The following is a 110288-nucleotide window of genomic DNA, read 5'->3' on the forward strand; positions in this document are numbered from 1 at the left end:
GCACCATGGCGCTTGGTGCCCCGTCACTGGCCTGGTTTTACGCCGCCGCGTGGCCGGTTTTTACTCCGCCGTTGACATTTGAGGCGCGCATTTAAGAAATACTACCGAATTCTGGAAGTCCGAACTGCGCGCTGTGCCTTCGATTTCGGAAATAGCCTTCGATTGGCAAAGGCCCTTGGAATTTTCTGCGTTGTATCGACCCTCTTCTGTTTCGCGGGCTCAGCCATCGCGTCCGTTCCCAGCTGCGATATGGCGGCGCGGGCGGCCTCTGAGAGAACAGGGGTTCCGGTCCGGATACTCCAGGCAGTCACGCGAACCGAGACGGGCCGTGGAAGACTTGAAGCGCTCGCTCCCTGGCCGTGGACCGTCAACATGGAGGGCGTCGGGAAATGGTTCAACTCACGCGATGAGGCGCTGAAATACGTGGAAGAAAAGTACCATGCAGGATCGAGAAGTTTCGACGTCGGGTGTTTTCAGATCAACTACAAGTGGCACGGAGGGAATTTCGCCTCCCTATTTGATATGTTCGATCCCAACGCAAACGCGCTTTATGCCGCTCGCTTCCTGGAGACGCTGTACATTGAGAAAGGGGACTGGCTGGACGCGGCAGCTGCGTATCACTCGCGAACAGACAAATATGCGCTTAAATATCGCAAACGGGTGGAGCAGATCCTTCGTTCGGTTCCCGGCCAACACGTCGTGTTGGCATCGCACGCTCCACCTAGATTGAATTCACGCGAACCTGCGGTTTACCGGGCGGAAAGTGGCCGCGTCGCGGAGAATAATTATCCACTTTTGCAAGCGAGCAGCCGGAAAGCGCCCTTTGGGTCACTGGTTCCTTTGGCAGAATCAGATGCCACTGCATCCGGTTTCTTTGCCGCAGCCAGTGAGGAATGAAAGAGATGATTTCCGTCCGCGAGATTTTTCAACCGACCGTCCTTCTGGCGTTGGCGCTGATGGCGATCATCGTTATGATGATCCTGCCGGTTCCGTCATGGGTCTTGGACGTGGGGCTTGCGGCCTCGTTCGCGCTGGCAATCCTGATCTTCACGATCACGCTTTTCATCGAACGCCCCCTGGATTTTTCGTCGTTTCCGACAATCCTGCTCGCGTCCCTGATGCTTCGCCTGTCGCTGAATGTCTCTTCGACAAAGCTGATTATCGGGCAGGGACACACGGGAACGGATGCGGCGGGCGGCGTGATCGAAGGCTTTGCCAGTTTCGTCATGGGCGGCAGCGTGTTTCTGGGGCTGGTTGTCTTCGGTGTCCTGATGATCGTGAATTTCATGGTCATCACCAAAGGCGCCGCACGGATGGCCGAGGTCGGCGCGCGGTTCGCCCTGGACGGGATGCCGGGCAAGCAACTGGCCATCGACAGCGACATGTCGGCCGGCGCCATCGATCATGCCGAAGCGCGCGACAGGCGGGATCGCGAGCAGCAGGAGACGACCTTTTTCGGCTCGCTTGATGGCGCCTCCAAATTTGTCAAAGGCGATGCGGTTGCAGGGCTTCTGATCACGTTGCTGAATCTCGTGATGGGTCTTGTGATGGGCATCGTTGTGCATGACATGCCGCTGGCGACCGCCTTTGAAACCTACACGATCCTCACCGTCGGCGATGGTCTGGTGACGCAGATACCGGCCGTCATAATCTCGATCGCCTCCGCGCTTTTGCTGGCCCGCGGCGGAAGCACCGGCGCGACCGACCTGGCCCTTGCGGCCCAAATGGGGCGGCATCCGGCGGCTTTGGGCACGGTGGCGGTGCTGATGATCCTTTTCGCATTGGTGCCCGGGCTTCCCTTCGTGCCGTTCATGATTGGCGGCCTCGGGTTGGGCGCGACGGCGATCATGTCCTACAAGCGGGCCAAGGCGGCGAAAACCCGTGAGGCCACGCCCGTGTCTTCCAAAGAGAGCAAGGCCGAAAAATCGTTGGGCGATATACTGGAGCTGGACGACATTCATGTCGAATTCGCGCCGGATCTGGTCAATCTCGTGCTGGATCCGGGCACCGGGCTGGATGCGCGCATTGCGAACATGCGCACGCATGTCGCGACGCATTATGGCCTGATCCTGCCGGAGATCCGGCTTACGGATGATCCTGCGCTTGCCGGCGGCAGCTACGTGATCCGCGTGCAAGGTGTCGAGCAGGGGCAGGCCCGTTTGCAAATTGATCATGTCCTGCTGCTGGACCCGGCTAGCACCGAGGGTCTGCCCCCCGGCGAGACGGTGTCCGAGCCGGTATATGGCGCGCCGGCCAGGTGGATACCTGCCCGCAATCAGGACGATGTGGCCCTGTCCGGCGCCACGATCATTGCGCCCACCGAGGTGCTGGCAACCCATCTTCTGGAGGTGATCAGACGGAACCTGAGCCGGCTTCTGACGATGAAGGCGATGCGGCGACTTCTGGATGAGATGGTCAATCTGAGCGATCCGGCCCGGTCCGAAGCCAACCGGAAGATGCTGGATGAGATGATCCCCGATCGCGTCCCTGCCGATCTTCTCCACGCCGTGCTGCGGCTTTTGCTGGCCGAGCAGGTTTCGGTCCGCAACCTGCCCTTGATCATCGAGGCAACCGCCGAGGCGCGGCAGATGTTCCAGTCGCCGGAGGCGATTTGCGAGCATGTGCGCCAGCGGCTGGGGTTCCAGCTTGTGGCCAATCTGCAGCGCGAGGATGGAACGCTGCCCTTGATCCAGCTGGCACCCGAATGGGAGGACAATTTTCAGACCTACCAGATGGATCAGGATCGCGGGCGGCTGGATGTCGCGCTTCCGCCGGAGCTGTTCAACATGTTGACCGCGTCCGTCGCGGGCGAGGTCGCACGCGCGGCGGATATGGGGATATTTCCCGCAATCGTGACATCGACAGCGCGCCGCAGGTTTCTGCGCACCGTCTTGTCGGCCAAGAATATCAGCAATCCGGTCCTGTCCTTCGAAGAGATCGGCGTAGAGGCGCAGCCGTCGCTTGTCGGTGTGGTCGCGGCGTGAACGGGTTGGCGCAACTTCTGCAGATCAGCCAGGATATGCTGTGGTTGCACGCAATCGTCTTCTTCCGCGTTGGCCCCATCATGGCGCTTTTCCCCGGATTCGGCGAACGGCAGGTGCCGGTGCGCGTGAAGCTGGTTCTGTCGCTGGCGTTCACTGCCGTCGTGGCGCCGGCCGCGCAATCCCATGTGGACCCGGGTGCGGCGGCCGATCTGACCCTCGGCTGGATCATCATTGCAGAGACCGCGACCGGCCTGATGATCGGCCTCGGGCTGCGTCTGTTCCTGCTGGCCTTGCAGACCGCCGGATCGATGGCAGCGCAGGCGACATCGCTGTCGCAAATCCTGGGATCGGCGGGGGCCACGCCGCTGCCGGCCATTGGTCACGTGTTGACGATGGGAGGGATCGCGCTGGCGATGATCCTGAAACTGCACGTGCATGTCGCCTATATGGTGATCGCGACCTACGCGATTTTCCCGGTCGGCGAGTTGCCCGATGCCGGCGCCGCCTCGCAATGGGGCATTGCGCAGGTTGCGGGCTCGTTTTCGCTGGCATTCAGCCTGGCGGCGCCTTTCGTGCTGATATCGGTGCTGTATAACCTGACCCTTGGCATCATAAACCGTGCAATGCCGCAGATGATGGTGGTCTTCGTCGGCGCGCCGGTCATCACGGCGGGCGGTCTGGTTTTGTTGTTCCTGCTGGCGCCGGTCATGCTGGGGCTCTGGGGGGCCGCGCTGCAGGAGTTCATTGCCAATCCGTTCGGGTCGCGCTGATGTCCGGACAGTCCGACGATGCCGAAAAAAGCCATGAGCCGACCCAGCACAAGCTGGATGAGGCCCGCAAGAAAGGCGAATTGGCAAGGTCAGCGGATCTGACCGCCGCGGCCGCTTATGTGGGCATCCTGTTGACCGGAATGGCAATCGGCGCGCAGTCGGTCACGTATGTCTCCAGTCGGTTGATGGTCCTGATCGATCAGGCGGACGGATTGTCGAAGCTGATTTTCGACGGTCACGCCTCGGCGCCCGTCGGCGGCTTCATGGGTGTTGTCGCTCTGGGGCTTCTGGCGTGGTTCATGGTGCCCGCCGCATTGGCGCTGCTCAGTCTTTTCGCGACCCGCACGCTGGTGTTTGCCCCGGCTAAGCTTGAGCTAAAGGGCTCGCGCATCAATCCGATTTCCAATGCCAAGAACAAGTTCGGCCCCAGCGGCCTGTTCGAGTTCGCAAAGAGCTTCGTCAAGCTCGTGGTTTATTCGGTCGCGTTGGGATTGTTTCTGAAGTGGCGCCTGCCGGCATTGGAGAGCGCGCTTTACTCCGAACCCGGCGGCATTGGCGCGCTGCTTGCACAGGTGTTGATGGAGTTCATGTTGATCGTCTGTCTCGTGGCGATCTGCATCGGCGTGCTTGATTTCCTGTGGCAGCATTTTGATCACCAGCGCAAGAACCGGATGTCCCACCAGGAGGTGCGGGACGAGTTCAAGCAGCAGGAGGGCGATCCGCACATGAAGAACGAGCGGCGCTCTCGCGGCGCCCGCATAGCACAGGAGCAGATGATGGCGGATGTGCCGACCGCCGATGTGATCGTCGTCAATCCCACGCATTACGCCGTTGCCTTGAAATGGAGCCGCGCACCGGGTGCGGCGCCTGAATGTGTGGCAAAAGGGGTCGATCACGTCGCTCTGGCGATCCGCGATCTGGCCATGCAGCATGGTGTCCCGATCCGCCACGATCCGCCGACGGCCCGCGCGCTTCATGCGACGACGGAAATCGGTCAGCAGATCGATCCGGATCACTATCGCGCCGTCGCCGCGGCGATCAGGTTCGCGGAAACGATGCGGCGCCGCGCGAGGGGCCGCGCATGAGCGGCCTTGATAAATTGAAACATGCCACGCAGGCGGCCTATCAGGCCGAGCAGGCCAAGCTGCGTGACATCGTCCGGCAAGAGACCGAATTGCGCCGCGCCCTCGCGGATCTGGATGCACGCAGGCAGGCCGCGCAAGCCTTGCCCGCGGATGATCTGGCGGCGCCGCGCGCGATTGGCGCGGATGTGCTTTGGCAGGGCTGGACGCAGCGGACGCGGCGGGAATTGAACGTCCGCCTGGCTCAGGTGCTGGTCCGAAAGGCTGATCGTATGTCGGCGATGACCCAGGCGTTCGGCCGTGCCCAGGTGGCCGCGGTTCTGGTGGATGACGAAAAAACGGCCCTGCGCCGGAAAGCGCAGGACCGTGAACAGCTGAGATTGCAGGAGCTGGCGCTGCTGCGCCGTTACATGTCCTGACGCGTGATGTCGGTGATGAGCACGCCCTTGACGTCCGGCCCCAGCGTTTTCCGCGCCACCTCAAGCAAACCGTTTCGAAGCGATCCAAGCTTGCCGGTATCGGTAAACGTGCCGCGAAAGCCGCCCATGTTGGCGTGATCGAAAAGCACCCGCAAGAATTCGTCCCGGATCTTTGGCTCGCGCAGATAGACCATCTCGGATTGCCCTTTCAGGACTTCGAGGCTGAGCGACATCACCACGACCGACTCCAGCCGGTCGGGGCTGACGATGGGCACCACGAACTGGTTGTTGAGCTTGATATACTCCCGATCGCCCGGCCCTGCGGACCTGTCGTGATCGGTCAATTCGCGCGGCGCAGCGGTGTCTGCGCCGGACGCGGGGAGGGTGCCCGCGTCCTCCGCCGGGATGGCCGCCGCCGGCGCCTCTGCGGCGGCGTCCGGGGCGGGACGCAGCATCAGGCCCGCGCCCACGCCGCCGCCAAGGCCGAGCAGAAGCAGTATGAGGGGGATGAGCAACTTCATGTCTGTCCTTTCAGAACGGCAGGACCGCGTCCAGCACCTGCTGGCCGATGCGGGGCTGCTGCATGTCCGAGATCTGCCCGCGTCCGCCATAGGAAATGCGGGCCGAGGCGATCTTGTCATAAGTGATCTCGTTGCGACGCGAGATGTCTTCGGGCCGCACGTAGCCGGTCACGAGAAGCTCGCGCATCTCGTAGTTGACGCGCACTTCCTGGCTGCCCTGAATGGAAAGAACGCCATTGGGCAGCACCTGCATGATGGTCGCGGCAACCCGCAAGGTCAGCTCCTCGCGGCGGCTGACGGACCCGTTGCCGCCTGATTTGCTGGCCGAATTGATGGAAACGGAATCGGCCATGCTGGCCCCGTCCGGCAACTTGCGATCCACCCGCTGCGGCAGTCCGAACAGCTGCGGGATCCCGAGGCTTTCGGATCCGCTTCGCGAGCGCGATGTCGAATTCGAAATCTCGGCCTCGTCGTCGATCTCGATGACGACGGTCAGGATGTCGCCGCGTTTCATCGCGCGGCGGTCGCCCAGAAGCGATTGGCGGCCCGCATTCCACAAGGACGCCTGATCGACCTTGCGGCCGTAAAGGGTGGTTTCAGGCAGGCCGGGGCTGAACATCGCCGCCTGCTCGGGCGATTCGGAAATGGGCGTGAAATCGGGCGCCTTGCCGATATGGCCTGCGCGGCCGCAAGCGGCGATTCCCAGGATCAGACAAAAACCGATAAGATTGGTGCGCATTGCGCGGCCTCCTAATATGAAACGTGAACGCGGCCATCGGGCATGACCTGCCCGGACACGGTGATGCGGGACGACATGTTCATCACGCGCACGGTCTCGCCGGGGCCCGCGCGCGACAGGCTGCGCCCTTCGGCCGTGATGCTGAGGCCGGACTGGTCATAGACCAGCGCGATGATCTGGTTGCGCTCGACCAGCGCGGGCGGGCCGACATCGCCGGGGCGGATGGGCCGGCCGGCATAGAGCGCGACGCGCGCCTCCTGTCCGGCGATCAGGGCGGGGTCCGAAATGGCGCCGACGACATCGACGTCCTTGACCACCAGATCCTGCGCGGTGATCAGGGTTTGGGCGCGGATGGTGCGGGCGGCCAGCACGGTGTCGGCGGTGGCCGGGGCAGCGACCAAAAGCCAGCCAAGCGTTGCAAGATACCGCATCAACGCACCTGCGCCGTGGCGCCCATCATCTGGTCGGCCGCGGATATCACCTTTGAATTCAGCTCGTAGCCGCGCTGCGCCTCGATCAGTTCGGTGACTTCGCGCACGGGGTCGACCGAGCTGTCCTCAAGATACCCCTGCCGCAGCGTGCCCAGCCCGTCCTGCCCCGGCGTGGTGCTGAGCGCGGGGCCCGACGCCTCGGTCTCGGTAAAGAGGTTGCTGCCGCGCGCCTCCAGCCCCTTGGGGTTGGTGAAATTGGCCATGGTGAACTGGCCCAGAAGCTGCGCTTCGATGTTGTTCTGGAAATAGGCGTACACCTCGCCCTCGGCATTGATGGATATGCTGCGCGCATCGTCCGGAATCACGATTTCGGGCGCCACGGGAAACCCGTCGGACGTGACGATGACGCCCTCGGCCGAGCGCTTGAGCGCGCCGTCGCGGGTATAGCCGATCTCGCCTGACGGAAGCTGCACCTCCAGATATCCGTTGCCGTCGATCGCCACGTCCAGATCGCCATTCGTCGCCGAAAGCGAGCCTTGCGCCAGATGCACCGAAACGGCGGCCGGGCGCACGCCAAGGCCCAGTTGCACGCCCGTCGGCAGAACGGTGCCATCGGCCGCGTTGATGCTGCCGGCGCGGCTGAGTTGTTGATAGTGCAGATCGGCAAATTCGGCGCGGCGCGCGTTGTAGCCGGTGGTCGACATGTTCGCGAGGTTGTTCGAGATCGTCTCGACCCGCATCTGCTGGGCCGCCATGCCGGTCGCGGCGATTTTCAGGGCACGCATGTGGTGTCTCCTATCTGGATTGGATCAGGGTCTGCATCGCGGTGCGAATGCGTTTGTCTTCGTTTTCGAGAAAGCTCTGGCCCATCTCTTAGGCGCGCTGGATTTCGATCATCCGCGCCATCTGGCCGATGGGATCGACATTGGCGCCCTCAAGGAACCCTTGCAGGATGCGCCCGCCTTCGGCCGGCTCGTACCCGGCATCCGCGCGGAACATGACGCCGTCCTCGCGGATCATCTGCGTCCGGTCGAGAGGCTGGACCAGCCCGATCTGGGCCAGCGGGCGTCCGTCATCGCTGACCGTGCCGTCGGGCGAGACGGCCAGATTTGCGGCATCCGGCGGGATGAATACCGGCGCGCCACCCGCATCCAGCACGCGGAACCCGTCATTGGTAATCATGTCGCCGTCGGCCGAGACCGAAAAACTGCCCGCGCGGGTCAGACGCTCGCCCGCAGGCGTTTCGATCAGGAAAAACCCGTCGCCCTCCACGGCGAAGTCCAGTGTGCCGCCGGTTTGCGTCAGCGCACCTTGCAACATCGACGTGTTGCGCACATTCGCCGTTGCCATCGACAGCGAGGGCCCCTCGGGCAGCCGGGCGACATGCTCGGAAAAGATCAGCCCCTCCTGGCGGTACCCGGTCGTCGCCGCGTTCGCGATGTTGTTGGCGACGACCTGCATTTCCCGCATCAACCCCGACTGGCGCGTGAGGGTCGTGTAACCTGCATTTTCCATCTCAGCCTCCTATGATCAGCGGTATCAGCCGGTCCTGAAAGAACGACACCAGCGTCGTGGTCATGAACCCCATCGAGACCCAGAAGACCGCGACGATGGCCGCCAGCTTGGGCACGAATGTCAGTGTCATTTCCTGGATTGACGTCAGGGCCTGGAAAAGGCCCACGGTCAGGCCCGCGATCAGCGCGACCGTCAGGATGGGGACCGAGATCATCACCGCGACCCACAATCCCTGGCGCAGGGTGTCGTAAAATATCACTTCGCTTTGCATGGCGTCAGACCGGCATCCGCAGGATTTCCTGATAGGCTTCGACCACCTTGTCCCGCACGCTGATCGCCGTCTCGACGGCCAGCTCGGTCTGGGCGAGCGCCTGAACCAGGGCGTGCGGATCGGCGCCGGTGGTCATGGCGGCCTTGGCCGTGGCCTCGCTTTCCTGCAAGGTTGCCGCGAAATCGCGGGCCAGATCAGCGGCCATCTGGGCCGGGCCGCCTTGGGTGGCCTTCGGCTCGGTTGCGGGGCGGGCGGCAGAGTATCTGCCTGCGGCACTGAGGGCGCTGAGTTCCATTCTGGAAGTCCTTTCTGTTGTGGGCTTTGTTCGGTTGTTGGATATTAGCGGCGCAGAAGATCCATCAGGCTGGACGACATCTGCCGCGCCTGATCGAACATCTTCAGATTCGCCTCATAGCTGCGCTGCGCCTCGCGGGCGTCGGCGATCTCGATGACCAGTTCCACGTTGGAGCCCGCGTAATTGCCGCTTGCATCCGCCATCGGGTGCGACGGGTCGTAAATCTGCGCCAGCTCGCTGCGGTCCAGATGGACGCGCCCGGTCTGCACTGCGCCGGGAATGTCGCCGCCGAGGACTGTCTCGAACGCGACGGACTTTCGCCGATAGCCGGGCGTGTCGCTGTTGGCGATATTCTCGGACACGTGCCTGAGCCGGGCGGCCTGCGCCTTGAGCCCCGAAGAGGACAGCGAAAGGGAATCGGAAAAATCGCTCATGTCATATCTCCTTTAGCGGCGGCCAATTGCGGCGCGCAGAACGGTGAGGGACGATTTGTAGATGGCAAGCGAGCGGTCGTGCTGCCGCTTGACGTCGACGGCCTTGAGCATCTCCTGCTCCAGCGAAACGGAATTGCCGTTGGGATCGCTTTGGCCGCTGGCGGCGTCGCGGATTTCCACGGCGTAACCACCGGCCCGGTCGGTAAAATGGCCGGGGCGCGTCGCACGCGCGGCAAATCCCCTCCCGCCATCATAGGTTTCGGCAAAGGGCGCGATATCGCGCGCCTCATAGCCGGGCGTATCGGCATTTGCCATGTTGCGCGCCAGCACCGCCTGGCGGGCGCCCGCATGCTGCGCCATGGCATGGGACATGCGGAAAATCTGGAGTTTCTCAAACATAATTCGGTCTCTTTCGTCGTCTTCAATCAAGGATTAACCGTGATTCCTTTAGAAATTGTTTTCAGAACATTTTTGGAGAGTTCGATGGGAACAATTGATCTGAGCTGCCTCGGCGCCGAGATTGCCGATTTGAACGCAGTGCACGCGGTTGGCAGGGTCATCTCTGTTGCCGGCGCGACGCTGGAGATCGGCGGGCTGTCCGAAGCGGCGCGGCTGGGTGACCGGCTGCGCGTGCTGCGGCGGGACGGCAGCGAATTGTGGGGCGAGGTTTTGTCGCTGGCGCAGGGCCACGTGGTCATGTTGCCGGACGAGTCGACCATCGGCGTGTCCCTGGGCGATCGCGCATCGCTGCGCGACGCCGGGTCGATCGCGCCGTCGGATCGCTGGATCGGACGGATCGTCGATCCTTTCGGGCGGCCCATGGATGGCCGTCCCCTGATGCGCGGGCCAGTGGCACGCCCGCTGCGCGCGGATCCACCGCCCCCGGCCGCGCGCATGGCCCTGGGCGCGCGGTTGGAGACCGGCACGGCCGTCTTCAATACATTCCTGCCCATCGTGAGGGGGCAGAGAATCGGGCTCTTTGCCGGGTCGGGCGTCGGTAAATCCAGCCTGCTGGGCAGTCTGGGAGGGAACATGCAGGCCGACGTGGTGGTTTTCGCCATGATCGGCGAGCGGGGCCGCGAGCTGCGCGATTTCGTCGAGAATGTACTGGGCCCCGAAGGGATGGCACGATCGGTTGTTGTCGCCGCGACGTCGGATCGCTCGCCCCTTGTTCGGCGGCGATGCGCATGGACCGCGATGGCGGTGGCCGAGCATTTTCGCGATCAGGGTCTCGACGTGCTTTTGCTGGCCGATTCGATCACGCGCTTTGCCGAAGCGCATCGCGAGGTCGCGACGGCCGCCGGCGAAATGCCGAGCCTGCGGGGCTATCCTGCCTCAACCGCGCATATGATCATGTCGCTATGCGAACGCGCCGGGCCCGGGTCCGAAGGGCAGGGCAGCATCACCGGAATATTCAGCGTGCTGGTCGCAGGCTCCGATATGGACGAGCCGGTGGCCGATATCCTGCGGGGCGTTCTGGACGGTCACGTTGTCATGGATCGCGACATCGCCGAGCGGGGGCGCTATCCGGCCATCAACCTGCTGCGGTCGGTCTCGCGCAGTTTGCCGCGCGCGGCGTCGGATGCGGAAAATGACCTGCTCGGACGTGCGCGGGCACTTCTGGGGGCATATGAGCGGTCGGAAACGATGATTCGCGCCGGTCTTTATGCGCATGGCAGCGATCCCGAGCTGGATATGGCCATTCGCGCATGGCCTGATCTGGACCGGTTCCTCGGCGAGGCCGAGGCCGGATCGACGCAGAACAGCTTTGACCGACTGGCACTGATCCTGCGCCGCGCGGCGGTGGCGCCGACGGCCAGCCGCGGGCCCGCTGCCCGATCCGGGCCGCAGCAAGCGCGCGACACCGGCAAAACGTCGGCAATGCGGTGATGCACCGAGTCAATGGCGCTCAAAACGGGGGGCTTCCTGCGGACATTCAGAAAAGACGGGGCATGCTTTGCAGCAAGGTCAGGGCGATTGTGCCAGATGATTGGATATCAAACGATTTGATTTGATCGCGCATGAGAAACCGTTCGATCACAACCTCCTGCAGCGCCGGATCGGATAGCTGGGCGAGGCTGTCGATACCAAGTTGCCGCTTGGCGCGATCCGAGAATTCGCCGATCTGCATGTCAAGATCCGCCTGACCAAAGCTGGAGGGAAGGCCCAGTGCGGTTTCGAAAACTTCGCGCAAAGGCGGATTTCCCAGTATTTTCAGCCAGCGTGTTTCCTCCTTGGCCGCTTGTCCGGCAATGTCGGGCAAGCTGCGCTTGGCGTCCATGGCAAGGCGCATGCTTCGATCCTGTTCGCCGACGGCCACCTCGAACTCTCGGCGCTGGAATTTCGAGACGATGTCGCGCGCCCATGATAGGCTTGATGTCTGCGGGCCTGCGGCATCCCCGAAACCGAACGCCTTTGAAAACTCGCGGTAGCGCACATCCGACAGCTTGTTGGCCAGTGCCGTCTTGTCGTCCGTGCCGCCGGCAAGGATCGTGCGAACGAACGCAGTGCTGTTCAGATCATCGCTCAGACCAAACGCGCCCAGAGCCACGCGCAGAAGTCGACGATCCGACACCAGATCGTCCGCGGTGCGCGCCTTCGAGATGTTTTTCTCGAAATATTCCGTATCGCGGCTGATCTGCGGGCTCTTGTCGAAGGCTTGCGTCTGTTTCTGCAAGGTTCGGTTGAGATAGTTCCACCCCGTCAGGCCGCCCGTGGGAATGACCGGTTGAAAGCTCATGACACGCGCTGCGCCAGCAGCCTGTCTTCACGCGGCAGCAAGGTGCGCAAGGCTTTCAGGCATTGGTAATATTGCCCATCCAGCACGGCCTGACCCGCCTTGGTCAGCTGGTCGCGGCTGTCCGGGTCGGTCAGGATCTGACTGAGCTCCTCGATACGGCGCAGCAAGGGCAGCTTGGCGTCAGCAGGATCGGCGTCGCCGGACAGAACCAGCTGCGCGGAATAGCACACGCGCCTGACCGGAGTCGTCGCCTCTTCGGGGTGAATCGCGTCGCGAAGACGCAGGATATTCGCTTCGGACGTGACGACGGACAGGCGCGAGCGCTTGTCCCCGTTTTCGATCACGGCACCGTTGATGAGCACGCGCTCCTTGGGGCCAAGCTTGAGGACAAGACCGCTCATGCCGCAGCCCCCCCATCGCGAAGACCGCGCATGATGGCAGTGTTGATCTCGATCAGCGCATCGGCGCTGGCCTCGCTGCGCAAAACCTTGCTGCTGTGCGAGTTGGTGAATTCGGCCAGAGAGAAAATCCCCGCGCGCAGTTCCTTGGGCAGCGGGTTGTCGTTATCGGCCACTTCGGTGGCGAACAACGCCCAGAGGTTTCTGTTCTCGTGGATCGCCGTGGCAAGTTCGACGATGTCGAATGGCTCTTTTGCCGCCGCTGATTTCAGCCGATGAGTAATGCGGGCCACGGTTTCGTATTCGGTGCCGCGCATGGTGCGGATAGGCTGATTGGTCTGTCCATAGGCATTCTGCGCCTGGCGAATTGCGTTCACGGGGTCAATCCTTCCGGAAGTTTCTGTCACGGGACGAGGGGGTCAGGGGCGCCGCGTGGGCACCCCTGAATAGATTATCCGCGGAAGAGCGACAAAAGCGCTTGCGGGGCCTGATTGGCGATGGACAGCGATTGCACACCAAGCTGCTGCTGGGTCTGCAGCGCCTTCAGGCGTGCCGATGCCTCCTCCATGTCGGTATCGACAAGGTTGCCGATGCCGGATTTGAGCGAATCGGACAGCTTCGACACATATTCGTTCTGCGTCTCCATCCGGCTCTGGATCGAGCCAAAAGTGGCCGCTGCGCCCGAAGCGGTGTCGATCATATCTTCGATCGCGGAAAGGGCCGACAGCGCCCCGCCAGCCGTGGAGACGTCAATGGCATCAAGTGCAATATTTGTACCCGTCCCGTCATCACCCTCGAGGCCCAGGCCCGTGAGGTTAATTGCGGCAACATTGATCTTCGATGCGGTCACAGCTGATCCGCTACGGTCAAGCGCGGAGATAACTTGAATGCCCGTATCGCCCGTGGTGGCGGCATCACCATCCAAATCCACGTAGTTCCCGTCGACATCATTCACGGTGACTGCCGAGTTGTTGACCAGATTTACGCCGTTGATCTGGGCAGAATTCACGTTGGAATTGATCTGTGCCACCAGCGATTTGACCCGCTCCTGCAGCGTTACGCGATCAACCGTTCCGTCCTGCGCGGCGACGATCTCTTCCTTGATGGCTTTGAGGTCGTCAGTAACCTTTTCGGCAGTCATCCGCGCAACCGACACGGTCGATTCGCCCAAGGACAGCGATTTCGACACCGCCTTGAAGCCTTGGACATCGGATTCCATCACTTTGGAAATCGCCCAGACTGCCGAGTTGTCCTTGGCCGTCGCCACTTCCTTGCCGGTCGAGATCATGTCGGTGGTCTTGGCCAGGTTGCCGTTGATGGATTTCAGGGTCTGCAATGCGACCATTGCGCTGTTGTTTGTCAGAATGCTGGACATAGCATTTTCCTTTAGCTTGCGGTGCTTTGCACCAGTTACATGCCCGCCCCGGTTACGCGGCGGTTTCAAATGTCATTCTGACCTTTGCAGCCCCGCTTTGTCGGCGCCGCGCCATCCAGATCGGATGCAGGCCTAGAATGGGCTGATATGTGCTAATGGAACGCTAAGAGGACCGGCTTATAAAGGGCGCATTTGATGCAAATTCGTGTCAGGCGCGCTTTTCGATCTGATGATCGATGACGCCGGGAATCTCATATTTCTGACCGCGGTTGTCATAGGTTTCAAGGCTGCGACGCGCCTTGCGGACGGCGGCCATGCGGCCGGCGACGGCGCGGATGCCCTCCAGCGCTCCGTCCAGCAACTCCTGATTCCGCATGACTTTTTCCTTGAGCGTCGAGACCGCGGACCGGGATGCCGGCGCGAGCGTGTTCAGCCGGTCGATCAGTTTTTCCTTATCGTGCAAAATCGCTGCTATCGCCTCCAGATCGCCGGTCAAAAGCGCCGCGCGCTCACGGTCGAGCAGTGCATCAAGATCGTCGATCAGTCTTGTTTGCGCATCATGCGTCATTGGATATCTCCATCATGGATTGATAAAAGGTTTCAGCCAGCCCAAGGCCGCCCGATTTTACGATCTCATCGGCCAGGGCCTGTCTTTGGAACGATGCGAACTGCTCCTCCCCGATGCCGCCGGCAAATTCGCTGCTTTTGCCGAAGCCCGCGGATTTCAGCATTTCGGCCAGAAACGTCGCCTCCAGTTTTTGCGCGGCTTCGCGCGCCGAGAGGGATGCCGAGATGCCGGCCCGTACCTGAGCTGGCCGTATCGCGCCGCCTGATGGGATGTCTTTCATGAGAATACCTCGAATTGAATGAACTCGGTGTCATTTGATCGCAAACCGGTAAAGAAGCAGTAACCAGATTTTGCGATGCTGACCTTTGAAGGAATAAAACCCGGAGGGGCAAATGCCTGGCTTTCAAACGACACCCGGATTGCTTGCAATGCCCGGCGCGCCAACTGTCGCGCGTGGCGCGGCAGGTGATCGGGGCATGGCGACCGACAAGGAGAATCGCGCGGAAACGCCTGAATTCCAGTCTGTTTTCGAGCAGATTGCCGCGGGGCGCGCGATTGCTGCGGAGGCGACCGGGCAGGATGTGCACAGACACGATCCAGCGGGCGGCGAATCGGATGGGCAAACGCTGTCTGATGATGACGTCGCCATGGCCGATACTGAGGCCGCCGCGGCGCAGGAGGGTTCAGAAACAACCGAATCGCCTGATGTGTGGGCGATGGAGGAGGCGTTTTCTTCGCCAGAGGCGGCTGAGGCGCCCGAACAGGACACGCTTGATGTGCAGGCGCCGGAATACGTGTGGCAGGCGTCGGCCGCACCCGCCACCATCCCGGTGGCGGAGCATGCCAACGGCGACGGCGGCGCGGGAGTGCTCAAAGGATCGGGCCAGGTGAAAGTGCCCGAAGCCATTACGGCCCCCCTGCGCGCGACCTTGGAGCGCACGGGCGCGGACGCCGCCCCAAGCATGTCGGCGCCGAGCAAGACCGCGATCATGGTCGAGAGCAGTTTGGCGGCCAGCGTGCCGGTGGCACCCTCGCAGCCGGATCGGGCATGATCCCACCGATCCCCGAATAGCGAAAGCTGGCGGTCAGACGCGGCAAAAGCTGAAAGGTCAGCGTCGTGCGTGTCGTCGTGCTGCGTCCCGAGCCGTAGAAGGACACGGTTGTCGAAAGTTGCGCATCGGGCGCCATTTCGGCGGTGGGCATGTCGATCAGCCCGCCGGGGGTGCCGTAGATGTTGGTTTGCGTCGTGATCTGATTGCCGGTCGGCCGGTCCGGCGTGACGCTGGCGGCCAAATCGTTGGCTGCCCGCGATGTCGCCGTCTGCGCGTAGGCGAGCGGAGTTCCGGCAGTCAGCAAAAGAGCGGTGGCCACGGTGGCGGCTATCGGCTGTGTGCAGATCACTGATGTCCCTCGGGCGGTGCAGGCTTTGGCGCCGACAATACGCAAGCTATCGGGGGAACAACAGTGATTTTCCCCAGATCTAGCGGTTTTTCGCGCCGATGTGCCTCTATATGCTCTACGTCAGTTGCGCCATCAGCAGAACGGTGGCGATGCCGATCCCAAAACCTGCCACTCCCCAGGCGGCCAGATCGCGGCGACGGCGGCGCGGCGGGGCGGGTGGCGGGGCCGATTGGCGCATGATCGCGGTTTCCACGATCTGGGGCAGGCGCGGCCCGAAACGGGCAAGGACCGCCAGCGTCTTGCCCAGGCTCTGGGCGATCGCGCGAGGGCCGAGGCTCTGGCGGATGTAGTCCTCGACCACGGGCTTGGCGACCTGCCAGATGTTGATCTGCGGGTTGAGCGAACGCGCGACCCCCTCCACCACCACCATCGTGCGCTGAAGCAGGATCAGCTCGGTCCGGGTTTCCATGCCGAAACGTTCCGTGACTTCAAACAGATAGCTCAGAAGGCTGCCCATGCTGATGCGGCTGGCATCCATACCGAAGATAGGCTCGCCCACCGCGCGCAGGGCGCGGGCGAACTCATCGACATCGCGGTCGGGCGGCACATATCCGGCCTCGAAATGCACCTCGGCGACGCGGCGATAGTCGCGCTTGATGAAACCATAGAGGATCTCGGCATAGACGCGGCGGGTGTATTCGTCGATATGGCCCATGATGCCGAAATCATAGGCGATGATGTTGCCGTTCGGCGCCACCTTCAGGTTGCCTTGGTGCATGTCGGCGTGAAAATACCCGTCGCGCAGCGCATGGCTGAGGAAGAGTTGCAGCACCCGGTCGCCCAGCACGGTGCGGTCATGGCCCGCCGCGTCGATGGCGGCATTGTCGCCAAGGGGCGCGCCGTCGGCCCATTCCATCGTCATCACGCGGCGGCTGGACAGGGCCCACTTGATGCTGGGCAGCTGAAAACCCTTGTCATCCTTGGTGTTCGCGGCGAATTCCGAGGCTGAGGACGCTTCGAGCCGCAGGTCAAGCTCGCCCATGACGACACCCTCGAAATGGGCGATCACGTCCGTCGGGCGCAGGCGCCGCGAGGAGGGTGACAGGAATTCGATCACGTTGGCGGCGAAATAGAACGCGTCGATATCCACGCGAAAGGCGCGTTCGATACCGGGGCGGAGCACCTTGATTGCGACCGCCTCGCCCGTTTCCTTCAGCCGCGCCTTGTGGACCTGCGCGATGGAGGCGGCGGCAACCGGCGGGCTGAAATCATCGAAAATGGCCTCGACGGGCAGGCCCAGTTCGGATTCGATGCTGGCCTTGGCCACGTCGATGCTGAACGGCGGCAGCTTGTCCTGCAGCACGCGCATCTGCGCGGCCAGATCGTCACCCACCAGATCGGGGCGCGTCGACAGGATCTGCCCGAATTTGATATAGGCCGGCCCCAGCGCGGTCAGCGCGCGGGGCGCGGGCGGCACCGATGGATCGCCCTTGGCGCCCAGCCATTTGAACGGCCACGCGATCAGCCGCAGTGTCGTGCGCACCAGTGGCGGCGCGTCCATCGCATCCATCACGATGCCCATGGCGCCCGTCCGTTCCAGCGTGGCGCCGGTGCGGATCAGGCGGATGATGTTATGCGGTCCCCGCATGCCTCAGAGCTTCCAGCCGGAGTGAAGACAGGCGATGCCAAGGCTCAGGTTGCGATACTTGGCATTGCCGAAGCCCGCCTGCCTGACCATGCTCAGGAACGTCTCCTGATCGGGAAACTTTCGAATGGATTCAACAAGGTATTGATAACTGTCCTTGTCGCCCGCTATCGCCTGACCCATCCGCGGGATGATGTTGAAGCTATAAAGGTCATAGACCTTCTGCATCATCTCATTGGGGATCTGGCTGAATTCCAGCACCATCAGCCGCCCGCCGGGGCGCAGCACGCGATACGCCTCGTTCAGCGCCTCTTGGGGGCGCGTTACATTCCGGATGCCGAAGCTGATCGTGTAGACGTCAAAGCTGTGGTCGTCGAAGGGCAGGGCCATCGCGTCGCCCACGACCCAGTCGAGGCTGTCGGCCATCGCCTCGGCCTCGGCGCGCTTGCGGCCTTCGATCAGCATCGGCTCGGTCAGGTCCAGAACGGTGGCGTGGCCGCTGCCCGCGCGTTTGAGAAAGCGGAACGCGATGTCGCCGGTGCCGCCCGCAACATCCAGCAGGCGCTGGCTAGGGCGGGGGGCGAGCCAATCCATCATCGCGTCCTTCCAGACGCGGTGGATTCCCATGCTCATCACGTCGTTCATCACGTCATATTTGCTGGCGACCGACCCGAAGACGCCGCGCACGCGGCCCGCCTTTTCCCCTTCCGGGATGTCCTGAAATCCGAAATGGGTGGTTTTCTCGTTCATCGCTCGTGCCCCGTGCCTGTTTCGTGCCTTGTTATAGGGCGCATGTGCGCAGACACAATGCGGCGATGCCGCGCCGCCCTGCGCCGGATCAGCGCGCCCGGCTGTCCAGCCAGGCCCAGGCGTCCGCGGCAATCTGCGGCCCGGCCTGATAGAGCCAGTGCGTATGGCCGGAAATGACCATCAGGTCGTTGTCGTGCCCCATCCGGGCCATCGCCCGACCCATGTTTTCGGCGGTCTCCAGCGAAAAGATATGCTCCCGCGTTCCGATATACAGCCGATAGGGCTTTGCCGTGGCGGGCGGGCGCATGAGGTCGAGCGGCGCATAGCCCGCATGCAGGGCCGCGGCCGTCCAGGGCCCGTCGACTCGGTTCAGCAGATATTGCGCATATGCCGCGCCGGCGGAATGCCCGAAAAGGTAAATGCGCGCGGGATCGATGGCATGCTGCGCGATCATCTTCTCCACAAGGGCCGCGATGAAGTCCGGATCGCCATCCCCCAGACTCCAGTTCGCATCGATCCCATCGGGCGCAAGCAGGGCGATGCCGTCCCGCGTTGCCACGTCTTTCCACATCTCGACCAGCGACAGACCGTCCCGCCCGGCCCCGTGCAGCAATGTGACAAGCGGCATCGCGACGCCCGTTTCGGGCGCGAATTCGTACCAGACGCGGTTGTCGCTGCCCCGCCAAGCGGCGTGGCGCGTGACCAGATCGCGTGTCGCCTGGCCAGGGCTGAACTTGTAGACGTCAAGATCGATGATGCGAAAATCATCGCGCTGCCGCTGCTCGAAACGGCCCTCGCGCGGGGCGGCACCCTCGCTGGCGGGCATTGCCAGCGCGGCGCTTTGGACAAAGCCGTGCTTTTTCCCGAAAACGGCCGCGCCGATCAGCGCGGCGCCGACTAAAAGCACGCCAAGTGACAGGCACAGCCACCGAAATATCGCCATAGATTAGATCATCCAATTCTCGAAAGGTCAGTCTCCTTGGATCGCCGGACCCCATGACGCGAGGATGGCGGCAACAAGGCGACAGTCTGACATTCCAGCCCGGACCGCGACGCTGTATAAGCGCGCCGACGTCACCCGCCGAAGGATCCGCCATGCCCGAATTGCCCGAAGTCGAGACAGTTCGCCGCGGCCTTGCCCCCGTGATGGAGGGCGCGGTGATCGCGCGCGCGGAGGTGAACCGCGAAGGGCTGCGCTGGCCCTTTCCGCCGGATATGGTCGGGCGGCTGAGCGGGCAAAAGGTGGTGAGCCTGCGGCGGCGGTCGAAATACATTCTCGCCGATCTGGCCTCGGGCGAGACGTTGTTGATCCATCTGGGCATGTCGGGGCGGATGCAGGTGTCCGGCGATCCGCTGGGCCGGTTCGCGCATGAGCATCCCGCCGCGGAAAAACACGATCACGTGGTGCTGCACATGGAGGGCGGCGCGCGCATTACCTTCAACGATCCGCGCCGCTTTGGCGCCATGGACCTGTTTGCAACGGAAAAGGCGGGCGCGCATCCGCTTCTGGCCAAGCTGGGGCCCGAGCCTTTGGGCAACAGCTTTGACGCCGCGGGCCTTGCCGCCGCGTTGGCGGGGCGCAACACGCCGATCAAGTCGGCGCTGCTGGATCAGCGGATCGTCGCGGGGCTTGGCAACATCTATGTGTGCGAGGCGCTGTTCCGGTCGGGCATTTCGCCGCGGCGCCGGGCGGGCAATATCGGCGCCGCGCGCGCCGCGGCGCTGGTGGCGGTCATCCGCGACGTGCTGCTGCGCGCGATCGAGGCGGGCGGCTCGTCGCTGCGCGATTTCCGGCAGGCCGATGGCGAGCTGGGGTATTTTCAGCACAGCTTTGACGTTTATGGCCGCGAGGGTCAGCCCTGCCGCCGGGAGGGGTGCGCGGGGACGGTCCGGCGCATCGTGCAGTCGGGGCGCTCCAGCTTCTATTGTGGCAAGTGTCAAAGATAGGTTGATCCGTCCGGCCACGGTGGTAAGACTGCCTGTCTGACAGAAACAAGCGAAAGCAGATTTCATGGCCTATGAGACGATCATCGTCGAAGTAGAAGACCACGTCGCCCAGATCACCCTCAACCGCCCCGATGCCCTGAATGCGCTGAACGATCAGCTGCTGGGCGAGTTGGTCAGCGCGTTGCAGGAGGCGCAGGGCAACGACAAGGTGCGCTGCATCATCCTGACCGGCTCGGACAAGGCTTTTGCGGCGGGCGCCGACGTCAAGATGATGTCGGACAAGACCTTTGTGGAAATGTTCTCCGAGGATTTCTTCGGCGCGCAGCATGATGCGATCACCCGCATCCGCAAGCCGATCATCGCCGCCGTGTCGGGCTATGCGCTGGGCGGCGGGTGCGAATTGGCGATGATGTGCGATTTCATCATCGCCTCCGACACCGCCAAGTTCGGCCAGCCGGAGATCAACCTTGGCATCATGGCCGGGCTGGGTGGCTCGCAGCGCCTGACGCGGTTCATCGGCAAGTCCAAGGCGATGGACATGAACCTGACCGGGCGCTTCATGGATGCCGAGGAGGCCGAGCGCGCGGGGCTGGTCAGCCGCGTCGTGCCGGTCAAGAAGCTGAACGAGGAAGCGCGCGCGGCTGCGGCCAAGATCACCGAGAAATCGATGATCTCCGTTGTGGCCGTCAAGGAGGCCGTGAACCGCAGCTATGAGACGACGCTGGCCGAGGGCCTGTTGTTCGAGCGGCGCGTGTTCCACTCGCTTTTCGCGACCGAGGACCAGGCCGAGGGCATGGCCGCGTTCAAGGAAAAACGGCAGGCTCAGTTCCGGGACAAGTAGCCTCATCGCGGCTCAGCGCGCGGCGCAGCAATGCGCTGCGCCGATCCTCGATGCAGACGCGCGCCGGATGCATGGGCGCCGGACCTCTCATCTCCGGCATCAGTGCGATGATTTCAGCCTGCGTTTCCGGCGCATCGCGGCTGGTGACCAGATAGCTTTCGCTCTGCAGGCCGTCACCCCAGATCACCTCGTGCCGGTCAAAGGCCAGATGATAATAGGTCACATCCTGCGCCGCCTGATCGGGCCGGATCGTCGTGTCGTTCGTCAGTTTCTTGACCGGCACCAGCACTTCCTCCTCTCCGAACAGCAGGGCCGCGCGCCAGTCCCGCACCAGCACCCTATGTTGCGGGGACAGGGCGGTCTCACGAACCGGACTGTTTGCTCCGAAAGCCCCGCGCGCGATCACGATGGGCCGGAACTCCGGCCGCAGCATCAGAACCGTGGCCGGCAGGAAGGTGCGCCCGATCCGGCGCACGGGCTGCGCCCCGTGATCGGCCGTCATCACCAGATCACCAGGGGCCAGCCGGGTGATCGGCACCTCGCCCTTGGGGGTCAGGATGCGGGTCTGCGCGGTAAAGCAGGGCGGCGTGGCGAGCGATGAATAGGCATGACTGGGCCCCTCGCGCGTGCCGATGACGGTCAGCGGAACATCGCGCGGCGGGAAGCCGCCCACGCCGCCGACGAAGGCCAGCCCCTCGACGGTGGCATAGCTCGCGCCGCCGCCGCCCTCGTTGATGTTGAAGCCCAGCACCGTATAGGTATTCCCGTCCGGATCGCGCAAGGTCAGCTGGTATTCCGCCTCGACGCGGGCGCCATCGGGATAGGCCCGGCCGTCATAGGTCTGCGCCCCGCTCAGCGTCTGAGATGAATCGCTGTCGGCGAAATTCGTGTCGCCGCTGCTGTCGAAAACATCGATCGCCTCCCACGCGTTGGAGGTCAGCGTGATCGTGAGCCCCGCCAGGTGCGAGCCGTCACCTTGGGTAATTCCCGACAGCTGGCCGCCGCCCGAGATGTCAATCTGCGATTCGCCCAAGGTATAGATCGTGTTCACCGGCATGCGCTGCTCCAATACTGCGGTTTTGTCTCAATTGCCGGACAAATCGGGCGATGATGCGGAGAGCATGCGGCGATAGCGCGGTTTTAAAGGGTTGCAAGGGGCGGGCCGCGGCAGTAAAGACCACCGCTATACATGCGCGCGATGCCCGCTCAGGCAAGAATCATCTTCGGTGCGGCCGAAGTGCCCGTCGGTGTCGTACTGCATGAATTTTGGATAAAGACACCGGATCGAAGGTAGAATTCTCATGGCAAATACGCCTCAGTCGAAAAAACGCGCGCGTCAGAACGATGCCCGCCTGACCGTGAACAAGGCCCGTCGCTCGCGTATCCGTACATACCTGCGCAAGGTCGAGGAAGCGATCGCTTCGGGCGACAAGGAAGCGGCAACCGCAGCCCTGCGCGCGGCCCAGCCCGAGCTGATGCGCGGCGTCACCAAGGGCGTGTTCCACAAGAACACAGCCGCCCGCAAGATGTCGCGCCTGTCCAGCCGCGTCAAAGCGATCGCCTGACATTAACCATCAGAAATCAAACGGTAAAAGGGCGCCCGCAACGGGGCGCCTTTTTGTTTTGTGCCGCCTTTGCACGGGCCGGAGATTCTTTTCATGCAAAATCAGAGTCAAGATAGAAGATAGGTTGCCGGCCCGCTCATCCAGAGGCTAACTTGAGCCTGCGATTCACGCTTGGGGGGACAGGCTGATTCCGGTGACGGGCCTTTGGGGGGCCATGACGCTGGCGTCTTTTCGGGAAAATCCCGGCATGTCCAAATAAAGCATATCGACGACCATCGCGCAGCTGCGGGCGAAGCCTGCCGTGCGGATGAGTTGCGTCGTGCCTGACATCGGTCCGGAATGGGCAGATGGGTCTGCTGCGTCCACGCAGCGGGACGGGTATGCTTTGCCTCGGGTCGAGGGTCGCTTCGTGCGCCGGGCCAGACAGGGCCCTGCGCGTTCTTGGAAATGCGAGCTGCGGAACGGACAGGCATGACACAGGATCAATGGGGCAGGCTGAAGCAGGACCTTCTCAAGTCGGTCGGCAAGAGCAACTTCAAAAGCTGGATCGAACCGCTCGAGCTTTCGCATCTGGAAGAAGGTGTCGCGACGTTCGCCGTCCCCACCAGCTTTGTCGGCAATTACGTCTCGCAGAAATATGGCGACCAGATCCTCTATCATGTGCAGAGCGTCTCGCCGGAAATCCGCCGTGTGCATTTTCAGGTGCCCGGCAATCAGGCGCGCCGCCCGGCGCAGGCCCGTCCCGCTGCCGCGCCGGCCGAGCCTGCCATCCGTCGCGATCCGATGATGCCCGCCGCCCCGCTGGACAAGCGGTTCACCTTTGACACATTCGTCGTCGGCAAGCCGAACGAGCTGGCCCATGCCGCCGCCAAGCGCGTCGCCAGTGGCGGGCCCGTCACGTTCAATCCGCTGTTCCTGTATGGCGGCGTTGGCCTGGGCAAGACGCACCTGATGCACGCCATTGCGTGGGAGCTGTCCGAGCGCCAGCCTGAGCTGAACGTGGTCTACCTGTCGGCCGAGCAGTTCATGTATCGCTTCGTGCAGGCCCTGCGCGAGCGCAAGATGATGGATTTCAAATCCATGTTCCGCGCCGTCGATGTGCTGATGGTGGATGATGTGCAATTCATCGCCGGAAAGGAAAGCACGCAGGAGGAATTCTTTCACACCTTCAACGCTTTGGTCGATGGCGGCAAGCAGATCATCATCTCGGCCGACCGCGCGCCGGGCGAGATCGAGAACCTTGAGGAACGCATCAAGTCGCGCTTGCAATGCGGTCTGGTCGTGGATCTGCATCCCACCAATTACGAGCTGCGCCTTGGCATCCTGCAATCCAAGGTCGAGTATTACCGCACGCAATATCCCGGCCTGCAACTGGCCGATGGCGTTCTGGAATTTCTCGCCATGCGCATCACGAAAAACGTGCGCGTTCTGGAAGGCGCGCTGACCCGGCTTTTTGCCTTTGCCTCGCTGGTCGGCCACGAGATCACGCTGGAGCTGACGCAGGATTGCCTGGCCGATGTGCTGCGCAGCAGCGAGCGGCAGGTGACGATCGAAGAGATCCAGCGCCAGGTGTCGGATCATTTCAACATCCGCCTGAGCGATCTGATCGGCCCCAAGCGTGTGCGCGTCTTTGCCCGCCCGCGGCAGGTGGCCATGTATCTGGCGAAACAGATGACCTCGCGCAGCCTGCCCGAGATCGGGCGCCGCTTTGGCGGGCGCGATCATACCACCGTCATGCACGGGGTGCGCCGCATCGACGAGCTGCGCGTCACCGACAGCCAGATCGCCGAGGACCTGGAATTGCTGCGCCGCACGCTGGAGGCATGAGGCGCGGCCGCGCTTGACGGCTTTGGCTTTCCGCTTCACAAAGCGCATAATTCGCTTGCGCCGCAGGGCGGTGTTGCTACCGTGCCGGTCCCGGCGCGGCGTCGGCACCTTAAGGGAGGATGGGCATGAAGCTCAGCATCGAACGCGGAACATTGCTCAAGGCCGTCGCGCAGGCGCAATCGGTCGTCGAGCGGCGCAATACCATCCCGATCCTCGCCAACGTGCTGATCGAGGCCGAGGGCGAGACGGTCAATTTCCGCGCCACCGACCTGGATATCGAGGTCAGTGACAAGGCGCTCGCACAGGTCGAGCGGGCCGGGTCGACCACCGTGTCGGCCGTGACGCTGCACGAAATCGTGCGCAAGCTGCCCGACGGCGCGCTTGTCACGCTGGCCGATGACGGCACTGCCGGGCGCCTGACGGTCGAGGCGGGGCGCTCGAACTTCAACCTTGCGACATTGCCGAAAGAGGATTTTCCGGTGATGGCATCCTCGGAATATGCCAGCAACTTCTCGGCCAAGGCGCCGGTTCTGCGGCGGCTGTTCGACAAGTCGAAATTCGCGATTTCCACCGAAGAGACGCGCTATTACCTCAACGGCGTCTATATGCATGTGGCCCAGGCCGACGGCGGCAAGGTGCTGCGCTGCGTGGCCACCGATGGCCACCGCCTTGCCCGCATCGACGCGGACCTGCCCGAAGGGGCCGAGGATATGCCCGGCGTCATCGTCCCGCGCAAGACCGTGGGCGAGCTGCGCAAGCTGCTGGAAGATGACGACATGATGATCGCGGTGTCGGTCAGCGAGACCAAGGTGCGCTTTGCCACGCCGAACATCACGCTGACATCCAAGGTCATCGACGGCACATTCCCCGACTACACCCGCGTCATCCCGCAGGGCAACACCCGCAAGATGGAGGTGGACGCCGCCGAGTTCGCGCAAGCCGTGGACCGCGTGGCGACCGTCAGCTCCGAACGCTCGCGCGCGGTCAAGCTGTCGCTGGACGAGGACCGGCTGATTCTGTCGGTCAACGCCCCCGACAGCGGCGCCGCCGAAGAGGAGCTGGCCGTCGCCTATGGCGACGAGCGGCTGGAGATCGGATTCAACGCGAAATATCTGCTGGAAATCGCCAGCCAGGTGGATCGCGAAAACGCGGTGTTCCTGTTCAACTCCGCCGGCGATCCGACCTTGATGCGCGAAGGCAATGATCAAAGCGCCGTTTACGTCGTCATGCCGATGCGCGTGTGACGCGGGCCGGGCCCGAGCGTTCCTGGAACGATGAAAGCCGGTGAATGGCTGGCCTTCATCTGTCCTCTCTGACCCTGTCGCATTTTCGATCGCATAAATCGGCCGCGCTGGCGCTCGACGGGCGGCCCATCGCCATTCACGGGCCGAACGGCGCGGGCAAGACCAACCTGATCGAGGCCGTTTCCCTGTTCTCGCCCGGCCGCGGCATGCGGCGGGCGGCGGCGCAGGACATGGTCCGGCGGCCCGAAGCGCTGGGGTGGAAAGTGACGGGCGTTCTGCATTCCCTTTCGCAGAGCCACGAGATCGAAATATGGGCCGAAAACGGCGGCACGCGGCAATTGCGGATCGACGGCAAGGCCGCGGCGCAGCTGGCGCTGGGGCGGATTGCCCGCGTGCTGTGGCTGGTGCCGTCGATGGACCGGCTCTGGATCGAGGGGGCCGAGGGGCGGCGGCGGTTTCTGGACCGCGTCACGATGAGCTTCATCCCCTCCCATGCCGATGCGGTCCTTGATTTCGACAAGGCGATGCGCGAGCGCAATCGCCTGCTGAAGGACCAGGTGCGCGATGCGCATTGGTATCTTGCGCTGGAGGCGCAGATGGCCCGCCGCGGTGCCGAGATAGATGCCGCGCGGCGCGCCGCGCTGACCGAATTGCACCGCGCCCAAAGCGAGGCCGAGACGGCCTTTCCCGTGGCCGAGCTGGAGTTGACGGCCACCGATGGCGAGATGCCGGAGGGCGCCGATGATTACCGCGCCGCGCTGGCCGAGAGCCGTTTTCGCGATCTGGTCGCCGGGCGCACCTTGATCGGGCCGCATCGGGCGGATCTGCACGGCGTCTATGCGGCCAAGGGCGTGCCCGCGCGCGATTGCTCGACCGGCGAGCAGAAGGCGTTGCTGGTGTCGCTGATCCTGGCCAATGCGCGGGCGCTGGCGAAATCCTTTGGCGCGCCGCCCATCCTGCTGCTGGACGAGGTTGCCGCCCACCTGGATGCAGGCCGCCGCGCCGCGCTTTACGCCGAGATTTGCGCCTTGGGCGCGCAGGCCTGGATGACAGGCACCGGGCCGGAGCTGTTCGCCGAACTGGGCGATCGCGCGCAGCATGTGGAGGTCACGGAAGAGGCCGGAATTTCGCATGTCTCGCCTTTGTGATCGTGGGCGCGAAACGGCGTATACCTGCGTGACATCCCTCTGCGGATTCCTTATAAACTAACAAAATCACTGGGGAAATTTCGCATGTCCGAGGCAGTTGTCGCGCCCGAAGAATACGGCGCCGATTCCATCAAGGTTCTCAAGGGCTTGGATGCCGTGCGCAAGCGTCCGGGTATGTATATCGGCGATACCGACGATGGCTCGGGCTTGCATCACATGGTGTATGAGGTCGTCGATAACGGCATCGACGAGGCGCTGGCAGGCCATGCCGACCGCGTGACCGTGACGATCCACGCCGACAGCTCGGTTTCGGTCAGCGATAACGGGCGCGGCATCCCCGTGGCGATCCACGAGGAAGAGGGCGTTTCGGCCGCCGAGGTCATCATGACTCAGCTGCATGCGGGCGGCAAATTCGATCAGAACTCCTACAAGGTATCGGGCGGTCTGCACGGCGTCGGCGTGTCCGTCGTGAACGCGCTCAGCGATTGGCTGGAGTTGCGCGTGTGGCGCAACGACAAGGAGCATATCGCGCGCTTCGAGCGCGGCGATACCGTGAAACATCTGGAGGTTGTCGGCCCGGCGAATGGCCGCAAGGGGACCGAGGTGCGGTTTCTCGCCTCGACCGAGACATTTTCGAACCTGAACTACAGCTTCGAGACGCTGGAAAAGCGTCTGCGCGAGCTTGCGTTCCTCAACTCCGGCGTGCGTATCCTGCTGCGCGACGAGCGCCCAGAAGAGCCGCTGGAAAGCGAGCTGCATTACGAAGGCGGCGTGCGCGAATTCGTCAAGTATCTGGACCGGCACAAGACGGCGATGCTGCCCGACCCGATCTTTATCGTGGGCGAGCGCGACGATATCGGCGTCGAGGTGGCGATGTGGTGGAATGACAGCTATCACGAGACGGTGCTGCCCTTTACCAACAACATCCCGCAGCGGGACGGCGGAGCGCATCTGGCCGGTTTTCGCGGCGCCCTGACGCGCACGATCAACAGCTACGCCCAGACCAGCGGCATCGCCAAGAAGGAAAAGGTGAACTTCACCGGCGACGATGCGCGCGAGGGGCTGACATGCGTGCTGTCGGTCAAGGTGCCTGATCCGAAATTCTCCAGCCAAACCAAGGACAAGCTGGTCTCGTCCGAGGTGCGCCCGGCGGTCGAGAACCTGGTGTCTGAAAAGCTGGCCGAGTGGTTCGAGGAAAATCCGAACGAGGCCAAGATCATCACGTCGAAGATCGTCGAGGCGGCGCTGGCCCGCGAGGCGGCGCGAAAGGCGCGCGAGCTGACGCGGCGCAAATCGGCGATGGATGTGAACTATCTGGCCGGAAAGCTCAAGGATTGCTCGGAAAAGGATCCGGCCAAGACCGAAGTGTTCCTCGTCGAGGGTGACAGCGCCGGCGGCAGTGCCCAGACGGGGCGTGACCGCAGCACGCAGGCGATCCTGCCGCTCAAGGGCAAGATCCTGAATGTGGAGCGCGCGCGCTTTGACCGGATGCTGGGTTCTCAGGAGATCGGCAACCTCGTGATGGCCCTCGGCACCGGCATCGGGCGGGACGAGTTCAACATCGACAAGCTGCGCTACCACAAGATCGTCATCATGACCGATGCCGACGTGGACGGCGCGCATATCCGCACGCTTCTGCTGACGTTCTTTTACAGGCAGATGCCGGAACTCATTGAAAACGGGCATCTTTATATCGCGCAGCCGCCGCTTTACAAGGTGACGCGCGGCAAGTCCGAGGTATACCTCAAGGACGAGGCCGCGATGCAGGACTACCTGATCGAACAGGGCGTCGAAGGCGTCACGTTGCGGCAGGGCAATGGCGAGGAAATCGCCGGGCAGGATCTGGCCCGCGTGGTCGATATGGCGCGCCAGTTGCGCCGCGTGCTGGACGCGTTTCCCACGCATTATCCGCGCCACATTCTGGAACAAGCCGCCATCGCCGGTGCCTTTGCGCCCGGCGCGGTCGAGGCCGATCTGCAAGGCGTTGCGGACCGCGTTGCCGAGCGTCTGAACCTGATCGCGCTTGAATACGAGCGCGGCTGGCAGGGTCGGATCACGCAGGATCACGGTATCCGGCTGGCCCGTATCCTGCGCGGCGTCGAAGAGGTGCGCACCTTGGATGGCCCCGTCCTGCGCGGCGTCGATGCCAAGCGCACGGGCAGCTTTACCCAGGCGCTTCAGGACGTCTACAACCTGCCGGCCAAGCTGATGCGCAAGGATCGCACGCAGATGATCTACGGCCCGCTCGATCTGCTGAACGCCATTCTTGCGGAGGGCGAAAAGGGTCTGTCGCTTCAGCGCTACAAGGGGCTGGGCGAGATGAACCCCAACCAGCTTTGGGAGACGACGCTGGACCCCGAGGCGCGCACGCTGCTTCAGGTCAAGGTGGATGACGTGGCCGAAGCCGACGATCTGTTCACCAAGCTGATGGGCGATGTGGTGGAGCCGCGCCGCGAATTCATCCAGCAAAACGCGCTGAATGTGGAAAACCTCGACTTCTGATTTATGCAACCGGAATGTGCGGGGCGCGGCAAGGCAGCTTGCCGCGCCCTTTGCTTTTGGCGCTGGCGCGTCAGTCCAGCTCCTGAACGCCGCCGCCTGACACGGTCAGGATCTGGCCGCTGATCCATGATGCGGCGGGTGACGACAGAAACAGCGCCGCATTGGCAATGTCTTCGGGCTCGCCGAGGCGCTTGATCGGTGTGTGCTCCAGCATCTTCTGCTTGATCTCGTCGTTCAGGACCGATTCCAGCGCCGCTGTGCGCGTGGCGCCGGGGGCGATGCCGTTCACGCGGATGCCCTTCGGCCCCAGATCAAAGGCGATGTTGCGCACCAGATGGCTGGTTGCGGCCTTGGAGGATCCATAGGCGGCCATGCGCTTGTTCTTGTTCTCCGCTGCCATCGAGGTGATCGCGATGATCGACCCGCCTCCGGCCTTTTCCATTTCCGGCGCGGCAAGCTGGGCCAGACGAAACAGCGAAAAGACGTTCAGATCGAAGGCGCCGCGAAAATCGCCCATCGGCATGTCGAAGGGTTTGGGCCCGCCGCCGCCCGCATTGCTGACAAGGATCGTGAGCTTGCCGAAGGTCTGGACCGTCTGCGTCACGAGTGCCGCGAGCGCCTCCTCGTCGGTGACATCACAGGCAGCTGCCGCAGCATGGCCGCCCTCGGCCTTGATGTCCTCTGCCACGCGCTCTGCGGTGTCCAGATCCAGATCGCTGACCATCACAGACGCGCCTGCGGCCGCATATGTCAGCGCGATCGCGCGCCCGATACCGGCGCCCGCGCCGGTTATGACGGCCACATGGCCGTCCAGTCGGAAATCTGCCGGATCGTACATCAACGTGGCTCCTTATTTTTATTCCTTATGGGTGCTAGATAGTGGTGCGGCTGGCTATTTCATCCCGCACGCGCGGATCGGGCCCTGCAAGCGCGTGCCGCGGCGGCGCGGGTGCGGGCGTTTTGCATCTGGGATATCTCCGCGTTATATGTTCTGAAGCGCGTCTGGAGGCATTTCTGACCGTGATCACCGAGTATTCAGCAAGCGCGCGAGTGGCGCACACCGTCCCGCATCCGCCCTTGCGCACCTTCCGGACCGGGGGGCGCTAGGCCGTGGCGATCCTGTCGTTTCTGCTCAACCTCAGCGGTTCGGTCATGTTGCTGCTCTTTGCGGTGCGCATGGTGCGCACCGGGATCGAGCGCAGCTTTGGCGCGTCTTTCCAGCGCTGGCTGACCGACAGCACCAGCCTGACAGGATCGGGGGCGACGGGAGTGATGCTGGCGCTGATCCTGCAAAGCTCGGCCGCGGTGGCGCTGCTGACGTCGGGTTTCGCGGCGGCAGGGTATCTGGCCTTTCCGGCGGGATTGGCGGTGGTGCTGGGCGGCGATCTGGGCTCGGCGTTGATTATCCAGGTGCTGTCATTCCGGCTGGATTGGTTGATCCCGCTTCTGCTGACGGTCGGCGGCTTCCTGTTCGTCAAGACCGATGGCCGACGCTGGCGGCAGGCCGGGCGGATCCTGATGGGGGTTGCCTTCATCCTGATATCGCTGCAACTTTTGCGGCAGACGATGGAGCCGATCAACGACAGCGCGTTCCTTCCGGCCATCGCCGAATACCTTGCGCGCGATTTCATCACCGCGTTTCTGGTGGGCGCCGCGCTGGCCTTCGTGATGCATTCCAGCGTGGCGGCGGTGCTGATGTGCGTGACGCTGGTGCATATTGGCGCGCTCCCCTTTGCCGCCGGTCTGTCGCTTGTGCTGGGCGCCAACCTGGGCAGCGCGGGCATTCCGGTCTATCTGACGCGCGGGATGGGGGTGGACGGGCGGCGCATTCCCATTGCCAACATGATCCTTCGGGGCACCTGGGCGCTGGCCGCGCTGCTGGTCATCAACCTGGGGTTCGATCCGTCGCATCTGTTGATCGTGTCACCGGGCCAGTCGCTGATTTATGCGCATATCGCCTTCAACCTGACGCTGCTGATCGTCGCGCTGCCGCTGTGCCGCCCGCTTGAGCGGCCGATCCAGGCGCTCATGCCGAGCACGGTGCAGACAGAGCCTGAACGCCATGACGAGATCAGCGTTCTGGATACCGATGTGCTGGACACGCCGCAAATGGCCATCGCCAGCCTGAAGCGCGAGCTTTTGCGCATGATGGGGCTGGTCGAGCGGATGTTCGAGCCGATCCAGTCGCTCTATGAGACCGGCGACAAGGCGCGCATGCGCGCGGTGCGGTTGCAGGACAACGCCGTCAATGCCGCGCTTCTTGAAATCCGGCGCTATGTCGCGGCGATCCCGCTGGACGCCTATACCAAGGACGAGGCAAAGACGGTGCGCAGCCTGATGGAATATGCCATCCGGCTGGAGGCGGCGGGCGATCTGCTGGCGGGGCAGTTCCTGCGCACCGCGGCGGAAAAACGCGACGAACAGGTCACGCTGTCCGCCGAGGGCTGGAGCGAGCTGGTGCATATGTTCGAGGCGGTGCGCGCCAATTTCCGGCTGGCCGGCAACGTGCTGATTTCCGACGATCTGGAGAGCGCGCGCCTCCTGGTCATGGAAAAGACCGAGATCAAGCAAAAGGAACGGCGCAGCCGCAAGCGGCATCTTCAGCGTCTGTCAGACGGGCGCACGGACAGTTTCCAATCCAGCGACGTGCATCTGGAAACGCTGCGCGCGCTGCGCGATCTGAACGGACACATCTCGGCGGTGGCCTATCCGATCCTCTATCGCAACGGCCAGTTGCTGGAAACGCGGCTGATCCGGAACATCGAGGACGAGACCGAGGATTGAGCCATCCCCGGCCCGTCACCGCGTCGGCCAACCATCAGATGATCGCAGTCTCCACATAGGGTTTGCCCGCCGCGATCCGGTCAAAATGGAACGGCGAAAGGTCCAGCGACCGGTATTCGCCATATGTCAGCCATTCCGCCGTGCCGCGCCCCATGGCGGGCGATTGCTGCAGGCCGTGGCCGGAAAATCCGTTGATGAAGAGGAAGTTGGTCAGCTCGGGATGGGGGCCGGTGATGGCGTTGTGATCGAAGGTGTTCATCGCATAATGCCCGGCCCATTCGTGCAGCACCTTTATCGCCTCGAATTGCGGGATGCGCGTGGCGATGGCGGGCCAGACATGGTCCATCCAGATATCACGGTCCATCTGGAAATCATCGGGATCGACGGCGGGGTCGATATCGCTGTGGGCGCCGGCCATGTAGGTGTCGGCGCCGTCTTGCCGGACATGCACGCCGGACGGATCCACCGTCAGCGGCAATTCACGGTCCAGCGGCTGGGAGGCCGAGAAGGTCCAGGTGTAGCGCTTGCGCGGCTCGACAGGGATCTCGATGCCCGCCATCGCCGCGGTCAGCGCGGCGCGGGGACCGCTGGCATTGACCAGCTGGCCGCAGGCGATTGTGCTACCGGAGGCCAGCGTCACGCTCTCGACACGGCCCTTGGCGTGATTGATCGCCACCACCTCGCCCGCCAGAAACTCGACGCCGCGCTCGCGGGCCGAGCGGCGCCACCAGTCAAAGACGGCCATGTAATCCCAATAGCCTTCGTCCTTGGTGTTGATGCTGCCCAGAACGATATCGTCCAGCGCGTAAAACGGGTATTCGGCGGCGATCTGATCGGGGGTCAGCAGGCGCGTTTCGGCGCCCTCGGCAATCTGCACCGCATGGCTGGCGCGCAGCACATCTGCGCCCGCCTCGGTATCGGCAAGGTACATATAGCCGTAATTCTGGATCTTGAGCTGCGGCACGCGGTCGTCGCCGCCCATGTATTCGCGCAGGTTCTGAATGAAATCGGCCCCGAATTGCGAGATGCGCACATTCAGCGCCGAACTGAACTGCTGGCGGATGCAGGAATTCGTGTGCCCGGTCGAGCATTTCTCATAGGTGGGATCGCGATCAATCACCAGGATGCGCCCGTTGAAATCCTTTTGCTCTGTCAGGAACCATGCCGTCGCCGCGCCCATCATGGCGCCTCCGATGATGACGACATCATAACTGTCATGTGTCTGCGTCGAGACATAGCTGTTGGGGGGCATCGCCTGCTCCTTCGTGCGGGGGGTGTCTGAACCGGACCATCACGAGCGGCGCTGGAAAATGCAAGCGTCTGCGTGCGGCATTTCGCCATGAATTTTAACCCGACCAAAAAAGTCGGATTGACATAGTTTATAAATTCACTCAGTTATAACCGCGTGCCAGCCACCCTGACCCTTGCGGGCGTCGCAATCGGGGAAGCCGACGAATCGACAACACGACAGGACGCGCGATGCCGCATTCCCTCGCTGCCCAGACCTCCCCCCGCGACACCGCTTTGCCGTGCCGCCCCGGTGCCAACGAGATGGTGCAGCGGTGGCAGGATGTCGGCGGAATCGAAGGGGTCAGCCTTGAATGGATGCTGGACCGTGCGCGCGCCGCTCAGGAGGCCACGACATGACGCTTCAGCCAAAGACGATCGAGATTGACAGCAGCGCGGGCGATTTGCCCACCTATGATGCCCAGCATCTGGTGATGAACGGCGATCAGGCCCGGATCGTGCTGGATGACAAGGTTTATACCCTGCGCATCACCCGCGCGGGCAAGCTGATCCTGACGAAATGAGCGCGGCGCCCCACAATCGCGGCGGCGCCCCGGTGGGGCAGGTGGCCCATATGGAGGGGCTGGAGGCCGCGTCGGTGCTGTATCTGCGCCTTTGGTGCGACAGCGCGGGCAGCCGACAAGCGGTGCGCGATGATTTCGCGCAGGCGCTGGGCCCCGATCACGGGGGCGCGGCGGCGGATGCATGGGACGCGCTGATGGAGCTGTGCACCGAGCATTGCCGCCGGCCGCTGATGCGCCACGCGGTGACGTGCAGATGTCTTGGCGCGGACGAATCGTGCTTTGCCAATTTTATCGCCGCCGCCGCGACGGGCGCGCGCGAGGACGCGATGCTGATGGCAACGCTGATCGTGCGGGCCGACATGGCGCCGGTCTTTACCTCGCTTGCCTGCGAATGCGGGCTGGCCCTGAAATGCATGGCGCTGGCCGCGCCGCGCGACATGGCACGGCGCGCCGCCGCGCCTGCAACACTTCACTAAAGGACTGAATATCGCATGACTCGCCTCTTTCTCAGCACGACCGCCCTTGGCCTTGCCCTGACGCTGCCCGCCTTTGCCGCGACCAAATCCGAGGTGCTCGGCACCTATGCCGACATCGCCGCCGCCGGGTATGAGGACAGCGCCGCGGCAGCCCGCCTGCTGAAGGAAGCGGTGACGGCGCTGACCGAATCGCCCTCGGCCGAGACGCTTCAGGCCGCGCGCGCCGCGTGGATCGCCGCGCGGGTGCCCTACCAGCAGACCGAGGTTTACCGTTTCGGCAATCCCATCGTCGATGACTGGGAGGGCAAGGTAAACGCCTGGCCGCTGGACGAGGGGCTGATCGATTATGTTGATGCGGCCTATGGCGGCGCATCGGACGAGAACGATCTGAAGACACTGAACGTCATCGCCAACCCGATATTCACCCTGTCGGGCACCGAAATCGACGCGACCGAGATCACGCCCGAACTGCTGTCGGGTACCCTGCACGAGGCCGACGGGGTCGAGGCGAACGTGGCCACCGGATATCATGCGGTCGAATTCCTGCTCTGGGGACAGGACCTGAACGGCACCGATCCGGGCGCGGGCCAGCGGCCCTGGACGGATTACGCCAGCGGCGAGGAGTGCACGAACGACAATTGCGATCGCCGCGCCGATTACCTGACCGCCGCAACCGATCTGCTGATCTCCGATCTGGACTGGATGGCGGGCCAATGGGCCGAAGGCGGCGCCGCCCGCGAGGCCGTCACCAGCGACGAAAATGTCGGCATTTCCGCCATTCTGACCGGCATGGGCAGCCTCAGCTATGGCGAGCAGGCGGGCGAGCGGATGCGTCTGGGCCTGATGCTGAACGATCCCGAGGAAGAGCATGATTGCTTCTCCGACAACACCCATAACAGCCATTACTATGACGGGCTGGGCATCCAGAACGTCTATATGGGCGAATATGTCCGCATCGACGGCAGCTTGGTCAGCGGTCCGTCGCTGTCCGATCTGGTCGCCGAAAAGGACGCGGCGCTGGATGCCGAGATGCAGGCCAAGCTGTCGCGCACCATGCGCGCGCTGGGCCGGATCAAGACGACGGCCGAGGCGGGAACGGCCTATGACCAGATGCTGGCGCGCGGCAACGCGGCGGGCGAGGCGCTGGTGATGGGCGGCGTCGATGGCCTGATCGACCAGACCCGAGCGATCGAGCGGATCGTCACCGCACTGGGCGTGGATGGTATCGCCTTTGAGGGCTCCGACAGCCTTGATGACCCCGATGCCGTTTTCCAGTGACCCGCGCAAAGCCAAACGAAAAAAGAACATGATGATGACACGCAACACCACCCCCCGGGCCCTTGGCCTTGTCCTTGGCGCAACCACTGGCCTGATGTCGGCGGTGCCTGCGCTGGCGCTGGAATACGGCCCGTTCACCGCCGAAATCTCGGTCGAGATCGAGAACGATACCGTTGTCGACGCGAGCGATCCCGCGCTGGAGATCAGCGATACCTACGCCACGATCGAGGCCGCCATTGCCATGGCCATCGGCACGTCCTCGTCCCTGAACCTTGGCCTGACATTCGAGCCGATCATCGACGCGACCCGCGACCGCGCCTTCGAGGATCACGGGCTTTATGCCGAGGAATTCTACTTCAATCACGATTTCGGCGCCGCCGAGATCATCCTGGGCAAGTTCAACCCCGCCTTCGGCGTCGCATGGGACGAGGCGCCCGGCGTCTTCGGCACCGATTTCGCCGAGGATTACCAACTGACCGAGCAGATCGGCGGCGCGGTGCTGATCCCCTTCGATATCGGCGCGTCGAACAATTATCTGTCGGTGGCGCTGTTCAACGCCGACCGCTCGATCCTCAGCAAATCGCTGGGTCGCAGGCGCGGCCAGAACAGCCTGCCCGTCGGCGGCGTCGGCAACACCAGCGGCCCCGAGAGCATCGCCGTGTCGCTGAACGGCGAGATCGGCGAGACGACCTATAATATCGGCGTGCAGAACCTGGCGCGCGGCGCGGGCGACACACATGACCAGACCGGCGCGGTCATCGGCATGGCGCATACCTACGATCTGGGCCGCCCCGTCGCGCTGTTGGCGGAAATGGCCTATTTCACCGATTTCGGCGGCACCTCGGCCAGCGCGCGTTATGGCACGGTCGGCCTTGCCGCGCCCTTCGGACCGGTCACGATGTCGGCGGTCTATACGAACCGCGATATCGAGGGCGCGCGCACCGATCATCTTGCCACCCTCGCGGGCGAGGTCGAACTAGCCACGAACCTCTTTGCCTCGCTCGGCTATCGCTACGGGTTCGAGGACGGGGACGAAACCCACACCATCGGAACGGTCATCGCGTACCAGTTCTGAACCGGCCGCGCGCCAACAGGAGATGCACCATGATCGTCTGTCACTGCCAGAACATCACGAACCATGACATCGATGCCGCGATCAACTGGATGAGGGCCGCGGATGCCACCGCCCTCATCACCCCCGGCAAGGTCTATCGCGCGCTGGGCAAATCCGCGGATTGCGGGGGGTGCATGCCGCTCTTCCTTTCCACCATGCGCAAAAATGATAACATGGAAGTTCCCATGACACTTCGCGGCCTGCGGGCCGGACCAGCAGAGGAATTCCACGATGAACGGCGACAAGAAAGCAATTGAATACCTCAACACCGCGCTGCGCGCCGAGCTGACGGCGGTCAGCCAATACTGGCTGCATTTCCGCCTGCAAGAGGATTGGGGCCTTGGCCACATGGCGCGCAAAAGCCGCGAGGAAAGCATCGAGGAGATGCATCACGCCGACAAGCTGATCGCGCGCATCCTGTTCCTCGGCGGGCATCCGAACCTGCAAAAGCTGGATTCGCTGCGTATCGGCCAGACACCCAAGGAAACGCTGGAATGCGATCTGGCCGCCGAACACGAGGCGCGCGAGCTTTATGCCGAAGCGCGCAAATATTGTGAAGAGGTCGGCGATTATGTCTCCAAGAACCTCTTCGAAGAGTTGATGGCCGACGAAGAAGGGCATATCGACTTTCTCGAAACGCAGCTCGATCTGCTCGAAAAAGTGGGCGAAGAGAAATATGCGCAGCTCAACGCATCGAAAATGGACGAGGCGGAGTAGCCTTTTCGCGGCGCTCATGCTGGCCGGCCCGTTGGTGGCCGGTCCGCTGGACGAGCCGCATCTCGACATCATCCCCCGCACGGACGAAGAGGCAGGGCGCATCGCCCGCGTAACGCAGCCGGATGAAGATTTCACCAAACCCGCCAAGTTCGAAGAACTGCCCGCAGGCGCGGCAACCGTGCGCGTGCGCAACACCGCCGACGCGTTCTCGGACCCGTCGGGCAACATCACCTTCGAGAACGAGCTGAAATTCAAGGTCGGCAACGGGCTTTTCCGCAAGATCTGGGTGTCCTCGCCCTCGTCCACGCTGGCCTCGGACGGGCTGGGGCCGCTGTTCAATGCGCGTTCCTGCCAGCGCTGCCATATCAAGGACGGGCGCGGCCATCCGCCCGAGGACGGTGACGACAACGCCGTGTCGATGTTCCTGCGCGTGTCGATCCCCGATGATGCTGCCGCGATTACCGAGATCGAGGAGTATCTGGGCACCGCGCCCGACCCGACATATGGCACGCAGTTGCAGGACCATGCGCTGCCCGGCATCCCTGCCGAATACCGCATGCAGATCGCGTATGAGGAAATTCCGGTCGAGTTGTCGGGCGGGCAGGTGGCTAGCCTGCGCAGCCCCACCTACACCGCCGCCGATCTGGGCTATGGCCCCTTGCACGCGGACGCGATGCTCAGCCCGCGCGTGGCGCCCCAGATGATCGGTCTGGGCCTGCTTGAGGCGATCCCGGCGGCGGACATTCTGGCGTGGGAGGATCCCGGTGACGCCGATGGTGATGGCATTTCGGGCCGCGCCAATATCGTGTGGTCCGTGGAATACGACATGCCGATGCTGGGCCGTTTCGGGCTGAAGGCCGGCACGCCGACGGTGCGCGAGCAAAGCGCCGGCGCGTTTGCCGGGGACATCGGCATCTCCAACCCGCTCTTCGCCGATCCGTTCGGCGAATGCACCACCATTCAGGACGCCTGCCAGACCGCCCCGCATGGCGACGGCGACGACCGCGAATTCGAAGTGGACGCCGAGGGGCTGGATCTGGTGACGTTCTACAGCCGCAATCTGGGCGTTCCGGCCCGCCGCGATGTGGCCGCGCCGCAGGTGCTGCGCGGCAAGCAGGTGTTTCACCAGACCGGCTGCGCGTCCTGCCACCGGCCGAAATTCGTCACGCATCGCCTGAACGATCAGCCCGAACAGAGCTTTCAGTTGATCTGGCCCTATACCGACATGCTGCTGCACGACATGGGCGAGGGGCTGGCCGACAACCGCCCCGAGGCGCGCGCGAACGGGCGCGAATGGCGCACGCCGCCGCTGTGGGGGATCGGCCTGACTGGACGTGTCAGCGGGCACACCTATTTCCTGCATGACGGGCGGGCGCGATCCTTGCTGGAGGCCGTGCTGTGGCACGGCGGCGAGGCGCAGACCGCGCGTGATACCGTCGCCGCCATGCCGCCGGATGACCGCGCGGCGCTGATCGCCTATCTGGAAAGCCTTTGACATATGCGCCTTGCCGCCCTCTGCCTTGCCCTGATCCTGCCTGCCGCCGCCACCGCCCAAAGCGCGGCCGAGCTGGTCCAGAACGCCGTAAGCCAGCATATCGTGCCGCGCTATGACGCGTTGGCCGCGGCGGGCGCGCGGCTGAAGGCGGCGGCCGAGGACGACTGCGCGGCCGATGCGCAAGGTCTTCGCGCCGCATGGAACGACGCGTTCGATGCGTGGATTTCGGCCAGCCACCTGCGGTTCGGCCCCGCCGAGACGGGTGATCGCGCCTTCGCGCTGGCGTTCTGGCCCGATACGCGCGACATCACGCCGCGCACGCTGCGCGGGCTGATTTCCAGCGCCGATCCGGTGGCGGGCAGCGCCGAGGATTACGCCGATGTCTCCATCGCCGCGCGCGGGTTTTATGCGCTGGAGCTGATGCTTTATGACCCGGACATTCAGGCGCTGGGCGACGCGGCCTATCGCTGCCAGCTGGTGCAGGTGATGAGCGCGGATATCGCAAATGTCACCGCCGCCATCGCGTCGGGCTGGCATGACGGCTATGCTGAGACGATGATGCACGCGGATGGCGGCCCCTATCGCGGCACGGACGAGGCCCTGCAGGAGCTGTTCAAGGCGCTGACTTACGGGCTGGAGTTCACCGCGGATACGCGCCTGGGCCGCCCCCTCGGCACCTTCGATGCGCCGCGCCCGAAACGGGCGGAGGCGTGGCGCTCGGGCCGCTCGCTGCGTAACGTCGTCCTGTCGCTGGAGGCGCTCAGGGATCTGGGCGTCCTGCTCGCCGCGCCCGATGCGCAGATGGCCGATGCTCTGGGGACCACGTTCGACGTTGCGCTCGGCGATGCCGAGGCGCTGGACGATCCGGTTTTCGCGGGCGTCGCGGACCCTGTCGGGCGCTTGCGCGTCGAATCCCTGCAGCAATCCATCGGCCATGTGCGCGAGATCGTCCGCGATGATCTGGGCCCCGCGCTGGGCGTTGCGTCAGGCTTCAACGCGATGGACGGGGACTGAGGCCGTGGCCAGCCGGCGGGGATTCATCGCGGGGCTTTTGGCGACGGGACTGGCGCCTGCCGCCACCTGGGCCGACGCGGGCGCGCCAAGTTGGCTGTCGGCGGCGGGGCTGCCCGATGGCGGCTTTGTCCTGTGCGGCATCGGGCCGGATCTGAACCTGCGGTTTCGTATCGCGCTGCCCGGCCGGGGCCACGCCGCCGCAGCGCACCCCACCCGCCCGGAGGCGGTCGCATTCGCCCGCCGGCCCGGCACTTTCGCCGTCGTGATCGACTGCGCCGCCGGGCGCCAGACAGCGCACCTTGCCGCGCCGGAGGGGCGGCATTTCTATGGTCACGGCGCATTTTCGCTGGATGGCCGCTGGCTTTATACCACCGAGAATGACTATGACGCGGCGCGCGGCGTTATCGGCGTCTGGGACGCGGCGCATGGCTATGCCCGCGCGGGCGAGTTCGGCAGCGGCGGCATCGGCCCGCACGAGATCCGCCGCACGCCGGGGCGCGAAACGCTGGTCGTTGCCAATGGCGGCATTGAGACGCATCCTGCATCCGGGCGCACCAAGCTGAACATCCCGCTGATGCGGCCGAACCTCAGCTATATCGAGGATGGCACCGTGGTGGACAGCGCTGCGCTGCCCGGCTCGATGCACAAGGGATCGATCCGGCACATCGCCGTTTCGGCCTTGGGCGAGGTTGCGTTTGGCCTGCAATGGCAGGGCGGCGAGGATGGTCCGGCGCTGGTGGGGTTGCACCGGCGCGGGACGCCGCCGCGTCTGTGCACCGCGTCCGAGGCCGATCTGCGCGCCATGCAGGGGTATGTCGGCAGCGTTGCCTTTACCGCGGGCCAGCGCGACGTCGCGGTCACATCGCCGCGCGGCGGATTGGTGCAGACATACAGCGTGGCGGACGCACGCCATACGGCCAGCACATCCATTCGCGATGCCTGCGGCGTCGCGCCCTGCCGCGGCGGGCTGCTGGTGGCCTCCGGCACGGGCGCGTTGCAGCGCATCGGCCAAGAGGCGGCGCGCGCCGACCATGCAGCGCTGATGTGGGACAACCATTTGGTCGCAGTCTGAGCGCCCGCCTGCGCCTTGCGGCGCGCCGCGACAGGCGATAGGCACGAGGTGCAGACCTGCATAGCGGCACCGACGCACCGGACGGCTCATGAGCGATCAATCCCAACCCTCCCTTCTGGACGAGCTGCCCGGCGATCTGCTGATCTGGGTGCTGATCATCAGCGAACTGTTGGTGTTCGGCGCCGGGCTGGCGGCGTTTCTGGCGATGCGCATGACCGACCCCGCGGGCTTTGCCGAGGCGCAGTCGCATCTGCACCGCACCGGCGCCGCGCTCAACACCGTCGTGCTGATCACCAGTGGCTATCTGGCCGCCCTCGCCCCGCGCTATCGGATGGGAACGCGCCGCCGCGCCGCGCGGATTGCGCTGATCTCGTCGGCGCTGCTGGGGGCGGTATTTCTGGTCATCAAGGGCATCGAATATGCCGACAAGGCCGCGCAGGGCATCAGCTTTGAGACGCATGATTTCTTCATGTTCTACTACCTGCTGACAGGGTTTCACGCGGCGCATGTGATCGCCGGAATAGTCGTCTTGTTGCTGGTTGCGTGGCGGGATTCGGTGGATAACATCGAAATGGGCGCAGCTTTCTGGCATATGGTCGATCTGATCTGGGTGCTGCTGTTTCCCATCATCTATCTTTTGGCATGAGCGTGATGGACAAGCTCGATCTCACACGCGCGTGGCTTGCCCTGCTGGGGCTGAGCGTCCTCAGCACGGTGGCCGCGGCGGCGATCAGCGCGGGGTTTGACGCGCGCGTTGCAGGCGTCATCGTGATGGCGCTGGCGCTGATGAAGGCGCGTCTGATCCTGTCGCAGTATCTGGGGCTGGCGGATGCGCCCTCGTGGCGGCGGGGTTTCAACGCGGCGCTGATCGTGTTCGTGCTGATCGCGCTGGGGCTTTACCTGATCCCGTCGCCCTGACCGTCGCGGCCGTGGGCGCGGGCGTGCAAGGCGCGCATGCGGCCCGCCAGTTCCTCGATTGGCCCCTCGACGGGAACATTGGGCGCGATGCGTGCGATGCCCAGTTGCGCCACAGGCCCTTTTTCGACGCCGAGCTCGGCCATCCAGCCCGCCAGTTGATCGGTGGAATGGATGAAAACGACAGGCCCCAACCCGGCCCAGCCATGCGCGGCCGAGCACATCGGACAATGCTCGCCCGAGGTATAGACGGTGGCGGCGGCGCGCGCCTCCTCGCTCAGGTTCTGGGCGGCCCAGCGGGCCAGCTCGAACTCCGGATGCTGGGTGGGATCGCCCGTGCGCGCGCGGTTGCGCGCCTCGCGCAGGACGCTGCCATCCGCGCCCACCAGAACCGAGCCGAAGGGCGCGTCCCCGGCCTCCAGCGCCTCTTCGGCGAGGGCGATGCAGCGGTTCAGGTGATCTTCGCGACTCATGGGGGCGCTCCTTTGCGAGGGTTGCAGGCAGCAGCCCAACCCGGCGGCGCGCGGGCAGGTTCCACAATGCGGTGGCAATCGACAATGTTTGAAAACTGGTCGGGCTGAGAGGATTCGAACCTCCGACCCCCTGCTCCCGAAGCAGGTGCGCTACCAGGCTGCGCTACAGCCCGACCGTGGCGCGAGCGATAGACGAGGGGCGCGGCGTTTGCAATCCCTCAAATGCGCGGCGCCGGCGAGCCCGGCGCCGCGATCCGGTCAGAGGCTCGCGTCCAGCGCCTTGATGATCGCATCGCCCATCTGCGCGGTGGTCAGGGGCGTGCCGCCCTCGGGGCCCATCAGGTCAGGCGTGCGGGCGCCACCCGCGAGAACGGCCTCGACCGCGCTCTCCAGCCGTGTCGCCTCATCCCCCTGATCGAAGGAATAGCGCAGCGCCATCGCAAAGCTGAGGATGCAGGCGATCGGGTTTGCCTTGCCTTGCCCGGCGATATCGGGGGCCGACCCATGCACCGGCTCGTACAGCGCCTTGGGGCGGCCATTGGCCATCGGCGCGCCTAGGCTGGCCGAGGGCAGCATCCCCAGGCTGCCGGTCAGCATCGCGGCGGCATCCGACAGGATATCGCCGAAGAGGTTGTCGGTCACGATCACGTCGAACTGCTTGGGGTTGCGGCACAGCTGCATCGCGCCCGCGTCGGCATACATATGGCTCAGCTCGACATCGGCATAGCTTTCGGCGTGAACCTTGGTCACGACCTCGCGCCAGAGGATGCCCGATTCCATCACGTTGGCCTTTTCCATCGAGCAGACCTTGCCCGACCGGCGGCGGGCCAGCTCGAAGGCGGCGCGCGCGACGCGGTCGATCTCGGACGTGGTGTAGCGCTGGGTGTTGATGCCCACACGCTCGCCGTTTTCCTCGAAAATGCCGCGCGGCTCGCCGAAATAGATGCCCGAGGTCAGCTCGCGCACGATCATGATATCGAGGCCCGCGACGACCTCGCGCTTGAGACTGCTGAAATCGGCCAGCGCGTCAAAGCACTGCGCGGGGCGCAGGTTGGCAAACAGGTCCATCTCCTTTCGCAGGCGCAGAAGGCCGCGCTCGGGCTTGACGGAAAAATCCAGGTCATCGTATTTCGGCCCGCCCACGGCTCCCAGCAGAACCGCGTCCACCTCTTGCGCCTTGGCCATCGTGTCATCGTGCAGGGGCGTTCCGTGCTTGTCATAGGCGCAGCCGCCGACCAGATCGGTGCTGACGTCGAAGGGCAGATCGCGCTTGGCGCCGTACCAGTCGATGACCTTGGTCACTTCGTCCATGACTTCGGGACCAATCCCGTCGCCGGGCAGGATGAGAAGAGAAGGGGTGCTCATGCGGGCCGTCCTTTTGCGATGCGATGCTGTTGGCAAATCGGGTATCGCGAAGCAGGGCGATGGTCAAGAAAGGGCGCGCCGCAGCGGATGAGCTGCCGGGCAGGCGCGGGGGTCAAGGCGGCGCCATGGCCGCCTTGACCGGATCCCTTAGGCCGGGTTCGGCAGGATCACGATTTCGACGCGGCGGTTCTGCGCCTTGCCTTGGGCGGTCAGGTTCGACGCGATGGGCTGATCCTCGCCTCGGCCGAAGGCGTTGATGCGGTTGAACCCGACGCCCCCGTCCATCAGCACAGCGGCCACCGCGTTGGCGCGGCGCTCCGAAAGCTTCTGGTTGTATGTGGCCGAGCCGGAATTGTCGGTGTGGCCGACCACCTGAACCGAGCTGCCGGGGTGATTTTGCAGACTGTCAGCCACGGTCAGCAGATCGCCGCGCAGCGCGCTGTTGACGTTGGCGCTGTCGACAGCGAACAGGATGTCCTGCGGCAGCGTCACGATCAGCCGGTCGCCGGTGTTGTTGATCAGCACGCGGTCGTTGTCCAGATCACGGCGAAGCTCGGCCTCCTGCTTGTCAAGTGCGTTGCCGATGGCCGCGCCGCCCAGCGCCCCGATGGCGCCGCCGATCAGCGCGCCCTTGCCCTTTTTGTCGCTGGCCGCGGCGCCGGTAACCGCCCCGGCGAGGCCGCCGATCAACGCGCCGGATTGTGTCTTGTTCGTCGGGCCGCCGAAGCCGCCCATGTTCTGCCCGTCACAGGCGGCGGTCAGTGTCAGCGCGCCGACGGCGGCGATCAGAAGGGATTTCTTTGCTCGGATCATGGTGGAAAAGCCTCATAATGTCTGCCCGGCTCTGTCCGGACTCTGGCGCCGACTATAGGCAGACGCGCGCCGATGCCCAACACGGAAAATCGCGGAAATCGGCAGCAATCCGCGCATTTCGGACCCCTTCAAGCCTCGGCGCGGGCGCTTTCCCAGGCCAGGATGCCACGCTTGACCTCCAGACCCCAGTGATAGCCGCCAAGGCCCCCCGATTTGCGCAGCGCCCGGTGGCAGGGGATCAGCAGCCCGACGGGGTTGCGCCCGACCGCCGTGCCGACGGCGCGCACGGCCTTGGGGTGGCCGATGGCCTCGGCAATATGGCCGTAGGTGGTCACATGGCCCGACGGGATTGCCAGAAGCGCCTCCCACACCTTGATCTGGAAGGGCGCGCCGATCATGTGCAACGGCGTGGCCTGCTCTGCCGCTACGCCGAACGCGCTCGCGACCCAAGGGCGCAGACGCTCCGGCGCCTCCACGAACGCCGCCTTCGGCCAGCGGCCTTTCATATCGGCCATCGTCGCGGCCTCTCCTGCCTCGGTGGCAAAGCCGATGCCGCAGATCCCCTTGGCCGTGCCCATCACCAGCGCGGGGCCGAAGGGGCTGTCGAACCAGCCCCAATGCACGGTCAGCCCGGCCCCCTTGCGGGCGAAATCGCCGGGGCTCATCGCCTCCCATCTTATGAACAGATCGTGCAGGCGCCCGGTGCCCGACAGCCCGGCCTTGTCCGCCGCCTCCAGCACGGTGCAGCGATCCGCCAGCAACGACTTGGCATGGCCCAGCGTCAGATATTGCTGGTAGCGCTTGGGTGACACCCCCACCCAGGCCGAGAAAAGCCGCTGGAAATGCGCGGCGCTCATGCCCATCTGGGCGGCCAGCCGGTCCAGCGTCATCCCCTCGCCGCCCGCGTCGATCAGATTGATCGCACGGCGCATGACGCCGAAATGATAGCTTTGATCGGGCTGGATGTTCATGGCGGCCTCCTCTGGCTTGCATGGATATCCTAGGCGCGCGGCGCATCCGCGGCGACCCGAATGTTGCGCAATGGCGCAAATCGCGCCATAGGGTTGGCCCATGAGCAAGCAACTCGATTATCACACGATCCGCGCCATTTTCGAGCGTTTCCAGCAGGCCGAGCCCGAGCCCGAGGGCGAGTTGCATCACACCAACGCCTTTACGCTGGTTGTTGCGGTGGCGCTGAGCGCGCAGGCGACGGATGCGGGCGTGAACCGCGCCACGAAGGATCTGTTCGCGATTGCGGACACGCCGCAGAAGATGCTGGATCTGGGGCTGGAGGGCGTGACGGAGCACATCAAATCCATCGGGCTTTTCCGCCAGAAGGCGAAGAATGTCATCAAGCTCAGCCAGATCCTTGTCGATGACTATGGCGGCGAGGTGCCCAATTCGCGCGCGGCGCTGCAATCGCTGCCGGGGGTGGGGCGCAAGACGGCGAATGTCGTGCTCAACATGTGGTGGAACATGCCCGCGCAGGCGGTCGATACGCATATCTTTCGCGTCGGCAATCGCACGGGGATATGCCCCGGCAAGGACGTGGTGCAGGTCGAGCGCGCGATCGAGGACCATATTCCGGCCGATTTTCAACAACATGCGCATCACTGGCTGATCCTGCATGGACGCTATCACTGCAAGGCGCGCAAGCCCATGTGTCCCACATGCCTGATCCGCGATCTTTGCCCCTACGAGGATAAAACCACATGACATCTTATCAGGCCATCGGCATCGGAAACGCCGTCGTCGACGTCATCTGCCGGAGCGACGACGCATTCCTTGAGCGTATGGAGATCGAAAAGGGCGTCATGCAACTGGTCGATGCGGCGCGCGCCGAGGCGCTTTACGAGGCCATGGACAACCGCGTGCAACTGGCTGGCGGGTCGGTGGCCAACACGATTGCCGGGATGGGCGCGCTGGGCCTCGGCACGGGGTTTCTGGGCCGCGTGCACGACGACGCGCTGGGCCGCGCCTATGCCGACGATCTCACGCGGGTTGGCACGGATTTCATCAACGCGCCGGTCGCGCAGGGCGAATTGCCCACCTCGCGCTGCATGATCTTCGTCTCGCCCGACGGGGAGAGATCCATGAACACCTATCTGGGCATCTCGACCGAGCTTGGCCCGGACGATGTGCCCGAAGACGCGGTGACAGGGGCCGATCTGCTGCTGCTGGAAGGATATCTTTTTGACAAGCCGAAGGGCAAGGCCGCCCTCGCCGCCGCCGCCGAAACCTGCCGCAGGACCGGCGGGATCGCCGGCATCTCGCTGAGCGATCCGTTCTGCGTCGACCGGCATCGCGGCGATTTTCGGACGCTCGTCCGCGGGCTGGACTATGTGATTGGCAACGAACATGAATGGGCCTCGCTCTATCAGACCGAGGATCTGGACAGCGCCCTTGCCGAAGCCGCGGCCAAGACCGGGCTCGTGGTTTGCACCCGGTCGGGGGCGGGTGTCATCATCCAGCGCGGGGACCGGCGCATCGACGTGCCGGTTCAGCGCATCGCGCCGGTCGATACCACCGGGGCGGGCGATCAGTTTGCCGCCGGGTTCCTCTATGGTCTGACGACCGGCGCAACACTCGACGTGGCCGGGCGAATGGGCTGCATCGCCGCCGCCGAGGTGATCTCGCATTACGGCGCACGGCCGGAAAAGGATGTGAAGGCGCTCTTTGCCGCCGAGGGGCTTATCTGACCGGGCGGCCACCTCTGGAGGAAGGCGCGCGATGCGATGGGACGATTTGGGTATTTTCACCAAGAAAAGCCGCCAAAGCGAAACTCTTTGACCTTTTCTTAACCATCGCCTGCCAGATTGGCAGGTGCGGTACAGGCTGGGGAGCCGATGACCGCCCAAGGAAAAGCCGCGCACCGCTGATGGTTTGCATCGGTGATGTTCCGAACGACGCCGGAAGCGGGGCGCGCACCCTTGTTTTTTCTTGGTGAAAATACCCAAGCGCCCACCGATGAAACGGGCGCAGGTGGCGCGGTCTAATCGCCCAGCTTCGCGTGGACCTCGTTCAGGTCGATCTCGCCGATGGGCATCTTGTTGGATGGATCGGCAAAGTCGTATTTGAACAGCTCGAAATCCTGTTTGTAGATCTCGTAAACCAGATGCATCGACAGATCGTCGAAATAATCCTCGACCGGGTGGGCGCGTTTTGGGCCGTGCCCTTCGCTTTCGTTGAAGCGGGGTATTGCCTTCAGGTCCACCTGATGGGGCGTCTGGATCGCGTTCAGCACATCCTGCATGCCGTCCTCGAACGCCTCGGTCCAGAAAATGCTGTCATAGCTGCCGCCATTGACGATGAAGGTGCTGACATGCCCGGACATGGCGGACCAGTGAATGTCGGGCTCCATCGGGCGGCGCCAGCGAATGGTATCGCGCGCGAACAGAAGGAACCGGCGGAAGCTGGCGATCTGGTCGAACTCCTGCTTGCCGTCCTCGCCGCCCACCTCGATCCCGTATTTCTGGACGAGCAGCGGGACCAGCTTGCCGCGATAGCGTTTGCCGTTGCGCTGGATGCCGCAGATCTTGTCGAAGAAACTGCTGAGGATGCGGGTATAGGGGTTGCGCACGCAGGTAAAGGCGTAGGATTTATGCGCCTTGACGTTGGCCGCGATCAACGGCTGACTGTCATCCATCGCCCATTTGTGCATCCCGCCCTTGGCGTCATGGATGTCACCGTCGAAGAATTCGCCGTGGTCGGAGTAATACATGATCTGCCCGATGGTCGAGCAGGCGCATTTCGGGACCACCCGATACACCACACTCTCGCTTTCGGTCATCCAGGTGCCGGGAAACCCCATTTTCGCCCCTTCGCCCTACCTCTGCCGCCCCGTTCGGGACTTATCGTTGCCATCTGTCATAAAACGCGAGAATTGCGGTTTCATTAACGGGTAATCAGTTTTATCACTGTAAACAATCAGCTTAACAAGGGCTAGTCTGTTTCCCAGTATGGCGAAGATCGCGTATATATTGCTGTGTCACAAGGACCCTGATGCCATCATCGCGCAGGCCCGGATGGTGACGGCGGTCGGCGACTGTATTGCCATCCATTTCGACGGCCGTGCGCAAGCCGATGACTTTCGCCAGATCCGCGATGCGCTGGGCGGCAATCCGAATGTGATCTTCGCCAGGAAGCGCATCAAATGCGGCTGGGGCGAATGGTCGCTGGTGCAGGCCAGTCTTCTGGCGGTCGAGGCGGCGGTGCGGGCCTTTCCGCGGGCCACGCACTTCTACATGCTGTCGGGCGACTGCGCGGCGATCAAATCGGCGCGCTATGCGCACGCGTTTCTTGACGCCGAGGATGTCGATTACATTGAGAGCTTCGATTATTTCGAAAGCGACTGGATCAAGACCGGCATGAAGAAAGAGCGGCTGATCTACCGCCACATCTTCAACGAGCGCAAGCACAAGTGGCTGTTCGATACGTCCTTTCACCTGCAGCAGCGCCTGGGGTTGCAACGCGCCATTCCGGCGGACATCCAGGTGCAGATCGGCAGCCAATGGTGGTGCCTGCGCCGCCGGACGATGGAGTGGATCCTCGATTTCACCCGCCAGCGCCCGGACGTCATGCGCTTTTTCCGCACGACGTGGATCCCGGACGAGACGTTCTTTCAGACGCTCGTGCGCCATATCGTGCCCGAATCCGAGATCCGCACCCGGACACTGACGTTCCTGATGTTCACCGATTACGGCATGCCGCAGACCTTCTACAACGATCATTATGACCTGCTGCTGGGGCAGGATTTCCTCTTCGCGCGCAAGATCAGCGCCGAGGCGGACGAGTTGAAGGAGCGGCTGGCGGCGCTTTATGCCGATGACGAGGCCGAGTTCCAGATCTCGAACGAGGGGCGGAACCTGTTCAAGTTCCTGACCGGGCGCGGCCGGATCGGGCGCCGCTTTGCCAGCCGCTTTTGGGAAACCGAAAGCACGCTGGGCCGTCACCGCGAGCTGATGATCATCGTGTGCAAGAAATGGCACGTGGCCAAGCGGCTGCTGGAGCGGGTCCGCCAGATCACGAACGTGCCCGCGACCGAATATCTGTTCAACGAAGAGGACACCGCGCTGCCCGATCTGGGCGGGATCCAGGCGAGCCTCGGCAAGCGCACGCGCCACCGGCGCGCCTTGATGCGGATGCTTTTCGACTATCACGAAACCGATCGCATGATCGTCTGCATGGACCCCGGCAATCTGGACCTGCTGGAGGATTTCTGCGGCGACCGCTCGATCACCCGGCTGCTGGAGATCCAGTGCGTCTTTTCCGACGAGTATCTGATCGGTCACGCGATGCGCGTCGGACTGGCTGGCGAGCAGACATCCGATGAGACACTGGCGCGCCTGCTGCCCACCATCCGGGGTGAGACGACCTATGAAAGCGACAAGATCCGCGATGCCGATTTCGAGCATCACTACATCATGCACCAGAACGCGAGTGACGAGGATAACGCCGTGCCGATATCCAAATTTCTCAGCATCGGCTACGACGCTGCGCTGAGCATCGCGCGCACCGACCACCTGTTTGCAGATTGAGGACAGCCAATGGCCCATGACTATGACGATCAGAACATTTTCGCCAAGATCCTGCGCGGCGAAATTCCGAACGATACCGTGCTGGAGACCGAGCATTGCCTTGCGTTCAATGACATCTCGCCGCAGGCGCCGGTGCATGTGCTGGTGATTCCCAAGGGCGCCTATGTGTCCTATGACCACTTCGCCGCCGAGGCCAGCGATGCCGAGATCGCCGATTTCACCCGCGCCATCGGCGAGGTGTGCCGCATCAAGGATCTCAGCGGCGCGGATGCGGCTGGCGGATTTCGCGTGATCTCCAACGCCGGGCCGCATGGCTCGCAGGAGGTGCCGCATCTGCACATGCACGTACTGGGCGGCCGGCCCCTTGGGCGCCTTCTGGACCGGGAATGAGCGCGCCCGAGCGTTTTGCCCGGACGCCGCCGCCACCTTATACGGCGGAAGCCGGTGAACAGTGAGACACAACGAAAAAGGGCGCCCCGAGGGCGCCCTGTTCCAAATTCGGATCAATCGTTCAGGCGAGCTGAAGATTTGTCGCCGACTCGCGGCCATCGCGGCCGGCTTCGACGTCGAATGTGACTTCCTGATCGTCGTTGAGCGACGTCAGGCCAGCGCGCTCAACAGCAGAGATATGGACGAATACGTCCTTTCCGCCAGATGCGGGGGCAATGAAGCCGAAGCCTTTAGTAGAATTGAACCATTTCACGGTGCCATTGGCCATCGTGAGATCTCCTTTAGTTTTCAACCTGTTCGCGGAAGTGCAACAGCGTGGCGTAGTCCGCCAGTATCGAGTTCGCTGAGGTCCGTTAGGGAAAGCAGGGGATCGACTGAAGTAACGCAGCCCGCCCCGTCTGACAGAGTGCGGGCCATCTGTCCATGACCAATCGCGCATGACGTCAGGTCATCATGAGTTGCAGCCTCGGTGGGGCAGTCCAAAGCCTGCCACACTGCATTGGGTCAGGTCGCAATCCGGCAGGGCGCGATTCCTGGGCGCCGCTGTGTCCCTCGCCGGACACGACAATTGGCGGTTGTTGCGCCATCTCATTCTGAGGCCAGGCACCGCTGAGTGCGGCAAGTGGGGCGGCGCGCCACAGCCTGTCACCTGCTGCGCGTCAGTTCCAGGAAAACGTCCTCAAGATCGGCCTGCTCGGTGCGCACGTCGCGGATGCGGATGCCGGCGCTGCGCACGGCCTCCAGCACATCCTCGGCGCCGACCTTTCCGGCGCTGTAGCTGAGCGCCAGCGCACCGCCGTCGCGGCGCGTGACCTCGATGCCATCGTGGCGGGGCAAGGCGGCGACCTCGCCATCGGGGACGATGATCATGCTGCGCGTGTCGAGCTTGGCCAGAAGGTTTTCGGTGCTGTCGCGCGCCACCACCTCGCCGTGGTTGATGATGGCGATCTGGTCGCACATCTGTTCGGCCTCTTCCAGATAATGGGTGGTCAGGATGATGGTCATGCCTTCGGCATTCAGGCGGCGCACGTTCTCCCACAGCATCTGGCGCAGTTCGATGTCGACGCCGGCCGTCGGCTCGTCCAGGACCAGAACATGAGGGTGATGCACCAGCGCCTTGGCCAGCAGAAGGCGCCGCCGCATGCCGCCCGACAGGGTGCGCGCATAGGCGCCCGCCTTGTCCTCCAGCCCGACCAGCGCGAGGATCTCGTCGCTGCGCCGCTGCGATTTCGGCACGCCGTAGAGCCCGGCCTGCACCTCCAGCGCCGCGCGCGGCGTGAAGAAGGGATCAAGGTTCAACTCCTGCGGCATGACGCCGATGGCGGCGCGGCTTTGACGCGGGTTCACGTCCTGATCGAAGCCCCAGATATTGACGCGCCCGGCGGTCTTCAGCACCAGCCCGGCAAGGATGTTGATGAGCGTCGACTTGCCCGCCCCGTTCGGGCCCAAGAGGCCAAAGACCGACCCCGCCGGAATATCCAGATCGACGCCCTTCAGCGCCTCCTTTTCAGGGGAGCCGCGGGTGCCGCCATACGTCTTGCGCAGGCCGCGTATTTCGATTGCATTGGCTGTCATGGTCCCCTTGCCCCGAGCGCTGCGTTCCATCATATACGTGGGGTAGTGGAAAAGCCTGCAAAAGGAAACGCCCAGATGGTGACCAAAGCGCCCGAAATCCGCATCGTCGATGACTATCGTGTATGCTGCGATGGCAGCGGGCCGGGTCTGGGTCATCCGCGCGTCTGGCTGCAGATCCCGCGCGATACCGGCTGGGTCGAGTGCGGCTATTGCGATTGCAAGATGATCCACCGCGATTTCGAGGGCAAGGTCTGAGCCACCGGCCGCCGGGCCTGTGGGGCCGGATGGATTTGAGTATTTCGACCAAGATGAAGCATGGGGCCATGGCGGGAGGCTGACGTTATGTCATTCGGAAAAGGGTGCCATCTGCACCTGATCGACGGCTCGGCCTTCATCTTTCGCGCCTATCACGCGCTGCCGCCGCTGACGCGCAAATCCGACGGGTTGCCCATCGGCGCGGTGTCGGGATTTTGCAACATGCTGCAGCGGTATGTGGAGGGAAATTCAGGGCCCGATGCGCCGACGCATGTGGCGGTGATCTTCGACAAGGGCAGCCACACGTTCCGCAACGATCTGTTCCCCGACTACAAGGCCAACCGCGAGGCAATGCCCGAGGAGCTGCGCCCGCAGATCCCGCTGACCCGGCGCGCAACCGAGGCATTCAACATCGCCTGCAAGGAGGTCGAGGGGTTCGAGGCCGATGACATCATCGCGACGCTCTCGGTGCAGGCGCGCGACGCGGGCGGGCGCGTGACGATCATCTCCTCGGACAAGGACATGATGCAGCTGGTCGGCGGCGGCGTCGAGATGCTGGACGCGATGAAGAACCGGCGGATCGATGTCGAGGGCGTCGAGGAGAAGTTCGGCGTCGGGCCGGACCGCGTGGTGGACGTGCAGGCGCTGGCCGGGGATTCGGTGGACAACATTCCGGGCGCGCCCGGCATCGGGGTCAAGACGGCGGCACTTTTGATCAATGAATATGGCGATCTGGATACGCTTTTGGAGCGGGCGCACGAGATCAAGCAGCCCAAGCGGCGCCAGACCCTGATCGACCACGCCGATCAGATCCGGCTGTCGCGCCAGCTGGTGCAGCTGGATTGCGACACGCCTCTGGATTTCGGGCTTGACGATCTGGAGGTGCGCGATCCGGACCCCGAGGTGTTGCTGGGCTTTCTGGCCGAGATGGAGTTTCGCACCCTGACCAAGCGCATCGCCGACGCGATGGACGCCGAGGCGCCCGAAATCGACGACACGCCGCAGGATGCGCCGGACGCGGGCGCGCCGGAGATGCCCGGCTTTGACGACGCGATATACGAGCATGTGGCGGACATGGCCGCGCTTCAGCCGTGGCTGGACCGCATTCGCGCGCGCGGCTACGTGGCGGTGGATACCGAGACGACCTCGCTCGATGAGATGCAGGCCGAACTGGTGGGTATATCTCTGGCCGTCGAGCCGGGGCATGCGTGCTACATCCCGCTGGCCCACAAGGGCGAGGGGGAGGGCGATCTGTTCGGCGGCGCGGCGCTGGCGGAGGGCCAGATGCCCGTGCAGGAGGCGCTGGACGCGCTGAAGCCGCTTCTGGAGGATGCGAGCATCCTCAAGATCGGTCAGAACATGAAATACGACGCCAAGATCCTGGCGCGGCGCGGCATCGAGATTGCGCCCTTCGACGACACGATGCTGATCTCCTACGCGCTGCATGCGGGCCTGCACGGTCACGGCATGGACGCGCTGAGCGAGCGCTATCTGAACCACACGCCGATCCCGATCAAGACGCTGCTGGGCGGCGGCAAATCCGCGATCACCTTTGACCGCGTGCCGGTGGAGACGGCGGTGAAATACGCCGCCGAGGATGCCGACATCACCCTGCGCCTGTGGACCGTGCTGAAACCGCAGCTGCACCGCAGCCGCGTCACCCGCGTCTACGAGACGCTGGAGCGGCCGCTGGTCCCCGTTCTGGCGCATATGGAGCGCAACGGGATCGAGGTGGACCGCAACGTCCTCAGCCGCATGTCGGGCGCCTTTGCGCAGAAGATGGCGCAGCTGGAGGAGGAGATTCACCAGCTTGCCGGGCGCAAGTTCAACGTCGGCAGCCCCAAGCAATTGGGCGAGATCCTGTTCGACGAGATGAGCCTCGACGGCGGCAAGCGGGGCAAGACCGGCGCCTATGCCACCGGCGCCGATGTTCTGGAGGATCTGGCGACCGAGCATGAATTGCCCGCCCGCGTGCTGGACTGGCGCCAGATCTCCAAGCTGAAATCGACCTATACGGACGCGCTGCAGGACCATATCGACCCGGATACGGGGCGTGTGCATACGTCCTATCAGCAGGCCGGCGCGAATACCGGGCGGCTGGCGTCGTCCGATCCCAACCTGCAGAACATTCCCGTGCGCAGCGAAGAGGGGCGGCGCATCCGCGAGGCATTCATCGCGCCCGAGGGCAAGGTGCTGGTCAGCCTCGACTACAGCCAGATCGAGCTGCGGATTCTGGCGCATGTGGCCGATATCGACGCGCTGAAACAGGCGTTTCGGGACGGGCAGGACATTCACGCGATGACAGCCAGTGAAATGTTCGGCGTGGCGATAGAGGATATGACGCCTGAGATTCGCCGCCAGGCCAAGGCGATCAATTTCGGCGTGATCTACGGCATCTCCGGCTTCGGCCTTGCGCGCAACCTGCGCATCCCGCGTAGCGAGGCGCAGGGTTTCATCGACCGCTATTTCGAGCGTTTCCCCGGCATCCGCGCCTATATGGACGACACGGTGGAATTCGGCAAAAAGCACGGGCATGTCCAGACGCTCTTTGGCCGCAAGATCCACACGCCCGAAATCGGCGCCAAGGGGCCGCGCGCCGGGTTTGCCAAGCGTGCGGCGATCAACGCGCCGATACAGGGCACTGCCGCCGACGTGATCCGGCGCGCGATGATCCGCATGCCGGACGCGATCGAGGGCCTGCCGTGCAAGATGCTGCTGCAGGTTCATGACGAATTGCTGTTCGAGGTGGATGAGGGCGCCGCCGATGCCGTCATCAAGGCCGCGCGCGGCGTGATGGAAGCCGCGGCCGAGCCGGTTGTCAAGCTGTCGGTGCCGCTGACGGTCGAGGCGGGGCAGGGTGCCAACTGGGCGCAGGCGCATTGAAGCGCTTCCTTGTCCTGCAACTGCGCCCTGAACGGGATGCTTCGGACGCTGAATATGCGGCCTTTCTGCAAAAGGGCGGTCTGGAGGCCGCGCGCACCCATCGCATCCGGCTGGACGCCGAGGCGCTGCCGCCGGATCTGGACCCGGCGGAGTATGCGGGTGTCATCGTCGGCGGCGGCCCCGGCTGCGTCAGCGACGCGCCCGAGGATAAAAGCCCCGAACACGCCCGCATCGAGGCTGCCGTGCTGTCGCTCATGCCGCGCATCACGGACTGCGATCTGCCGTTTCTCGGCTGCTGCTATGGCATCGGCATACTGGGCAAGCATCTGGGCGCCGCCGTGGGCAAGGGGCGCTATGGCGAGCCTGTCGGCACCGCCGATTGCACCGTCACCGAGGAGGGCCGCGCCGATCCCCTGCTGGCCGGCCTGCCCGCGCGGTTTGACGCGTTCGTGGGTCACAAGGAGGCGCTGGAGGAGTTGCCGCAGGGCTGCGCACATCTGCTGGCCGCGCCGAGCTGTCCCTTTCAGATGGTGCGCCACGGGCAGAACGTCTATGCCACGCAGTTCCACCCCGAGGCGGACGCGGATATCTTCCGCGAGCGGATCGAGATCTACCGTCATCATGGCTATTTCCCGCCTGACCGCGCGGGCGATCTGATCGCCATGTGCCGCGCCGCGAATGTGCACGCGCCTGAGTTGATCCTGCGCAACTTCATCCGGCGCTACGGCTAAGGCGCCGCCCGCGGTGTTGCCCCTGCGCGGGCAGGCTGGGCGAAAATGCTCAAACACGCTGCACCCGCAGCTACAGCAGATGCCCCGACTTGCGCGCCTTGGTGGCCAGATAATCCTTGTTCTGCGCGGTCTGTCCCACGATCAGCGGGACGCGTTCGGCCACGTCGATGCCGCAGCGCCGCATCATGTCGATCTTCGCGGGGTTGTTGGTCATCAGCCGCACCGCGCCAAAGCCCATCTTGGCAAGGATGCCCGCCCCGATGCGGAAATCGCGCTCGTCATCCTCGAATCCCAGCCTGTGGTTCGCCTCGACCGTGTCAAAGCCCTGATCCTGCAGGCTGTAGGCGCGCATCTTGTTGGCAAGGCCGATGCCGCGCCCCTCCTGATTGAGATAAAGCAGCACGCCCGCGCCCTCGGCGCCCATCTGCGCCAGCGCCGCGCGCAGTTGCGGGCCGCAATCGCATTTCAGACTGCCCAGCACGTCGCCGGTGAAACAGGCCGAATGCAGGCGTGTCAGGACCGGCGCGTCGCGCGGGGGCTGGCCGATTTCGATGGCGAAATGCTCCTCGCTGCCGTCATCGGGGCGAAAGACGTGGACGCGGCCGGCATGGCTGGCCTGCAACGGCACGCGCGCGCTGATGACCGGGTGGGGCGGGCTGGACAGGCGCATTGCCGCATCCGCCGCCTCGGCGGGCAGTATCGTCAGCCCGGCCGCATTGGCCACGGCCTCGGCGTCCTGCAGCGGCAGGACCAGCGCGGCGGGCAGCAGGCGCGCGGCCTTGACCAGCCGCAGCGCCAGACGGTGAAGCGTGGCATCATCGCCGCGCTGGGTCTGGAACGGGCCCTTCATCGGGCTGGCCAGGTCGCTTTGCGGATCGGCGGTTGCGGCGATCCAGGCGGTGCCTGCGTCCGGCGGCAGGACGATGCGCGCCAGATCGCCGTCATAGGCGCGCGCCTTCAGCGTTTCGGCCCGGCGCGCGGTGATCGCCAGTGCCAGCTGCGCGCCCGCGCCCGACGCCACACTGCGCAGACCGGCAAGGCGGGCGGCGTCCAGCGTCTCGGCCGCGGCGATCAGCGCGCCGCCCGAGGGGCCGCACAGCGCCACCGGCAGGCCCATGGCCAGATCGCCGCGCGCGCGGCCCAGAAGATGCGTGATATCGGGTCTGAGGCTCATCTGCGGATGTTTCGGCCGGGCCATTTCGAAATGCGTCGGATCCCGTCTAGTCCTTTTCGCGTTGGATTGAAACAATTGACGCAAACGCAACACACCCGCGTGATCGCGCTGTCGCATTCCTTGCCCTAGCGGCAGGCAGGGCGCATCTGCCGATCAAGACAACCGGAGGGCAAGACATGGCACAGCTCAAGAAGATACTTCTCGTCGACGATGACGAGGACCTGCGCGAGGCGCTGGGCGAGCAATTGGTGATGACCGAGGATTTCGACGTGTTCGAGGCCGGAAACGGCTCCGAGGCGATGACCCATGTGAAGGATTCCAATTTCGACCTGATCATTCTCGATGTCGGCCTGCCCGACACCGACGGTCGCGAATTGTGCCGCCTGATGCGCAAGCAGGGCGTGAAGAGCCCGATCGTGATGCTGACCGGCCATGACGGCGATGCCGATACCATTCTGGGCCTTGATGCCGGTGCCAATGACTATGTCACCAAGCCGTTCAAGTTCCCGGTGCTTCTGGCACGGATCCGCGCGCAGCTGCGCCAGCACGAGCAATCCGAGGATGCGGTGTTTCAGCTGGGGCCCTACAGCTTCCGCCCGTCGCTGAAGGTTCTGGTGGACGAGGGCGGGCGCAAGGTGCGTCTGACCGAAAAGGAGACGAACATCCTCAAGTATCTGTATCGCGCGCCCGACGGCGTGGTTCCGCGCGATGTGCTGCTGCACGAGGTCTGGGGCTATAACGCCGGCGTGACGACCCACACGCTTGAGACGCATATCTACCGCCTGCGCCAGAAGATCGAGCCGGACCCCTCGAACGCGCGCCTTCTGGTGACCGAAAGCGGGGGATACCGCCTGCTGTCGTGATCTGCGGGCTGGCCGGTGGAACCGCCGCCTGCCCGCAGGGTTGACCCGGCAGCAGCGCGGACGCGCTGCGCATCTGCCGTCCGTGTATACGGCACCACATCTGCACCTCCCTGTTGGACTGGCCCCGGCATCGGGCCGGGGCCTTTTTTCGGTGCGCTGGCGCGGCAGGGCGCGCCATGCTAGGCCCTGCGCGAACGCCAATGACACGCCGGAGATGCCGCCATGCCCTTTACTCTCGCCACCTGGAACATCAACTCGGTCCGGTTGCGCGCGCCGCTGGTGTGCAAGCTGCTGAGCGAGGAGGCGCCGGATGTCCTGTGCCTTCAGGAATGCAAAAGCCCGGTGGACAAGATCCCGACCGAAGACTTCGCCGCGCTGGGCTATACCCACATGATCGCGCGCGGCCAGAAGGGGTATAACGGCGTGGCCATCCTGTCCAAGCGCCCGATCGAGGATGTCGGCGATCAGGATTTCGCGGCGTTGGGCCATGCGCGCCACGTCGCCGGGCGGCTGGAGGATGGCACGGTGATCCACAATTTCTACGTCCCCGCGGGCGGCGATGTGCCGGACCGCGAGGTGAACGTGAAATTCGGTCAGAAGCTGGATTACCTCACCCAGATGCGCGACTGGTTCCACGCCGAGCGGCCCGCGCGCTCGATCCTGGTGGGCGATCTGAACATCGCCCCGCGCGAGGATGACGTCTGGAGCCACAAGCAACTGCTCAAGGTGGTCAGCCATACGCCCGTGGAGGTCGAGCATCTGAACGATGCGATGCAGGCCGGCGGCTGGGCCGACGTGACGCGCGCGGATATCCCGGAGGGCCAGCTCTACAGCTGGTGGTCCTACCGCGCCCGGGACTGGGACGCCGCCGACAAGGGGCGGCGGCTGGATCATGTCTGGGCCACGCAGGACATCGCCGGTGCCGCCCATTCCAGCCGCATCCTGCGCCCCGCGCGCGGATGGGACAAGCCGAGCGACCACGCGCCGGTTTTCGCAACCTTCGATCTCTAAAGCGTTTCGCGAAAAACCTGAATCACTGATTTTCGCGAAACGCATATGACATATCAGCGCCCCCGCGCGTTTCGCCTTTATCTGGTAGCTCGGGTTAAAGGCGAAACGCTTTGGCCGCGCGGCGGGGCCTTGCCCTTGCAACGCAAACTGTGCTGCGCCATTTAGGAAGCAACGCAGTTTCAGCAAATGATGTGAGGCAAGATGATAGAACTTGGTGGCGGCGCCCCCGCGGGCGATCTGATCAAGGACGTGTCCGAGGCCGATTTCATGGCCGAGGTCGTCGATATGTCCCAGACGGTGCCGGTCATCGTCGACTTCTGGGCGCCCTGGTGCGGCCCCTGCAAGACGCTGGGCCCGGCGCTGGAGGCCGCGGTGACCAAGGCGGGCGGCGCGGTGCGCATGGCCAAGGTCAACGTGGACGAGAACCAGGCCATCGCGGGCCAGTTGCGCGTGCAGTCGATCCCGACGGTCTATGCGTTCTGGCAGGGCCAGCCGATCGACGGGTTCCAGGGCGCCGTGCCCGGATCCGAGATCGACGCCTTTGTCGCGCGCGTCGTCGAGGCGGCGGGCACCGGCGGCGCGCAGCCGGATGCGGGCTTTGCCGAGGCGATCACCGCCGCGGACGAGATGCTTGACGAAGGCGATGCCGCGGGCGCCGCGCAGACATTTGCCGCGATCCTGGCCGAGGATCCGATGAATGCGGCGGCTTTCGGCGGAATGGCGCGCGCGCATGTCGCGCTGGGCGAGCTTGAGCAGGCAGAGGCGATCCTGAACGGCGCGCCTGCCGAGATCGGCAATGCGCCCGAAATCGAGGCGGCCCATGCTCAGTTGGCGCTGGCGCGGCAGGCCGAGGGCGCGGGACCCGTCGCCGATCTGGAGGCGGCGGTCGCGGCCGATCCCGCGGACCATCAGGCGCGCTATGATCTGGCGCTGGCGCTGGTCGCCGCGGGGCGGAGCGAGGAGGCCGTGGATCACCTGCTGGAGCTGTTCCGCCAAGACAAGGAATGGAATGACGGCGCGGCCAAGACGCAGCTTTTGACGATTTTCGATGCGCTGAAGCCGGGCGATCCGGTTGCGGCGCGCGGGCGGCGCAAGCTGAGCTCGATGATCTTCGCGTGATCTTCGCGTGTTGTCCGGCAAGGCGGGTGGGCTAGGTGCATGGGCATGACACGCAAAATGGACCTTCCGGACATCATTCCGATCTTCCCGCTGACGGGCGCGCTGCTGTTGCCGCGTGCCCGCCTGCCGTTGCATCTGTTCGAGCCGCGCTATCTGGCCATGCTGGACGATGCGCTGAAGTCGCCGCATCGCCTGATCGGCATGATTCAGCCGAACAAGGTGCCGGGCCGCTCGGGGCACGGTCTGCACGCGATCGGCTGTGTCGGCCGCGTCACGCAATTCTCCGAGACGGAGGACGGGCGCTATATGCTGACGCTGGCCGGTGTGTCGCGGTTCCGCGTCATCGAGGAGATCGAGGGTTTCACCCCGTACCGCCGCGCACGCGTGTCTTGGGCCGGGTTCGAGCGGGACCGGGGACCGGGCGAGGACGATCCGCAGTTCGACCGCGACACGTTCCTTGGCGCGCTGGCCAATTACTTTGACACGCAGGATCTGCAGACGGATTGGGACAGCCTGCGCGAAGCCGATGACGAGCTTTTGATAAATTCGCTGTCGATGCTGCTGGGGTTCGAGCCCGAGGACAAGCAGGCGCTGCTTGAGGCGCCGTCGCTGAGCACGCGGCGCGAGACGCTCATGACGCTGATCGAGTTTTCCATGCGCGGCGGCGACGAAGAGGGATTGATGCAATGAATGACGCAGGCAAGGGGCCGGAGTTCGACCGGCGCATGCTGGAGGCACTGATCTGCCCCCAGACGCATCAGCGGCTGGAATATGACGCCGCCGCGCAGGAACTTGTCAGCCGCTCGGCCAATCTGGCGTTTCCGATCCGTGCGGGCATCCCGATCTTGCTGATCAGCGAGGCGCGCGCGCTGGAGTGACGGCGCCGCACTGGCGCCCGCGCCCGTGTTTCCGGGGCAAAACGCAGGAACCTGCTGGAGGCCTTGCGCATAATACACTACGGTCGTTCGTCAGGGTGCCTTGTGCGGACAGGCGCACCCGGGGGCGCCGCAAGGCCGCAATGCGAAGCGACAGAGGGATGCGTAGGTGAAATTCGGAAAAGACGTGCGCCGGGTGGCGAAATGTTTCACGGTTGCCGCGCTGGCGCTTGCCGCGTCCGGCGCTGGCGCGCTGGATACCGTGCGCTTTGACGTTGTGGGCGGCGACGAAGATCTGCTTGAGCTGATAAAAAGTGCTTCGCTGGTGCAGTCGGCGCAGGAGGACGGGCGCACCGGCGCCTCCGACATCATTGCCGCCGCCAATGCCGATTACGCCAAGCTGTTGAGCGTGCTCTATGAAAAAGGTTATTACAGCGGCGTCATCAACATCCTCGTTGACGGGCGCGAGGCGGGCGGCCTGTCGCCCTTCGCCGATCTGAACGGCGTGCGCGACGTGGCAATCCGCGTCGATCCCGGCCGCCCCTTCACGTTTTCCGCCGCGCGCGTTGCGCCGTTGGCGCCGGGCACCGAACTGCCCGAGGATTTTGCGATCGGCAAGCGCGCCCGCGCGCCGATCGTCGGCAGGGCCGCCGAGGCGGGCATCGAGGGCTGGCGCGAGGTTGGCCGGGCCAAGGCCGAGCTTGCGGACCAGTCGATCGTTGCCGATCACAGGGCCCACACGCTGGCCGCCGAACTGGCGCTGCGGCCCGGGCCGGTGGTGCGTTTTGGAAACCTGCTCCAGACCACGGACAGCGCCGTGCGGCCGGAACGGCTTCAGCAGATTGCCGGATTGCCCACGGGCGAGGTGTTTTCGCCCGATGATCTGGAACGGTCGGCCAAGCGGCTGCGCCGCACCGGCGCGTTTAAATCCGTGGCATTGACCGAGGCCGAGACGCTGCGCGCGGGCGATGTCATGGACATCAACATGAACATCGCCGACGAAAAACCCCGCCGCTTCGGCTTTGGCGCCGAGATCAGCAGCAACGAAGGGCTTGGCCTGTCTGCCTTCTGGCTGCATCGCAACCTTTGGGGCGGGGCCGAGCGGCTGCGTTTTGACACGGCCGTCGGCGGTATCGGCAGCCAGACGGGCGGCATCGAAGGCGGCATTGATTACGAGGTCGCCGGCCGGTTCGAGCGCCCGGCGACCTTCGGCGCCGACACGACGCTGTTCGTCTTTGGCCGCGTCGCGCGCGAGGACGAGCCGAACTACCTGTCCGATCAGGTCACGCTCGGCTTCGGCTTCAGCCGGATCGTGACGGAGCAGCTGACGCTGGAGGCGGGCCTTGCCCTGCGGTATTCGGACGAACAGGATTCGCTGGGCAGCCGCGAGTTTTTCCACCTGCTGTTGCCCCTCAAGGCAACTTATGACAGCCGCGACGAGCCGCTGGATCCGGCCAAGGGCTTCTACGCGCAGGCCGAGCTGACGCCGTTCGTGTCGCTGGACGACACCGATTCGGGCGGGCGGGTCTATCTGGACGGGCGCACCTATTACCAGCTCGACGAGGGGGGCATGTTCACCCTTGCCGGGCGCCTGCAATTCGGCAGCATCCTGGGCGCAAGCCTGGCCGATACGCCGCAGGAATTCCTGTTCTATTCGGGTGGCGGCGACACCGTGCGCGGCCAGCCATACCAGTCGCTGGGCGTCCCGCAGGGCGGTGGCATCACCGGCGGGCGCACCTTTCTCGGCGCATCGGCTGAAATGCGCGTCGATCTGGCCGGCAATTTCGATCCGGTCGCCTTTTTCGACATCGGCTATGTCGGCTCTGAGAGCATCTATGACGACAGCGGCCGCTGGCACAGCGGTGCGGGCATCGGCATCCGCTATGCCACCGGCATCGGCCCCATCCGCCTTGACGTCGGCATGCCCGTGTCGGGCAGCACCGATGACGGGGTGCAGATCTATATCGGCATCGGACAAGCGTTTTGAGGACACTGACCGTGATGAGCACACTGACCGCCCGCCTGACGCAGCTTGCGCTGATCGCGCTTTTGCTGGCCTTGCCGCATGGCGCCGCCGCGCAGGATGAGCGCGATCGCGGGCTGCTTCAGGGCTTTCTTGAGGACAACCTCTCGACCGAGGGGCGCGCCGTGCGCATCGAGGGTTTCGAGGGGGCGCTGTCAAGCGAGGCGACGCTGGAGCTGCTGACCATCGCGGATGAGGACGGGATCTGGCTGACGCTCAAGGACGTGACGCTGGACTGGAGCCGCCTTGCGCTGCTGCGCGGCCGGTTGCAGGTGACCAAGCTGTCGGCGGGCGAGATCCTGCTGCCGCGCCTGCCCAAGCCGCAGGAGGGGATCGAGGTTCCCGATGCCGAAGCGACCGGATTTTCCCTGCCCGACCTGCCCGTTGCCGTGAATGTCGAGGAGGTAGCGGCAGACAGGATCGTGTTGGGCGCGCCTGTTCTGGGCGAGGAAGTGACGCTGTCGCTGGCCGGATCGCTTACGCTGGATGATGGCGCGGGCAACGCGGAGCTGGATATCACCCGGCTGGACCGCGACACGGACAAGGTGCTGCTGAATGCCAGCTATTCGAACGCGGACCGCGCGCTGGGCATCGATTTGACCGTGACCGAGGCCGAGGGCGGGCTTGCGTCCTCCCTGATGGGGATTCCGGGCGCGCCATCGCTGGAGCTGAGCGTCACCGGCGACGCGCCGCTGGACGATTTCACCGCCGAGATCGCGCTTGATACGGATGGCGAGCGGCGCATCGGCGGCACCGTCACGGTGCAGGCGCCGGCCCCGGACGCAGAGGCGCCGGAGGGCGGCGCGCCGCTGACATTTGCCGCCGACATTGGCGGCGATATCGCGCCGGTCTTTGCGCCGGAGTATCGCGCGTTTTTCGGCCGCGATATCGCGCTGGTCCTGCGCGGGTCCAAACCTGCGGGCGGCGGTCTGGGGATCGAGACGCTGTCGCTGACCTCGGCGGCGCTGACGCTGGAGGGCAATCTGCAACTGGGCGCGGATAACTGGCCGCAGGAATTCGATCTGACCGGACGGATCGCATCGCAGGATGGCGCGCCGGTTCTTCTGCCGCTGAGCGGGCCGAAAACCACGCTGGAGGGGATGGACCTTGCGCTGCGCTATGACCGGGCGACGGGCGACGAATGGCGCCTGACGCTGGACGCCTCGGGGCTGGAGCGGGACGATCTGACGCTTGCAAATGCGCAGCTCAAGGGCGGCGGCACGTTGCTTCCCGGTGCGGGCGGGGCGGCGGGCCATGTGGACGGCGCGCTCGATTTCGGCGCTTCCGGGCTGGCGCTGACCGATCCGGACCTGAAGGCGGCGCTGGGCGACGCGCTGAACGGCGATATCGCGTTCGACTGGACGCAGGGCGATCCCTTTCGCCTGACGTCGCTGGCCGTGAACGGGCAGGGGTTCGATATCGACGGCAGCGCCGAGATCACCGGCCTGTCCAAACCGATCGCGCCGCGGCTGTCCGCCTCCGTCGCGCTGAAGGCAGAGAATCTGGCGCGCTTTGCCGGGCTTGCGGGCACGGATCTGGAGGGCGCCGCCGATGTGCAGATCGACGCGGCCATCACCCCGACCGAGGGCGAGATGGAGGTCTCCGTCAAGGGCAGCGCGCAGGATCTGGCCTTGGGGCAGCCACGGCTTGACCCGATGCTGGCCGGGCGGATCGAGCTTGTGCTCGACGCGCGGCGCGGCAAGGACGGCACGTTCGTGGACCAGTTGCGCGTGCAATCGCCCGCCACCGATCTGACGGCGAGTGTCGCGTGGAAATCGGACGGCTCGACCGCGGATCTGGCGCTTGCGCTGGCCGATGCGGCGCTGATCGCGCCGGGGCTGAACGGCCCGGCCAAGCTGACGCTGGACGCCGATCAGGCGGGTGATAGATGGACCATTCGTGCGGGCGGCTCCGGCCCCGGCGAGGCGGTTCTGACGGCGGACGGCACGGTTGACGTGGTCGGTGGCAAGCCCGGCATCTTTGACGGGACCGCCACCCTCGTCGCCAGCGATCTTGCGCGCTACGCCGCGCTTGCGGGCCGCGATCTGGGCGGCGCGGCGAGTGTTCTGGTCGAGGCGCGCGGCAACCTTTCCGATCTCAGCGGGCAGGCCGAAATTCAGGTCACCGGGCAGGATCTGGCCGTCGGCATCGAGGCCGCCGATCGCATCCTGCGGGGCGCGTCCACCGCGCGCATTGATGCGCAGCGCAGCGCCGATGGCGCGTTGACGCTGAGCCGCGGCGCGCTGGAGACGCCGCAGATCAGTCTGGACGCCACCGGGTATTACGCCGCCGATGGCGCGGGCGAGGCGACCGTCGATGTGACCGGCGACAATCTGAGCATCGGTATCGCGCAGGTGGATCGCCTGCTGCAGGGCAAATCCAGCGCTCATGTCGAGGCGCTGCGCAGCGCCGATGGCGGCCTGACCTTGCGTGCGGGCCGCGTGAAAACTCCGCAAATCGATGCCAGTGCCAGCGGCTTCATGGCCGCGAACGGCGCGGCAGAGGCAAGCGTCGATGTGACGGGCACGAACATCGCCATCGGTATCGCGCAAGTCGACAGCCTGCTGCGCGGCCGCTCGACCCTGAACGCCGAAGTGGCGCGGGAGGCCGGTGGCGCGCTGGTCATCAAGGAGGCCGATCTGAACACGCCGCAGGTCACAGCGACAGCGTCGGGCACGATCGGCACGGACGGCAACGCGGCGGCGCAGTTCGACGCGCGGCTGGCCAATGTCGCGCTTCTGGCGCCGGGCATTCCGGGCCCCGCGACGGCCAAGGGCACCGTTCGCGGCGACGGATCGGGCTATATCATCGACACGAACGCGACCGGCCCTGCCGGTATCACGGCGGCGGTTTCGGGGCGCATCGGCAATGACGGCACGCTGAACCTCGATGCGCGCGGCAAGGCGCCATTGGCGCTGGCCGATGTGTTCATAAGCCCGCGCAGCCTGTCCGGCATCGCCAATTTCGATCTGTCGGTGAACGGCCCGCCCGCGGTTTCGTCGGTGACGGGAACGATTACGACCAGCGGCGCGGGCCTTGCGCTGCCCAAGCTGAAGCTGGCGCTTCAGGGCATTAACGCCAATATCCGCCTGACCGGCGGCGCCGCGCAGATCGACATCGGCTCCGGGGTCAGCACCGGCGGGCGCCTGTCGGCGAATGGCCGCATCGGGCTGTCGCCGCCGTTCCAGGCGGATATCGCGGCGGATCTGCAGAATATCGGCATCACCGATCCGGGCCTTTACACGACGACGGCGAACGGGCGGATCACCTTCAACGGACCCGCAACCGGCGGCGCGAACATCGCCGGGACGATCAACCTGGGCGAGGTCAACATCCAGGTGCCAAGCGGCGCGATCAGCGCGGGCGCCGATCTGCCCGGCCTGGAGCATATCAACGAGCCTGCCGCCGTTCGCCGCACCCGCGGCTTTGCCAATCTGCTGGACAACGGCGCCAATGGCGGGCCGGGCAACGGCAATGGGGGCGGTCCGTCCTATGGTCTGGATGTGCAGGTCAACGCGCCTGCGCGCATCTTCATCCGCGGCCGTGGTCTCGATGCCGAGCTGGGCGGCGCGCTGCACCTGCGCGGCACCACCGTGCAGGTCATCCCCGAGGGGCAGTTCGATCTGCTGCGCGGGCGGCTGGACCTTCTGGGCAAGCGGCTGGATCTGATCGAAGGTTATCTGCGGATGCAGGGCAGCTTTGTTCCGTTCCTGCATCTGGTGGCGCAGGCCGAAAGCGGCGATGTGCAGGTCTACATCACCATCGACGGCCCCGCGGACGAGCCCGAGATCACCTTCTCCTCGCAGCCTGACCTGCCGGAGGATCAGATCGTGTCGCAACTCATCTTCGGCCGTGACCTCAGCCAGATTTCCGCGTTTCAGGCGATACAGCTTGCCTCGGCGGTGGCGACACTGGCCGACAAGGGCGGCGGCGGCGTGGTGGGCAAGCTGCGCAAGGGCTTTGGCCTCGACAATCTGGACGTGACCACCGGCGAAGGCGACACGACCGAGGTGAAGGCGGGCAAGTATCTGTCCGAGAACATCTATTCCGAGGTCGAGGTGGATTCCGAAGGGCAGACCCAGATCAACCTGAACCTTCAGATCAACAAGCGGCTCAAGGCCAAGGGCAGCTTTGGCGCCGATGGCGACAGCGGCTTGGGCATTTTCTTCGAGAAGGATTACTGACGCGCGCTGCGTGACCCGCCGCGCTTTGCCGACTTGGCGCAGGCAAATCCCTGCGCTAGGCTGGCGCGAAACGCCCAAGGGAGGATGCCCGATGCAGATGAGCGATACGCGCCAGATTTCGGCCGACAAGGCCACGGTCTGGGCCGCACTTCTCAGCCCCGAGGTGCTGAAGGAATGCGTGCCCGGCGCGACCGAGGTGACGGGCAACCCCGAGGACGGGTTCGAGGCGGTCGTCACCCAGAAGGTCGGCCCGGTCAAGGCCACGTTTCGCGGCACCGTCACCATCAGCAACATGGTCGAGCATACCAGCCTGACCCTGACCGGCGAGGGCAAGGGCGGCGCCGCCGGCTTTGCCAAGGGCGCCGCCGACGTGACGCTGGAGGAGGCGGACGGCGTCACCACGCTCAGCTATGATGTGGAGGCGAAGGTCGGCGGCAAGCTGGCCCAGCTGGGCAGCCGCATCGTGGACGGTTTTGCCAAGAAGATGGCTGATCAGTTCTTTACCCGGCTCGAAGAGGTGATCGAGGGGCCGAAGGAAGAGGATGACGCGCCGGAGGCCGAGAAAAAGGGCTGGCTGAAAAAGCTGATCAGCTAAGCGTCTGGGCGGCCATGCGCGCCGCCACGTGCCGCCCGCTGGCATAGGCGCCATGCGCCGTTGCCTGCCAGCTTGGCGAAAACGCCTCGCCCGCGAAGGCCACGCGCCCGGTGTCGGCGTCGATCATGTCGCGCCGGAACTGCGCCGATCCCGGCCGCGCGTGCGAGTATGAGCCCAGGAACAGCGGATCGTTGGTCCAGCTCGTCGTTGCGGTGGCCGTGATCCGATCCGCGATCTGCGTGCCGAAGGCGGTAATCAGCGCCCCGCGCGCGTAGTCGGTCATCGCCTCCGGTCCGGCCATCACCAGCGCATGCGCGTCCTTGCCGCCCATGTGGCACAGCATCACCGGGTTGCTTCCCGGAACGATCTGGAAATTCGTCGCCAGGTCATGCCCGCCTTGCTGGATCGACAGGAACTGCGATTGCGCCAGCTCGCCGGGCAGCGCGTCCATGGCGAAGGCAACCTTTTCGTAGACGCCGCAGGGCACGCGGTCGAGCGCGGCCGCCAGATCGGCGGCGGGGCCGGGGCTGAACCGTATCGCGCCGCGCGCAATGACGCTGGTCGAGGCAGTGACGATCACGCCCGCGCCCTCAAGATCGCCCTGATCCGTCGCGACCGTCGCACCATCGCCGCGCTGGGCGACGCCGCGCACGGCCACGCCGGTGCGGATGTTCAGGCCCTCGGCCATCGCGGAGATCAGCCTGCCATAGCCCGACAGCACGGGCCAGTTGTGTCCCGTATCGCGGTAGTCGGCATAGCCCGACGCCGACACGTCGCCCGCATCGTCGCCGGCCATGAGCGTGAAGATCAGGTTGACCGAGGGCGCCCAGCGTCCGGCGTCGGGCAGCACATCGGGGATCGGCACATCGGCGCCCGATGCCTCGACGGCGTCGAACGCACGGGTAACGGCGCGATCATAATCGCGGATCCCTGCGTCATCCAGAAACGCGCCATCTTCCCAGACCTGAAAAGCGTGCTCCCCTTCGTGATTGCGATAGCGCGCGCCCAGCCGGTCCGCCCATGCGACCAGCGGGTTCTCATCGGCGCAATGTAGCCAGTGACAGCCGTGATCCCACGCCTCCGGCAGGCCGGCTGCCGCCGTGTAGGCGCGCCCGCCGACGCGCCCGGATGCCTCCAGCACCACGTAGGGCAGGCCGCGCTCGCGACATTCCAGCGCCGCGCCGATGCCTGCGGCGCCTGCGCCGACAATTATGATCGGATCGGTCATTCCTGATGCTCCGTGCCTGCGTGCGCTGCATTGAATACCGATGTGCAGCGCCGCGCAATCGCCCTCGCACAATCCGCGATTGCCACGGGCGGGCATTGCGTTACGTTCGGCGCAACCGCAATGGCAGGAGGCCGCGCATGACCGCGATCGTCGACGTGCAGAACATGGGCAAGGTTTACGCAGGCAGATTCACCGCGCTTTCCGGCGTGTCCCTGCAGATCGAACAGGGCGAGATCATTGCGCTGCTCGGCCCCAACGGCGCGGGCAAGACGACGCTGATCTCGGCGCTGTGCGGCATCGTCACGCCCTCCAGCGGGCGCGCCACGGTGGGCGGGCATGACGTGGTCACGGGCTATCGAAAGGCGCGCGCGATGATCGGCCTTGTGCCGCAGGAAATCGCGCTGGAGCCGTTCGAGAAGGTCATCAACACTGTGCGTTTCTCGCGCGGACTGTTCGGCAAAAGACGCGACGACGCGCTGATCGAGAAGATCCTGCGCCAGCTTAGCCTGTGGGACAAACGTAATTCGCGCATCCGCGAGCTGTCGGGCGGGATGAAGCGGCGCGTTCTGATCGCCAAGGCGCTCTGCCACGAGCCGCGCGTTCTGTTCCTCGATGAGCCGACGGCGGGCGTCGATGTGGAGCTGCGCCGCGACATGTGGCAGGTGGTCGAGGATCTGCGCCAGTCCGGCGTCACGATCATCCTGACCACGCATTATATTGAGGAGGCCGAGGCGATCGCCGACCGCATCGCCGTGATCAGCAAGGGCCGGATTCTCCTGGTCGAGCCGACGGCCGACCTGATGGCACGCATGGGCCAGAAAACCCTGCGGATCGACCTGATGGAGCGGCTGGAGGCCGTGCCGGAGGCGCTGGCCGGATATGACGTGAGCCTGTCGGCGGACGGCACCTCGCTCAGCTATACCTACGAGGCGGGCGGCGAGCGCACGGGGATCACGCGGCTCTTGCAGGCGCTGGCCGCCGAGGGGCTGGCGCTGCGCGACATCCAGACCAAGCAAAGCAGCCTTGAGGAAATCTTTGTCGGGCTGATCAAAGAGGGCGAGGCATGAACCTGCCAGCGATATGGGCGATCTACCTTTACGAGATGAAAAGGTTTTTCCGCACCCTCATGGAAAGCCTCCTGTCGCCGGTCATCTCCACCTCGCTTTATTTCGTGGTGTTCGGCGCCGCCATCGGCAGCCGCATCGACGAGGTCGAGGGCGTGAGCTATGGCGCCTTCATCGTGCCGGGCCTCATCATGCTCAGCGTGATGACGCAGGCGATCAGCAACGCGTCCTTCGGCATCTATTTTCCGAAATTCATCGGCACGATCTTCGAGCTGCTGTCGGCGCCCGTCAACTTTCTGGAAATCGTTCTGGGCTATGTCGGGGCGGCGGCGACGAAATCACTGCTGATCGGGATCGTCATTCTGGTCACGGCCGGATTTTTCGTGGAAATCCGGATCATGCACCCTTGGGCGATGCTGGCCTTCCTGCTGCTGACCTGCATCAGCTTCAGCCTTTTCGGCTTCATCATCGGCATCTGGGCCGAGAATTTCCAGCAATTGCAGTTGATCCCGCTTCTGGTCATCACGCCGCTGATCTTTCTGGGCGGCGCGTTCTATTCCATCTCGATGCTGCCCGAAAGCTGGCAGACCGTGGCGCTGTTCAACCCGGTGGTCTACCTCGTGTCGGGCTTTCGCTGGTCGTTCTTCGGGACCGCCGATGTCGGCGTTGGCTGGTCGCTTCTGGCGATCGCGGGCTTTACCGGCATCTGCATGGGCGTGGTCTGGTGGATATTCAAGACCGGATACCGGATCAAATCGTGAAGGATACGCCGATATTTTTGCAATAACCAAGGATGCGCCGCGCGCTGCCGCCTTGTTTCGCGGGGCGCGGCCTTATACATCGCTGACATGACAAAATGGTCCGCCTTCAAATCCCGACTGCCCTTCACCAAGAGCCATCCGCGCGTTGCCGTGGTGCGCCTGAACGGCAGCATCGGCACCGGCCGCATGGCCCTGAATGACGAGGCGCTGGCGCCGATCCTGGACAAGGCGTTTCGCAAGGGCAGGCCGGCAGCGGTGGCGCTGCTGATCAACTCGCCCGGCGGCTCGCCCGTGCAATCGTCGCTCATTGCATCGCGCATCCGGCGGCTGGCGGAGGAAAAGGGCATCCCCGTTCATGCCTTTGTCGAGGATGTGGCGGCGTCGGGGGGCTATTGGCTGGCTGCGTCGGCGGATGACATCTGGGTCGATTTCGGCTCGATCATCGGGTCGATCGGGGTCATTTCGGCCGGTTTCGGCCTGCCCGTGTTTCTGGCGCGCCAAGGCATCGAACGGCGCGTGCATACTTCCGGCAAATCGAAATCGACGCTCGATCCGTTCCTTCCCCAGAAGGAAGAGGATGTCGAGCGTCTGAAGGACATTCTGGAGGACCTGCACAGCGGCTTCATTGCCTATGTAAAGGAACGGCGCGGCAAGGTTCTGGCCGACGATCCGGATCTGTTCACCGGCGAATTCTGGCTGGGCCGCCGCGCGGTCAAGCTGGGCCTTGTCGACGGCGAGGCGCATATGGTGCCCAAGCTGAAAGAGCTTTACGGCAAGGATGTTCGCCTGATGCGCTATGGGCCGAAAAAGGGGCTTTTGTCACGTTTCGGCGCCGCGATGGCCGAGGATGCGATGGCCGCCGTCGAAACCCGCGCGCAATATGCGCGGTTCGGGCTGTGACGCGGTGATTGTCAAGATCGTTGCACTCTTCCTTGCAGGCATGGCCGTTCTGGCCATGTTCGGCCGCCTGCGCTTTCCCGGCCAGAAACGCCTGGCGGCGGCGAAATGCCCGAAATGCGGCAAGTTCAAAATCGGCAAGGGGCCCTGCTCCTGCCAGAAGGGTTTGGGTAAATGATGGTCTGGTTGCTTGCCGGGCTGGGGCTGGTGATCCTGCTGCTGGCGGGCGATGCGCTGGTCAAGGGCGCGGTCAATCTGAGCTTGCGCGTCGGTATCCCGGCGCTGATCGTCAGTCTGACGATCGTCGCCTTCGGCACCTCCGCGCCCGAACTGCTGATCTCGATCAACGCGGTGCTGCTGGACAAGCCGGGGCTGGCGCTGGGCAATGTGGTGGGGTCAAACACGGCCAACGTGCTGCTGGTTCTGGGCCTGCCCGCAATCCTGTCGGTGCTGCATACCAGCACATGCGACACGCGAAAGACCTATGTGCTGATGCTGGCCGCCAGCGTGCTGTTCATCGGCCTTGCGTTTCTGGGGACGTTCACCTTCGTGTCGGGTCTGATCCTCCTGGCGGCGCTGGCCGCGTTCATGCTGGTCCTTGCGCGTGATGCGCAAAAGCACCGCCGTGCCGAGCGCGCCTATCCCGAGGCAGAGGTCGAGGGCGCCGATCCGGACATGCCGTGGTGGCAGATCATCGTGTTCCTGATCCTCGGCCTTGCCGGTCTGCCGCTGGGCGCCGATATCCTGATCGACAACGCGTCGATCATCGCATTGCGGTTCGGCGTCAGCGACACGGTCATCGGCCTGACGCTGGTGGCGCTGGGCACGTCCCTGCCGGAGCTGGCGACCACGGTGATGGCGGCGCTGCGCAAGCAGGCCGATGTGGCGCTGGGCAATGTCATCGGCTCGAACCTGTTAAACCTGCTGGGCATCATCGGGGTTGCGGCCCTTGTCGGGCCGATCCCGGTGGATCGCGGGTTCCTGACCTTCGATCTGTGGATCATGCTGGCCGCGTCGCTGGTGCTGGTGCCGTTCGTGTTTTTCAAGGTCGATATCGGCCGCGTTTGGGGCGCGCTCTTGTCTGCGGCCTATGTGGGCTACATCATTGTCGTATTGATCTGGTGACTCGGGAGGCGCGCATGAAACGTGCATTGGTGACAGGGGCGGGCAAGCGGCTGGGCCGCGCGATGGCGTTGGAGCTGGCGCAGCAGGGCCATGACGTCGCGGTGCATTACCATAGCTCGGACAAGGGCGCCGAGGAGGTGGTGGCCGAGATCCGCCAGATGGGCCGCAGCGCGGTGGCCCTGCAGGCCGATCTGCTGAACGAGGACGAGGTGACGCCGCTGATCGCCGCCGCCGCCTCGGCGCTGGGCGGGCCGATGGCCGTTCTGGTCAACTCGGCCTCGATCTTCGATCACGACACGCTGGACAGCGCGACGCGCAAGGGCTGGGACCGCCATTTCGAATCGAACCTGCGCGCGCCTTTCGTTCTGACGCAGGCGCTGGCCGCGCAGGTGCCGGACCCCGTGGAGGATGCCAATGGCGAGCCGGTGGCACAGGGCCTTGTCGTCAACATGATCGATCAGCGCGTGCGCAAGCTGACCCCCGAATTCATGACCTACACGCTGTCCAAGATGGGCCTGTGGGCCTTTACGCAGACCGCCGCGCAGGCGCTGGCGCCGCGGGTGCGCGTGAACGGCATCGGCCCCGGCCCCACCCTGCGGGCCACGCGGCAGAGCGAGGCGCATTTTGCCGATCAACGCGCCTCCACCATCCTGAAGCGCGGCGCGAACAAGGATGACATCACCGGCGCGCTTGCGTATTTCCTGAACGCTCCGGCCGTCACCGGACAGCTTTTGTGCATCGATGGCGGGCAGCATCTGGGCTGGCGAACGCCCGACGTTCTGGGGGTGGAATGAGCGCCGATGCGCAGCCCGTCGGCAAAGTTTTGCACTTTTTGAGCGCTTGTTCAGGATTTGCTGATGAATCCGCAATGAAATCAACATATTGCGTCGCAGCATAAATATTTCCATTTTGTATCAGCGGGTTGCAAAACTGCCTATTAAATAGGCAATTCAGCGAAGTCCGTTGCCGACAAGGGAAATTCCACGGTGACGCGAAGTTACCCGCAGACTTATCCACATGAATCGTGGACAGGATTGCCCTTGCGGACGCGCGCCCAAGATTGCAGCCACGCCGCAGAATCATATCTATGGAACCATGACTGATCAGACGCCTCCCCAGACACCGGTGCCGACCGGCCACAAGGTGATCCAATCCTACCTGCGCACGCTGGACGCGTCGCCCGGCGTCTATCGCATGCTGGATGCGCAGGCGCGCGTTCTTTATGTCGGCAAGGCCCGCAATCTGAAGGCGCGGGTCAGCAGCTATGCGCGGCCCACCGGGCACACGGGGCGCATCATGCGGATGATCGACGCGACCGCCTCGATGATGTTCCTGACCACCGCGACCGAGACCGAGGCGCTGCTGCTGGAGCAGAACCTCATCAAGCAGCTCAAGCCCAGATACAACGTGCTGCTGCGCGACGATAAATCTTTTCCCAACATTCTTGTGACGAAGTCGCACGATTATCCGATGATCAAGAAGCATCGCGGCGCCAAGCGCGAAAAGGGCGCCTATTACGGCCCCTTCGCCAGCGCCGGCGCGGTCAACCGGACGCTGGCGCAGCTTCAGCGCGTGTTCCAGTTGCGCAACTGCACGGATTCGGTGTTCGAGACGCGCACGCGCCCTTGCCTGCAATACCAGATCAAGCGCTGCACGGCGCCCTGCGTGGGCTATATCACCAAGGCCGAATATGCCGCGCAGGTGAATGATGCCGAGAGGTATCTGAGCGGCAAATCCACCGAGATTCAGGAAAAACTGGCCGGCCAGATGGCCGAGGCCAGCGAGGCGATGGAGTTCGAGCGCGCCGCCGCCCTGCGCGACCGGATCAAGGCGATGACGCAGATCCAGACCGCGCAGGGCGTCAACCCGCGCAGCGTGGACGAGGCGGACATCATCGCGCTGCATCTGGAAAACGGGCAGGCCTGCGTTCAGGTTTTCTTCATTCGGGGCGGGCAGAATTGGGGCAACCGCGATTTTTATCCCCGCGTCGGCGTGGACGTCGAAGCGCCCGAAGTGCTGGAGGCGTTCATCGGCCAGTTCTACGACACCAAGGAGCCGCCCCGACAGCTGATCCTGTCGAACGAGATCGAGAACCCCGACCTGATGGCCGAGGCACTGACCGGCAAGCTGGGCCGCAAGGTGACGCTGATGGTTCCGCAGCGCGGCGAGAAGGCCGAATTGGTGGAATCCGCCCTGCGAAATGCACGCGAGAGCCTTGCGCGCAAGATGGCCGAGAGCGCGACGCAGGCGCGTCTGCTGAGAGGCGTGGCCGATGCGTTCGGGCTGGACGCAGCCCCGCAGCGGATCGAGGTTTATGACAACAGCCACATTCAGGGCGCGCATGCCGTGGGCGCGATGATCGTCGCGGGCCCCGAGGGGATGATGAAGAACCAGTACCGCAAGTTCAACATTCGCGGCGACGATCTGACCCCCGGCGATGATTTCGGCATGATGAAGGAGGTGTTGCAACGCCGCTTCAAACGCCTGCTGAAGGAAGATCCCGACCGCAGCAAGGGCACCTGGCCCGATCTTCTGCTGATCGACGGCGGCGCGGGGCAGGTGAGCGCGGTGCGCGGCATCATGGAGGAAATGGGCGTTGGCGAAATCCCGATGGTCGGCGTCGCCAAGGGGATCGACCGCGATCTGGGCAAGGAGGAGTTTCACCGCACCGGACAGCGGCCCATCGCCTTGCCGCGCAACGATCCGGTGCTTTATTTCATTCAGCGCCTGCGCGACGAGGCGCATCGTTTTGCCATCGGCACGCACCGCGCCAAACGCTCCAAGGCGACGCGCGCCACACCGCTGGATGACGTGCCGGGCGTCGGCGCTGCGCGCAAACGCGCACTTTTGGCCCATTTCGGCAGCGCCAAGGCCGTCAGCCGCGCGAATCTGGCGGATCTGAAGGCGGTGGAAGGTGTCTCGGAAGGGCTGGCGCAGAAGGTCTATGACTACTTTCACGAGAAGGGCTGAGCGCCGTGAAAGCGGGGCTTTCACACCCACTCCAAGCGGGATAGACATGGGCGCATGAGATGGACCGTGCCCAATATCCTGACTGTCGCCCGCCTTCTGGCGGCGCCCGGCATCGCGGTCATGTTCCTTTATTTCAACCGGCCCTATGCCGATTGGTTCGCGCTGATCCTGTTCGTCACGGCGGCGATCACGGATTGGTTCGACGGCTATCTCGCCCGCTCCTGGCGGCAGGAGACCAAGCTGGGCGCGATGCTGGATCCGATCGCCGACAAGGCGATGGTGGTGATCGCGCTGATGGTCATCACCGGCTTTTCCGGCATGGATGCATGGTTCCTGCTGCCCGCGACCGTGATCATGTTTCGCGAGGTTTTCGTATCGGGCCTGCGCGAGTTTCTGGGCGACACCGCCGGCCTTCTGAAGGTCACGAAACTGGCCAAGTGGAAAACCACGCTGCAGATGGTCGCCATCGCGGTGCTGTTTGCCACCGGCGTTTTCGAGCATAATATCCTCAACCGCACGCGCGGCATGGATGATGCGATGATCGACAGCATCATGGAGGGCCGCGTGGCCGATCATGTGGGGCTGGTATGGAATTACTACGCCGCGACGATTACGTGGTGGACAGGCGTCGTGCTGCTGTGGCTTGCCGCCGCGCTGACGCTACTCACCGGCTGGGATTACCTGGCCAAATCGCTGCCTTATCTGAAGGATGATCGCTGATGGACGTTCTTTATTTCGCATGGGTGCGCGAGCGGATCGGCCTGCCGCGCGAAAAGGTCGAGACATCGGCCGCCACGGTCGGTGATCTGGTCGCCGAGTTGCGGGCGCGCGAGGCGCGGTATGATGCGGCCTTTTCTGACCTGACGGCGCTGCGCGTGGCCGTGGATCAGGAATTGTCGGATTTCGACGCCCCATTGTCGGGCGCGCGCGAGGTGGCGTTCTTTCCGCCGATGACCGGGGGCTGAGGCCCGTGGATATCCGCGTTCAGGAGGCGCCCTTCGATCTGGGCCGAGAGGCGAGCGCCTTTGCCGCGCGCCAGACCGGCATGGGCGCCATCGTCACCTTTACCGGCATCGTGCGCGATCTGGGCGGCACGCTCGATCACATGCAGATCGAGCATTATCCCGGCATGACCGAAAAGGCGCTGCGCGCGATTGCCGAGGATGCGCATGCGCGCTGGGATCTGGGCGGAAGCCTTGTGATTCACCGGCATGGCCGTCTTGGGCCCGATGACATGATCATGATGGTCGCGACATCCTCGCGCCACCGCAAGGATGCGTTCGAGGCGGCGATGTTCCTCATGGATTACCTCAAATCCCGCGCGCCCTTCTGGAAAAAAGAGGTCGCCGCAGACGCCGAGGGCTGGGTCGCGGCCCGCGACGAGGATGAAGATGCGCTGAGGGATTGGCAGCGCTAGAACGCTGCCGCGCAGCCCGCCGTTGGCGGATCTTCAAGTCACCGCATCAATTCGGGCAGATCGCCGGTCAATCCCGCCGCCTCGCGCATCATCGCGCGGCGCAGTGGAGCGGCGGCGTTGATCGCGCCCATGCCGATGCCCCGGACCGCCCGAAGCAAGGGGTTGTCGTTGGAAAACAGCCGGTTGCTGAGGTCCGTGGTCATCGCCAGACTTGCCGTGTCAAACCGGCGCCAGCGCTGGTAGCGCTCCAGAACATCGGGTGCGGCCAGATCCTCGCCCCGTCGGCGCGCATCGGCCACCACCTGCGCCAGCGCCCCGACATCGCGCAGCCCCGCGTTCAGCCCTTGCCCCGCGATGGGATGCAGCCCGTGGGCCGCATCCCCGATCAGCGCCACGCGCGGCGCGATCAGGCTGTTCGCGACGGTCAGGCCCAGCGGATAGGTATAGCGCTGGCCGGTCAGGGAAATTTCGCCCAGAAAATCACCGAAGCGGGGGCGCAGCACATGCAGGAAATCCGCATCGCTCAGCGCGGCGAACGCGGCGGCGGTCTGCGCCGTCTCGCTCCAGACGATGGAGGACACGTTGCCCGGCAGCGGCAGGATGGCCAGCGGGCCGGGCGGCATGAAGAACTGATGCGCGATGCCGTGATGGGGCCGCTCATGCTCGATCGCGCAGACCAGCGCCGTCTGGCCGTAGTCCCAGCCGGTGCGCGAAATCCCCGCCCTTTGCGCCGTGCCCGAGGTGCGCCCGTCCGCGCCCACGATCAGCCGCGTGCGCAGCACCTTGCCCGAGGCCAGCGTCAGCGCCGCGCCGCCGGGCGATACCTCCTGCGCGGTGACTGCGTCACCCGAGATCTGCGTGATGTTCCCGTCGGCCTTCATCGCGGCCAGAAGGGCAGGGCGCAGAACGCGATCCTCGCACATATGGCCCATCGGGCCTTCCTCCAGCTCGGCATGGTCGAAATGCAGGAAGAACGGCGACAGCGGCCCGGCGCCTGCGCGCCCGTCGCTGACCTTGATCTCCAGCATCGGCTGGGTGCGGTCCGCGATGCCCTTCCAGATCCCGATGGCGCGCAAAAGCCGCACCGACGCCAGCGCCAGCGCATAGGCGCGCCCGTCGAAGGCGGCGTTCTTGCGGATCTTGGCGGGCAGGGCATCGACCACGGTCACGCTCAGCCCCGTTTGCGCCAGGGCCAATGCCAGGGCGGGGCCGTTCAGACCGCCGCCGACGATCACGATATCGCTGTCATGTTTCATGCGGCCCAATATGGCGGGGAATGCGGGATTGTCCATGCGCCACGGCGCCGCTACGGTCGGCGCGACAGGCGCAAGACAAGAGGGCGGGGCGATGCAGGACTGGCTGAAAATGGGTGTGGCGGATCTGGGCCGCGGGATCGGGGCAGGGCAGATCGACGCCGTGGCCCTGACGGACGCATATATGGACGCCATCGACGCGCATCCGGTGGCGCCGCGCATCTATTCTGCCGTCACCCATCACCGCGCCCGGACCGAGGCGGCCGCCGCCGCCGCGCGTGCCGCGGCAGGGCAGCGGCGCGGGCCGCTGGACGGTGTGCCGGTCAGCTGGAAGGATCTGTTCGACAGCGCAGGCACCGCGACCGAGGCCGGCTCGCGCCTGCTGAAGGGCCGCGTGCCTGACCGCGACGCGGAGGTGCTGCAACGGGCGACCGCCGCGGGCCTCGTCTGCCTTGGCAAGACGCATATGAGCGAGCTGGCGTTTTCCGGTCTGGGCCTCAACCCGATGGCGGCAACGCCGCCGTGCATAAACGATGCGGGCGCGGTTGCCGGAGGCTCCTCCAGCGGCGCGGCGGCCAGCATCGCCCATGATCTGGCGCCCGGCGCGATCGGCACCGATACGGGCGGTTCGGTCCGCGTGCCGGCCGCGTGGAATGATCTGGTCGGGCTGAAAACCACCGCTGGGCGCATCCCGGTCCAAGGCTCCGTCCCGCTGGCCGCGCGTTTTGACACGATCGGCCCGCTGGCGCGCAGCGTCGAGGATGCCGCGCTGCTGCTCGGGGTGCTGGAGGGCCGGCGCGCGCCCGATCTGCGCGGCGCGTCGCTGCGCGGCATGCGCTTTGCCGCGCTTCAGACCACCGTCATGGACGACCTGCGCGAGGCGCCCGAGCGCGCGTATCACGGCGCCTGCGAACGGTTGGACGCGGCCGGCGCCACGATCCACGCCATTCGCGCCCCCGAGGTGGAGGAGGCGATGGGCCTGGCGCAACTGCTCTTCTCCGCCGAAGCCTACGGCACCTGGGGCGAGGTGATCGAGGCGGATCCGGACAAGATGTTCGGCCCCATCCGCGACCGGTTTCGCGGCGGCAAGGCGTTCAGCGCGCCCGAGTTCGTGGCCGGATGGCTGCGTCTTGATGAGTTGCGCGCGCACTGGGCCGCGCGGATGGCCGGGTTCGATGCGGTCCTCATGCCGACCGCGCCCAACCTTCCGCCCGATGTGCAGCGCCTTCTGGAGGGCGGCGATTATTACGTCACCGAGAACCTGCTGACGCTGCGCAACACCCGCGTCGGCAACCTGATGGGCCTTGCCGCGATCACGCTGCCCACGGGGGTGCCAAGCTGCGGCATCATGCTGTGCGGGCAGGCGATGGGCGAGGACCGGCTGCTTCGGGTGGCGAAGGCGGCAGAGGCCGCATTGGCCTAAGCCGTTGGAAACGGGTGTTTAACCGATGGGGCCACGTATCCGGGCCATGAAAAGCCGGATCTGCCAAAAATGCCACAATCGGGCAGGCGGCTGAATGGTTTTGCTGGACGCAGCGCCGCCCAGCGGGTAGTTTTGCCTGAAACGGGGCGATAACGATCCCGACCTGAGGCAGTTTTTCGATGGTATCCGAGCGGTTTCTGACCCTTGTGGCGTCTGCTGTGCTGTGGGCACGCGATCATCGCTTGCGTGTGCGGCGGTGCCGTGCGGCCGATACGCATCTTTCTCAGGACCGGGTTTCAATCAGCCGGATCGGGGCCGCGCGTGCGGCCCTGCCGCGGCAGGCGGGCGCATCGCGCTGCCGACAGGCACGATAAGGACGAGGGACAAGATGGCATATCAGACACGCGGACGGGATCCCCTTCTGGACAGCAACATGGCGCAGGCCATCGAGAAGCGCGGCAAGGAATTGCTGGGCCTCGCCCTGCTGGGGATGGCGGTGCTGAGCGTCATGATGCTGGCCTCCTACACGGCCGAGGATCCCAGTTGGCTGTCCTCCGTCGATACGCCGGTGCAGAACTGGCTGGGCCAGACCGGCGCCACGATCGCCGCGACGTTGTTCATGGTTGTCGGCTGGGGCGGTTGGGGCGTCGCGGCGGTGCTGGCGGCGTGGGGCATCCGCTTTGTGCTGCACAAGGGGCAGGAACGCGCGATGGCGCGGGTCATTTTCGCACCGATCTGGATTGCGGTGCTGTCGCTTTATGCCGCCTCCCTGACGCCGGGCGCGGAATGGTATGCCAGCCACAGTTTCGGACTGGGCGGGATTTTCGGCGATACGGTTCTGGGCGCGGTTCTGGGCGTTCTGCCCATTGCGGCGCCAATGGGGCTGAAGCTGCTGTCGCTGTGCCTGGGGATCGGCATGCTGGCGCTGGGCGCATTCGTCATGGGGTTCGAGCGCGCCGAGATGGCCCGCGCGATCAAGCTGGCCCTGCTGGGCTGCATCATGGCCTATAGCGCGGTCATCGCGCTGGCGACGCGCGGCGCCTCTGGCGCGGCCGGCGCCGCCCGCAGCGCGCAGGCCCGCCGGAGCGAGCGCCGCGCCGAGGCGCCCGGCGCCCCGCAGCCCGCGCTGGTGCAGCCGCGGATGGGCCGCAGCGCGCATGCCAAGGTTTATAACGAGGCCGACGCGCCGGTGCTGCAGGCCCCCGTGCGCGCGCCCGAAAAACCGGCGGGCGGGCTTCTGGCCCGCATGCCGTCGCTGATGCGCAAGCCCGAGCCGATGCCCCAATCGGAATGGGTCGAGATAGATGCGACCGCGCAGGACCGGCCCATGCCGGGCGAGGACCGCATCAAGGAAAAGATCGCGGACGTCATCAAGTCGCGCGTGCGGCAGGCGCCGTCGATGCATATGCCGCAGGTCGCCTCGGCCGCCATGCGGGCTACAAGGCGCGGGCCGATGCCGCTGGTCCTCGACACCGCGCGCCCTGCGCGCCTTCCGGCCGAGCCGCCATTGACCGCGCCTGCGCCGTCCACCGCCATGCCGGCCGAGCCGCCGCTGACCGCACCGCGCGCGGCCGCGCCATCGATGCATGTGCCGCCTGCGCCGGAGCCGGCGGATGCGGATGACGAGTATGACGTGGACCTCTACGCCAGGGATTTCGATGATGACGAGGCGGTCATCCTGGACGAGCATGCACCCTTGCCCGCGCAGCCCGCGCCGCGCGTTGCCGCCCCGGAGGCCAAGAAGGTCGTTCAGCACGTCCCGCGCAAGGCCCCTGCGCCCTCCACGCGCGCCGCCGCTGAGGCGCAGCCGGCCCTGCAGTTCGAGCAAAGCGCCGCCACGAAATACGAGCTGCCGCCGCTCAGCCTGCTGTCCAGCCCCGACAACATCACGCGCCACCACCTCAGCGACGAGGCGCTGGAGGAAAACGCCCGCATGCTCGAGGCCGTGCTGGACGATTACGGCGTCAAGGGCGAGATCGTGTCCGTGCGCCCCGGCCCCGTCGTCACGATGTACGAGTTGGAGCCGGCGCCGGGCCTCAAGGCCAGCCGCGTGATCGGCCTGGCCGACGACATCGCGCGCTCGATGTCCGCGCTCTCGGCGCGGGTCAGCACCGTGCCCGGCCGCAGCGTGATCGGGATCGAGCTGCCCAACGACAACCGCGAGATGGTGTCCCTGCGCGAGATCCTGTCCACCCGCGATTTCGGCGATGGCAACCAGAAGCTGCCGCTGGCGCTGGGCAAGGATATCGGCGGCGATCCGATGGTCGCCAACCTGGCCAAGATGCCTCACCTGCTGATCGCGGGCACGACCGGATCAGGCAAATCGGTGGCGATCAACACGATGATCCTGTCGCTGCTCTACAAGCTGACGCCGGATGACTGCCGGATGATCATGATCGACCCCAAGATGCTGGAACTCAGCGTCTATGACGGCATCCCGCATCTGCTGTCGCCGGTCGTGACGGACCCGAAAAAGGCGGTTGTCGCCCTGAAATGGACCGTGGCCGAGATGGAAGAGCGCTATCGCAAGATGTCCAAGATGGGCGTGCGCAACATCGACGGCTACAACTCCCGCGTGGCCGACGCACTCAGCAAGAACGAGATGTTCAGCCGCACCGTGCAGACCGGATTTGACGACGACACCGGCGAGCCGGTCTTCGAGACGGAAAAGTTCGCGCCCGAAAAGATGCCCTATATCGTCGTCATCGTCGATGAGATGGCCGATCTGATGATGGTCGCCGGCAAGGAGATCGAGGCCTGCATCCAGCGCCTTGCCCAGATGGCGCGTGCCTCTGGCATCCACATCATCATGGCCACGCAGCGCCCGTCCGTCGATGTCATCACCGGCACGATCAAGGCGAACTTTCCCACGCGGATCAGCTTTCAGGTGACGTCCAAGATCGACAGCCGCACCATTCTGGGCGAAATGGGCGCCGAGCAACTGCTGGGCATGGGCGATATGCTCTATATGGCCGGCGGCGCCAAGATCACCCGGTGCCACGGGCCCTTCGTGAGCGATCAGGAAGTCGAGGAGATCGTCAACCATCTCAAGGCCTACGGTCCGCCCGAATATGTCGGCAGCGTGCTGGAAGGCCCGGACGAGGACAAGGCCGGCAGCATCGACGCGGTGCTGGGCCTTGGCGGCAACAGCGACGGCGAGGATGCGCTGTACGATCAGGCGGTGCAGATCGCCATCACGGACCGCAAATGCTCGACCTCCTATATCCAGCGCAAGCTGGCCATCGGCTATAACAAGGCCGCGCGGCTGGTCGAGCAGATGGAGGATCAGGGCGTCGTGTCCGCCGCCAACCACGTGGGCAAGCGCGAGATCCTGGTGCCCGAACGCTGATGCGCCGCGCCTGAAAGGAACTGCCCCGCGCGTGTTCCGTTGAGGCCCTGCTGGATGGGACGCCGATCGGCTTTGCTGGGCCGGGGCGGCGCATGACGCAGATGTTATCGCATATCAGCGCGAATTCTGCGAAAAGGATGCCAAATATCTCACAGGACAAGGCCGTGCTCATGAAACTTATCCGACTCGCCGCCGCCGCGCTGGCGCTGACCGTCTCTTTGGCGCTGCCAGCCGCCGCCGAGAAGCTCTCCTTGGGCGAAATCTCGCGCTATCTGAACAGTTTTGAGACGGCGACGGGCGCGTTCACGCAGATCAACGATGACGGAACGATCAGCCAGGGCCGCATCCTGATCAAGCGGCCGGGCCGCGTCCGGTTCGAATACCAGCCGCCCGAGGACATGCTGGTCGTGTCCAACGGCGATACGGTGGGCATCATCGACGGCAAATCCAACGACGGGCCGCAGGGGTATCCGCTGAACCGCACGCCGCTGTCGATCATCCTGGCGCGCAATGTCGATCTGACCCGCGCGCGGATGGTGACCGGCCATTCCAGCGACGGCAAGACGACCACCGTCCGCGCCCAGGATCCCGAACATCCCGAATATGGCAATATCGAGCTGGTGTTCACCGCCGCGCCGACCGAACTGCGCCAATGGGTGATCAATGACAGCGGCGGCAGCCGGACCACCGTGATCCTCGGGGATCTGAAAACCGGCGTGCGGCTGGGCAATGACAGCTTTGTGATCCCCGGTATCGGCACCGGCAGTCGCGGCGACCGCTAAAGCGTTTTGTCTTTAACCTGAGACATCAGATAAAGGCGAAACGCGCGCGCGCGCTGATATGTCGCGAGCGTTTCGCGAAAATCAGTGATTCAGGTTTTTCGCGAAACGCTTTAAGCTAGGTGCGCTGCCCCGATAAAGGGGCAGCGATCCCGTCAGCGCCGGTTGCAGCGGCGCAGCTGCGCCTCGTAGGTTGCGGCGCGCGCCTCGACAGTGCCGGCCACGCGGACCAGCCACGCCTTCCCGTTATACGTGCCGCGCCGATAACCGGTGCGCCCTTCATGATAGGCCAGGTAATGGTTGCGCGCGTCATACATCGGGATGCCCAGCTCTTCGCGCGATTTGGACATGTACCAGCCCATGAAATCGGTCGCGTCATGGATGTTGTCGCGCCGCGCGCGCCGCGATCCGGCCTGGGCCACGTATTCGTCCCATGTGCCGTCCAGCGCCTGGCTGTATCCGAAGGCCGAGCTTTGTCGGCCCATCGGAATGATCCCAAGCGTATAGCGGAACGGCGTGCGCGCGTCCGACACGAACTTGCTTTCCTGATAGATGGTTGCCATCTGGACATGGGTGGGCACGCCCCAGCGCCGCTCGGCGGCGCGGAAGGCACGGGTATATTGGGGGCGCTCTTTCAATATTGCGCAGGCGTCATCCATCGTTCTGGGAGATTCGCCATAGCCGCCGCCGCGCCCGCAGGCCGCGACCAACAACATCAAAAGGACCGCGCGAAGCTGTCTGCTCATTACTGCCTCTGCTCTCGTTATCGGGGCAGTCTGCGCTGCCTCCGGTTTTCTTTTAACGACCAGTGTAGCGAATTTTCACCGAATGGGAAATCACGAATTCACCTTGCGGCATTCTGCGGCGGCTTGGCACCGATCCGGCCGCCCGCGCGGGCCGGGCTGTGACCTGCACGCTAGATCACAGACTGTTTCCATGCGCCTATGCGATGAGCATTGGACAAAGCGCACTTGAAACATTTAATCTCACGCTTTAGGGGCTGTTTTATATGTTGAAAACGCGCGCGAAATATCATCTGGGGCAAATTGTCCGTCACAAGAAACACCCGTTTCGCGGTGTTGTTTTTGACGTCGATCCGGAATTTGCCAATACCGAAGAGTGGTATTCGTCGATCCCCGAAGAAAGCAGGCCCGTTAAGGATCAGCCATTCTATCATCTGCTGGCTGAAAACGATCAAAGTTATTACGTCGCCTATGTGAGCGAGCAGAACCTGATCGCCGACTATTCGGGCGAGCCGGTCGAGCATCCGGACATCGACGATCTGTTCGGCCCGTTCGAGGACGGGCATTATCCGCTGCATTTTCAGCTGAACTGAAACGCGCCGCTTCGGGATCAGTATCCCAGAGCGCAGCCGTCCTTGCGCGGATCTGACGCCCCCTCGAGCACGCCATCGGCCCCGATCCTGATCGCCTGCGCGCCGCCGATCGCCTCGTCCGGGACGATCACCTTATGGCCCAGATCCGAGAGCGCGGCCCGCACCGCATCGCTGTACCCGCGCTCGACGCGCAGCGCGCCGTCTGCGGCATAGCTGCGCGGCGCGTCGATGGCGGTTTGCGGATCCATCCCGAAATCGGCCAGGTTGGACACGAATCGCGCATGCCCGCAGGGCTGATAGGCACCGCCCATGACGCCGAAGGGCATGATAACGCGCCCGCCCTCGCGCAGCATGCCGGGAATGATAGTATGGAACGGACGCTTGCCACCGGCGAGCTTGTTCGGATGGCCGGGCTCCAGCGTGAATCCCGCACCGCGATTCTGCAGCAGGATCCCGAATTTTTCGGACGCGATACCGGATCCGAAGCCGTGGAAGATCGAGTAGATCAGCGAGACCGCCATGCGGTCCTTGTCGACGACCGTGATATAGACGGTATCGCGGTGCATCGCCTCGGTCAGCGGCGCGGCCTGATCAAGCGCGCGGTCCGGGCGGATCATGGCCGCCAGCGTGCGGGCGGTCTCGGCGCTCAGCATGAATTCGGTGCGCGCGGTATGATCGGGGTCGGCAATAATGCGGTTTCGCGCATCATAAGCCAGCTTGGTCGCCTCCGCCTCCAGATGCGCGCGCGGCGCGCCGAGGGCGTCCATTGCCGCGATGTCGAACTGCGCGAGGATGTTGAGCATCAGGATCGCGGTAGCGCCCTGACCGTTCGGGGGATGCTCGATCAATTCACGGCCCTTGTAGGTGCCGCTGATGGGCGTGGCCGCATCGCCGCGATGGGCGGCGAAATCGGCGGCGGTATGCGCGCCGCCGGTTTCGGCCAGCGCGGCCAGCATGTCCTCGGCCACCTCGCCCTCGTAAAAGGCGGCGGGGCCGTTGGCGGCGACGCGGCGCAGCACCTCGGCCTGGCCGGGCGCGCGGAACAGTGCGCCCATTTGCGGCACCTCGCCGCCCGTCAGGTAGTGCGTGCGCGCGTGGCCTTTCAGGATATGCGATGACGTGATCCAGTCGGCGGCGACGCGCGGCGCGATCGGCACGCCGGCCTCGGCATAATGGATGGCCGGGGCGAGGATGTCGGCCAGGTCCAGTTTCCCATGCTCGCGAGACAATGTGCAGAACGCATCCACCGCGCCGGGGATCGTGACCGCATCGGCGGTGTAAAGCGGCACCGTTTCGTGCCCGCCGTCGCGCAGGGCGGCGGCATTCGCGGCGGCGGGCGCGCGGCCCGATCCGTTGAAGGCGTGCACGTCCTGGCCGCCTGCATCGCTCCACAGAACGAAGCAATCGCCGCCGATCCCGGTCATTTGCGGCTCGCAAATGCCGAGCAGAACGGCGCCGGCGATGGCCGCATCCATGGCATTGCCGCCGCGCTCCATGACGTCGACCGCGACCTTGGCCGCGAGGGGGTGTGACGTGGCACATATTCCGCTGGTTGCCAGAACCGGCGAGCGGCCGGGCAGGTGGAAATCGCGCATCTTTTGGCCTTCCGCAACAGGTTTCGCGCAGCCTAGGGCGCAGCGGCAGTTTTGCCAAGATGTTCGGAGGTGCCGGGCTGCGAGAGCAGATAGACCTCGACGCCGCGCACTGGGTGGGGGCTGTTAAACACGGCGCCGAGGGAAGCCATTTGCAGCTACAGGATCAGTTGTGACGGTGCAGTCTGTCCGCAATAAGATTGGATCTGGGCAAGTTTGAGGCATTTCGAATTGTCGCTATTTGCCATCGATCGGCATACTCCAAAGCACCTGCAAAGGTTTCACCTATCCGGGCACACCCGCGCGGGCGCCTTCAGGTTCAGGCAAAGATGCAGATGGTTTTCGCCTTCCCGCCGCTCGTAGCGAAGATCGCTCGTCAGCGCGCGGATCAGGAACCAGCCGAACCCGCCCTCCGGCAGCGCCGGGATCGCAGACCCCATGCCGGGCAGCTGACCCCGCGGCGGGCGCAGATCCGGCAATGCTGCGCCCCGGTCAACGATCCGGGCCGTCAGGTTGCGGCGGTCGATGGTCAGTGTCACGCGGATGTCGCCAACCCCTTGGCCCGCATAGGCGTGCTCGGCAATGTTGTTCATCACTTCGGCCAGCACGATTTCGGCCGTGCCGCATTCATCCGCATCCAATCCTGCACGGCGCAGAAACGCGTGCATCTCGCGCAGCGCCTGCCGGATTGCCTGCCCGGACGCGGTCAGCGTGAACACCTCTAGCGCGGTCCCGCGGTGATCCGAGCGGGCCGGATCCGGTGCCGCCGCGGTGCCGGGGTGCCGCGATTGGCGCGTCATCCCGCCTGCCGTGGTGCGAGCCCTTCGAGCGATGCATGAATGCCGAAAATCGTATCCATACGCGTCAATCTGAACACCTTGGCAACGTCAGGCGTCAGGCAGGCAAGGTCCAGCCGTCTGCCGGGCCCCATCTGTTTGAGCGACGCAACGATGGCGCCAAGGCCGCTGGAATCTATGAATTTCACCTGCCCCAGATCCAGAATCACATAATCGCCCGAATCGGCCGTTTCGGCGCGCATGGCATCCTTGAACGCGATGGCCATGGCCGCATCGATGCGGTCGGCGTTGACGGTGATCAGCTGATGGGTGCCGTGCTGGCTGCTTTCGAGGTTCATATGCGCTCCGCTGGATAAATGACGTTATCCGCGAGGCTAGGGCAAATTCCTTACCATTCGGTGAGCGCGGACAGAAAAGGGCGGATCGCGTGATTTTGAGGTGAACGCGGCAGTAAAAACCGCTATCCGCCGAGCGGAACCGAAGCCAAGGAAATCCCGAACATGCGCATCGACTATGACGAAAAGGCCAAGACCATCGCCGCCCTGACCAAGGGTGAGGACGATATCGTCGCCCTGATGGCCACGCTGGCCTGCGAGTTGCATCACGCGGACGCGCGATTCGACTGGACGGGGTTTTACCGCGTGACGCAGCCCGAAACGCTGCGGATCGGCCCGTATCAGGGCGGGCATGGCTGCCTTGTCATCCCGTTCTCGCGCGGGGTCTGCGGCGCCGCGGCGCGCACCGGTCAGGTGCAGCTGGTCGATGATGTGGATGCCTTCGACGGGCATATCGCCTGTGCCAGTTCGACCCGGTCGGAAATCGTCCTGCCGGTCTTTGACAAGGCGGGCACGCTGCTGGGCGTGCTGGATATCGACAGCGACCAGCCCGCCGCGTTCAATCAGGCGGATGCGGACGGGCTGACCCGTATTCTGCGCGAGACTTTCGGGAAATGACGCCGCGCCGGTGAAATTTCATTTGCTTTTTTCACGGCGCCGAGGCAGCGTGAAATTACTGATGCAAATTTCACCGGCGGAGCCTTGCGTGACGCAGCTTGCACCTTTTGCACATCGTACCCTGGGCGCCGATCTGCGCGCCCTGCGCAAGGCGCGCTGCATCACGCTTGCTGACATGGCGCAAAGGCTGAACCGCTCGGTCGGGTGGCTCAGCCAGGTGGAGCGCGACATGTCGCAGCCGACGGTGTCCGACCTGCGCGCGATCGCGGCGACGCTGGACGTGGCGCTGCCGCTGCTTTTCGCGCATACGCACGCGCCCGAGGACGAGGCCGGATATATCGTGCGGGCCGAGGCGCGCCGCCCCATCGGCACCGAGAAACACGGCCTGACCGAAGAGCTTGTGTCGCCCGATCTGACCGACGATTTCGAGATGGTGCATTCCACCTTTGATCCCGGTGCCCGCGCGTGCGGGGTGCAGATGCGCCCGACGCAGGAGGTGGGGTTCATGATCTCTGGGCGCTTGGACCTGACCATCGCCGGGCGCCGTTTTACAGTGGGGCCGGGCGACAGTTTCCGCATCCGGGGCGAGCCTTTCGACTGGCACAATCCCCATGACACCCACGCGATCGCGATCTGGGTCATCGCGCCGCCGGTTTATTGAAGGGAGCTGAAGGATGCTGAACGGATCATGCCTGTGCAGGGACATCACGTTTGAGGTGAGCGGCACACCGCAAAGCGTGGCGGCCTGTCACTGCGGCCAGTGCCGCAAGCAATCGGGCCATTTCTGGGCCTCTGCGGCGGTGCCGCAGGCCGATCTGGCCATCACCGGCACGTCTGCATGGTTTGAGGCCAGCGATACCGCCAAACGCGGATTTTGCTCCCGCTGCGGCAGCTTCCTGTTCTGGAAGGCGCATGACGAGGACACGATCAGCTTTGCGCTTGGCGCGCTGGACGGCCCGACGGGGCTTCGGCTGACGCGGCACATCTTCTGCGACGACAAGGGCGATTACTATCAGATCGAGCAGGGCGCGGCGCAGCACGCGCAATCGTGACGCAGCCAAGGGAGACAAGGACATGAGCACATTCCCAACATCGGCCCGCGTGGTCATCATCGGCGGCGGCGCGGTGGGCGCGTCGGGCCTTTATCATCTGGCGCGCGCCGGGTGGACCGACTGCGTGTTGCTGGAAAAGAACGAGCTGACGGCGGGCAGCACATGGCATGCTGCGGGCAACTGCCCGACATTTTCGACCTCCTGGGCGATCATGAACATGCAGCGCTATTCGACCGAGCTCTATCGCGGATTGTCGGATGCCGTGGATTATCCGATGAATTATCACGTGACCGGGTCCATCCGTCTGGGCCATTCGGACGAGCGCGTTCAGGAATTCCAGCGCGCCTGCGGCATGGGGCGCTATCAGGGCATGGACATGGAAATGCTGACGCCCGAGGAGGCGAAGGCGCGCTATCCCTTCATGGAAACGCATGATCTGAAGGGTGTGCTCTATGATCCCAATGACGGCGATATCGACCCCAGCCAGCTGACGCAGGCACTGGCCAAGGGCGCGCGCGATCTGGGTGCGCGGATCGAGCGGTTCTGCCCGGCGACCGGGATCAGCCGCGAGAATGGCGAATGGATGGTGCATACCCACAAAGGCGACATCCGCTGTGAATTCGTGGTGAACGCGGCGGGGTATTACGCGCAGAAGGTCGGCGAATGGTTCAAGCCTTACGGCGGGCGCACCGTGCCGATGATGGTGATGAGCCATCAGTATCTGCTGACGGATGAAATCCCCGAGATCGCCGAATATACCGCCAGCCACGGCAAGCTGCCGCTTTTGCGCGATGTCGACAGCTCCTACTACCTGCGGCAGGAAAAGACCGGCCTGAACCTTGGCCCCTATGAGCGCAACTGCAAGGCGCATTGGATCACGCCGGACGATCCCTTCCCCGAGGATTTCAGCTTTCAGCTATATCCCGACGATCTGGAGCGGCTGGAATGGTATATAGAGGATGCGATGGCCCGCGTTCCGCTGCTGGGCAAGGTCGGCATCAACAAGGTCATCAACGGCCCGATCCCCTATGCGCCCGACGGCTTGCCGCTGCTTGGCCCGATGCCGGGCGTGCCGAAAGCGTTCGAGGCGTGCGTTTTCACCTTCGGCATCTCTCAGGCCGGCGGCGCGGGCAAGGTTCTGGCAGAATGGATCACCGAAGGCGCCACCGAGTGGGACATGTGGGCCACCGATCCGCGGCGCTACACCGATTACACCGACAACGACTACTGCATCCAGAAGGGGATGGAGGTTTACGGCTATGAGTACGCCATGCACTTCCCCTGGCATGAATGGCCTGCGGGCCGCGACAAGAAGCTGGGACCAAACGACGATATCGTGCGCGAGCAGGGCGGCGTCATGGGCGCCTATAACGGCTGGGAGCGGGCCAACTGGTTCGCGCAGCCCGGCGATGACACCAGCGAGGAGGCCACGCAGACGTGGAACCGCGCGGGGCCGTGGTCAAACCGCATCGCCGAGGAATGCGCCGCCGTGCACAACCATTGCGGCGTTCTGGACCTGCCCGGATTTTCCCGCTTCTGGCTGCGGGGGCAGGGCGCGGACGAATGGCTGCGCGGCTTTGTCACCGGGGCCTTGCCACGCGTCGGGCGCATCAACCTTGTCTATGTGGCCGATGATCGGGGCCGAATCCTGACCGAATTTTCCTGCATCCGGCTGGCCGAGGACAGCTTCATCCTGATCACGGCGGCCACCGCGCAATGGCATGACGGCGAGTTGATCCGCCGCAATGTGCCCAAGGGCGTCAGCGTCGAGGAAACCACCACCGAGCGGTCCGCGCTGATCGTCACCGGGCCCGAAAGCCGCGCGATCCTTGAGCCGCTGACTGACGCGGACCTGACCCTGCCATGGCTCAGCCACCAGCATTGCACGGTCGCCGGGCGCAAGGCGTTCTTGATCCGCGTCTCCTTTGCCGGGGAACTGGGCTGGGAAGTGCATGCCGCGAACGAGGATATGCCCGACATCTACCGCGCGATCCTGGATGCGGGCGCGAAACCCTTCGGCATGTACGCGCTGAACTCCCTGCGCATCGAGAAGGGCTATCGCGCGTGGAAGGGCGATCTGAGCACCGATTATTCGATGTATGAGGGCGGGCTGGACCGCTTCGTCAAGCTGGACAAGCCGCAGGATTTTCCGGGCAAGTCGGCCTTGCAGAACGAGAAGCAGCAAGGCAGCACCAAGCGTTTTGTGACGCTGATCGTGGATGCCGGGGACGCCGACGCGCCCTATATGTCGACGATCTGGCAGGGCGGCGAGGTGGTGGGCGAGACGACCAGCGGCGCTTGGGGGTACCGCGTGGGCGCCTCCATCGTGCTGGGCATGATCCGCGCCGATCTGGCGGTGCCGGGCACCGAGCTGGAGGTCGAGATTTACGGCGAGCGGTGCCGCGCGGTGGTGCAGCCTGACGCGCCGCTCTGGGATCCGGAAAACGAAAGGATACGTGCCTGATGCTGACCGAATCTGCGCAAGGCCTGATCGCCGATTTTCCGCTGGGCTTCGTCGCCACGATCACGCCCGGCGGGCAGCCCGCGCTTAGCCCCAAGGGCACGTTTCTGGTGCTGGATCACCTGACCGTCGGCTTTGGCAACATCCGCTCGTCCGGCACGCTGGCCAACCTGCGCCACAATCCTTACGCCGAGGTCAATTTCATCGACCAGTGGAAGCGCAAGGGCCTGCGCCTACGCGGTCCGGCCCGCATCGCGGAGGAAGGAACGTCAGAGTTCATCGCGCTGATCGGCCTCTGGCAGGAGGTCTGGGGCGATCTGGCAGGGCGCATCACCGATCTGGTCCTGATCGACGTGGAATATACCAGCGAGCTGACCACCCCGCCCTATGATGACGGCGTCACCGAGGACGAGATGATCGCCGCCTATAAACGCAAATTCGCCAAAATCTATCCCTGACGGCAGGGGCGCTTAGGAGTGCAACACATGGATCTGCCCACAAAGGCCCGCGTGGTCATCATCGGCGGCGGTGTCGTCGGCTGTTCGGTCGCCTATCATCTGGCGAAACTGGGCTGGAGCGACGTGGTCCTGCTGGAACGCAAGGCGCTGACATCCGGCACCACATGGCACGCGGCGGGGCTGATCGGCCAGCTGCGCGCGTCCGCCAACATGACCAAGCTGGCGCGCTACTCCGCCGAGCTTTATACTGGGCTGGAGAAGGAGACGGGCGTTGCCACCGGGTTCCGGCAGGTCGGATCGGTCTCGGCCGCGCTGACGGACGAGCGGCTGGAAGAGCTTTACCGCACCGCCGCGATGGCCCGCGCCTTCGGCGTGCCGGTGGAAGAGCTGTCGCCGTTCGAGATCAAGGACCGCTATCCGCATATCAATCTGGACGGCGTCACCGGCGGCGTCTGGCTGCCGACCGACGGGCAGGCCGACCCGGCGAATATCGCGCTGGCGCTGGCCAAGGGCGCGCGGCAGCGCGGCGCGAAGGTGCAGGAGCGGGTGCGCGTGACCGGCATCGCGAAACAGGGTCGCCGCGTGACCGGCGTCGACTGGACCAGCGACGATGGCAAGGAGCGCGGCCATATCGAGGCCGAGATGATCGTCAACTGCGCGGGCATGTGGGGGCACGAAGTGGGCCGCATGGCGGGCATCAACGTGCCGCTGCACGCCTGCGAGCATTTCTATATCGTGACCGAGCCGATCGAGGGCCTTGGCCAGCTTCCCGTCCTGCGCGTGCCGGACGAATGCACCTATTACAAGGAAGACGCGGGCAAGATGCTGGTCGGCGCGTTCGAGCCTGTCTCGAAACCCTGGGGGATGAATGGCATCCCTGCGGATTTCGAGTTCGACCAGTTGCACGAGGATTTCGACCATTTCGAGCCCATTCTGGAGGCCGCCTGCAACCGCCTGCCGATGCTGGCGGAGGCGGGGATACACACCTTCTTCAACGGGCCGGAATCGTTCACGCCCGATGACGCCTATCATCTGGGGCTCGCCCCGCAGACGGACAATGTCTGGGTCGCCGCCGGTTTCAACTCCATCGGCATCCAGTCGGCGGGCGGTGCGGGCCATGCGCTGAGCCTGTGGATGGACAGTGGCGAGAAGCCCTTCGATCTGGGCGATGTGGACATCGCGCGGATGCAGCCATTTCAGGGCAACAAGACCTACCTTTACGAGCGCTCCAAGGAGACGCTGGGCCTGCTTTACGCCGACCATTTCCCCTACCGCCAGAAGGCGACGGCACGCGGCATCAGGCGCACGCCCTTTCATGCGCAACTGCTGGAACAAGGCGCGGTGATGGGCGAGGCCGCGGGCTGGGAGCGGGCCAACTGGTTCGCCATGCCGGGGCAGGAGCCGGAATATCGCTATAGCTGGAAGCGGCAGAACTGGTTCGACAATGCCGCCGCCGAGCACAAGGCGATCCGCGAGGGCGTGGGCATGTATGACATGTCTTCCTTCGGCAAGATCCGCGTCGAAGGGCCGGATGCGGAAGGCTTTCTGAACTACATCGGCGGCGGCGATTTCAGCGTCCCGGTGGGGCGCATCGTCTATACGCAATTCCTGAACTCGCGCGGCGGGATCGAGGCGGATGTGACCGTTACCCGCCTGTCCGAGACGGCCTATCTGGTCGTCACCCCCGCCGCCACGCGGCTGGCCGACCAGACCCGGATGGAGCGTCTGCGCGGGGATCATCAAGTGGTGATCACCGACGTGACGGCAGGCGAGGGCGTGCTGGCGGTGATGGGGCCGAAGGCGCGCGAGGTGATGCAGGCGGTGTCGCCGGCCGATTTCTCGAACAAGGTTAACCCGTTTGGCACTGCGCAGGAAATCGAGCTGGGCATGGGATTGGCGCGGGTGCATCGCGTCAGCTATGTGGGCGAGTTGGGCTGGGAGGTTTACGTCAGCGCAGACATGGCCGGGCATGCCTTCGAGGTGCTCTTTGAGGCGGGGCAGGCGCATGGCATGAAGCTGTGTGGGATGCATGCGATGGATTCGTGCCGGATCGAGAAGGGATTTCGCCATTTCGGGCATGACATCACGTGCGAGGATCACGTGCTGGAGGCGGGGCTGGGCTTTGCCGTCAAGACGGCCAAACCCGATTTCATCGGCCGCGATGCGGTGCTGCGCAAGAAGGACGCGGGGCTGGAGGCGCGCATGGTGCAGTTCCGCCTGACCGCCCCCGAACCGTTGCTTTACCATAACGAGCCGGTGCTGCGCGACGGGCAGATCGTGGGCTATCTCAGCTCCGGCGCCTACGGGCATCACCTGGGCGCAGCGATCGGGATGGGTTACGTGCCGTGCCCCGGTGAAAGCGCGGCGGAGGTTCTGGCGTCCAGCTATGAGATCGACGTCGCCGGAACACGCGTGCGCGCCGACGCCAGCCTGAAGCCGATGTATGACCCAACAGGCGCGCGCGCCAAGGCATAGGGGCGGGCCGCGTTCTGGACCCTGCCGTGGCGGCGCTGTATGGCGGGGCATGCAATCTGAATACACGCCCCCCGATACGCCGCTGGATGTTCTGCACGAGGATCACGAGGTGCTGGCCGTGGTCAAGCCCGACGGCCTGCTGTCGGTGCCCGGCAAGGGCGCGCATCTGGCCGATTGCCTGCTGACCCGCGTGCAGGCGGCGTTTCCCACCGCGCTGCTGGTGCATCGGCTGGACCGGGACACGTCCGGCGTGATGGTGTTCGCGCTGACGGATCATGCGCAGCGGTTCCTGTCGAAGGAATTCGAGGAGCGGCGCGCGCGCAAGACTTACGTCGCGCGCGTGGCCGGGCGGCTGGAGCCGAAGATCGGCGCCGTCGATCTGCCGCTGATCGTGGATTGGCCGAACCGGCCGCGGCAGATGGTCTGCCACGAGACGGGCAAGCCATCGCTGACGGAATACCGGGTGCTGAAGGCCGCGGATGGCGAAAGCCGCGTGCGGCTGTGGCCGAGGACGGGGCGTACCCACCAGCTGCGCGTGCATATGCTGGCGCTGGGGCATCCCATTCTGGGCGATCCGCTCTATGCGCCGGATGCGGGTTTCGCTCGGATGATGCTGCACGCCGAAGAGCTGCGCCTGAGCCATCCCGAAAGCGGGCGGGGCATGTCGTTTCGCGCCAAGGCGCCGTTCTAGGGTTTCAGCACGCGGTCAGTCAGGTTCAGGCGCGCCGCGATGATCGGCCTCAGCGCCTCGGCCAGATCTGGATCGTCCTTCTGCAGCAGGGCAAGCTCATCCAGCCGGTTGGCGGCGACAAGATGCAGCGCATCCATCCGCGGCATGCCATCCGCGTGGCGTGGCAGGCGCGACACCGGCTGAATGATCTCGGGGCGCGGCGCGGGGGCGAGGGCGGCCAGTGTGGCCGCGTCCAGCGGCGTTTCGACAAACGCATAAAGCCCGACGCCCTTGGCGGGCAGCGCATAGGTGCTGAGCGCGACGTCCGTCACCTCGGGGTGCGCCATCAGCGCCGCTGTCAGGCCGGGACCGTCGCGGTCGATGCGGTCCTCGGTGCCCTCTCCGTCGGACCAGTTCATCAGGCGGCGCGTGACGAAATTATAGGCGCGCTTGCCGGTGGCCATCCAGATCCGCGACGGCAGCGCCTTTTGCGCCAGCATGCGGCGTTCGGACGGGGTCAGCAGATCGGGCGCATAGGCGCGTTTCTGTTTCAGCAGGTGGCGCAGATCCTCGCGCGCCATGACGCGAAAGAGGCGCCCGCGTCGGCGATGGACCGAGGCGAGTTGAAAGTCGATCACGGCGGCGCGGCCATCGGGCGTCATCAGCCAGTTCTGCGGCTTGGCGATGTCGTTATGCGTGACGCCCGCGCGCCGCATCTCGCGCAGCAGGCGCTTGGCATCGCGATACCACGCGGGATCGGCCGGCCTGGCCAGCTGCAGCGGCGTGCCCTGGGTCCAGCTGCGCAGCAGGCCGGTGCGGTCGACCCGCACGAGCGCCGGGCAGCCGTCGATCCCCTGCACCGCGCGCAGGCCGCGGATTTCCTTGCGTGCAAGGGCCCATGCGAGCGGGCGCGCGTAGAAGGGCACGGTATCCAGCTTGCGCAGGACCACGGGAAAATCGGGCACGCCCTCCAGATGGCCTGAAATCGTCTCGGAGAAAATGTCGCGCTTGTGCACGGTTTCGGGGACGAAAGCGGCTTGCGCGATGTCGCGGTATTGGTTCAACGATCTGGTTTCCATTCGTGCTGCCTGCGGCCGCGCTGGTTAATGTGACGGTCGACTGAAGAGTGCAGCCAATGTGCCGCGAAGAAAAGCCGTGCGCTTCACAAAGCGAAGCCGCGAAAAGAGCATCGCAGGTGATATGATGCGCGCCAGCGCATGCCCGACGGCGCGGCTGCGGGCCAGCGGGCGGTGGTGCTTGCGCATGGTATAAAGACGTGACCAGCCCATATGCCACGCCTTGAGCCGTTCGACCGCGATCCGTGGCCCTGATGAAGATCCGCCGCCGATATGACTGACCCGCGCGTCATCAACCAGAATGAGCGGGCAGGTGTTTTGGCGCAGGCGCACGGCAAGATCATCATCTTCGTAGAAGAGGAAGATTGCGGGATCAAACCCTCCGATCTTGTCGAAATCGCGTTTGCGCATGAAGATCGCGGCGCCCGTCAGTATGGCCAGTTCGCCGCCTGCTGGGGGACCGCCGCGCGGCATGTGTTCGGAGCGCGGGATAAGGTCACTCTTGCGTTTCAGCACCCGGTCGCCGGTGTCGTCCAGTATGCGCGGGTTGAAAGCGCCCGCTTCGGGGTGTTGCGCGGCGGCTGCCAGAAGGATTTCCAGCGTTTTTTCGCCCAGCACCGTGTCGGGGTTCAGGAAAAGTATGAATTGCGTTGTTGCCGCCGCGGCGCCTGTATTACAAGCGCGGCCAAACCCGAGGTTTTGCCCGTTCTCGATCAACTTGCCATGTGGCCGCTTGGCCAGATTACGGATCTGTTCCATATCGGCCGAGCCGTTGTCCACGATCACAACAGGGCAGACATCCGGAACCGATGCCAGCATGTTTCCCAGCACTGCCGCACTGTTGAAACTGACCGTGACGATTGTCACGTCGGACAAATCTTGCCTCATGGCTTGGGCGCAATCATTCGGTTGCCGTTGGCGGGCGAGAAGCGCCTGACGGCCCTGCGATACCTGCCGCGCTGAATTTCGCGGCGAAGCTTCTCGATAAGTCCGCGATTGTGCCTCTGTATTGTACTGCCCGCCAATTCTGCGTCTATATGAACCACCCCGGATGGATAGACCGTCGATGGTGGCAGGCCAGTGAACCAGTGGCTTTGAACGAACGTATCGACCGGGCGGTCGAATGTCGCGCAGTGTTTCAGCAGTTGGGCCGCGCCACTACGGCTGACGAGTTGCGCCGTGGCACCCAAGCCGGGGTTCTCCGCTTTCACGATGTTCGCACCGCATCGCTGATCAATCGGTTGCAACCTGCCCTTCGGAGCATGGGGGCGCATCTTGATGTAACCCAGGCTGCCGATGTGCCGCAAAGCCAGATCGCGGGCGGGCGCAAATAGCGGCCACTCCAGCGCGACATCATCTTCCAGTATCAGAGCCGCATCCAGATCGCGGCGGACAATCTCGGCCCATATTTGCCTGTGGCTCAGGAAGCATCCTATTTCACCTGGACGCAGCTTAAACGGATACCACGGGCGAAACAGTCTCGGCCGGTAGACCGCGTCCAGTTCCGCTGCGGACAGGCTAGCCCCGTCCACTGCGGGCCAGATTTCACCATCCAGCCCGCAGGTTTCCAGCAGCGCTTCTGCGTTCTTCCGCCGCGCCTCGGCGCGGGCGAGATGAAGGACAAAAGCGCCGACTTTCATGTCAGGCCGCCGGATCGTAGCCCGAGACGGACTTGACCTCGATAAAGTCCTCGATGCCCCAGGGGCCGCCCTCGCGGCCGTTGCCGGACTGCTTCATGCCGCCGAAGGGGGCGCCCATGCCGCGGCTCTGGCCATTGACCTCGACCATGCCGGCGCGCAGCGCGCGGGCGACGCGGGCGGCGCGGGCCGGATCCTGCGTCTGGACGTAATCGGTCAGGCCGTAGGGCGTGTTGTTGGCGATGTGGATGCCCTCCTCTTCGTCATCGAAGGGGATGATCGACAGCACCGGGCCAAAGATCTCCTCGCGGGCGATGATCATCGCGTTGTTCACATCAGCGAACACCGTCGGCTTGACGTAAAAGCCGCGGTTCAGCCCGTCGGGACGGCCGACACCGCCGGCGACAAGGCGCGCGCCCTCGTCGATGCCCTTCTGGATCAGGTCCTGGATCTTGTTGAACTGAACCTCGTTCACGACCGGGCCGATATGATCGCCCTCTTCGCTGGCGGGGCCGACCTTGATGGAATTGGCGACCTGCGTGGCGGTTTCGACCGCCTTGTCATAGACCTCGCGCTGCACGATCATGCGGGTCGGCGCGTTGCAGGACTGGCCGGAGTTGTTCATGCAATGCTCGACACCGCGCTTGACCGCGTCATCATCGGCATCGGCAAAGACCAGGTTCGCGCCCTTGCCGCCCAGCTCCAGGCTGACGCGTTTCAGCGTGTCGGCGGCGGCCTTGGAGATCAGCTTGCCCGCGCGGGACGAGCCGGTAAAGCTGACCATGTCCACGTCGGGATGCTCGGTCAGAAGGGTGCCGACGCCGGCGCCGTCGCCGTTGATCAGGTTGAACACGCCGGGGGGGAAGCCCGCCTCGTCCATCATCTCGGCGAAAACCATCGACGACAGGGGCGATTCCTCGGACGGCTTGAGCACCATGGTGCAGCCCGCGACGGCGGCGGCCACCACTTTCAGCGTGACCTGGTTCATCGGCCAGTTCCACGGCGTGATCAGCGCGGCAACCCCGATCGGCTCGTTGCGGATATAGCTGCCGGGGGTGTCCGGATCATGGGGATGCTCGAACTCATATTCCTTCGCGGCGGCCAGAAACGCGGCGATGTGGCCTGCGCCGGCCGCTGTCTGCTGCTCGCGGGCCAGATCGATCGGCGCGCCCATCTCAAGGCTAATGGCCTGCGCCATATCCTCGGCGCGGGATTCGTAAACCTTTGCCAGTTTCTCGACCAGCGCGATCCGCTCGGCGGGGGGCGTGTTCATCCAGTCGGGGAAGGCCGCCTTGGCCGCGGCGACGGCGGCATCGACATCACCGTCGCAGCCCAGCGTGATGATCGCGCAGGGCTCTTCCGTCGAGGGGTTGATGACCTGGTGATCGCGCTCCTGCGCCGGATCTGACCAGTTGCCGTTGATATAGAATTGACGCTTCTCGATCATGTCGGATCTCCCTTTTCCGGTTTTGTATCGGCAAGTGCGAGGGGCGCTGTCGCGCTCGTCCTTGCACGCTTGCCCAAGACATAGTCCCGGCGCGGGCCGGTCGCAAGACGGACGCATGCCGCTGCGGCATTTCTGGGGGGTGCAAATTCGCGTCCGGGCTCTTATCTTGCGCTCAAACGCATATAACAAACCGCGAAAGGACTGCTCACATGGCATTGCGCATCAACGACACCGTCCCGAACTTCACCGCCGATACCGACCACGGCGAGATCACGTTTCACGATTTCATCGGTGACAGCTGGACGATCCTGTTCTCGCATCCCAAGGATTTCACGCCGGTCTGCACCACCGAATTCGGCGCCGTCGCGCGTCTGTCGGACGAATGGGAAAAGCGCGGCACCAAGGTGATCGGCATCTCGGTCGACAGCGCTGAGGAGCACAAGAAATGGAAAGGCGACATCGAACAGGTCGCAGGCACCAAGGCCGGCTTTCCGATCATCGCCGACGAGGGCCTGGAAGTGTCCAAGGCGTTCGACATGCTGCCCGCCGAGGCCTATATGCCCGATGGCCGCACCCCCAATGACAGCGCGACCGTGCGCGCGGTCTTCATCATCGGCCCCGACAAGAAGCTGAAGCTGTCGATGACCTATCCGATGAACGTGGGCCGCAACTTTGCCGAGGTGCTGCGCGCGCTGGATGCGCTGCAGACCGCGGCGAAGAACAGCGTGGCAACCCCGGCCGACTGGCAGGTGGGCGAGGACGTGGTGATCCCGACATCCGTGAGTGACGCGGATGCCAAGGAAAAGTTCGGCGAATTCAACACCGTGCTGCCTTACCTGCGCATGACCAAGCTGAAAGCCTGAGGCATCTTTGCAAGCCGATGAACGGGCCCCGGCATCGCGCCGGGGCCTTTTTTGATCCGCCCGCGCCAGATTGCCGTCATGCGCGGGCATTCGCTGCAACGCGGCAAAACCGGCAGGATCCTGCCGGTTGCGGGGGCCGCGCGCTTGCCAGCCCGCCTTTCGTCTGGCCAATAAGCGGGGTCGATTCCTTCTGGAGAGCCCCGGATGAAGATCCTGCGCAGCATTTTGGCAGCCTCGCTGCTGTTCACCGCGGCCTGTGCCGATAAGGCGCCTACCGAGTCGCCCACCATATCGAGCAGCTCGACCATGCCGCTGCATCCCGGCGAGACGCCGCAGATCCGGCAGCTGGTCAACAAGTATGCCGACCATTACCAGGTGCCCCGGCCTCTTGTTCACAAGGTCATCCAGCGCGAAAGCGATTATCGGCCCAATGCGCGCAACGGCCCCTATATGGGCATGATGCAGATCCTGCCCGCCACCGCCCGCGGCATGGGTTTTTCCGGGCGCGACACCGATCTTCTGGATGCCGAAACGAACCTGCATTTCGCCGTCAAGTATCTGCGCGGTGCGTGGATGGTGTCGGACGGCGACATGGACGAGGCGGTGATGTGGTATGCCAAGGGCTATTACTATGAGGCCCGCAACCGCTGCCTTCTGGTCGAGACCGAGCTGAAGACGCGCGAAATTGCCAAGCATTGCCGCTAAGGCGTTTCGCGAAACGCCTTGGGCCGCTTGCCGGATTTGAGGCAAATGCCGGATACTTGGCATTTGATTGCCGCCGGAAGCTGAGGTAACGTCAATTCATCGGGCCAGGACGGCCGGAACCTTTTTCTGAAGACACGTGTGGTGCGTAGGGAGCACGTGGGGTGGCAGGGGGTTTCGGCATAGGCCGGAACCCCCTGTTTTTTTTGGCTTCCAACGTTGCTATCGCTGCGGCTCACAGGGACATGCAGTTCAGCCGCAACGCGAAAAGGCCCCGCCGGAACGGGGCCTTTCGTAATCTCTGGCTCAAAGGGTCGGGCGGAAATGCTGCCTTACTTCGCTTTCAGCTCATTGGTGCACTTGCGGACTTCATAGACGGCATTCTTGGCGCCGCTCATGTCCACGATATAGCTTTCGGGCGTCTCGGGGAACGCGACCAGTTCCTTGCCAAGCTCGATATCCTTCACGAACTCGGGGTTGTTCACGAGGATGTAGCCGCCCTCATACCCGTCAGCCAGGCTTGCGCCAACGCCCGTTGCTTCGCCGACATAGAGGTTGCCATTGGCCAGTACGGCGATCTCCTGCTTGGGCGCGACGTCCTCGGCCAGTTGCGAGAAGAGGCCCAGATAACCGGCCTGCTCGTCCTTGGTAAATCCGAACTGGACGATGGCGCCGGATTCGCTCTGGTAGGAGGCAAAGCAGGAGCCGCGCGTCGCGTTCTCACGAATCGTCCATGCGCCGGCATCGCGATACTTGGAAATCTCGTCGCCCTTGGCGGGCAGCACTTCGGTGTCTGCGGCCAGTGTCGGTGTGGCAAAGACAAGTGCGATGGCGGTGAGGGCTGGTGTCAGCTTGATCATGAGTAAGTCCTTTCGTGTCATAATAAAACCCGCCGAACATATGGCGAGCTATAACCGGGCAACTTGCGCCGCCCTTCATCGTGACAACCCGCGGGTTTGTGGTTTGGTTCCGCCGCGCCGGAACAATCACCCCTGCGGCAGGCCGCCGAGCGCGCAGATGATATCCCATGCCTGGCGCGTCACAGGCTGCACCGACAGGCGCGGCTGTCGCACCAGCGCCATGTCCGCAAGGCGGGGATCGGCCTTGATCACGTCGAGTGTCACCGGGCGCGGCAGTGCCGCCAGCGCGCGGATGTCCACACATTCCCAGCGGGGGCCATCCGCGGTGCCGTCTGGATGTGCCTCCGCGCAGATCTCGACAATGCCCACGATCGCCCTCTCGCTCTGGCTGTGGTAGAAGAACCCGCGATCGCCGATGGCCATCTCGCGCATGAAATTCCGCGCCTGGTAGTTGCGCACGCCGTCCCATTGCTCGCCCGCACCGCCGCGCCGGACCTGGTCCTGCCAGCTCCAGACGGACGGTTCCGTCTTGAACAGCCAGTAGCGCATGATGGCTAGATGACCTTGTTCCAATGGATCAGCTCGACCGTCTCGAACAGTCCCGCCTTGCCGTAGGGATCATGTGCAACCCAGTCCTCCGCGGCGGCCATGTCCGCCACATCCAGCACCACGAGCGAGCCGCACATCTGCCCGGCTGCGTCCATCAACGGGCCCGCCTGCGCGACGGCGCCGGAATTTTTCAGATAGGCGACATGCGCGTCGCGATTGTCGAGGCGCGTTTGCAGCGCGCCGGGCTTGTCCCGGCCGATAAGGGCGATCAGCATGCTGGCTCCTTCAGTTACATCGCCGCCAGCGTATCGCGCGGCGCGGGGCGGTGCAATTCAGGCCTTGGCGCCCTTGCGGCCCGATCCCAGCATCGCGGGGCTTGCCGCGTCCAGGGGCCAGCGCGGCCTTGCGGCCAGCGTCATGTCATCGCGCACGCCCAGACGGAACAGCTCGGCCCCCGCATAGGCGATCATGGCGGCATTATCGGTGCACAGCGCCAGCGGCGGCGCCACAAAGCGTGTGTCGGCCCCCTCTGCCACATCTACCAGCGCCGCGCGGATCGCCTGATTGGCCGCGACGCCGCCCGCAACGGCCAGCAGCCGCAGATCGGGATGCGCGGCCAGCGCGCGCCGCGTCTTTTCCGCCAGCACATCGCGCACGGCGGCCTGAAATCCGGCGCACAGGTCGGCGCGGTCCTGCCGTGTCAGCCCGCCAGCCTCGGCCATCTGCGCGTTGCGCGCGCGCAGCAGGGCGGTCTTCAGCCCCGAAAAGGACATGTCGCAACCGGGCCGGTCCAGCAGGGGGCGGGGGAAGGCATGGCGCGCCGCGTCGCCCTGCCGTGCCTCGGCCTCCACGGCGGGGCCGCCGGGCTGGCCAAGGCCCAGAAGGCGTGCGGTCTTGTCGAATGCCTCGCCGGGAGCGTCGTCGATGGTGCCGCCGATGCGCGTGAATTCCTGCGCGCCGTCGACCCGCAAGAACTGGCAATGCCCGCCCGAGACCAGCAGCATGAGATAGGGATAGGGGACGGCGTCCGTCAGGCGCGGGGTCAGCGCGTGGCCCGCCAGATGGTTCACCCCGATCAGCGGCAGGTCCGCGCCCGCCGCCAGCCCCTTGGCGCACATCACGCCCGACATCACGCCGCCGATCAGCCCCGGCCCGGCGGTGACGGCAATGGCGTCCATGTCGCGCAAGGTCAAACCGCTGGCGCGCAGCACCTCGGCAACGCACAGATCCAGCTTTTCGGCATGGGCGCGTGCGGCGATTTCGGGCACGACGCCGCCGAATGCGGCATGCAGCTGCGCCTGTCCGTGCACCGTCTGCGCTAAAATTTCAGCTGTGCCATTCAAGCGCACGATGGCGGCTGCCGTGTCGTCACAGCTGCTTTCCAGTCCCAGGATCGTCAGGGTGTCTGCCATGGTATCGCGTCCGGTTCCGCCCGTTGCGTGTCTGTGCTGCGCCAAGTATCACTGGGCGTGCGATCCCACAACAGCGGAGCGGCCCATTGCCCCCCACCATCCTCATCACCCGGCCCGAACCCGGCGCGGGCAGCTTCATTGCCGCGCTGCGGGGCCTGCCGGGGGGCGATCTGCCGGTCGTCCTCTCGCCCGTCCTGCGGATCGAGCCGCAGGGCGAACTGCCTGATCTGGAGGGGGTGCGGTGGCTGATCTTCACCTCCCAGCAGGGGGTGTTCCGCTATGCCGAGTTGACGGCGCGGCGCGATATTCCCGTCTATGCCGTGGGCGACACCACAGCCAGCGCCGCCGAGGCGGCAGGGATGCGCGCCATCTCGTGCGGCGGCGATGCGCGCGATCTTCTGGCGCGTATCAGGGCCGACAATGCGATCGGCCCGATGCTGCATCTGCGGGGCGCCCATGCGGCGGCGGATGTGGCGGGCGCGCTTCGCGCCGAAGGGATCGCCGCGACCGATGCGGTGCTTTACGTGCAAAAGCGCCTTTCCCTGACGGAGGAGGCGCGCGCCTGCCTGAACGGCGACGCGCCGGTGATCGCGCCCGTGTTTTCACCGCGCAGCGCAGCGGCGCTCTTGGAGGGTGCGGCGCCGCGCGCGCCGCTGGTGATCCTGGCCATCAGCCGCGCTGCTGCGGACCGCGTGCCGCAGGGCGCCGCGTCCGCCTGCATCGTCGCGGACCGGCCCGATGCCGCCGGAATGTTGCGCGCCTGGCCCGCCGCGCTGGCCGAGGCGTATCGCCTTGAGGGAACAAAGAGTGCGCAGTAAGGTTGTCAGGTTCAGAATAACGGGCAGATTCGGAAGGGACGGCTGACGTGGCAGAAAAAAAGGGACCTTCAGGACGCAAAGGCACAGCCGCCAAGGGCAAGGACGCCTCGGCCGGGGCTGATGCCGAAGCCAAGCCCGAAGGCGCAAACCCGTCCGGCACTGCGGCCAAAGGAGCGCCGAAACCCGGCAAGGCTGCTGCGGGAAAAAGTGCCGCTGCGAAGACAAGCACCGCCGCTAGCGCTCCAAAGAGGGCAGCAGCGAAGAGCGGTACTGCCACGAGCGACAGCAGCGTTAAGAGTGACGCTGCGACCAGCGACAGTGCCAAGAGCGACACAGCAAAGACCAGCGCGGCCAAACCCAGTGACGCCGCGACGGGCGCCACTGCAACTGGCGCAAAACCCACAAGTGACGCGAAGCCGGGGATCGGATCCGATGCATCGTCGGGCGCGGGCAGCATCTCCCAGACCGCGGATGGAACCTCTGCCAGCTCGATCCCGGCCTCCGGTCCCCGCAGCACGGGGCCGGCGGCGGCGAGCGCGGCATCCGGCGCCGCGCGTGAGACCAAGCCTGCGGCGGCAACGGCATCCACCAGCACGGCGCGCAGCGCGGCCAGCGCCACACCGGCGCAGCCCGCACCGCAGCGCAAGGGCGGCTTCGTGCCGCTCCTGCTCGGGGGCGTCTGCGCCGCTGCGATCGGCTTTGGCGCGGCGTACTACATGGGCATCATGGCGCCTGATCAAACAGCGCAGAGTGATCTCGATGCCAGACTGGCCGATCAGGCCGCCCGGATCGACCAGTTGCAGGCCCAGATCGACGGCCTGCCTGCCGCGCCCGACACCAGCGGCTTCGAGGCCGCGCAATCGGACCTGGACGCCCGGATATCGCAACTGGCCGAGCAGGTTGAAACCGTGTCCGGTCGCCTGGCCGAGGTCGAGGCGCAGCCCTCCGGCACCGATGGCACCGGCGTGACCACCGGCCAGCTGACCGATCTGCGCCAGACCGTGAACGCACAGGGCGAGCAGATTGCCGCGCTCGTTGCCGAAGCGGAGCGGCGCGATGACGTGGCCCGCGCCTCGGCCCAGCAGGATCTGCGCCGCGCGGCACTGACGCGCATCCGCACTGCCCTGGACACCGGCACGCCCTTCGACGAAGCGCTGGGCGATCTGGAGCGGGCGGGCATGTCCGCCCCCGACGCGCTGCAGGATGTGGCGGCGGCGGGCGTTCCGACGCAGGCCGCGCTTCAGGCCGATTTCGCGCCCGCCGCGCGGGCCGCGCTGGCCACTGCGCGCAAGAGCGGCGATGAGGATGACGGCGGCTTTTGGTCCTTCATGTCCGGTCAGCTGGGCGCGCGGTCGCTGGAGCGGCGCGAGGGGCCGGGCACCGACGCCACCCTGTCGCGCGCCGAGGATGACATGCGCCAGGGCAATCTGGAGGCCGCCGTTTCGGAGGTCGAGACATTGCCGGACCCCGCCCGCGCCGAGCTTTCGGACTGGGCCGCGTCCGTGCGCGCACGGATCGAAGCCCTCGCCGCGTATGATGCGCTGGCCGCTAAATTGAACTGAAACCGAAAGGGCACGCCTCATAATGCTGTGGTCAATCATCAAGATCGTCGTTTTCCTGGCCCTCGTGGTGCTGGTCACCTTCGGCGCGTCCTACCTGCTGGAGCTGGATGGCGGCGTGCGCATCGTCATGGCCGGGATCGAATTGAACCTGACCCCGCTCAAGGCCGTTCTGGCGCTGGCGCTGATCATCCTGGTCCTGTGGCTGCTGCTGAAACTGGCGGCATTGCTGATCGCGGTGCTGAAGTTCATCAACGGCGATGAAACCGCGATTTCGCGCTATTTCGACCGCAACAGGCAGGAAAAGGGCTATCGCGCGCTGTCCGAGGGCATGCTGGCGCTGGCATCCGGCGAAGGCGACGTGGCCATGGCCCGCGCCGCCCGCGCCGAGCGCTATCTGAAAAAGCCCGCGCTGACCAACCTTGTGACGGCGCAAGCCGCCGAGATGTCGGGCGACCGTGCCAAGGCCGAAGAGGTGTACAAGCGCCTGCTGAAGGACGACCGCACCCGGTTTGTGGGTGTGCGCGGCATTTTGCGCCAGAAACTTGCCGACGGGGACACGGATACGGCGCTGAAACTGGCCGAGACGGCCTTTGGCCTGAAGCCCGCCCATCCGGAGATTCAGGACACGCTGCTGAAGCTTCAGACGGGGCAGGAGGATTGGGCCGGCGCGCGCTCCACCCTCAATGCCAAGCTGAAATTCGGCAACATCCCCCGCGATGTGCACAAGCGCCGCGATGCCGTGCTGGCGCTGTCGGCCGCGCGCGACATCGCCGTGGAGGGCAAGACCGTCGAGGCGCGCGAGGCCGCGATCGAGGCGAACAAGCTGTCGCCGCATCTGATCCCCGCTGCGGTCATGGCCGCGCGCAGCTACATCGCGCAGGGCGCACCGCGCTATGCGGCCCGCGTGATCCGCAAGGCATGGGACCAGCAGCCGCATCCCGATCTGGCCGCGGCCTTTGCCGCCATCGCCCCGGACGAGACGCCGCAGCAGCGCCTGAAACGGTTTGGAAAGCTGATCACCGCGCGCCCCGATCACCGCGAATCGCGCTTGGTCGAGGCCGAGCTGAACCTTGCCGCCGAAGATTTCCCCGCCGCCCGCCGCGCGCTTGGCGATCTGGTGGAAAAGGATCCTGACGCGCGCGTTCTGACCATCATGGCCGCCGTCGAGCGCGGCGAAGGTGCGCCGGACCGCGTGGTCAAGGGATGGCTTGCCCGCGCGCTGACCGCGCCGCGCGGCCCGCAATGGATCTGCAACAATTGCCAGAACATCCATGGCGAGTGGGCGCCCGCCTGCGATCATTGCGGCGCGTTCGACACGCTCGCGTGGAGGACACCCCCGCAGAGCGATGTCACATCGCCCACCGGGGTCGAGATGCTGCCGCTGATCATGGGCGATCTTGAGGATCACAGCGCCAAGGACGTCGCCAGCGTCGTCGACGCCGAGATCGTCGATACCGAGCCGGAAACGCCCGATGATGCGACCGATGCGACCGATACGAGCGAGGCCAAGAACTAGGCGCCGCGCCATGCGCGCGGTTTCGATCGAATTTCAAGGTGATGATGGTGCCCCAAGACGGACTCGAACCGCCGACCTACTATTTACGAAACAGTTGCTCTACCAGCTGAGCTATTGGGGCTGTGCGGCTGTTCGTCTAAACGCTAAGCGAAGACCGCGCAAGACAGAATTATCACGCCGATCGGCCGCCTGAAAGGCCGCAGATGAGGCGGCCCTGCCTCACGCCCAGACCTTCGGCAGCACGCACAGCATCTTGCAAGCGCCTGAATGGTGGTCCGCCCGCCGATCTTGATCGTGCCCGTGCCGGACGCTGGCCGATATCTGCTTGGCGGACCAAGGGTATGCCGCGCGAATGTGGCACTTCCCCTCGGTGCGCCGCGCGCATAGCATGAGCTGAAAGGAGACGCCCATGACCGACACGCTTCCGCTGACGATGAAGGCCGCCATCTGCCCCGCGCCAGGCGCGCCCGTGGAAATCCGCGAGGTGGCGATGCCGACGCCCGGCGCCGGTCAGGTTCTGGTGCAGATGGAGACCTGCGGCGTCTGCCATTCGGACCTGCATCTGCGCGAGGGGCAGGAAAATCTGCCGGACAGCCTCTATCCGCTCGTCCTTGGCCATGAGGGGATCGGGCGTGTCGTTCAGATCGGGGCGGGCACGAAGAACGCGCCGGAGATCGGCACGCGGATCGGCCTGCCCTGGATCTTCGAGACCTGCATGCAGTGCAAACCCTGCCGCACCGGGCACGAGGCTTTGTGCGCTGCGGGCAACGCGCGCGGCGTGCAGAAACACGGCGCCTTCGCGCAATACGCGCTTTGCCCGGCTGATTTCGCGGTCGAGATCCCCGAAGAGATCGATCCGCTCAGGGGGGCGCCGCTGCTTTGTGCGGGGCTGATGGCATGGTCGGCGCTGCGCAAGACGCGGCTGGAGGCGGGCACGAATGTGCTGATCATCGGCGCGGGCGGTCTGGGACAATATGCGATCCTGATCGCCAAGGTGCGCGGCGCGCGGGTGATGGTGGTGGACCGCGATCCATCGAAGCTGAAGACCGCGAAACGGCTGGGCGCCGATGTGATCGTGCCCACGGGCGAGGATGCGGGCGCCGAGATCAGGCAGGCGGGCGGCGCCGACGTAACGCTGAATTTCGCGCCGAGCCCGGCAATCTGGCCCATGATCGAGGCCGCGGCCAACCCGATGAGCGATATCGTTGCCGTCGCCATGGTGCATGACCCGATGCCGCTGTCGATGATGTGGCTGATCAACGGGGGGCACCGGGTGTTCGGCTCGTCCGTGGGCAGCCGTCAGGAGCTGGCCGATTTTCTGGCATTTGCCGCCGCGCACCCGCTCAGGGTGGAGGTGCAGGCGATCGCGCTGGAGGATGTGAATGCCGCGCTCGATGCGCTGAAGGCCGGCGACGTGGCCGGGCGGCTGTGCATCGATTTCGCGCAATAGACAAGGAGCACGCAGATGGAGCCGATCAAGACCGAAAACCGCCGCGTGACCAACATTCACACGGCCGCCTTCACCCCGATCGAGACGAACGGCAAACCCGATGGCGAGGTTCTGCAGCTGAACGATTCGAACCCGCCGGCGTCGGGCTTCTACATCTACCGCATGGCGCCGGGCACCACGACACAGCCCCATCGCCACAAGGGGGATGAGGAATTCTTGATCATCGAGGGCGATCTGACCGACCATGACGGCACGCGATATGGCCCCGGTGATCTGGTCTGGCTGAGGGACGGGACCGAGCATTGCTCGACCACGCGGGATG

The 110288-nt window shown here is 64.7% G+C and carries 114 protein-coding genes, 2 tRNA genes and 1 pseudogene (1 of these 117 running past the window's edge); 70 read left to right on the forward strand and 47 right to left on the reverse strand.

Annotation, left to right across the window (positions count from 1 at the left end; genetic code table 11):
- Positions 1 to 372: 372 nt before the first annotated feature.
- Genes DC366_RS11190 through DC366_RS11210 form a run of 5 tightly spaced genes read left to right on the forward strand, consistent with a single transcriptional unit; the run spans position 373 to position 5255 of the window.
- The gene (locus DC366_RS11190) at positions 373 to 897 is read left to right on the forward strand and encodes a transglycosylase SLT domain-containing protein (RefSeq protein WP_108692315.1); all 525 of its coding nucleotides are present in this window, start codon (positions 373 to 375) and stop codon (positions 895 to 897) included.
- A 5-nt stretch (positions 898 to 902) separates the two neighbouring features.
- Positions 903 to 2984, forward strand: coding sequence for a flagellar biosynthesis protein FlhA (gene flhA, locus DC366_RS11195; RefSeq protein WP_108692550.1), 2082 nt, complete (start codon positions 903 to 905; stop codon positions 2982 to 2984).
- Positions 2981 to 3754: a flagellar biosynthetic protein FliR gene (locus tag DC366_RS11200; RefSeq protein ID WP_243405108.1), complete on the forward strand. Its 774-nt coding sequence runs from the start codon at positions 2981 to 2983 to the stop codon at positions 3752 to 3754. Before flhA ends, DC366_RS11200 begins: the two co-directional genes overlap by 4 nt.
- The gene (locus tag DC366_RS11205; protein ID WP_108692316.1) at positions 3754 to 4839 is read left to right on the forward strand and encodes an EscU/YscU/HrcU family type III secretion system export apparatus switch protein; all 1086 of its coding nucleotides are present in this window, start codon (positions 3754 to 3756) and stop codon (positions 4837 to 4839) included. Before DC366_RS11200 ends, DC366_RS11205 begins: the two co-directional genes overlap by 1 nt.
- Complete coding sequence (locus DC366_RS11210) at positions 4836 to 5255, forward strand: hypothetical protein (protein ID WP_108692317.1); 420 nt, start codon at positions 4836 to 4838, stop codon at positions 5253 to 5255. Before DC366_RS11205 ends, DC366_RS11210 begins: the two co-directional genes overlap by 4 nt.
- Here DC366_RS11210 and DC366_RS11215 read toward each other — a convergent pair.
- From DC366_RS11215 to DC366_RS11255, 9 genes and pseudogenes are all read right to left on the reverse strand, one after another.
- Positions 5243 to 5776, reverse strand: coding sequence for a flagellar basal body-associated FliL family protein (locus tag DC366_RS11215; RefSeq protein WP_108692318.1), 534 nt, complete (start codon positions 5774 to 5776; stop codon positions 5243 to 5245). The two genes, DC366_RS11210 and DC366_RS11215, sit on opposite strands and share 13 nt — an antisense overlap.
- Before the next feature lie 10 nt (positions 5777 to 5786).
- On the reverse strand, positions 5787 to 6515 hold the full coding sequence (gene flgH / locus DC366_RS11220) for a flagellar basal body L-ring protein FlgH (RefSeq protein ID WP_108692319.1): 729 nt from the start codon (positions 6513 to 6515) through the stop codon (positions 5787 to 5789).
- Between the two features lie 11 nt (positions 6516 to 6526).
- Positions 6527 to 6946 carry a flagellar basal body P-ring formation chaperone FlgA gene (gene flgA / locus DC366_RS11225; protein WP_108692320.1) on the reverse strand — a complete coding sequence of 140 codons (420 nt, stop codon included), beginning with the start codon at positions 6944 to 6946 and terminating at the stop codon, positions 6527 to 6529.
- On the reverse strand, positions 6946 to 7731 hold the full coding sequence (gene flgG / locus DC366_RS11230) for a flagellar basal-body rod protein FlgG (RefSeq protein ID WP_108692321.1): 786 nt from the start codon (positions 7729 to 7731) through the stop codon (positions 6946 to 6948). The genes flgA and flgG overlap by 1 nt, the downstream gene beginning before the upstream one ends.
- 10 nt (positions 7732 to 7741) lie before the next feature.
- Positions 7742 to 8461 (reverse strand): annotated as a pseudogene (locus tag DC366_RS11235) (flagellar hook-basal body complex protein).
- 1 nt (position 8462) lies between these two features.
- Entirely contained in the window at positions 8463 to 8732 is a 270-nt protein-coding gene (locus DC366_RS11240; RefSeq protein ID WP_108692322.1) for a flagellar biosynthetic protein FliQ, read from the reverse strand.
- A gap of 4 nt (positions 8733 to 8736) precedes the next feature.
- Positions 8737 to 9027 (reverse strand): flagellar hook-basal body complex protein FliE, encoded by a 291-nt coding sequence (fliE, locus tag DC366_RS11245; protein ID WP_108692323.1) that lies wholly within the window; start codon positions 9025 to 9027, stop codon positions 8737 to 8739.
- 44 nt (positions 9028 to 9071) lie between these two features.
- Positions 9072 to 9461, reverse strand: coding sequence for a flagellar basal body rod protein FlgC (flgC, locus tag DC366_RS11250; RefSeq protein WP_108692324.1), 390 nt, complete (start codon positions 9459 to 9461; stop codon positions 9072 to 9074).
- A gap of 12 nt (positions 9462 to 9473) precedes the next feature.
- Positions 9474 to 9860: a FlgB family protein gene (locus DC366_RS11255; RefSeq protein WP_108692325.1), complete on the reverse strand. Its 387-nt coding sequence runs from the start codon at positions 9858 to 9860 to the stop codon at positions 9474 to 9476.
- Positions 9861 to 9944: 84 nt separating this feature from the next.
- Here DC366_RS11255 and DC366_RS11260 point away from each other — a divergent pair, with 84 nt between their 5' ends.
- Positions 9945 to 11351: a FliI/YscN family ATPase gene (locus tag DC366_RS11260; protein WP_108692326.1), complete on the forward strand. Its 1407-nt coding sequence runs from the start codon at positions 9945 to 9947 to the stop codon at positions 11349 to 11351.
- Between the two features lie 46 nt (positions 11352 to 11397).
- Here DC366_RS11260 and DC366_RS11265 read toward each other — a convergent pair whose 3' ends face one another.
- The 6 genes from DC366_RS11265 to DC366_RS11290 all read right to left on the reverse strand — a co-directional run bounded on the left by DC366_RS11265 (position 11398) and on the right by DC366_RS11290 (position 14822).
- Positions 11398 to 12201, reverse strand: a complete 804-nt coding sequence (locus DC366_RS11265) for a DUF1217 domain-containing protein (RefSeq protein ID WP_108692327.1) — start codon at positions 12199 to 12201, stop codon at positions 11398 to 11400.
- Entirely contained in the window at positions 12198 to 12602 is a 405-nt protein-coding gene (gene flbT / locus DC366_RS11270) for a flagellar biosynthesis repressor FlbT (RefSeq protein ID WP_108692328.1), read from the reverse strand. The genes DC366_RS11265 and flbT overlap by 4 nt, the downstream gene beginning before the upstream one ends.
- Entirely contained in the window at positions 12599 to 12976 is a 378-nt protein-coding gene (gene flaF / locus DC366_RS11275) for a flagellar biosynthesis regulator FlaF (RefSeq protein WP_108692329.1), read from the reverse strand. Before flaF ends, flbT begins: the two co-directional genes overlap by 4 nt.
- A gap of 74 nt (positions 12977 to 13050) precedes the next feature.
- Positions 13051 to 13974, reverse strand: coding sequence for a flagellin N-terminal helical domain-containing protein (locus DC366_RS11280; RefSeq protein ID WP_108692330.1), 924 nt, complete (start codon positions 13972 to 13974; stop codon positions 13051 to 13053).
- A gap of 208 nt (positions 13975 to 14182) precedes the next feature.
- Positions 14183 to 14542 carry a flagellar export chaperone FlgN gene (flgN, locus tag DC366_RS11285; RefSeq protein WP_108692331.1) on the reverse strand — a complete coding sequence of 120 codons (360 nt, stop codon included), beginning with the start codon at positions 14540 to 14542 and terminating at the stop codon, positions 14183 to 14185.
- A complete protein-coding gene (locus DC366_RS11290) occupies positions 14532 to 14822 on the reverse strand; it encodes a rod-binding protein (RefSeq protein ID WP_108692332.1) in 291 nt (96 codons plus the stop codon). Before DC366_RS11290 ends, flgN begins: the two co-directional genes overlap by 11 nt.
- A gap of 196 nt (positions 14823 to 15018) precedes the next feature.
- Between DC366_RS11290 and DC366_RS11295 the strand changes: the two genes are divergently transcribed.
- Positions 15019 to 15594: a hypothetical protein gene (locus DC366_RS11295; RefSeq protein ID WP_133176202.1), complete on the forward strand. Its 576-nt coding sequence runs from the start codon at positions 15019 to 15021 to the stop codon at positions 15592 to 15594.
- Here DC366_RS11295 and DC366_RS20500 read toward each other — a convergent pair.
- The 4 genes from DC366_RS20500 to DC366_RS11315 all read right to left on the reverse strand — a co-directional run bounded on the left by DC366_RS20500 (position 15530) and on the right by DC366_RS11315 (position 19281).
- On the reverse strand, positions 15530 to 15943 hold the full coding sequence (locus DC366_RS20500; RefSeq protein WP_341476694.1) for a YjbH domain-containing protein: 414 nt from the start codon (positions 15941 to 15943) through the stop codon (positions 15530 to 15532). The genes DC366_RS11295 and DC366_RS20500 overlap by 65 nt on opposite strands.
- A gap of 115 nt (positions 15944 to 16058) precedes the next feature.
- Positions 16059 to 17591 carry a 2-polyprenylphenol 6-hydroxylase gene (gene ubiB, locus DC366_RS11305; RefSeq protein WP_108692334.1) on the reverse strand — a complete coding sequence of 511 codons (1533 nt, stop codon included), beginning with the start codon at positions 17589 to 17591 and terminating at the stop codon, positions 16059 to 16061.
- A 3-nt stretch (positions 17592 to 17594) separates the two neighbouring features.
- Complete coding sequence (ubiE, locus tag DC366_RS11310) at positions 17595 to 18338, reverse strand: bifunctional demethylmenaquinone methyltransferase/2-methoxy-6-polyprenyl-1,4-benzoquinol methylase UbiE (RefSeq protein ID WP_108692335.1); 744 nt, start codon at positions 18336 to 18338, stop codon at positions 17595 to 17597.
- An 88-nt stretch (positions 18339 to 18426) separates the two neighbouring features.
- The gene (locus DC366_RS11315; RefSeq protein ID WP_108692336.1) at positions 18427 to 19281 is read right to left on the reverse strand and encodes a PHB depolymerase family esterase; all 855 of its coding nucleotides are present in this window, start codon (positions 19279 to 19281) and stop codon (positions 18427 to 18429) included.
- A 152-nt stretch (positions 19282 to 19433) separates the two neighbouring features.
- On the opposite strand from DC366_RS11315, the gene mutM reads away from it, so the two are divergent.
- Complete coding sequence (gene mutM, locus DC366_RS11320) at positions 19434 to 20285, forward strand: bifunctional DNA-formamidopyrimidine glycosylase/DNA-(apurinic or apyrimidinic site) lyase (protein ID WP_108692337.1); 852 nt, start codon at positions 19434 to 19436, stop codon at positions 20283 to 20285.
- Positions 20286 to 20349: 64 nt separating this feature from the next.
- Complete coding sequence (gene acuK / locus DC366_RS11325) at positions 20350 to 21126, forward strand: acryloyl-CoA hydratase (RefSeq protein WP_108692338.1); 777 nt, start codon at positions 20350 to 20352, stop codon at positions 21124 to 21126.
- Here acuK and DC366_RS11330 read toward each other — a convergent pair.
- On the reverse strand, positions 21089 to 22183 hold the full coding sequence (locus DC366_RS11330; RefSeq protein ID WP_108692339.1) for a Hint domain-containing protein: 1095 nt from the start codon (positions 22181 to 22183) through the stop codon (positions 21089 to 21091). The two genes, acuK and DC366_RS11330, sit on opposite strands and share 38 nt — an antisense overlap.
- 244 nt (positions 22184 to 22427) lie before the next feature.
- On the opposite strand from DC366_RS11330, the gene rpsT reads away from it, so the two are divergent.
- The 5 genes from rpsT (at position 22428) to gyrB (ending at position 29412) form a co-directional block, all read left to right on the forward strand.
- A complete protein-coding gene (gene rpsT / locus DC366_RS11335) occupies positions 22428 to 22691 on the forward strand; it encodes a 30S ribosomal protein S20 (protein ID WP_108692340.1) in 264 nt (87 codons plus the stop codon).
- A gap of 471 nt (positions 22692 to 23162) precedes the next feature.
- A complete protein-coding gene (gene dnaA, locus DC366_RS11340; RefSeq protein ID WP_243405109.1) occupies positions 23163 to 24518 on the forward strand; it encodes a chromosomal replication initiator protein DnaA in 1356 nt (451 codons plus the stop codon).
- A gap of 125 nt (positions 24519 to 24643) precedes the next feature.
- The gene (dnaN, locus tag DC366_RS11345; RefSeq protein WP_108692553.1) at positions 24644 to 25762 is read left to right on the forward strand and encodes a DNA polymerase III subunit beta; all 1119 of its coding nucleotides are present in this window, start codon (positions 24644 to 24646) and stop codon (positions 25760 to 25762) included.
- A 44-nt stretch (positions 25763 to 25806) separates the two neighbouring features.
- Positions 25807 to 26910, forward strand: a complete 1104-nt coding sequence (gene recF / locus DC366_RS11350; RefSeq protein ID WP_108692342.1) for a DNA replication/repair protein RecF — start codon at positions 25807 to 25809, stop codon at positions 26908 to 26910.
- Between the two features lie 84 nt (positions 26911 to 26994).
- On the forward strand, positions 26995 to 29412 hold the full coding sequence (gene gyrB / locus DC366_RS11355) for a DNA topoisomerase (ATP-hydrolyzing) subunit B (protein WP_108692343.1): 2418 nt from the start codon (positions 26995 to 26997) through the stop codon (positions 29410 to 29412).
- A 70-nt stretch (positions 29413 to 29482) separates the two neighbouring features.
- Here gyrB and hdhA read toward each other — a convergent pair whose 3' ends face one another.
- Positions 29483 to 30250, reverse strand: a complete 768-nt coding sequence (gene hdhA, locus DC366_RS11360) for a 7-alpha-hydroxysteroid dehydrogenase (RefSeq protein WP_108692344.1) — start codon at positions 30248 to 30250, stop codon at positions 29483 to 29485.
- 272 nt (positions 30251 to 30522) lie between these two features.
- On the opposite strand from hdhA, the gene DC366_RS11365 reads away from it, so the two are divergent.
- Entirely contained in the window at positions 30523 to 32196 is a 1674-nt protein-coding gene (locus DC366_RS11365) for a Na/Pi cotransporter family protein (protein ID WP_108692345.1), read from the forward strand.
- Between the two features lie 34 nt (positions 32197 to 32230).
- On the opposite strand, the gene DC366_RS11370 is transcribed toward DC366_RS11365, so the two are convergent.
- The gene (locus tag DC366_RS11370) at positions 32231 to 33448 is read right to left on the reverse strand and encodes an NAD(P)/FAD-dependent oxidoreductase (protein WP_108692346.1); all 1218 of its coding nucleotides are present in this window, start codon (positions 33446 to 33448) and stop codon (positions 32231 to 32233) included.
- A gap of 227 nt (positions 33449 to 33675) precedes the next feature.
- On the opposite strand from DC366_RS11370, the gene DC366_RS19880 reads away from it, so the two are divergent.
- The 12 genes from DC366_RS19880 (at position 33676) to DC366_RS11425 (ending at position 42091) form a co-directional block, all read left to right on the forward strand.
- Complete coding sequence (locus DC366_RS19880; RefSeq protein ID WP_165802890.1) at positions 33676 to 33843, forward strand: hypothetical protein; 168 nt, start codon at positions 33676 to 33678, stop codon at positions 33841 to 33843.
- Positions 33840 to 34007: a hemin uptake protein HemP gene (gene hemP, locus DC366_RS11375; protein WP_108692347.1), complete on the forward strand. Its 168-nt coding sequence runs from the start codon at positions 33840 to 33842 to the stop codon at positions 34005 to 34007. The genes DC366_RS19880 and hemP overlap by 4 nt, the downstream gene beginning before the upstream one ends.
- Entirely contained in the window at positions 34004 to 34483 is a 480-nt protein-coding gene (locus tag DC366_RS11380; protein ID WP_108692348.1) for a hypothetical protein, read from the forward strand. Before hemP ends, DC366_RS11380 begins: the two co-directional genes overlap by 4 nt.
- A 15-nt stretch (positions 34484 to 34498) precedes the next feature.
- Positions 34499 to 35761 (forward strand): imelysin family protein, encoded by a 1263-nt coding sequence (locus DC366_RS11385; protein WP_108692349.1) that lies wholly within the window; start codon positions 34499 to 34501, stop codon positions 35759 to 35761.
- Positions 35762 to 35789: 28 nt separating this feature from the next.
- Positions 35790 to 36836 carry a hypothetical protein gene (locus DC366_RS11390; protein WP_133176203.1) on the forward strand — a complete coding sequence of 349 codons (1047 nt, stop codon included), beginning with the start codon at positions 35790 to 35792 and terminating at the stop codon, positions 36834 to 36836.
- A 29-nt stretch (positions 36837 to 36865) separates the two neighbouring features.
- Positions 36866 to 37132, forward strand: coding sequence for a (2Fe-2S)-binding protein (locus tag DC366_RS11395; RefSeq protein WP_108692351.1), 267 nt, complete (start codon positions 36866 to 36868; stop codon positions 37130 to 37132).
- On the forward strand, positions 37107 to 37592 hold the full coding sequence (bfr, locus tag DC366_RS11400; protein ID WP_108692352.1) for a bacterioferritin: 486 nt from the start codon (positions 37107 to 37109) through the stop codon (positions 37590 to 37592). Before DC366_RS11395 ends, bfr begins: the two co-directional genes overlap by 26 nt.
- 16 nt (positions 37593 to 37608) lie before the next feature.
- Positions 37609 to 39087: a di-heme oxidoreductase family protein gene (locus tag DC366_RS11405; protein ID WP_243405110.1), complete on the forward strand. Its 1479-nt coding sequence runs from the start codon at positions 37609 to 37611 to the stop codon at positions 39085 to 39087.
- A gap of 3 nt (positions 39088 to 39090) precedes the next feature.
- Positions 39091 to 40101 carry an imelysin family protein gene (locus tag DC366_RS11410; RefSeq protein ID WP_108692354.1) on the forward strand — a complete coding sequence of 337 codons (1011 nt, stop codon included), beginning with the start codon at positions 39091 to 39093 and terminating at the stop codon, positions 40099 to 40101.
- Between the two features lie 4 nt (positions 40102 to 40105).
- Entirely contained in the window at positions 40106 to 41173 is a 1068-nt protein-coding gene (locus DC366_RS11415; RefSeq protein WP_108692355.1) for a DUF1513 domain-containing protein, read from the forward strand.
- Between the two features lie 88 nt (positions 41174 to 41261).
- The gene (locus tag DC366_RS11420) at positions 41262 to 41819 is read left to right on the forward strand and encodes a cytochrome c oxidase subunit 3 family protein (RefSeq protein ID WP_108692356.1); all 558 of its coding nucleotides are present in this window, start codon (positions 41262 to 41264) and stop codon (positions 41817 to 41819) included.
- A gap of 5 nt (positions 41820 to 41824) precedes the next feature.
- Complete coding sequence (locus DC366_RS11425) at positions 41825 to 42091, forward strand: cytochrome C oxidase subunit IV family protein (protein ID WP_243405111.1); 267 nt, start codon at positions 41825 to 41827, stop codon at positions 42089 to 42091.
- Here the strand turns inward: DC366_RS11425 and DC366_RS11430 are convergent.
- From DC366_RS11430 to DC366_RS11450, 5 genes are all read right to left on the reverse strand, one after another.
- Complete coding sequence (locus DC366_RS11430) at positions 42070 to 42561, reverse strand: nucleoside deaminase (protein WP_108692358.1); 492 nt, start codon at positions 42559 to 42561, stop codon at positions 42070 to 42072. The two genes, DC366_RS11425 and DC366_RS11430, sit on opposite strands and share 22 nt — an antisense overlap.
- Positions 42562 to 42657: 96 nt before the next feature.
- Positions 42658 to 42734: transfer RNA gene (locus DC366_RS11435), tRNA-Pro, on the reverse strand.
- An 85-nt stretch (positions 42735 to 42819) separates the two neighbouring features.
- Positions 42820 to 43926: a 3-isopropylmalate dehydrogenase gene (gene leuB, locus DC366_RS11440; protein ID WP_108692359.1), complete on the reverse strand. Its 1107-nt coding sequence runs from the start codon at positions 43924 to 43926 to the stop codon at positions 42820 to 42822.
- A gap of 147 nt (positions 43927 to 44073) precedes the next feature.
- Positions 44074 to 44739: a YiaD family glycine zipper/OmpA-like lipoprotein gene (locus tag DC366_RS11445; RefSeq protein WP_108692360.1), complete on the reverse strand. Its 666-nt coding sequence runs from the start codon at positions 44737 to 44739 to the stop codon at positions 44074 to 44076.
- A 128-nt stretch (positions 44740 to 44867) separates the two neighbouring features.
- Entirely contained in the window at positions 44868 to 45710 is an 843-nt protein-coding gene (locus DC366_RS11450; RefSeq protein WP_108692554.1) for a methylated-DNA--[protein]-cysteine S-methyltransferase, read from the reverse strand.
- 100 nt (positions 45711 to 45810) lie between these two features.
- On the opposite strand from DC366_RS11450, the gene nth reads away from it, so the two are divergent.
- Both nth and DC366_RS11460 read left to right on the forward strand, forming a co-directional pair.
- On the forward strand, positions 45811 to 46455 hold the full coding sequence (gene nth / locus DC366_RS11455) for an endonuclease III (protein WP_108692361.1): 645 nt from the start codon (positions 45811 to 45813) through the stop codon (positions 46453 to 46455).
- Positions 46452 to 47438, forward strand: a complete 987-nt coding sequence (locus tag DC366_RS11460) for an adenosine kinase (protein WP_108692362.1) — start codon at positions 46452 to 46454, stop codon at positions 47436 to 47438. The genes nth and DC366_RS11460 overlap by 4 nt, the downstream gene beginning before the upstream one ends.
- Positions 47439 to 47731: 293 nt before the next feature.
- Here DC366_RS11460 and DC366_RS11465 read toward each other — a convergent pair whose 3' ends face one another.
- A complete protein-coding gene (locus DC366_RS11465) occupies positions 47732 to 48550 on the reverse strand; it encodes a sulfotransferase family protein (protein ID WP_108692363.1) in 819 nt (272 codons plus the stop codon).
- A gap of 148 nt (positions 48551 to 48698) precedes the next feature.
- On the opposite strand from DC366_RS11465, the gene DC366_RS11470 reads away from it, so the two are divergent.
- Complete coding sequence (locus tag DC366_RS11470; protein ID WP_108692364.1) at positions 48699 to 50276, forward strand: DUF5928 domain-containing protein; 1578 nt, start codon at positions 48699 to 48701, stop codon at positions 50274 to 50276.
- A gap of 9 nt (positions 50277 to 50285) precedes the next feature.
- Positions 50286 to 50666: an HIT domain-containing protein gene (locus DC366_RS11475; protein WP_108692365.1), complete on the forward strand. Its 381-nt coding sequence runs from the start codon at positions 50286 to 50288 to the stop codon at positions 50664 to 50666.
- Between the two features lie 121 nt (positions 50667 to 50787).
- On the opposite strand, the gene DC366_RS11480 is transcribed toward DC366_RS11475, so the two are convergent.
- Entirely contained in the window at positions 50788 to 50994 is a 207-nt protein-coding gene (locus DC366_RS11480) for a cold-shock protein (RefSeq protein ID WP_108692366.1), read from the reverse strand.
- A gap of 377 nt (positions 50995 to 51371) precedes the next feature.
- On the reverse strand, positions 51372 to 52301 hold the full coding sequence (locus DC366_RS11485) for an ABC transporter ATP-binding protein (RefSeq protein WP_108692367.1): 930 nt from the start codon (positions 52299 to 52301) through the stop codon (positions 51372 to 51374).
- Between the two features lie 75 nt (positions 52302 to 52376).
- On the opposite strand from DC366_RS11485, the gene DC366_RS11490 reads away from it, so the two are divergent.
- The 3 genes from DC366_RS11490 (at position 52377) to DC366_RS11500 (ending at position 56170) form a co-directional block, all read left to right on the forward strand.
- A complete protein-coding gene (locus tag DC366_RS11490) occupies positions 52377 to 52556 on the forward strand; it encodes a zinc-finger domain-containing protein (RefSeq protein WP_108692555.1) in 180 nt (59 codons plus the stop codon).
- Positions 52557 to 52643: 87 nt separating this feature from the next.
- Entirely contained in the window at positions 52644 to 55439 is a 2796-nt protein-coding gene (gene polA, locus DC366_RS11495; RefSeq protein ID WP_108692368.1) for a DNA polymerase I, read from the forward strand.
- A complete protein-coding gene (locus DC366_RS11500; protein WP_108692369.1) occupies positions 55436 to 56170 on the forward strand; it encodes a glutamine amidotransferase in 735 nt (244 codons plus the stop codon). The genes polA and DC366_RS11500 overlap by 4 nt, the downstream gene beginning before the upstream one ends.
- Positions 56171 to 56240: 70 nt before the next feature.
- Here DC366_RS11500 and ribA read toward each other — a convergent pair whose 3' ends face one another.
- The gene (gene ribA, locus DC366_RS11505; protein WP_108692556.1) at positions 56241 to 57344 is read right to left on the reverse strand and encodes a GTP cyclohydrolase II; all 1104 of its coding nucleotides are present in this window, start codon (positions 57342 to 57344) and stop codon (positions 56241 to 56243) included.
- A gap of 176 nt (positions 57345 to 57520) precedes the next feature.
- On the opposite strand from ribA, the gene DC366_RS11510 reads away from it, so the two are divergent.
- From DC366_RS11510 to DC366_RS11545, 8 genes are all read left to right on the forward strand, one after another.
- Positions 57521 to 58207 carry a response regulator transcription factor gene (locus DC366_RS11510; protein WP_108692370.1) on the forward strand — a complete coding sequence of 229 codons (687 nt, stop codon included), beginning with the start codon at positions 57521 to 57523 and terminating at the stop codon, positions 58205 to 58207.
- 222 nt (positions 58208 to 58429) lie between these two features.
- On the forward strand, positions 58430 to 59218 hold the full coding sequence (locus DC366_RS11515; RefSeq protein ID WP_108692371.1) for an exodeoxyribonuclease III: 789 nt from the start codon (positions 58430 to 58432) through the stop codon (positions 59216 to 59218).
- A 201-nt stretch (positions 59219 to 59419) separates the two neighbouring features.
- The gene (locus DC366_RS11520) at positions 59420 to 60337 is read left to right on the forward strand and encodes a thioredoxin family protein (protein ID WP_108692372.1); all 918 of its coding nucleotides are present in this window, start codon (positions 59420 to 59422) and stop codon (positions 60335 to 60337) included.
- A gap of 45 nt (positions 60338 to 60382) precedes the next feature.
- Complete coding sequence (locus DC366_RS11525) at positions 60383 to 61027, forward strand: LON peptidase substrate-binding domain-containing protein (protein ID WP_108692557.1); 645 nt, start codon at positions 60383 to 60385, stop codon at positions 61025 to 61027.
- Positions 61024 to 61215: a Trm112 family protein gene (locus DC366_RS11530; protein ID WP_108692373.1), complete on the forward strand. Its 192-nt coding sequence runs from the start codon at positions 61024 to 61026 to the stop codon at positions 61213 to 61215. The genes DC366_RS11525 and DC366_RS11530 overlap by 4 nt, the downstream gene beginning before the upstream one ends.
- Before the next feature lie 166 nt (positions 61216 to 61381).
- Entirely contained in the window at positions 61382 to 63199 is a 1818-nt protein-coding gene (locus tag DC366_RS11535) for an autotransporter assembly complex protein TamA (protein WP_243405112.1), read from the forward strand.
- A 14-nt stretch (positions 63200 to 63213) separates the two neighbouring features.
- Complete coding sequence (locus DC366_RS11540) at positions 63214 to 67419, forward strand: translocation/assembly module TamB domain-containing protein (protein WP_108692374.1); 4206 nt, start codon at positions 63214 to 63216, stop codon at positions 67417 to 67419.
- 91 nt (positions 67420 to 67510) lie between these two features.
- Positions 67511 to 68014: an SRPBCC family protein gene (locus DC366_RS11545; protein ID WP_108692375.1), complete on the forward strand. Its 504-nt coding sequence runs from the start codon at positions 67511 to 67513 to the stop codon at positions 68012 to 68014.
- Here the strand turns inward: DC366_RS11545 and DC366_RS11550 are convergent.
- Positions 68007 to 69242 (reverse strand): flavin monoamine oxidase family protein, encoded by a 1236-nt coding sequence (locus DC366_RS11550; RefSeq protein WP_165802891.1) that lies wholly within the window; start codon positions 69240 to 69242, stop codon positions 68007 to 68009. The two genes, DC366_RS11545 and DC366_RS11550, sit on opposite strands and share 8 nt — an antisense overlap.
- Before the next feature lie 137 nt (positions 69243 to 69379).
- On the opposite strand from DC366_RS11550, the gene DC366_RS11555 reads away from it, so the two are divergent.
- The 10 genes from DC366_RS11555 to DC366_RS11600 all read left to right on the forward strand — a co-directional run bounded on the left by DC366_RS11555 (position 69380) and on the right by DC366_RS11600 (position 77476).
- Positions 69380 to 70309, forward strand: a complete 930-nt coding sequence (locus DC366_RS11555; RefSeq protein ID WP_108692377.1) for an ABC transporter ATP-binding protein — start codon at positions 69380 to 69382, stop codon at positions 70307 to 70309.
- Positions 70306 to 71067, forward strand: coding sequence for an ABC transporter permease (locus tag DC366_RS11560; protein WP_108692378.1), 762 nt, complete (start codon positions 70306 to 70308; stop codon positions 71065 to 71067). The genes DC366_RS11555 and DC366_RS11560 overlap by 4 nt, the downstream gene beginning before the upstream one ends.
- Before the next feature lie 87 nt (positions 71068 to 71154).
- The gene (locus DC366_RS11565) at positions 71155 to 71967 is read left to right on the forward strand and encodes a S49 family peptidase (RefSeq protein WP_108692379.1); all 813 of its coding nucleotides are present in this window, start codon (positions 71155 to 71157) and stop codon (positions 71965 to 71967) included.
- The gene (locus DC366_RS11570) at positions 71948 to 72142 is read left to right on the forward strand and encodes a hypothetical protein (protein WP_108692380.1); all 195 of its coding nucleotides are present in this window, start codon (positions 71948 to 71950) and stop codon (positions 72140 to 72142) included. The genes DC366_RS11565 and DC366_RS11570 overlap by 20 nt, the downstream gene beginning before the upstream one ends.
- The gene (locus DC366_RS11575; protein ID WP_108692381.1) at positions 72139 to 73089 is read left to right on the forward strand and encodes a calcium/sodium antiporter; all 951 of its coding nucleotides are present in this window, start codon (positions 72139 to 72141) and stop codon (positions 73087 to 73089) included. The genes DC366_RS11570 and DC366_RS11575 overlap by 4 nt, the downstream gene beginning before the upstream one ends.
- Positions 73090 to 73103: 14 nt before the next feature.
- Positions 73104 to 73883 (forward strand): SDR family oxidoreductase, encoded by a 780-nt coding sequence (locus DC366_RS11580; protein ID WP_108692382.1) that lies wholly within the window; start codon positions 73104 to 73106, stop codon positions 73881 to 73883.
- A 301-nt stretch (positions 73884 to 74184) separates the two neighbouring features.
- Positions 74185 to 76059, forward strand: coding sequence for an excinuclease ABC subunit UvrC (gene uvrC, locus DC366_RS11585; protein WP_108692383.1), 1875 nt, complete (start codon positions 74185 to 74187; stop codon positions 76057 to 76059).
- A 54-nt stretch (positions 76060 to 76113) separates the two neighbouring features.
- Entirely contained in the window at positions 76114 to 76779 is a 666-nt protein-coding gene (gene pgsA, locus DC366_RS11590) for a CDP-diacylglycerol--glycerol-3-phosphate 3-phosphatidyltransferase (RefSeq protein WP_108692384.1), read from the forward strand.
- On the forward strand, positions 76779 to 77024 hold the full coding sequence (gene moaD / locus DC366_RS11595; protein ID WP_108692385.1) for a molybdopterin converting factor subunit 1: 246 nt from the start codon (positions 76779 to 76781) through the stop codon (positions 77022 to 77024). The genes pgsA and moaD overlap by 1 nt, the downstream gene beginning before the upstream one ends.
- A 5-nt stretch (positions 77025 to 77029) precedes the next feature.
- On the forward strand, positions 77030 to 77476 hold the full coding sequence (locus tag DC366_RS11600; protein ID WP_108692386.1) for a molybdenum cofactor biosynthesis protein MoaE: 447 nt from the start codon (positions 77030 to 77032) through the stop codon (positions 77474 to 77476).
- A gap of 38 nt (positions 77477 to 77514) precedes the next feature.
- On the opposite strand, the gene DC366_RS11605 is transcribed toward DC366_RS11600, so the two are convergent.
- On the reverse strand, positions 77515 to 78768 hold the full coding sequence (locus tag DC366_RS11605) for a UbiH/UbiF/VisC/COQ6 family ubiquinone biosynthesis hydroxylase (protein ID WP_207768700.1): 1254 nt from the start codon (positions 78766 to 78768) through the stop codon (positions 77515 to 77517).
- A 55-nt stretch (positions 78769 to 78823) separates the two neighbouring features.
- Here DC366_RS11605 and DC366_RS11610 point away from each other — a divergent pair, with 55 nt between their 5' ends.
- From DC366_RS11610 to DC366_RS11620, 3 genes are all read left to right on the forward strand, one after another.
- A complete protein-coding gene (locus tag DC366_RS11610; protein ID WP_108692560.1) occupies positions 78824 to 80152 on the forward strand; it encodes an amidase in 1329 nt (442 codons plus the stop codon).
- Positions 80153 to 80540: 388 nt separating this feature from the next.
- Complete coding sequence (locus tag DC366_RS11615; RefSeq protein WP_108692387.1) at positions 80541 to 83501, forward strand: DNA translocase FtsK; 2961 nt, start codon at positions 80541 to 80543, stop codon at positions 83499 to 83501.
- 170 nt (positions 83502 to 83671) lie between these two features.
- The gene (locus tag DC366_RS11620) at positions 83672 to 84283 is read left to right on the forward strand and encodes a LolA family protein (protein WP_108692561.1); all 612 of its coding nucleotides are present in this window, start codon (positions 83672 to 83674) and stop codon (positions 84281 to 84283) included.
- A gap of 152 nt (positions 84284 to 84435) precedes the next feature.
- On the opposite strand, the gene DC366_RS11625 is transcribed toward DC366_RS11620, so the two are convergent.
- Positions 84436 to 85026: a transglycosylase SLT domain-containing protein gene (locus DC366_RS11625; protein ID WP_108692388.1), complete on the reverse strand. Its 591-nt coding sequence runs from the start codon at positions 85024 to 85026 to the stop codon at positions 84436 to 84438.
- 263 nt (positions 85027 to 85289) lie between these two features.
- Between DC366_RS11625 and hspQ the strand changes: the two genes are divergently transcribed.
- On the forward strand, positions 85290 to 85616 hold the full coding sequence (gene hspQ / locus DC366_RS11630; protein WP_076531110.1) for a heat shock protein HspQ: 327 nt from the start codon (positions 85290 to 85292) through the stop codon (positions 85614 to 85616).
- 17 nt (positions 85617 to 85633) lie between these two features.
- On the opposite strand, the gene DC366_RS11635 is transcribed toward hspQ, so the two are convergent.
- The 3 genes from DC366_RS11635 to DC366_RS11645 all read right to left on the reverse strand — a co-directional run bounded on the left by DC366_RS11635 (position 85634) and on the right by DC366_RS11645 (position 88343).
- Positions 85634 to 87211, reverse strand: coding sequence for a gamma-glutamyltransferase family protein (locus DC366_RS11635; RefSeq protein WP_108692389.1), 1578 nt, complete (start codon positions 87209 to 87211; stop codon positions 85634 to 85636).
- 278 nt (positions 87212 to 87489) lie between these two features.
- Positions 87490 to 88008 (reverse strand): ATP-binding protein, encoded by a 519-nt coding sequence (locus DC366_RS11640; protein ID WP_108692390.1) that lies wholly within the window; start codon positions 88006 to 88008, stop codon positions 87490 to 87492.
- Complete coding sequence (locus DC366_RS11645) at positions 88005 to 88343, reverse strand: STAS domain-containing protein (RefSeq protein ID WP_108692391.1); 339 nt, start codon at positions 88341 to 88343, stop codon at positions 88005 to 88007. The genes DC366_RS11640 and DC366_RS11645 overlap by 4 nt, the downstream gene beginning before the upstream one ends.
- A 162-nt stretch (positions 88344 to 88505) precedes the next feature.
- Between DC366_RS11645 and DC366_RS11650 the strand changes: the two genes are divergently transcribed.
- From DC366_RS11650 to DC366_RS11680, 7 genes are all read left to right on the forward strand, one after another.
- A complete protein-coding gene (locus DC366_RS11650; RefSeq protein WP_108692392.1) occupies positions 88506 to 88958 on the forward strand; it encodes a free L-methionine (R)-S-oxide reductase MsrC in 453 nt (150 codons plus the stop codon).
- Between the two features lie 61 nt (positions 88959 to 89019).
- Entirely contained in the window at positions 89020 to 89619 is a 600-nt protein-coding gene (locus DC366_RS11655) for a helix-turn-helix domain-containing protein (protein ID WP_108692393.1), read from the forward strand.
- A 13-nt stretch (positions 89620 to 89632) separates the two neighbouring features.
- Entirely contained in the window at positions 89633 to 90010 is a 378-nt protein-coding gene (locus DC366_RS11660; protein ID WP_108692394.1) for a GFA family protein, read from the forward strand.
- 22 nt (positions 90011 to 90032) lie between these two features.
- Positions 90033 to 92474, forward strand: coding sequence for a GcvT family protein (locus tag DC366_RS11665; RefSeq protein ID WP_108692395.1), 2442 nt, complete (start codon positions 90033 to 90035; stop codon positions 92472 to 92474).
- The gene (locus DC366_RS11670; RefSeq protein WP_108692396.1) at positions 92474 to 92929 is read left to right on the forward strand and encodes a pyridoxamine 5'-phosphate oxidase family protein; all 456 of its coding nucleotides are present in this window, start codon (positions 92474 to 92476) and stop codon (positions 92927 to 92929) included. Before DC366_RS11665 ends, DC366_RS11670 begins: the two co-directional genes overlap by 1 nt.
- 27 nt (positions 92930 to 92956) lie before the next feature.
- Positions 92957 to 95404 (forward strand): GcvT family protein, encoded by a 2448-nt coding sequence (locus tag DC366_RS11675; protein WP_108692397.1) that lies wholly within the window; start codon positions 92957 to 92959, stop codon positions 95402 to 95404.
- A 49-nt stretch (positions 95405 to 95453) separates the two neighbouring features.
- Positions 95454 to 96095, forward strand: a complete 642-nt coding sequence (locus tag DC366_RS11680; RefSeq protein WP_108692398.1) for a pseudouridine synthase — start codon at positions 95454 to 95456, stop codon at positions 96093 to 96095.
- On the opposite strand, the gene DC366_RS11685 is transcribed toward DC366_RS11680, so the two are convergent.
- Genes DC366_RS11685 through DC366_RS11700 form a run of 4 tightly spaced genes read right to left on the reverse strand, consistent with a single transcriptional unit; the run spans position 96092 to position 100234 of the window.
- Positions 96092 to 97153 (reverse strand): serine/threonine protein kinase, encoded by a 1062-nt coding sequence (locus tag DC366_RS11685; protein WP_108692399.1) that lies wholly within the window; start codon positions 97151 to 97153, stop codon positions 96092 to 96094. The genes DC366_RS11680 and DC366_RS11685 overlap by 4 nt on opposite strands.
- A 24-nt stretch (positions 97154 to 97177) precedes the next feature.
- On the reverse strand, positions 97178 to 98038 hold the full coding sequence (locus tag DC366_RS11690; protein WP_108692400.1) for a glycosyltransferase family 2 protein: 861 nt from the start codon (positions 98036 to 98038) through the stop codon (positions 97178 to 97180).
- Positions 98035 to 98790 carry a glycosyltransferase family 25 protein gene (locus tag DC366_RS11695; protein ID WP_108692401.1) on the reverse strand — a complete coding sequence of 252 codons (756 nt, stop codon included), beginning with the start codon at positions 98788 to 98790 and terminating at the stop codon, positions 98035 to 98037. The genes DC366_RS11690 and DC366_RS11695 overlap by 4 nt, the downstream gene beginning before the upstream one ends.
- Position 98791: 1 nt before the next feature.
- Complete coding sequence (locus tag DC366_RS11700; RefSeq protein ID WP_108692402.1) at positions 98792 to 100234, reverse strand: aldehyde dehydrogenase family protein; 1443 nt, start codon at positions 100232 to 100234, stop codon at positions 98792 to 98794.
- Between the two features lie 209 nt (positions 100235 to 100443).
- Between DC366_RS11700 and DC366_RS11705 the strand changes: the two genes are divergently transcribed.
- Positions 100444 to 101097 (forward strand): peroxiredoxin, encoded by a 654-nt coding sequence (locus DC366_RS11705; protein WP_108692403.1) that lies wholly within the window; start codon positions 100444 to 100446, stop codon positions 101095 to 101097.
- On the opposite strand, the gene DC366_RS19885 is transcribed toward DC366_RS11705, so the two are convergent.
- Entirely contained in the window at positions 101067 to 101405 is a 339-nt protein-coding gene (locus DC366_RS19885) for a hypothetical protein (protein ID WP_165802889.1), read from the reverse strand. The two genes, DC366_RS11705 and DC366_RS19885, sit on opposite strands and share 31 nt — an antisense overlap.
- Here DC366_RS19885 and DC366_RS11710 point away from each other — a divergent pair.
- The gene (locus DC366_RS11710; protein ID WP_341476695.1) at positions 101404 to 101802 is read left to right on the forward strand and encodes a lytic transglycosylase domain-containing protein; all 399 of its coding nucleotides are present in this window, start codon (positions 101404 to 101406) and stop codon (positions 101800 to 101802) included. The genes DC366_RS19885 and DC366_RS11710 overlap by 2 nt on opposite strands.
- Positions 101803 to 102131: 329 nt before the next feature.
- On the opposite strand, the gene DC366_RS11715 is transcribed toward DC366_RS11710, so the two are convergent.
- From DC366_RS11715 to tsaD, 4 genes are all read right to left on the reverse strand, one after another.
- Positions 102132 to 102659, reverse strand: a complete 528-nt coding sequence (locus DC366_RS11715; RefSeq protein ID WP_108692405.1) for a hypothetical protein — start codon at positions 102657 to 102659, stop codon at positions 102132 to 102134.
- A gap of 126 nt (positions 102660 to 102785) precedes the next feature.
- On the reverse strand, positions 102786 to 103208 hold the full coding sequence (locus DC366_RS11720; protein ID WP_108692406.1) for an EVE domain-containing protein: 423 nt from the start codon (positions 103206 to 103208) through the stop codon (positions 102786 to 102788).
- A gap of 5 nt (positions 103209 to 103213) precedes the next feature.
- Positions 103214 to 103483: a YciI family protein gene (locus DC366_RS11725; RefSeq protein WP_108692407.1), complete on the reverse strand. Its 270-nt coding sequence runs from the start codon at positions 103481 to 103483 to the stop codon at positions 103214 to 103216.
- Positions 103484 to 103540: 57 nt separating this feature from the next.
- Positions 103541 to 104620, reverse strand: coding sequence for a tRNA (adenosine(37)-N6)-threonylcarbamoyltransferase complex transferase subunit TsaD (gene tsaD / locus DC366_RS11730; RefSeq protein ID WP_108692408.1), 1080 nt, complete (start codon positions 104618 to 104620; stop codon positions 103541 to 103543).
- A gap of 86 nt (positions 104621 to 104706) precedes the next feature.
- Here tsaD and DC366_RS11735 point away from each other — a divergent pair, with 86 nt between their 5' ends.
- From DC366_RS11735 to DC366_RS11745, 3 genes are read left to right on the forward strand one after another with little or no spacing between them, the layout of a single operon-like run.
- Positions 104707 to 105438, forward strand: coding sequence for a uroporphyrinogen-III synthase (locus DC366_RS11735; protein ID WP_165802893.1), 732 nt, complete (start codon positions 104707 to 104709; stop codon positions 105436 to 105438).
- A 47-nt stretch (positions 105439 to 105485) separates the two neighbouring features.
- Entirely contained in the window at positions 105486 to 107000 is a 1515-nt protein-coding gene (locus DC366_RS11740) for a hypothetical protein (protein WP_108692409.1), read from the forward strand.
- Between the two features lie 22 nt (positions 107001 to 107022).
- Positions 107023 to 108516 carry a heme biosynthesis protein HemY gene (locus DC366_RS11745; protein WP_108692410.1) on the forward strand — a complete coding sequence of 498 codons (1494 nt, stop codon included), beginning with the start codon at positions 107023 to 107025 and terminating at the stop codon, positions 108514 to 108516.
- A 45-nt stretch (positions 108517 to 108561) separates the two neighbouring features.
- Here the strand turns inward: DC366_RS11745 and DC366_RS11750 are convergent.
- Positions 108562 to 108637 (reverse strand) — tRNA-Thr (locus tag DC366_RS11750).
- A gap of 288 nt (positions 108638 to 108925) precedes the next feature.
- Between DC366_RS11750 and DC366_RS11760 the strand changes: the two genes are divergently transcribed.
- Both DC366_RS11760 and DC366_RS11765 read left to right on the forward strand, forming a co-directional pair.
- Positions 108926 to 109966, forward strand: a complete 1041-nt coding sequence (locus tag DC366_RS11760) for an alcohol dehydrogenase catalytic domain-containing protein (protein ID WP_108692412.1) — start codon at positions 108926 to 108928, stop codon at positions 109964 to 109966.
- 15 nt (positions 109967 to 109981) lie between these two features.
- Positions 109982 to 110288, forward strand: the 5' portion of a protein-coding gene (locus DC366_RS11765) for a cupin domain-containing protein (protein WP_108692413.1). The gene runs 53 nt beyond the window's last position; the window shows 307 of its 360 coding nt (coding positions 1-307); it begins with the start codon at positions 109982 to 109984; its stop codon lies off the right edge, out of view.

This window comes from Pelagivirga sediminicola (assembly GCF_003072125.1).
In the GTDB taxonomy this organism is placed as follows: Bacteria; Pseudomonadota; Alphaproteobacteria; order Rhodobacterales; family Rhodobacteraceae; genus Roseovarius; species Roseovarius sediminicola.

What these genes read in the sequence shown, in the direction of transcription:
- DC366_RS11190 (WP_108692315.1), top strand. Translation starts at nt 373, where the DNA reads ATGGAGGGCGTCGGGAAATGGTTCAACTCACGCGATGAGGCGCTGAAA.
- flhA (WP_108692550.1), top strand. Translation starts at nt 903, where the DNA reads ATGATTTCCGTCCGCGAGATTTTTCAACCGACCGTCCTTCTGGCGTTG.
- DC366_RS11205 (WP_108692316.1), top strand. Translation starts at nt 3,754, where the DNA reads ATGTCCGGACAGTCCGACGATGCCGAAAAAAGCCATGAGCCGACCCAG.
- DC366_RS11210 (WP_108692317.1), top strand. Translation starts at nt 4,836, where the DNA reads ATGAGCGGCCTTGATAAATTGAAACATGCCACGCAGGCGGCCTATCAG.
- DC366_RS11215 (WP_108692318.1), bottom strand. Translation starts at nt 5,776, where the DNA reads ATGAAGTTGCTCATCCCCCTCATACTGCTTCTGCTCGGCCTTGGCGGC.
- flgH (WP_108692319.1), bottom strand. Translation starts at nt 6,515, where the DNA reads ATGCGCACCAATCTTATCGGTTTTTGTCTGATCCTGGGAATCGCCGCT.
- flgA (WP_108692320.1), bottom strand. Translation starts at nt 6,946, where the DNA reads ATGCGGTATCTTGCAACGCTTGGCTGGCTTTTGGTCGCTGCCCCGGCC.
- flgG (WP_108692321.1), bottom strand. Translation starts at nt 7,731, where the DNA reads ATGCGTGCCCTGAAAATCGCCGCGACCGGCATGGCGGCCCAGCAGATG.
- DC366_RS11240 (WP_108692322.1), bottom strand. Translation starts at nt 8,732, where the DNA reads ATGCAAAGCGAAGTGATATTTTACGACACCCTGCGCCAGGGATTGTGG.
- fliE (WP_108692323.1), bottom strand. Translation starts at nt 9,027, where the DNA reads ATGGAACTCAGCGCCCTCAGTGCCGCAGGCAGATACTCTGCCGCCCGC.
- flgC (WP_108692324.1), bottom strand. Translation starts at nt 9,461, where the DNA reads ATGAGCGATTTTTCCGATTCCCTTTCGCTGTCCTCTTCGGGGCTCAAG.
- DC366_RS11255 (WP_108692325.1), bottom strand. Translation starts at nt 9,860, where the DNA reads ATGTTTGAGAAACTCCAGATTTTCCGCATGTCCCATGCCATGGCGCAG.
- DC366_RS11260 (WP_108692326.1), top strand. Translation starts at nt 9,945, where the DNA reads ATGGGAACAATTGATCTGAGCTGCCTCGGCGCCGAGATTGCCGATTTG.
- DC366_RS11265 (WP_108692327.1), bottom strand. Translation starts at nt 12,201, where the DNA reads ATGAGCTTTCAACCGGTCATTCCCACGGGCGGCCTGACGGGGTGGAAC.
- flbT (WP_108692328.1), bottom strand. Translation starts at nt 12,602, where the DNA reads ATGAGCGGTCTTGTCCTCAAGCTTGGCCCCAAGGAGCGCGTGCTCATC.
- DC366_RS11280 (WP_108692330.1), bottom strand. Translation starts at nt 13,974, where the DNA reads ATGTCCAGCATTCTGACAAACAACAGCGCAATGGTCGCATTGCAGACC.
- flgN (WP_108692331.1), bottom strand. Translation starts at nt 14,542, where the DNA reads ATGACGCATGATGCGCAAACAAGACTGATCGACGATCTTGATGCACTG.
- DC366_RS11290 (WP_108692332.1), bottom strand. Translation starts at nt 14,822, where the DNA reads ATGAAAGACATCCCATCAGGCGGCGCGATACGGCCAGCTCAGGTACGG.
- DC366_RS11295 (WP_133176202.1), top strand. Translation starts at nt 15,019, where the DNA reads ATGGCGACCGACAAGGAGAATCGCGCGGAAACGCCTGAATTCCAGTCT.
- ubiB (WP_108692334.1), bottom strand. Translation starts at nt 17,591, where the DNA reads ATGCGGGGACCGCATAACATCATCCGCCTGATCCGCACCGGCGCCACG.
- ubiE (WP_108692335.1), bottom strand. Translation starts at nt 18,338, where the DNA reads ATGAACGAGAAAACCACCCATTTCGGATTTCAGGACATCCCGGAAGGG.
- DC366_RS11315 (WP_108692336.1), bottom strand. Translation starts at nt 19,281, where the DNA reads ATGGCGATATTTCGGTGGCTGTGCCTGTCACTTGGCGTGCTTTTAGTC.
- mutM (WP_108692337.1), top strand. Translation starts at nt 19,434, where the DNA reads ATGCCCGAATTGCCCGAAGTCGAGACAGTTCGCCGCGGCCTTGCCCCC.
- acuK (WP_108692338.1), top strand. Translation starts at nt 20,350, where the DNA reads ATGGCCTATGAGACGATCATCGTCGAAGTAGAAGACCACGTCGCCCAG.
- DC366_RS11330 (WP_108692339.1), bottom strand. Translation starts at nt 22,183, where the DNA reads ATGCCGGTGAACACGATCTATACCTTGGGCGAATCGCAGATTGACATC.
- rpsT (WP_108692340.1), top strand. Translation starts at nt 22,428, where the DNA reads ATGGCAAATACGCCTCAGTCGAAAAAACGCGCGCGTCAGAACGATGCC.
- dnaA (WP_243405109.1), top strand. Translation starts at nt 23,163, where the DNA reads ATGACACAGGATCAATGGGGCAGGCTGAAGCAGGACCTTCTCAAGTCG.
- dnaN (WP_108692553.1), top strand. Translation starts at nt 24,644, where the DNA reads ATGAAGCTCAGCATCGAACGCGGAACATTGCTCAAGGCCGTCGCGCAG.
- recF (WP_108692342.1), top strand. Translation starts at nt 25,807, where the DNA reads ATGGCTGGCCTTCATCTGTCCTCTCTGACCCTGTCGCATTTTCGATCG.
- gyrB (WP_108692343.1), top strand. Translation starts at nt 26,995, where the DNA reads ATGTCCGAGGCAGTTGTCGCGCCCGAAGAATACGGCGCCGATTCCATC.
- hdhA (WP_108692344.1), bottom strand. Translation starts at nt 30,250, where the DNA reads ATGTACGATCCGGCAGATTTCCGACTGGACGGCCATGTGGCCGTCATA.
- DC366_RS11370 (WP_108692346.1), bottom strand. Translation starts at nt 33,448, where the DNA reads ATGCCCCCCAACAGCTATGTCTCGACGCAGACACATGACAGTTATGAT.
- DC366_RS19880 (WP_165802890.1), top strand. Translation starts at nt 33,676, where the DNA reads ATGCCGCATTCCCTCGCTGCCCAGACCTCCCCCCGCGACACCGCTTTG.
- hemP (WP_108692347.1), top strand. Translation starts at nt 33,840, where the DNA reads ATGACGCTTCAGCCAAAGACGATCGAGATTGACAGCAGCGCGGGCGAT.
- DC366_RS11380 (WP_108692348.1), top strand. Translation starts at nt 34,004, where the DNA reads ATGAGCGCGGCGCCCCACAATCGCGGCGGCGCCCCGGTGGGGCAGGTG.
- DC366_RS11385 (WP_108692349.1), top strand. Translation starts at nt 34,499, where the DNA reads ATGACTCGCCTCTTTCTCAGCACGACCGCCCTTGGCCTTGCCCTGACG.
- DC366_RS11390 (WP_133176203.1), top strand. Translation starts at nt 35,790, where the DNA reads ATGATGATGACACGCAACACCACCCCCCGGGCCCTTGGCCTTGTCCTT.
- DC366_RS11395 (WP_108692351.1), top strand. Translation starts at nt 36,866, where the DNA reads ATGATCGTCTGTCACTGCCAGAACATCACGAACCATGACATCGATGCC.
- bfr (WP_108692352.1), top strand. Translation starts at nt 37,107, where the DNA reads ATGAACGGCGACAAGAAAGCAATTGAATACCTCAACACCGCGCTGCGC.
- DC366_RS11405 (WP_243405110.1), top strand. Translation starts at nt 37,609, where the DNA reads ATGCTGGCCGGCCCGTTGGTGGCCGGTCCGCTGGACGAGCCGCATCTC.
- DC366_RS11410 (WP_108692354.1), top strand. Translation starts at nt 39,091, where the DNA reads ATGCGCCTTGCCGCCCTCTGCCTTGCCCTGATCCTGCCTGCCGCCGCC.
- DC366_RS11420 (WP_108692356.1), top strand. Translation starts at nt 41,262, where the DNA reads ATGAGCGATCAATCCCAACCCTCCCTTCTGGACGAGCTGCCCGGCGAT.
- DC366_RS11425 (WP_243405111.1), top strand. Translation starts at nt 41,825, where the DNA reads ATGGACAAGCTCGATCTCACACGCGCGTGGCTTGCCCTGCTGGGGCTG.
- DC366_RS11430 (WP_108692358.1), bottom strand. Translation starts at nt 42,561, where the DNA reads ATGAGTCGCGAAGATCACCTGAACCGCTGCATCGCCCTCGCCGAAGAG.
- leuB (WP_108692359.1), bottom strand. Translation starts at nt 43,926, where the DNA reads ATGAGCACCCCTTCTCTTCTCATCCTGCCCGGCGACGGGATTGGTCCC.
- DC366_RS11445 (WP_108692360.1), bottom strand. Translation starts at nt 44,739, where the DNA reads ATGATCCGAGCAAAGAAATCCCTTCTGATCGCCGCCGTCGGCGCGCTG.
- DC366_RS11450 (WP_108692554.1), bottom strand. Translation starts at nt 45,710, where the DNA reads ATGAACATCCAGCCCGATCAAAGCTATCATTTCGGCGTCATGCGCCGT.
- nth (WP_108692361.1), top strand. Translation starts at nt 45,811, where the DNA reads ATGAGCAAGCAACTCGATTATCACACGATCCGCGCCATTTTCGAGCGT.
- DC366_RS11460 (WP_108692362.1), top strand. Translation starts at nt 46,452, where the DNA reads ATGACATCTTATCAGGCCATCGGCATCGGAAACGCCGTCGTCGACGTC.
- DC366_RS11465 (WP_108692363.1), bottom strand. Translation starts at nt 48,550, where the DNA reads ATGGGGTTTCCCGGCACCTGGATGACCGAAAGCGAGAGTGTGGTGTAT.
- DC366_RS11470 (WP_108692364.1), top strand. Translation starts at nt 48,699, where the DNA reads ATGGCGAAGATCGCGTATATATTGCTGTGTCACAAGGACCCTGATGCC.
- DC366_RS11475 (WP_108692365.1), top strand. Translation starts at nt 50,286, where the DNA reads ATGGCCCATGACTATGACGATCAGAACATTTTCGCCAAGATCCTGCGC.
- DC366_RS11480 (WP_108692366.1), bottom strand. Translation starts at nt 50,994, where the DNA reads ATGGCCAATGGCACCGTGAAATGGTTCAATTCTACTAAAGGCTTCGGC.
- DC366_RS11485 (WP_108692367.1), bottom strand. Translation starts at nt 52,301, where the DNA reads ATGACAGCCAATGCAATCGAAATACGCGGCCTGCGCAAGACGTATGGC.
- DC366_RS11490 (WP_108692555.1), top strand. Translation starts at nt 52,377, where the DNA reads ATGGTGACCAAAGCGCCCGAAATCCGCATCGTCGATGACTATCGTGTA.
- polA (WP_108692368.1), top strand. Translation starts at nt 52,644, where the DNA reads ATGTCATTCGGAAAAGGGTGCCATCTGCACCTGATCGACGGCTCGGCC.
- ribA (WP_108692556.1), bottom strand. Translation starts at nt 57,344, where the DNA reads ATGAGCCTCAGACCCGATATCACGCATCTTCTGGGCCGCGCGCGCGGC.
- DC366_RS11510 (WP_108692370.1), top strand. Translation starts at nt 57,521, where the DNA reads ATGGCACAGCTCAAGAAGATACTTCTCGTCGACGATGACGAGGACCTG.
- DC366_RS11515 (WP_108692371.1), top strand. Translation starts at nt 58,430, where the DNA reads ATGCCCTTTACTCTCGCCACCTGGAACATCAACTCGGTCCGGTTGCGC.
- DC366_RS11520 (WP_108692372.1), top strand. Translation starts at nt 59,420, where the DNA reads ATGATAGAACTTGGTGGCGGCGCCCCCGCGGGCGATCTGATCAAGGAC.
- DC366_RS11525 (WP_108692557.1), top strand. Translation starts at nt 60,383, where the DNA reads ATGACACGCAAAATGGACCTTCCGGACATCATTCCGATCTTCCCGCTG.
- DC366_RS11530 (WP_108692373.1), top strand. Translation starts at nt 61,024, where the DNA reads ATGAATGACGCAGGCAAGGGGCCGGAGTTCGACCGGCGCATGCTGGAG.
- DC366_RS11540 (WP_108692374.1), top strand. Translation starts at nt 63,214, where the DNA reads ATGAGCACACTGACCGCCCGCCTGACGCAGCTTGCGCTGATCGCGCTT.
- DC366_RS11545 (WP_108692375.1), top strand. Translation starts at nt 67,511, where the DNA reads ATGCAGATGAGCGATACGCGCCAGATTTCGGCCGACAAGGCCACGGTC.
- DC366_RS11550 (WP_165802891.1), bottom strand. Translation starts at nt 69,242, where the DNA reads ATGACCGATCCGATCATAATTGTCGGCGCAGGCGCCGCAGGCATCGGC.
- DC366_RS11555 (WP_108692377.1), top strand. Translation starts at nt 69,380, where the DNA reads ATGACCGCGATCGTCGACGTGCAGAACATGGGCAAGGTTTACGCAGGC.
- DC366_RS11560 (WP_108692378.1), top strand. Translation starts at nt 70,306, where the DNA reads ATGAACCTGCCAGCGATATGGGCGATCTACCTTTACGAGATGAAAAGG.
- DC366_RS11565 (WP_108692379.1), top strand. Translation starts at nt 71,155, where the DNA reads ATGACAAAATGGTCCGCCTTCAAATCCCGACTGCCCTTCACCAAGAGC.
- DC366_RS11570 (WP_108692380.1), top strand. Translation starts at nt 71,948, where the DNA reads ATGCGCGGTTCGGGCTGTGACGCGGTGATTGTCAAGATCGTTGCACTC.
- DC366_RS11575 (WP_108692381.1), top strand. Translation starts at nt 72,139, where the DNA reads ATGATGGTCTGGTTGCTTGCCGGGCTGGGGCTGGTGATCCTGCTGCTG.
- DC366_RS11580 (WP_108692382.1), top strand. Translation starts at nt 73,104, where the DNA reads ATGAAACGTGCATTGGTGACAGGGGCGGGCAAGCGGCTGGGCCGCGCG.
- uvrC (WP_108692383.1), top strand. Translation starts at nt 74,185, where the DNA reads ATGACTGATCAGACGCCTCCCCAGACACCGGTGCCGACCGGCCACAAG.
- pgsA (WP_108692384.1), top strand. Translation starts at nt 76,114, where the DNA reads ATGAGATGGACCGTGCCCAATATCCTGACTGTCGCCCGCCTTCTGGCG.
- moaD (WP_108692385.1), top strand. Translation starts at nt 76,779, where the DNA reads ATGGACGTTCTTTATTTCGCATGGGTGCGCGAGCGGATCGGCCTGCCG.
- DC366_RS11605 (WP_207768700.1), bottom strand. Translation starts at nt 78,768, where the DNA reads ATGGACAATCCCGCATTCCCCGCCATATTGGGCCGCATGAAACATGAC.
- DC366_RS11610 (WP_108692560.1), top strand. Translation starts at nt 78,824, where the DNA reads ATGCAGGACTGGCTGAAAATGGGTGTGGCGGATCTGGGCCGCGGGATC.
- DC366_RS11615 (WP_108692387.1), top strand. Translation starts at nt 80,541, where the DNA reads ATGGCATATCAGACACGCGGACGGGATCCCCTTCTGGACAGCAACATG.
- DC366_RS11620 (WP_108692561.1), top strand. Translation starts at nt 83,672, where the DNA reads ATGAAACTTATCCGACTCGCCGCCGCCGCGCTGGCGCTGACCGTCTCT.
- DC366_RS11625 (WP_108692388.1), bottom strand. Translation starts at nt 85,026, where the DNA reads ATGAGCAGACAGCTTCGCGCGGTCCTTTTGATGTTGTTGGTCGCGGCC.
- hspQ (WP_076531110.1), top strand. Translation starts at nt 85,290, where the DNA reads ATGTTGAAAACGCGCGCGAAATATCATCTGGGGCAAATTGTCCGTCAC.
- DC366_RS11635 (WP_108692389.1), bottom strand. Translation starts at nt 87,211, where the DNA reads ATGCGCGATTTCCACCTGCCCGGCCGCTCGCCGGTTCTGGCAACCAGC.
- DC366_RS11640 (WP_108692390.1), bottom strand. Translation starts at nt 88,008, where the DNA reads ATGACGCGCCAATCGCGGCACCCCGGCACCGCGGCGGCACCGGATCCG.
- DC366_RS11645 (WP_108692391.1), bottom strand. Translation starts at nt 88,343, where the DNA reads ATGAACCTCGAAAGCAGCCAGCACGGCACCCATCAGCTGATCACCGTC.
- DC366_RS11650 (WP_108692392.1), top strand. Translation starts at nt 88,506, where the DNA reads ATGCGCATCGACTATGACGAAAAGGCCAAGACCATCGCCGCCCTGACC.
- DC366_RS11655 (WP_108692393.1), top strand. Translation starts at nt 89,020, where the DNA reads ATGCAAATTTCACCGGCGGAGCCTTGCGTGACGCAGCTTGCACCTTTT.
- DC366_RS11660 (WP_108692394.1), top strand. Translation starts at nt 89,633, where the DNA reads ATGCTGAACGGATCATGCCTGTGCAGGGACATCACGTTTGAGGTGAGC.
- DC366_RS11665 (WP_108692395.1), top strand. Translation starts at nt 90,033, where the DNA reads ATGAGCACATTCCCAACATCGGCCCGCGTGGTCATCATCGGCGGCGGC.
- DC366_RS11670 (WP_108692396.1), top strand. Translation starts at nt 92,474, where the DNA reads ATGCTGACCGAATCTGCGCAAGGCCTGATCGCCGATTTTCCGCTGGGC.
- DC366_RS11675 (WP_108692397.1), top strand. Translation starts at nt 92,957, where the DNA reads ATGGATCTGCCCACAAAGGCCCGCGTGGTCATCATCGGCGGCGGTGTC.
- DC366_RS11680 (WP_108692398.1), top strand. Translation starts at nt 95,454, where the DNA reads ATGCAATCTGAATACACGCCCCCCGATACGCCGCTGGATGTTCTGCAC.
- DC366_RS11685 (WP_108692399.1), bottom strand. Translation starts at nt 97,153, where the DNA reads ATGGAAACCAGATCGTTGAACCAATACCGCGACATCGCGCAAGCCGCT.
- DC366_RS11690 (WP_108692400.1), bottom strand. Translation starts at nt 98,038, where the DNA reads ATGAGGCAAGATTTGTCCGACGTGACAATCGTCACGGTCAGTTTCAAC.
- DC366_RS11695 (WP_108692401.1), bottom strand. Translation starts at nt 98,790, where the DNA reads ATGAAAGTCGGCGCTTTTGTCCTTCATCTCGCCCGCGCCGAGGCGCGG.
- DC366_RS11700 (WP_108692402.1), bottom strand. Translation starts at nt 100,234, where the DNA reads ATGATCGAGAAGCGTCAATTCTATATCAACGGCAACTGGTCAGATCCG.
- DC366_RS11705 (WP_108692403.1), top strand. Translation starts at nt 100,444, where the DNA reads ATGGCATTGCGCATCAACGACACCGTCCCGAACTTCACCGCCGATACC.
- DC366_RS11710 (WP_341476695.1), top strand. Translation starts at nt 101,404, where the DNA reads ATGCCGCTGCATCCCGGCGAGACGCCGCAGATCCGGCAGCTGGTCAAC.
- DC366_RS19885 (WP_165802889.1), bottom strand. Translation starts at nt 101,405, where the DNA reads ATGGTCGAGCTGCTCGATATGGTGGGCGACTCGGTAGGCGCCTTATCG.
- DC366_RS11715 (WP_108692405.1), bottom strand. Translation starts at nt 102,659, where the DNA reads ATGATCAAGCTGACACCAGCCCTCACCGCCATCGCACTTGTCTTTGCC.
- DC366_RS11720 (WP_108692406.1), bottom strand. Translation starts at nt 103,208, where the DNA reads ATGCGCTACTGGCTGTTCAAGACGGAACCGTCCGTCTGGAGCTGGCAG.
- DC366_RS11725 (WP_108692407.1), bottom strand. Translation starts at nt 103,483, where the DNA reads ATGCTGATCGCCCTTATCGGCCGGGACAAGCCCGGCGCGCTGCAAACG.
- tsaD (WP_108692408.1), bottom strand. Translation starts at nt 104,620, where the DNA reads ATGGCAGACACCCTGACGATCCTGGGACTGGAAAGCAGCTGTGACGAC.
- DC366_RS11745 (WP_108692410.1), top strand. Translation starts at nt 107,023, where the DNA reads ATGCTGTGGTCAATCATCAAGATCGTCGTTTTCCTGGCCCTCGTGGTG.
- DC366_RS11760 (WP_108692412.1), top strand. Translation starts at nt 108,926, where the DNA reads ATGACCGACACGCTTCCGCTGACGATGAAGGCCGCCATCTGCCCCGCG.